The organism is Sphingobacteriaceae bacterium, assembly GCA_002319075.1.
Classification (GTDB): Bacteria; Bacteroidota; Bacteroidia; order B-17B0; family Aurantibacillaceae; genus Aurantibacillus.
The window spans coordinates 288,357-399,931 of sequence record NVQB01000001.1; the positions used below are offsets into that span (position 1 = coordinate 288,357).

The following is a 111,575-nucleotide window of genomic DNA, read 5'->3' on the forward strand; positions in this document are numbered from 1 at the left end:
AGTTTAAGATTACTAAATTCTTTTTTATCTCAGGTAAACTTTATTACGAAGGATATAGTGACACCGTGGAGGGAACAATACTCGAAAAATATTATCGTTATGACGGCGGTTTATTCTATGAAGGCAAGATGGATCTTGAAAATCGGTTCCATATCGGCACTTGGAAATATTATTACCCAGACGGACGAATAAAAAAAATAAATTTTGACAGTACAGAACAAATCTCTTCAGAAAAAGCTTTGAAAATTGCAAAATCTTATGGATTTAATAAAGGTAGACTGGAAATCAGGGAAGAACTATTTGAAGGAACATATTATTGGCACGTAACCGAATGGACAGAAGAAGACAGTCAGGGTGGAAAAGGTAAATATTTGATGATAAGAAGAAGTAATGGTGCCGTCACGATTCCTAAACCTAACGACACTACATATTTTATATAATATACTTCGTGGACACATACTGTATGGCGTCACCAGAAAGCTAACAGCAGCTAAAGCTCCAGCTGACGATCATTCGCACAAGCCCGCTCAAATGTCCACCGGACATTTGCCTTATGCAAAAGCAATTTACGGGTAGAAGATTTTTAGTGTTTGCTTTTACTCTGTTTATTTTTAACTTCACCTAGACATCGGTCCTGATAGCGATCGGGATTAGCATCGTCCAATTTGGAGACGGGCCGGCGCCAGCCCCGATTCAGTTACCTGTAAACTTTGACTACTTAAAATCTTGTGCGACACATCTTAAACAAATTATTCAATATTAATATGTCGATCGGACTGACAAAAGAAGAATACTGGAAAAAATGGGAGTTCTTTGAACTAATAGACGACCTGCATAAAGCCGAAGAACTACTTTCAAACTTTACGGGCGGACACTCAGGAGAGTTTTCATCCGCTGAACATTTTCGAGAAACTTTCGTTGACGCAATTGACGATATCGAAGGTGGTAATCAAACAGACTTGACGAGATTTTATATCTGGTTTTTGCCGACTTCAACTTGGGACGACTTCACAAAAGATCAGGGACAAGAATTAGGAAATAAAATATTCGAAAGGGTTGACTCTTGGAAAAAAGCCAACAGTTAACAGCAAACGTCTCGCCACCGCGGACGAGAGGCAGGTTCTATACAAACAAAAGAAATTTCAATTTGGTACGCTTCGCGTGGGACGCCTCGATAAGCTTAGAGTAAGCTATTGTTTTGCTTTTGCGTATTTTAATTTAACTTCACTCCCGATAGTTACCCGATTAGCAACCGGCGGCTTTGGATCCCGATAGTAATCGGGAGCGGCCGACGTTAGCCCCGACCGGTTACCCCTAATGCGTCCAGGACGAATCTTGAGATAAAACAGAATCAACTATTACACTTTAATTTAGACGGACGCCTGAATCTATCCCATTGACTTTTTCTCGAATTTTTAGTAAATTTGTATTTGAAAATCATTCAAATGACAGCAACGACAATCAAAAGACAGGTCGACAACTACCTCCCGCTTTTATCCAATAAACAACAGACTTTAGTGCTTGAAATGATTAAGAGTTTATTAAATGTTGACAAGAACATTATTAGAATAACTCGTAAACAATATAACAAAGAACTTGACGAGGCTGTTTCTCGCATGGATAAAGGTAATTCTGTATCGCATAAAGACGCGCTTAAGGAATTATCTAAATGGTAAAATCTTCATCCCTTAAAATTTCATAGGACAGAAAAGCTCTTGATAATTTGAAAGAGATTCTGACTTATCTAGCAAAACAAGATACTCGCTCCCAAAATAGTTAAGTCAGCTATTATTTCTCGTCTCGACATTATAAAAAAAAATCCTCTCATTTGCGAATCGGACAAACTCAAAGACCCTACACATAAAGACTTTCAGGCGTTTGTTGTATTTAGCTATCGAGTTACTTACCAAATAAAATTCGAGACAAAAGAACTTCGTATTCTAAGGGTTAGACACACTAGCAGAGAACCTCTTGGGTATTAACTCTTCTAGACATTGGGACTTTTCAATTAACGCACTAGGGGTGACACGGGGCCATAGCGCCAGACGGACGAACTTACATGCAAAAGCAATTTTCTTAATGCGGGCCCTCCGGGACTTTTTATAGTTTCGCTTTTGCGTATTTTATTTTAACTTCACTCCCGATAGCTACCGGGATTAGCATCTGCGAAATCTTTTTTTCGCCGCGCCTTGCTGCTCTGGGTTCTCTATGCGTATTGTAAATGACAGACATTCACAAATATAAAAACTCTCTCAACAAAAATGGTTTCGTAACCATCGACAAGATTTATTCGGACGTGGAGATTGAAAAAATTATTTCTCTTATAAGTAATGCAGACTCTTCGCGTTCTACATTTCGAAAATCAACTGATCTTTTCGCCATACGACAGTTTTTAAAAGAAATTCCGCAGACAACTCCTCTAATTTTCAATGACACTATACTGACCCTTATAAATTCACTTTTTGGTTCGGATTTTTTTATTGTTAAATCAATTTACTTCAACAAGCCTGAACAATCAAATTGGTTCGTTTCCTATCATCAGGACTTAACAATTTCGGTGGACAGTAAAACGGACCTCAAAGGCTACGGACCCTGGACGGTAAAACAAAATCAATTTGCGGTGCAGCCACCAATCGACATCCTGCAAAGCATTTACACAATACGCATACATCTCGACGACACAGACGAAGAAAACGGCGCGTTAAAAATCATCTCTGGCTCTCATTCTAAAGGCATTTATAGACCTGAGAACATAGACCGCACAAAAGAAACCGAAACAATTTGTCCTGTTACCAGAGGAAGTGTGATGGTCATGCGCCCCTTGCTGCTTCATAGTTCTGGCCGTACAACAAACAATAACAAACGACGCGTTATTCATATTGAGTTTTGCAACAAAACTCTTCCTTCGGGTATAAAATGGGCAGAATACGCGGACTTGAAAGTCGACGCATAATAAAAAACAGGTTCGATGCCCGGCATTCTGCACTCTAGAATATCCGCCAAGATTCCTATATTTATAGCGTCACGGACAAAGCACGGAAATCTGCTCGCTGTAACTTCGTTAAGCGCAAGTGGCGGACACTCCCCGGGATAAAGGACCATAATCGCAGACAAGACAAATATCGACAACTTGATAAACTTTAAAGACTTTAAACATTCTTTTGACGGCTGCAAAGACAAGCTTGATAAAATTTTGACGACCGATTTAAACTTCCTATGGATGGATGACTATTACGACGGTATGCTCTGGGGGATGCTTGAATATAAAAGTCAATACTATAGGTTTGAAATTATAACAGATTACACGACACTAATTTACCCAAGAGTATTTGCTATTGTAACGCTGACCAAAGAGCAAATTGCAGACGAACTATTTTGGCATGACCTGTTTGTAAAACATGTGGGTAATCACAACGACTTTATCGGAGAAACGTTAATAGCAAAACCGCAATCAGAACACCACTTATTTTACGACAAATTTAAAAATAGACCTCAGGTAAATTATGATTCCAACATTGTTAAGGGGTGGTTTATCGAGCAAGTTGGACATTAATAAAAGTAGACGCGAGTAAATGTGTCGCCACCGCAGACAGGAAGCAGCATCCCGTTTGCAAAAGCAATTTTAAGTTGGCGGAGTGCCAGCTCCCCACAAGCCTAATCATCCCCATGACCATCGGAACCACAGGATTTATTCCGTATTTTTCGTAATTTATTTTAACTTCACACCAGATAGTTAGCGCGAGGTGGCTGGACCAATTGGCCAATGCTAGCTGTATTAAACATCGTCGAAATCTGTTTTTTAGCGACGACAACGACATTAAACTGATTAACAACAAAAATTTATAATTATGCTTACAGACATAAACCCAAAATTACCAATGCGTGACAAATCTTTGACGAAAGAATTTTACACAAATCGATTGGATTTTAGAATTGTTGGAGAATATGATAATTATTTGATCGTTGGCAAAGACAAAATAGAAATTCACTTTTTTGAGTTCAAGGACCTTGATCCAAAAGAAAACTACGGACAAATTTACATTAGAACAAATAACATAGATAAACTTTATCAAACGCTTTTGGACAACAAAGTTTTAATTCACCCAAATGGAGATTTAGAAACAAAACCATGGGGGCAGAAGGAATTTGCTATTCTCGATCCGGACCACAATCTATTGACTTTTGGACAAAGTGTATGAGGTTAGTGTCCAGCAGCCAGACAGAAATCCGGGCCGGAAAAAAAATGGTTTTAAAACAAATGGACTTGTATTTAACATCCACTGACTGGATCTACTTTGGTCAATCACAAAAAATACAATCACTTGAAAGAATTAAAGTTAGCTTGTTCTCCTACTTAATGGTGACTCTAAATGAACCTATTTTTTACAGCCACGCAAAGCATCGTCAGTTGTTACTGACATCGACATTCCACTTCATTAGGCCAGATTTTCATTGCAGGCTTCCACTTTCGTTAAATGTATTTACACTTAAACGTGATAACAAAAATAAAATGCGTTGCGGCGACCTTGTTGGTAAAGAGGTAGACTTGCATACTAAAATCATCCATTAAATCCACGCGTCTAAACATCAAAGCGGTGAATCATGGCACATACATCTACTCTTTCGTTTATTACTATTCTGAATTTAAATAATGCACATTGAATAGGCCTGTGACAAATTTTGCGATCATATAAATCAGTTTAAATACCCATCCAACAATGCTATTCGAAACAAAAAGACTTTACGCAAGACCATTAAAAGAAAATGACGAGGCCGCATTTTTTGATTTGATGAGCAATCCCAATGTTATGCATCCGATTCCTCAAAAAACTTTTAATAAGAAAGAAAGCTTTGCTAAACTGCATGAGCTTATCTTACTGGAAAAAACATCAGATACAAAAATTTGGAGTCTTTGCGAAAAAGGTAAGCCTGAGCTCATCGGAATTTGTGGTGTATTAAAAAATAACGACCAGGAAGATGAAATTGCTTACCGCATTAGAGAAATGTTTTGGGGCAATGGTTTTGGGACAGAAATAGCGAAAGGATTAATTGACTATTGTTTTCTTAACTTGAGATCAAGTGCTGTAACCGCAGATGTTTGTATTGATAACAGTAAATCCATAAAAATATTGACTAAATATTTTACTGTTAAAAACGAATTTTTTAACGCTGAAGATAATTGCACAGACAGGCGCTACATTTTACGAAAAGAAAACTGGTTATAACATAACCATAAAATGCAGGCAAGTGAGAAGGACCAATTTTAGAATTCCCGGCCAAAAAATAGTTTTTTTCCAATTACAGCACTTTTCACACCATATCGGTTATTTGATTAATTTTGTTTAAAATCTAACCTTTTTATTGGATCACTAAGTCATGAAGAGACATGAAAATGCTCTTAAGGTTGCTGAGAATACCGACGCCATGCTGGCGTACTGGGATAAAAATTTGCTTTGTAAATTCGCAAATGCTTCCTATTTAAAATGGTTTGGCATCTCGCCACAGCAGATGATTGACAAGATCACTCTGCCTGAATTGTTGGGCGAACTCTATGAAAAAAATTTGCCTTACATTCAAGGAGCCCTTGCTGGAAAACCGCAGACTTTTAAACGTGATATCACCCTACCCAACGGAGAACTAAAAACAACCATTGCTACTTATAATCCTGAAATCGAAAACGGAATTGTAATTGGATTTTATGTTCATGTGGCGGATATCTCACCTTTAAAAAATCCCTTCGAAGACTTTACGACTAAAGAAAATCTGAAAGACCTTTCTGCTTCAGAGGTGCTTCTCAATAAAGTGGAACATACACTTCGAGCGTCTTTGTTTACAGAATTTCCGGGCATAGAAACGTTGGCAACACTTCACTTTATCTCGGCTACAAAATTAAAACGCGATTTTAAAAAAAGGTATAAGTCCACCATTTTTTCTTATTACCGAAGCTTGCAAATGCAGATTGCCGAAAAATATTTAAAGGAAAAAATCTACACCAAAAATCAGGTTGCTTCCATTCTTGGATTTGAAAATCCTTCTAACTTTTATACCTGTTATCAAAAATACCTCACATCAAAAGCTAAGTTTAAAACGGTTAATCCCGTAGTACTTAGTAAAGACATTTCTACAGAGGAACATTATCAGCTTTTTATCCATCAGGCGCCCACCGCGATTGCTATGCTGGATAGAAATTTTAACCTGATTGGTGCGTCTCAAAAATGGTTTGAATTTTACAAACACGATAGTAAGCATGCACTGGGGCAAAACATCACTACACTATTTCCACAAGCAGCCGGAAGATGGGAGGGCCCCTGCATTAAATGCTTACATGGAGAAGTTTGTCGTGGCGAAGGAGCCTTATCGTGGGAAGATGGGCGCCAAGCCTGGTTACGCTGGGAAATGAAACCCTGGTATGTTAAATCGCAGGAGATAGGTGGGATTATTATATTTACCGAAGATATCACTCAGCTAAAGGAACAACTCGAAGAATTGAAGATCCAGGTACAATCCTTTCAACATATCAGCCGCTTTCTAAAAATTGGGACCTGGGAAAGAAATTTCGATACACAAAAAACCACCTGGAATACCGCAACCAAAGAAATACTCGAACTACCAACTTCTTTCGAACCCAATCTGGCGCCGGCTTTAAATTTTTACAAAGAAGGAGTTGACCGCGATCGGGCAAAACAACTCTTTGATGACGCGTTTATAAAAGGCACTCCCTTTGATGTAGAAATGAACCTTGTAACAGCTTTGGGTAATGAAAAAAAAGTACGGATTGTTGGATTTTCGCATTTTGAAAATGGTATTTGTAAAAGACTCTATGGTACTTTTCAGGAATTAAAACCTGTTAAAAAGGTTCGGTAAACCCTACATTTTACAAAGTTATAGCTACCAGCCTGGGCGAAATTATGTCCTCTGCAGCTATAAATAAATCTTCTACGGAGTCGTCCTGTGAAGCCTTAGAGAGATCTTTACACCTTAACACCTAGTATTTGAAAAAAAATTACTCCTTACCTGCTGCAGAAGATCAGAAGCTTATTGTTTTTTTAGCGGAAGATGATGAAGACGATGCCTCGCTCTTTGAAGACGCTGTTCTTCACTTTTCGAAACATGCAAGTCTGACTATTCATGAAGACGGTCATTTGATGATGGAAGCCCTGTTAAAAAAAACGGTAACCCCGGATATTATATTTTTAGACCTGAATATGCCCAGGAAAAGCGGACTGGAGTGTCTTAAAGAGATAAAAGGAGATAAAGATCTAACACTCATTAAAACGGTTATTCTTTCCACCACTTCTGACGAAAACCAAATTAGACGATGCTTTGATTTAGGAGCCGATCGCTTTCTGACCAAGCCTTCAAGTATAAAAACGCTGAGAACGTTTATAACAGAGTGCCTCGAATCTGTTAGTGCGCAAAACAAAGGTCTGAAAAATTAAATTCAAATACCTCTGCTGCCAACTTGTTTTTTGTATTGAACTCTTATTGAATCTCTGTTTCTACGCTGCTACTGCCAGAAAGTATTTTGTGCACAGGACAGGCATTGGCTATCTTTAAAAACTTATCCAGTTGTTCCAGTTCAAATTTTCCGTGCAGGGTAATTTTTCTTTTGAAAATTACTTTACCCTCGTCTTCGATTAAATCCACATTAATATCCACTTTTTCAAGAGGCCATTTTTTACGGTCCGCATACATTTTTAAGGTAGCCAAGGTACAAGCAGCCAAAGAGGAGGCTAAAAGTTCTTTTGGAGAAAACCCTTTGTTTTGTCCACCGCTTTCAACCGGTTCATCTGCTATTACCAAATTACCGGTTGGCGAAACGATTTCAATTTTATAGTGTTCAGTGCCAATACTTGCTTTAATAGATTCCATGGATTTTAATGCGTTAGTGCTTGTAAATGTTGTTCGAAGATAAGCTTATCGTTTGGAGATTTACAATATTTTATTGCCTCTTTATAATAGTCTGCAGCTTTTTTATTGTTAAGGTTAGTATAAAGATTGCCTAAAAGGCCATAATAAAAATGATTATTACTTAGTCCTATTTTTTCAGCTTCTTTTATGGCCAGTTCTTTTCCTTTGGCTTTTGATAAAACGTAAGCGCGGTTTAAAGCTACCATGGGCGAAGGGTCTATCAGGACCAACTTATTATAGAGTTCCAGGATATTTTTCCATCTATCGGAATTTTCTTGAGGGGTAGCGTGCCAGTATGCTATAGAAGCTTCGAGATGGTATTTTGAAATCTCATTTCCCTTAGCACTTTCAATTAAAAAATAGTTCCCCTGGGCAATTAGGTCGCTGTCCCACAAACTTCGGTCCTGCTGATCGTACAGGATACTTTCGCCACTTTGTCCAAGCCGGGCCTCGAATCTTGAAGAATGAAAACACATTAAGGACATTAAGGCATTTACCGGCGGGGTATTTGTTTTCGGATGCTCCAAAAGTAAATAACAAAGTCGCATTGCCTCTAAACAAAGGTCTTTGCGAATGCTGGTAGTTTGAGTTGTTGAATGATAGCCCTCGTTAAACAAAAGATAAAGTGTAGTAAGGACATTCTCTAAACGCGAATTAATTTCGTTTGCAGGAGGCAATTCAACTTTTATGTTTTCTTCGCGCAATTTTTCTTTCGCACGAAATAGTCTTTTGTTGATCGTTTCTTTGTTGGATAAAAAGGCATCGGCAATTTCATCGATTCCAAATCCGCAGAGGATCCGCAAGGCCAAACCAATCTGCGCTTCCACAGGAATAAGAGGGTTACAAATAACAAACATCATTTTTAACTGACTATCGCTGATGTTCTCTACTGAAAGATCAATTTCCATTTCCTCCGACACTGTTTGAGTGCCTTTTAATTCTTCCCGGATTTTTTCAGAAAAAAGTTTGTTGCGGCGAAAATGATCGATGGTTTTATTTTTGGCAACAGTATAAAGCCAGGCCGTTGGATTCTGGGGAATACCTTTTAAGCCCCAGGTTTCAGAAGCCAGCAGAAAAGTATCGTGGGTAATATCTTCTGCCAATGCAATATGAGCTGTTCCAAATAACTTACAGAGTACAGAAATGATTTTCCTGTACTCTGATTTAAAAAGCTGTGGAATAAGCTCCTGTTGCTGCATCTGGATTAAACAGCAAATTGCGAAAGATGATGATCCAGATGTTTGTAAAACATATTGTTCCATTGAACCACCGAAAGTGGACCGAAGGAATGAGACACTTTATTATCAAAATGTTTTTCTCCCAGCTCTTGCGTCTTACGTATATGATCAATCAGGCGCTGTTTCTCGGGTTGGAAATTCCGCGCCTCTTTAATCAAAAAAGCCGGAGCTGTTGGACTGTTTCTTTTGTAAGGCTTTTCGGTAGTCACCAGGCTCTTAACAAATATCTTTAACATCAAGCGTGTCATGAAGTTTGGTTGTGGATGTTTATTTTCATAAACCAATTCATAAGTCACGTTACAATGTGCGAGCATTTGTGCTACGCTCATTTTGCCCCATTGCGGCTGTGTATCGGCTTTGAGGTTTTCAATGCGTGAAACGATTTTTTCTGAGACGTCTTTTGTAAAAACATTTGCTAATGCCATTTGGTTTGTAGTTTATAGTTTATAGTTTAAAGCAATTCTTAGTTTGTTGCTTTGCGAATTTCTTCCATCTGCATAACGTCGCGCAGTTCTACGTTTCCGCCTGTTTGCAGAATCGGACAGCCTTCTGCTAATTTTAAAGCTTCGTCAATAGTGTCTGTTTTTACAATAATGTAACCGCCAATAATTTCCTTTACCTCTGCATAAGGTCCGCTTGTGACTACATTATTTGGTTTCAGGGTCTTCCCTTCTCTGCCTAATTGATTTGAGCCAACGAATTTTCCTTGTGCTGCAATTCCTGCAATCCAGTCCTGCCACAATTTAATGTTGGCTTGCATTTGTTCTGGAGACAATTGTACTGTGGCGTTTGGAACCGTTCTGAAGATCATCATAAATTCTTTCATGTTGTTGTTTTTTTAAGTTTATTACTTTGTGAATTGTATCTTCATGACGATCTGCCCTTTCGAAATTGGACAAAAAATTTGACAGTTTTTTTAAGCTTCTGTTATCAAAGGCTATGAACCTGAAAATCAGTGGTAATTTCTATAAAAATCAAAAAATTGAGTTTCTTCCCTGTTCCCAAGAAATCGAAATACTTATATTTGTGGGATTGATAGTGAATAAAATAAGATCCTATATTTCTGTTTTGATGTTTGCATTGCTGCTTTTTCCAATGGTGGAAAAAACTTTGCACGACTTTGAACACGTAAATGATATCCATTGCGGGATTAAGGAAGTTCATTATTGTAAAGCAGAACATTTTTGTGCGATTTGTGATTACGTTTTTTCATCGTCAGCTACTCCACCAAAAACACAAGAACAAGTTTCCGTTTTTTCTACGCATGTTGATTCTTTTAAATCACTACTGGTTTTTAATACCAAATTATCCCCCAAATTTAAACTCTCTCTCAGAGGACCGCCGATCATCTAGTTAATTCAGGTTGATTATTTCCGTTCCGGCGGTTTCTTAAAATTATGTGGCGCGATCTTTTTCACCGTCATGTTAATTTTGATTCCTTATAAACTGTTGTACAGAATTGAATGTATTGGCTTGATTTCGTCAATTTACCGGGGCTAAGTCCTGATTCCGATTATCTAAATATTGAAAAAAAAATTAAAATGAAATTTACTTTTAAACTAGCAGCTTTTACAGCGATACTATTTACACTCATATTTGCATCCTGCAAAAAAGATAAAAAAAATACTGAACCAGAAACGCCTCCAACTGCCTCTGAGGACAATGATCCGGAAGTAGTAACAACGGTGCGCATTTACATTTGGGACTCAATAACCAATACCAACATCACAGGTTCTCCCTTCACTTTTAAAGATCCTGATGGTGACGGTGGTTTACCCGGAGGATTCTTAAATAGCGGGACTGATTCTGTTATTACTTTGACAGCGAATACAAGCTATAAAACAAGGCTTGTCATTTTAGACGAAACAAAAAATCCAGCCGACTCAACTTCCAACGCTATAGCCACCGACGAAGGCTATGAGCATATGGTTTTTTATAATGGAGATCCTTCGCAAAGCACAACGTCCAGTGGAAACACTATTATAAAATCGGGGTATCCCAATTACAGCGTAAAATTAAATGGATCGGATATTCGTCTTCGATATAGCGATTCAGACAATGGCGCAGCTCATGCAAATCCGACAAGAAATATTGGATTAGAAACTTTTTTAAAAACCTCGTCTGCAAATACCGTAAAATTTCCATTTATTGTGACGTTACGCCACCAGCCAAACGCAAAAGATGGAACTTATGCACCCGGAGAGACCGATGTTTCGATAGCGTTTAAGGTAAAGGTGAATTAAACCAGTTCCGGCAACAGGAATTGGATGAAATTCTTGTTGCCGGATCTTAGATTATTCAATGATCAACTTTTTAGTTGAGATCAATTTATCAGATTTTAATTTAACTATGTAATATCCGGCGGCAAGTCTATATGTACTGAGCTGCATCGACTGTCCTTTAAAAGTACCTGAGTAAACGATTTCACCACCGGCGTTGTATATTTCTACAACCGATACGGTAGTAGTGTTTTTTCCTTTGAGGTTAATTCCAATAACATCTTTAGCCGGATTTGGAAAGAGTGTAAATTCTAAATTGGTTTTTACTTGTGTTGAAATTCCTGTGAGGATTTCAGGCTTCATATTCATTAGCATTAATTCCACCCACTTTGAATACTGTCTTCCACCTGGATGTAATCCGTCGGAAGCCACATAACTGGTGCTATCTAAACCTTTGCGTGAAATAGGTGTAATATCAAAATAGGTAATACCTAAACTATCCGCCAGATGTTTGTTATAATTATTGTACTGATCAATATCTGCGCTAATTTGAGAAGGATTGGGTGTGGATTGTCCATAAGGTGTGTAAGCATAGTCAGGAATAGACACAATAAACACATGGCCTTTATCATTGCCGGCATAACGGATAGCAGAATCTACCAAGGCTTTAAATTCAGTTACATACTGCGAAAAAGGTTTTCCCTGAAATTGATTATTAACCCCGATAAGCAAAGAAACAAGATTATACTGTTGTTGTTGCAGATTTTGTCCCTTAATGGCATTAAGCAGATCATCCGTGCGCCACCCTGTAGTTGCAATAATACGCATGGTATCGGTTGTGCAGCCAACTTTAGCAAGAGAATCGCTTAGTTGCATGGGCCAACGCTCATTTAAAGCAACACTTTGCCCAATGGTATATGAATCTCCCAAAGAAAGAATACGAAGATGGTGTTTTAAGGAAACCGTTTGTCCAAAATCAAGAAGTGGCACTATCAGCAAGGCAAGTAGAAGTTTTTTCATACTTTACTTAGGCTAATCCTGTGCCAGGCGCCTGGTTTAGAGCTTGTTTATTCTGCCTCGAAGGGTTTGCCCGGAACACCCCATCCCCATTGAGGCATCGGCTCTTCAGGATTCATCTTTAATTCCGTTTCGTTAGAGTTGATAACGGCAATGCGCGTACCCCACTCTATGTAAGCCACAAAAGCGGAACGAAATTCCGGATCATCCGGCAGCCCGGTTTCATCGGCCGACTCTATTAAAAGAAAAGCCCATTGTTTTCTGTGCTGTTCTGTAAGGTGTTTTGCTAAATGTTTTTGAATCATTTTAAAATGACTTCCTTCTTCACTGCTGTAAAATCGGGGCCCGCCAAAAACTTCGGCTACAAAATGAGCAACATGCACCTGGTGTTCGGGCGACATGTGTTTAAAGATCGGTTCAAGCAATTCATCCTTTAAAACCTTTTTATAAAATACATCCATTAACTTTTCAAAAGCCTGCATCCCTCCTGCCCATTCGTAAAGCGTTGGAATTGTTTTGTTTTCGTGGTTCATGTATTGAAATTAAGAAATATTCGTAAGCCTAAAACTCTGATGAAATTAATTAAATTATTTTTGTGGGATGGACTATGAATTAAGAACAGTTGGGAAAGTGACCGTAGCAGAACTAAAATCAGAGGCTATCGTCCTTAAAAGTGTTGAAGATGCCCTTGACTTACTGGGCAACGCTGGCTACCAGGGAGCTACACACATTATTATTTTTGAGAAAAATATCAGCCCTGATTTCTTCGATCTCAAAACCGGCTTTGCCGGAGAACTACTTCAAAAATTTTCTACTTACAGCATGCGCCTTTCTATAATTGGCGATTTTTCAAAATTTGAAAGTAAGAGTCTCAGAGATTTTATCTACGAAAGTAACACAGTTGGTAAGATCAATTTTCTTAGATCAATGCAAGAAGTGGAAGAAAAAATTTTGAGTATCTTTGGACAATGAAATTAAAACGTCCGAATAAAGCTCTTGAACAAAAAATACAACAGGTTGTAAAAGGAATGATGTGCCCTGTGCATAACAAGCCTGCCAAAATAACCATGGAGAGCGAGAATGAAGAGGTTGTTATTGAAGCCTGCTGCCCCTTCTTTAAAAAAGACGTTATGGTTGTTGGTGAACGTATGCGCAAAGATTTTCTTTATAAAGATGAAAAAACAAGAGAACGTTTAGAAAGAGAAAGAAAAAAGAATCTCTAAGTAACTACTCTATCAGAAGTTTGCCGGTTTTTAAAATCTGCTCTTGTGATTTCACCACATACAAATAAATTCCTTTAGTCAAATTTGAAGCCCTGATTATTCCTGATCCTGCAGGCACGCCAGTGGTGAGCACAACTCTACCCATAATATCTGACAGAACAAATTCCGCATTCATTTTTACGCTCTCGTTCTTTACTGTAATTTTTTTGCCCTCTGCATCACTCACAAAAACCTTTACAGACGCACCTAACATTTGATAATTCTGTATACCGGTAATTATAAAGCCGCGTTGCGAAGTGTATTCTGACTGAACAAGCGATTTTGTAGTGGCATCCTGAAGTATTGCAAGGGTATTGATGCGTGAAAAATTCCAGGCAGAGTTTGCGGCAGAACTTTTAGAATAGGTCACTGAATCACCAACCGCAGAAGCAACGCTAAAACTAATTCCCACCGCACCCGTAAGTGATTTACGAAACACATCGTGATGCACATTTTCGCCGTTGGGCGCATTATAAAAGACTGTATCCTCGGCCAATGCCACAAACAATATTAAATTAGTTAATGTGTGACTTGCTACTGTTTTGATGATTAGTTTAGCTCGTAAAGAATCGTTCGCATATTTTACCTGTTCGATACGAATACTCAGTGGTGACAAAAGATTTTCATAAGGGGCGAACAGAGCATCTGAAGAAAAATTAACCGAAGTCGGTATTAGTTCGCCATTAATAATAAGATTAGGAGTACCGCCATAAATACCATAGTAATTCGTCCGCGAATCATTCTCCTGAACATTGTGTTGATTTAAAACGCAGGCCGGATAAGGCGCACTAGGATGAATAGCGAGATGTAAAACTTCGGGGTGACTGGAAAGGTTCGTATAAAATCCGGGGTTTTTACCCGCACAAATACTGCAACGCGTATTCGTAAAATGTTCTACCACAATTTTTTTAGGAACCTGCGCAGTTAACGATAAAGAACAAACGAACGCAAGAAAATACCGGAAGACGTTTTTCATTTTTTGATTATGAGCTTCTACTTTACAATTACCAATTCAGTACAAATAAATTTATTTTGAACTTAACGGTGGTTTTCCCCCTTCCGGAACAAAGATCAAAGCTTCTGAATTCATGCAGTAACGTTTGCCTGTTGGTGTTGGCCCGTCGTTAAAAACATGCCCCAGGTGAGAGCCACTTTTGCTATCCACAACCGCAATCCTTTCCATTCCGCCGCTTTTATCCACAACCAAACGTACAGCATCCGGAGTAATAGGCGCATAAAAACTTGGCCAGCCAGTTCCGGAATCGAATTTAGCATCTGAACTAAAAAGTGGTTGAAGTGATGCAGCAGAATAATAGGTCCCCTTTTTATAAAAATGATCATACTTACCTGTACCGGCTCTTTCTGTGCCTTCTTCCCGAAGAATATAATACTGAGCAGGAGTTAATTTTGCTTTCCATTCTGCTTCGCTTAAAGTCATTGGATATTTCGCATCTGCCTTCACGATCGACGGATCAGGATATTTAGGTGATTGAGCGTTAATGGTTCCGGCGTAAAAAAGCGTAAGAACTACTATTTTAAAAAAAGATTTGGTTTTCATAACAGTCTGTTAAATGGGCTAGCATTTCCCGGAGGAATCAGTAGACCCTTGTTTCTAATGAATATACGTAATTATTTGAAAGCTGGTTTTCTCCATAAAAAAAGAGTTTCGGACTACGAAACTCTTTTTTATCTAACCAAACCATAATCTTAAAACTACTTACAGACTTTTAGATCTGCCAATCAATGAAACAAAGTTACAGCCTTTGCGCGCCAAAGTAAAATACCCTGCTCTTTCAAACAGATCATTTACTAGGTCAGTTTTACTTTACTCATTGAAACGGGCTTTTCACAGGCTAAGTCTAAAGCGGCATGAGCCAGGCAACCGACTATCTTAATCGTTTTTAGCCTTGATCTTTTTCATTTGAATAATGTCTACCAGAAAAGCAAAACCCATAGAAAAATAAATATATCCTTTGGGGATTTTAAAATGCAGGCCTTCCGCAATGAGCGACACACCTATCATCATTAAAAAACAAAGTGCCAAAATCTTGAACGAAGGATGTTTTTGAATGAAGGAGCTGATGGGTTTTGAGGCCACAAGCATTATGCTTACCGCTACTATTACAGCTGTATACATAATCCATAGCTCACTAACCATGCCTACCGCCGTAATGATAGAGTCTATTGAAAAAACAAGATCGAGAATAATTATTTCGTATAATAGTTTTTTAAAATTGCCTTGTTTTGTCTCAGGATTATTTGTGTCGTGCTCTTCCGTTTTGTGGAGAATTTCTTTGGTGCTTTTATATAAAAGAAAAAGACCACCTGCCAGCAAGATGAGGCTCTTACCTGAAAAATCAATCTTAAAGACCGTGAATAAAGTAGTGTCGAGTTTTAAGATCCATGAGATTACAGTTAAAAGCAACAGTCGAATAACCATGGCTAAACCTATGCCCCAATAACGCAGTTTGTCTCTTTTGTCTTCGGGAAGTTTACCGGCAAGAATAGTGATGAAAATTATATTATCGATGCCTAAGATAACTTCGAGAGAAATAAGGGATAAAAGTGCGACAATGTTGTCAAGAATCATTACTTGTTGGTGTTAACTATTCGGCTCTCAAGGTACGTAATAAATTGCAAGTCAGTAACTGAAATAAATCCTTTAGCATTGGTATGTAATTTGCATCCTATTTATCAGATCAAAATGAAAACTACTAAACCAACTACAGAAATAAAAACAGAAGCCACACCAACGGCTCAGGATATTTATTCAGCAAGTCATATAAACTAGAATATAAAATGGGAAAATCAGCAAACATCTTAGGAGCTTTCCTGCTTGGAGCAGGAATTGGAGCGATAGCAGGGATTTTATTAGCACCCGCAAAAGGAACAGAAACGCGGGAGAAACTTCTTTCAGGAGCTCAGGATCTGGCCTCTGATCTTAAAGAAAAATTTGATGAATATTCAGATCCGAATTATCTTTCGCACGCCAATCAGCAAGAAGAATACGAACACATGTTGGGGATATAATTTCCCGGATTTAAAAAACGGATTTATATTTATATCTTTCTATAAAAACGAAAGCGCAAACTAGAAAGTTTGCGCTTTTTTATTACTCTTCTCTTTATATAGGACCCGATGCCTTTTTAGCTTTTTAAAATATATTTTTAATCCTCTATTTCCTGACCACACTTACTAAAAACTCACTTAGCCTACCTTTTAAAAGTATAAAACGTAAAGAACAATGCTATAAAGGTCAACAACGATAGGAAGTTAGAGGTTCTTTTCCAGCAGTTGTTATCTTCATTTTTCCAATACAAAATCCATTCACTTAAAAATGTATGTTTTGTCCAATGTAGCATATCTGCCATCAACCGAGGCGGTTTGAAAAAAGAAAAATTAGTAGCGTTCTGCTTGTTTAGAATCTCCCAATTAATTATCCATCTCACCAAAAACAGTGCAACGGTTATTACTAAAAAAATCGGGAATAAAGAGGGGTCCTCAAGCATACTTAATGTTTCAGTAAAAGTTTGATCATTTCTTCTGCCACACCCTGCGCTTCGAAAGCGCCCATGCCAGTTACCAACCGATTTTGTTCATCCACAACAACAAGACATTCTTTTTTTGGCTTATTTTCTTTTGGACAAAAAATCAGATTAGCACCTCTTTTCACTAACGCAGCTTCCATATCAAAAGGCAGGGCCATGCCGAAATTTGAAACATTCATTTTTTTCTCCATAGATAAAGGAAAGCAGGTCATTTTTTTACCGTCAACAAAATACTTTGTGTTACTTAATTTAATGTTTACAAGAGAAGCTGTTCCATTGCCTGTGGTACCAATGAGTCCGCCATTTTCAAAGATCTTTGCAGTTAGAACCGCAATTAATGTATTGTCTACCACATCCACAAACTGACCATACCCTCCGGGATAAAAAACCGCGATATAAGTTGAATCCTTCACCTCCGCGGGACGCAGAGAATTTTTGGTCTTAGAAACAAACAACTCACTTTTAAGAATTTTTTCCAATTCGGGTGGAACTATTAGATCGTAAAGCGCCACCTTTCCACCTTTGGGTGTAACAATGTCAACCTGGTAACCACTGTCTATAAAAATCTGAAAAGGAAAGCCTATTTCCCATGACAGGGAACCATTGCCGGAAACCCCGAAGGTCGTAATGTTAGTTGCCACGATTAAAATTTTTTTTGTTCTTAAACTATCTTGGGAAAAAAGTTGAGAATAAAAAAAGACAAGAAGTGTTATCGAAATAATTTTTTTCATTTTGGGTTAGTTACGTCTGCCGGAAGAACAATTTATCTGTTTGCTAATTTAGTGAATAATAGTGGCACCTGTAATTTTACACATTTAAGGTTACAGGAAGAATATAATCTATAGCAGCATGTGTTTGCCTGAACTTATCCTTATACCTGACCGAAGAAGCCTATAGTCACATTGCCTAAATATATTTACCAATTGTTGCTTATCGTCCCCTAAAATTTACTCATTCTCAATTAGTGGTGGCTACATTTTTTGCAATAAATGCAAAATCCTCTTCCGTTGTAGTGAAAAATGCAGTTTGTTCGTCTTTAAACCTTATTAAATAAGCCATCCTGTAGTTTCTTCAACTCGGACAAAACGGGCTACAAAAAGTAATTATTCTAAGGCTCTCTCCGAAACTACTTTTACAAAACAAAGGAAGTATCACAAACAAAAATTAGAACGTCAGCCTAAACTTAAGTCCATGAAAAAAAACAGAGTTCTTATCTTTTTCGCCTTAGTCACTTGTAGCGTTTACTCTCAAAGTTATGTCGATGTGCTTAAGGTTAGCGGAGGCTCAACTTCGTTAAACACATTCGATTCGAGTTTATCCAAAACAAGAATTCATGAAGTATTAGTGGATGCCACGCTTCCCATAGAAATAACTCAGGAGTTAGCGTTGATCAGCGGATTTATTTACGAGAATATCCAGACAAAACTTTTCGCGGAAAATCCCATTAAGAAATTTGGGTCAACTACTCTTAAACTAGGAGTTAACAACAACTTTAACGAGTGTTGGTCTGGCACTGTAGTCTTTTTACCAAAAATCGCTTCTGACTTCACAACCATTAATCGCAAGGATTTTCAATTCGGCACATTAACTACATTAAAGTATAAAAAAAGTAATGCGCTTAATTACAAATTTGGTCTTTACTATAATTCCGAGCTTTTTGGACCTTTCTTTGTTCCGTTGCTTGGTGTTTATTACTTAAGTCCGAATAAAAAATTTGAAGCTAACATACTATTGCCGCTGCAGGCAGATATGAGTTACAATCTACATTCACAAGTAGCGATTGGTTTTAACTTTTATGGTCAGATACGCTCCTATCATCTTACAGGCTCTGACGCACAAAGTTTATATGTTTCTAAATCCACAAACGAATTATCTATGTATTTAAGACTACGTCTTTCAAAAAGCCTAAGTTTTCAAACCAAAGCGGGATATTCTGTGGGCCGCAGTTACCGCGTGTACGAAGAAAACGACAAAATTACCTTTGGTTTGCCTGCCACCTTTATAGGACCAAAAAGAAAGCAATTAAATTCGGATTTTTCGGATGGCGCTATCTTTCAACTTTCATTTCTTTACCGATTTAACGTAGATAAAAACTAAGGGGGAATCATTTTTAAAAATTAAATAATTAAACCTTCACACCATGATTTACAAATTGCTTCGTTTTATATTTCGCATCACTAACAGATGTTACTTCAAAACCATCCAGGTTAAAGGCCTTGAAAACATTCCGAAAACTGGACCCGTATTTTTTGTAGCAAATCATCCCAGCGCATTTATGGATCCAATTGTTATTGCAACAGTCGTTAACCGCCCTTTATTCTTTCTTGCAAAAGGTTCTTTATTTCAGAATAAATTCACGCGTTGGTTACTTCCGAAATTTAATATGATCCCGATTTTTCGCAGTTCTGAAAATCCCGATCAAATGCATAAAAACAAAGAAATTTTTTCACACTGTCATAAACACCTTGCTAAAGATGGCGCCATTCTTGCCTTTCCCGAAGGTGTTTCGTTCACTGAAAGAAAAATTAAAAAGATACAAACGGGAACTTCCAGAATCTGTTTAGGAGCTGAAGCAGAAAATAATTTCAGTCTCGGTATACAGATTGTTACCATTGGCCTGAACTTCTCAGATCCGCATAGTTTTCAAAGCGATCTTTTCGTAAACATTGACAAGCCGATTAGCGTTGCCGATTATCGCACTGCTTACGAGGAAGATCCCTTTAAAGCCGCGCATACCTTAACAGATGAAATCCGCAAGCGTCTTGAATCGCAGGTTGTAGCGATACAGGATGCGGAAGTGGATAAATTAGTAGCTACTATTGAATTAATCTACAAATCGCAATTATTAAAAGACCTGGGTTATGCTCCAGGCGAAATGGAAGACGATTTTACAGTTACAAAAGCAATCGCCCAATCCGTAAATTACTTTATGGACACAGATCCATCGCGGGTAGAAAAAACCAAGTATAAAATAGAGGCTTACCTGGATGAACTTGAACGTTTGTCTCTAACGGATAGCCTGATGAAGAATATAGGTAAAAGGACTCCTCTTCTTACTTCCATAGCATCGTTGTTATATTTGATTTTTGGATTGCCGGTATTTGCTTTTGGCTTTTTAAATAACTATTTCCCCTTTAAAATTCCAGGATGGATGGCTAGACGCATTTCTGAGAGACCTGAATTTTTTGGCTCTCTTGCAATAAGTCTCGGGACATTTACTTTTCTTATTTTTTATTCCCTTCAAATTTGGTTACTGCATACTTTTACAAACGATTGGCGTATCATTTCTGCCTATGTTCTGCTTTTACCTTTGTCAGGGTTCTTTGCTTATTCTTATTACAAACGCTTCACCACTTTGCGCGGCAACTGGAGAATATTTTCGCTTTTTTATAAAAAAACGAAACTGATTACTTCCCTTCTTCTTAAACGTGAGATGATCCTTGCTGAGTTCGAACAAGGCAAAAATGACTTTGAGAATCATACAAATGAAGACGTGAAATTAAAAGAATTAAAGCTTACTGTGACTGCTGAAGATCACAATCACTTCTTTAACCTGGAAAGCTAATTCAAAATAACCTAAAAATGAACAGGTAGCTTTTTTCATTATTGGATAAATAAAAGTTAATTGAGTGGCACTAGGTGACCAAATATTTTTTGTAAGACAGATTTCGCCCTGTGAATCTGCAAGTACGAATGCTACACACGAATTTGGATTATATATCAGAGTTTTTTTTCAAACAATTCGAAGATCCAAATTAAGTAGTGTGCTATTCTTAAGAAATACGGGTGAAGATAACTACCAATCTAACTTACATGTGAAGAAGATATCATAAACCAGAATCCAAGAATTACAACTATAGCCAAAGCAGCCACGAGGAGTTGTTTTACACTTACTACATCTTCGTCGTCATTTATATTACTTGCCATATTACTATCTTTTTCGCTAAGATAAAACCCAAGGCATCTGATCTGCTTTAAGTGAACGTTAATATGTGATAAGAGCTTTGAAATATAATACTAGCTTAACTTTCGCGATTTAGAAACGCAGCAGTGCGAAACGGATAAAAAATAAAATCTTCCACAAAAAAAAATATGGGGAATTCTTAACTCATGTTACATTGAATAACGAGAAATAAAAATCCGCGAAAGTCATTTGACCAACGCGGACCTTATTTTTGTAAGAACCCCTTCTTCCCAAAAATTTTATTAGGTATTAAGACAATTTAGCCTGAGTCTCTTCAGAATAAGCCAAAGCTCTTTCTTTCATCTCATCCATACGTCCCTGAACCATTTCTTTCATTTCATTAAATTTATCGGTTCCTTCCTGAATTTTTTCTTTTAAATCATCGGCCAGATCCTGAGCCCCTCCGATTAATTTTCTGCGTGTTTCCGATCCCTTATCCGGCGCTATTAAGATTCCGATTGCTATACCTGCTGCTACACCCAGCATTACTGTTCCGAAGAAACTTTTTGAATTATTCATTTTTAAATTTTTAATATGGTTTAATAAGCCTCCTCCAATTTCATGCCAATGAAGTTTAAACGCAGTAGATTCAGATTAATCTCTGTAAACCCTTTTTATTGCAGGAAACACTTAACTCTAATTATGGCCTTTTTTGATAACTTAAGCTTAACGATTTAAAAACTCCGAAAAAAATTATTTAAAGTCGGCGTAATGTGCTGTTGATGTTTGCTCCTTAATTTTGAAAAGCGAAACAGTACTAATTTAAAACGACACGCTATGGATACTATAACACGAACATACAGAGATAACGCTGAAATTGAAAAAGCCTGGCAAGACCTCATTGAGGCATTACAGCCAATTCCAAAACAAGAAAAGGAACCTGCAAAACACGCAAAACATCATCCTGCACTTATTACCAGTTCTGATCTTTCTATCTGGGAAATGATAGGCTAGTGATTTTTTTTGCTGAATTTTCTGAAGAGAATTTCATTTTACTTCTATGTTCTCTTTTTAAAATTCTAATAAGCTGACTGCGACCTTATTAAAATTTTCCCAAACCGGTAACCATCCTGCTAAAGAATAGTTATTTTAGCATGACAATTACGGATATGAAGCTGCTTAGCAAAGATGTACTCCAGGAGTACGGGTTCTCAGAGAATATACAGAAAACAAATAGTTGGATAGAGGTTATGAGTCGCGACAATGTAGACATTGTTATTAAAGAGGGAAATTTTTATTATTCCAATCTTGGAATAGATTATCCTTTAAAAGATCTGGCGGCCTTGAGAAAATTCTACAAAGAAATTAAAAATCAGGATCTGAAACCTTTTTAAAATCTCCCGATAAATTCCTGATTCACAAATTACGATCTGAAAACTCAGAAGTAATGTTAAAACACTTGTCCCTAAAGGCTTAGACATGCACTTGCAGGTAATTTCCTTCTTATATTTGTAATAGATTTAAGAGTGAAATAAACTCAAGTACTATGAAAAATCAAATTTACTGCCTGCTTATAGATGATGACACGGATGATCGCGACTTTTTTAACGTAGCTTTAAGAAATGTGAATCCAGATATTTTAGTTCATTATTCCCCTTCCGGTCACGAAGCCATTGACAATTTACGAAGTGGTGAATATAATCCCGATTATATTTTTCTGGATCTGAACATGATGCCGATGAACGGCATTGAATGTTTAAGAGAAATTAAAAAATTGGAACATTACAAAGAGACTCCTGTAATTATTTATTCTACCACTATAACAGATGACATCAAGGATGTTACATTGCGCGCAGGAGCTTTTGACCATCTCGAGAAGCCCTCAAAGAGATCGGTACTTGAAGATTATTTACTAAAGATTTTTGATTTCCATGTGGGTTTGAAATTCGCTTAGCGGAATGCTAATAGCTGAGTGCTAAACAAAACAAAAAAAATCCCGGACTTCACAGAAGCTCCGGGATTTTTTCTTTGCAAACGAGCCTAAGCTAATTTACTTTGTAATTTATCGGAAAGTTTATCCACTTTCCCTTTAAAGTCTTCGATGCCTGATTCAAGCATGTCTGCCAAATCATCAAATTTCTCAGTTTGTGTTTTCAACTTTCCTTTTAATTTCTCTTCAAGGTCGTGAGTTTTATCACTCACTTTTTTGTTGAATTTCCCTTTTTCAGGTGCTACTAAAATTCCAATTGCAACACCTGCTGCAACTCCAAGGAGAATGGTCCCCAATAAGCCTTTTGCTGTCATAGTATTCTTTTTAAAGTTTAATTTTTTAATCTCCACCACGGAGACGTTTTAATACTTAAATTTTTATGCCAGTCTCATATCTGCAAAATATCTTACTACTGAGTAAAGTATTTTACATTTCGGGGATTTGTTAACGGCCAGATTTTTAATTTCTGAGTTCAGCTGGTCGGCGGTAATAAACGACCGACAGCGAAATGATCCCAATAAGTATATTCAGAATGGCGCCTGCACGATTGAGGTTAAGAGCCTGAACAATTAATTCTCCGGCTACAGGTACAAACCAAAAAAGTCCCACAAGTACTAACAAAATCCCAAGGAAAGTACAATATCCTCCGGCTGTTTTCCTTATTCCCAAAATAATTCCCAGTACCCCAAGAACAAGATGAATAACTGCATGTGTCAGGTTGGTAGTAAAAACACCAAACACCAACTCACTAAATAGTCCCCAAACCCCTTCTACTGATAAGAATGCCCCGATGAGGATGGCGAATAAATTGTTTATTGGATTTGAATGTTCCCTGATGTCTTTTGATTTTGTCATGCTAAAGATCTTCAAGTTGCATGCCACCAAAATTTCTCTGCCCAACATTTTAAAATTCGTAGGTCAATTCCGGGCTTCTGTCTAAATATTTTAATTTTAACCGTAGCTAAATGAAACCAGCCTCCCCCTTTAACAGTATATAAGTAAAATTACCTGTCCCCCCTGGCCTATGATTAAAAAAATACTTTTAATTGACGACAACGACCTTGATAACTTTGTAAGTCGGGCAACAATTCAACAAGCAAAGTACTGTGACGATATCAAGGATTTTCTTTATGCAGAAGACGCTCTAAATTACTTAGCACATTTGGAGTCGAGTTTTACACAAATTCCGGATCTCATTTTTTTAGATGTCTCAATGCCAGTAATGGACGGATTTGCTTTCCTGGAAAAATTTGAAAGACTCCCCCATTCTGTTATCGAAAAGACCAAGATTGTGATGTTGTCATCCAGTATTAATGAGAGTGATATCTTAAGGGCAAATAAAAATCCTTACGTCTATAAATATCTTAACAAACCTCTTACTCCGAAAAAGTTAGAGGAACTGGATGTTTGATGCAACGAGTGGTTGGACGGCTTTTAAATCCTGCTCACGACCAGTTTAAGCTTTTAGATATTCAGAAGTTAACGATTGCTTAAAGCACTCATGATGCTTAAACAATGTTGATGGATTAATTTTGTGTCAAGCAAATTAATCCCAGCATGTTTTTAACAAGAACCCTTAGTTCAAAAGCCCTGATGACTACCGAGATGGTAGCAGATAAACTTGTAGAACTCTGCAGACAAAATAAGCGTGCAGACGCCATTGACGAATTATATTCCGACAAAATCACCAGCATTGTTTTAAAGGGCGAAAGTTCTGAACAAGTAGAAGGAAAACTTGCGGTATCCCGAAAAATCTATGAACTGAATTCCTCTACGGAGCAAATTCGCGATCTGTATATTTCAGATCCAATTGTTAGCGGAGACTATTTTTCTTTCACTATGGAGACAGACTCTTTTATGAAAGGAATTGGACGCGTGCGTATGAACGAAGTTTGTGTTTATAAGGTTCAATATGGCAAAATAGTATTTGAGCAGTTTTTTTTTACTGCCCAATAATACTATCGCTAAAATTTTGCTTTACTTTTTATCCTTCTTCGCGGATATTTTTTTCAGCACTTTTTTAATTTCTTTTTTCGGTTTCATTTTTGGTGCCGACTCAATTTTAAGATGTTTCATAATTGCCTGAGTATTTGCAAGTAGTTCTTTTAGCATTTCTTTTTCTTTTCCCATTGGTTTTTGTTTTTATTGTGAATCACTTCACGCGTTTATATTAAAAATAGTTTCTATTCAAATTCCCGCTCGCTTTTAAGGCCATATAATTTTCCACTTTGCCATAGATTTAATTCATGTTTAAGCCTCGCTTTATTCACTTCGGTTACTTCTTTGGGGTCTAAACTGCTTAAATCTGGTTTTCCTGCATTTACCCAGGCAGTAAGCCAAAAGTCTGAGGCTGCTGCTATAGCCAGTCTCATCTGATTTTCCACCATGCCGTTTAAAGCTTCGTGATAGGCTTTTGCATAGGCTGCCGTATGCACCAGTTGATTAAATTTATTGCGCACTATTTTTCCGTCAGCATCTTTTACAAAGAGTTTATCTGCAGGATATGTTTCGCTTAGTCGTTTTTCTTTTAAAAGAAGGGTGTCCGCCAACATATAAGAGTTCCTGATAATAGTTTTTATTTCCAGATTAATATCCGCAATATAGTTTGCCGGTCTTGTCTTTAAATTATAAGACTCTCCAAAAAGGTCAGGCAGCTGTGCTTCCCAAAACGCGTGAATTCCTTTCTGGTTAGTTAAGTCTCCGTCGTGATTGGCGCTGGTGTGCAAAGGCATGTGTGCATCGCCAAGATAGTGTCCGAGGTCTGCTGCTAAAAATAATATTTCGGTTTTTCTTTTTTCTTTAAAAGCTTTGGTAAGCTTTTCCATCATAGTCTCCAGGTACCAGGGAAGTGTGCCGTTGGCCTGGAGGAATTTCTCATCATACTTTTTATTCAGCGCTTTTGAATCAGGAAGACTATCCAGCCCTCCGAACTTTTCGACATTGATATAATGTCGCGGTCTCTCTAACCGGTCATTTAATGTGTATTTTCTTAAATCGGGAACTGTAGACTCTTGCGTAATAAAATCTATGTGATTATAAAAAAACTCCTGCAAAGGGTTAGGCAGAGCTAATACAGCAGCATGGTTAATATGTTCATGTCCGAAGACGCCCCAGGAAATAGTGCTCGCAGCGCAGACGAAAAGTATCAGTCGGAGAACAAGCTTTTTTAATTTATGATCCATGGGAGTGTAAAAAATAAAAACCGGACCGCTTAAAACGTTCCGGTTTCTAAAATAAGGAAAAGAATTAGTGCATTACAACAATCTTAGTAACAGATAAGGACGTTTCAGAAGAGACTTTTACAAAATAGATTCCGTTTTCAAGAGTTGAAGTAGTTAAAGTTAAGTTTTGAGAACCTGCATTAAAATTTTGAGTAGCTACTTCACTCACTTGTTTTCCTGTAAGGTCAACTATCACCACGTTTAAACGCACGTCTTTAGTTAAGTTTAGAGATAAAGTTACTGATTCGTTTACGGGATTTGGAAAAAGGCTTACAGAAGAAAGAGGATTTGATACCTGTTCTTTAACGGATGTTGTTAAGTGCGGTTGATAAGCACTTAATTTGTTAGCACCTTTTAAACCATAAGTAATAAGGTGGCTTTTATTAGTTGTTGGCATGGCAATCCCATCATTAAGCGGGCAGTTTTGCCCGAAGTCGTTATCATTGCAGAAAGCGATAGTGCTATCATTAACGATTGCTAAACCTTCTGCTTTATCTAAAGCCGCCGGCCAGCTGTTGGCCAAAAGATCCATAAATAAAGTTTTTGTAACAGGCACAATGTTATTCGCCGCTAAAGCAGTGGCAGTAACCAAAGCTTCCACTGTTTGCCCGTTATATAAACCCGAGGTAACCGCTGTTGCTCCGCTAATGTTTATTTTATAAACTCTTTTAAAATCGGAAGTTCCACGAGCAGCTGCTTCAATAACTAAAAACTCGTTGTTATTAATTGCAGCCATATCGCCCAATTTCCAATCTCTCAAACGAATTTGATTTGCTCCGCTTGCACCAATAATTCCATCGTTCAGGTAAACTAAAACGCGGGTTGAGTTTGTTGCAGGATCAATTTCGATCATACGGTGAACTAGTGTACCTTCTCCTGTAGCTGTATTAGGAAACAAAAGCGGGCTTTGAATGATAGCGTAAACTTTTCCGTTAGGAGCGATAGTTAAACACTCAAAACCACGGTTGTTTTTACGGTATTTAAAGACGGTGTCAATGGCTATGTCTTCTGGTTGAGCTGTAGCTGGATTGTTATAGGGTGTGTAACGTTTTAAAACAATTCCATTTGGACTTAGTTTCCAAATGGTTGGCCCACCTTCTTCAGAGATCCAGAAATTTCCATCGTTATCAACAGAAATACCTTCAGAATCAATTCCCCAAATATCTTTGGCAGCAGTATTTGCAGCAAAATTGGCACAATTAGAAACAGTTTGTGTTGACACAACTTCTAAGGTAGTACTTCCCAAACCAGCAGGATTCATAAGCCCTGTAGCAGTGCTTCCGTTTGGACGTTTCATGGTGATGGTTTGTAAAATCTGAACAGAATCACCATTAATTTTCACTCTGTGAATTTTTGGCGCATAAGTGGGGAAACCAAACATTTTATCGTAAGTTGGAATACAACCCACGGTTCCAACAGGGGTGGCACTTGCGTTTGCACTTGCGCAATCAACGTTTACACCTCTGTCGGAGATAGTCCAGAATTCTTTTCCGTTTGTGTTGGGAATAGCCGTTAAAGCTGAAAATCCCGCTTCACGAAAAGTAATGTTCTGAAAAACACCAATGGTTGCCGATGATTTATTTGTGTAGTCCTGCAAGAGTGTGATTTGCGACGCTACTTCATTTTTTGCGAGCAAAATGAGTCCTGCCGCCAGAATACTTTTAGTAAAAATTTTAGTCATGGTTGAGTTTTATAATTTGGTCAAAACTAACCACTGGTAATTATTGTACTATGTCTGATAAATTATGAAATGGTTAAGAGAAATTCAATTTCAAAAGTTTCATGGCATGTTTTAGCTCAACAATTCTTCTCGCTACCGATATAAAACTCACCATACCTTCCAGGTGATTGTCGTCATCCACTACTGGTACATAATTTAAATGATAGTTTCGCATGTGCATAAGAGCGGTTGCTTCATCTTCATACCCATGCAAAAATACCGGTTCTGAACTCATGATTTCTTTCACTTTCATTTCTTTATCTGTAAGATTATTTTCCCTGATCGTCTTACATATAGAATCAAAAGTCAGTGTGCCTATTACGCGCTCCTGTTTGTCCAGTACCGGAATAAAAGTAATGGAAGAAATGGACATGCGACTGGCTACAAACTTTAAGCTATCTTCTTCTTTGCACGAATAAGGAAAGCTTCGCATAAGTTCTTTAACTGTTTTCATTATTTTATTTTTTTAAATGAACCTGAATTTGTTCATTCCAAATTACTCTGTGTTTTTAGCCTTTGTGTTAAGAAGGGATTATATTTTTCTTATCAGGAATACCGGGCAAATATTTAATAGTAGCATAACTATTTCTTTACTCCGTTAAAAATCCTAAAAACCCCAGGTGAAGTAAAAACTTAAAATTGCGATAATGTCAAAGTAATACAATGGAAGTAACTTCGTTGTAAATCAGCACTAAGTCTGGTTCAAAACTCAAATGAAAACACTCAACGAAACCCCTGTTCCGACTTCAAGCACAGATCTTGCCTGGAAAGAATTGATGGAAGTAATCAGACCTGTAAAATCCGAAATTTCTGAGATCGCAAAAACAAATGCAAAAAACAGGATCAAACATCATCCTGCCATAATTACTACACTGGAAATGGCAAACTGGGAATTATTCGGCTAGTCTTTATTTTTTTAAGACCTGCTGATATAAAATCTTCCCTTCCCAATTTATAACCTGCACTTTTAGTTGTGTTTGCCCAACTGAAAAAAGCATAAAGCCATGGTCTGAGGCCTTAAATTTTGACTCTGGTAAATTCCCTTTTACATCCCTGGCTTCCGAACCGGCTCCAGAAATAAAGTGATGGGTTGATCCTTCGGGTTTAATATATTCCAGTTGATGCTCATGGCCACAGATATAAGCGTCTACAGAAAATTGTTTTAAAATGGGTTCCATTACTTTTCTGAATTGCAATGTCTCAGCACTCTTAATGCGTTTTCCAGATGTGTAAAGAGGGTGGTGCCCTACTACAAATTTCCATTTAACAGCCGGATCATTCTCTGCAAGAACTTTGGTTAACCACTGTTTTTGCGCCGATGTGTCCTGTGTTTTCACCATTTTTCCATACTCGGGATCGTTGTAATATTTTTCTATGAAAGGGTTTGTATCTATAAAAACAAAGAGCGCTTTAGAATTTGTATCTCCATCGACAGGCATTTTCACTGAGTAATAGCGCGAAGGCATAATCCACCGGGAACTTTTTTTAGAATATTCCACTTCAGCATCAGGATTGATTTTGTAATCATGATTTCCCAGGACAACATACCAGTCTTTTTGAAGAGAATACTGGTTGTACACATTTTCGTAGCTCTTTATCCATAAAGGATCATCGACACTTTTTACGCCCCTTGGATAAAAATTATCACCCGTTGATATAATAAAAGAGGCATCACCACTCACAGATGCAAAAGCCATTTGCTCTGCAACCTCTTTCTGAAAAAACTCCCCACACCTACCCCAGTCTCCAATAACCAAAAAATTCAGTGCACTGTCGGGAATGGTAAGCCCTTTAATGAAGCCGCCCCTGTAGCCGCCCTTAAATTCGGCGAGATCGTGTTTGTTCTGTGCGTTTTGTTTTAAAGAAATTAAACTGATGAAAAGAAAGAGAAATAAAACGGAAGACGGTTTCATATTACTAGTATAATTTTAGTTCTTTACTAATTTTGTATCTGCTATTAAAGTCTTACCGGCCACATCTTCCCAACGGTAATAATGAAACGTTTTATCAGTACTCATAACCACAAAGAGTCCATGCTTAAAGGTCTCATTCAAAGGGATCGCTGTAACATCAGAACCATCACTGTCGATAGCCGCAACCTTTACAATTTTTAAAAGCTTGTGCGAATAAGGTTGTCCTGCCGCCCCTTCTCTTGAAAAAATATGAAAACGGTTTGCCTGCTGATCAGAAAGTAAAATGTATCCTGTTTTTTCAGAAGTAGGATAAACTGACAGTCCTTCGTGATCATTTTTTACTCCGGCAGTAGCGAACAAAGAAAGTTCTTTGCCGGAACTGTCGGGTGAAGCGTAAAATTGACGAACGCCAACTGTCTCATCTGAATAGTAAACATAGCCTAAAGCATCATCCACCACAATTGATTCAATTTCTTTTTTACCACTGAACTTCCCAAAGGCTCGTACTTTTTTTGCCTGCACTACGCCATTGGCATCGGCATACAATTTATATTGCCACAAAAAAGAACCATCGGGGCCCAACTTGCGTCCCACGATGGCATAAATATCAGAGGCTTTTTTGTAAAGTCCAATGCCCATAGGATCACGTAATGAATCACCCACGAAAACTTTTATTCCACCGCCATCAATGGCTTGCATATCCGGCAAAGAATATACGCGTATCATCTGGCGTCCTCGTTCTGTAAAAACAGCGATATCAATTTTTTTCCCTTTATAATCAAAACCGTATTCAATATCAATATTGTTAGGACGTTGCAAATGCAGAACGGTTTTTTTACGATCAATTTTCCCCTGGAGATCAAAAACATAAATTCCACCGGTTGTATCTCCTTTGTCTGTGCCGAGTACCAGGCTTTTTGAGGCATCCGCAGGATTAATCCAGATAGCAGGATCATCACTGTCGTTAAGTACTTTTTCTGTTATGATAGCCGGTTGAACAGCTTTTGTAATTATATCAGTTGTACCAAGATCTTTTTTTGAACTTGAGCACGCGGAGATGGAGATGATAAGAAGGGCTCCAAAAAAATAATGAGATACGGTCATGTAATTGGTTCTGCTTAATAACGAAAAATAAAAAAAAGTCCCGGAGCCGCAATAACTCCGGGTACCTGGTTATTCTGAAATGATTTTAAATACTTGTTGTTTTTTGTTAGCTTTTACTTTCACAAAATAAACGCCAGGTTGTAAATCAGAACCTGAAGTATATTGAAAAGTACCAGCCGATGCTTTTTCAAATGTTCTTTCTTCCATAACTTTTCCCATAAGATCGTAAACAGAGATAACAAGATCTGAGGACGTTGCCAGATCTACATTTACATGGAAAGAATTTTTAAATGGATTCGGGTAAACGGTAACAGAAGAAGACTTTTCAATTTCGTTAACACCTGTAACAGCCAGGCTATAAGTAATTACAAGCTGCGGAGCCAGGGCAGGGTCGCCATCAAACGATTCTACTTCGCGTGTTCCTGAGCCTTTAATAAAAAACGCCATCGCATTTCCAGAAGCCCAGCCGGTTTTAAAAACCAAAGGTTGAATAAGACTTTTTATGTCAGCAGTTCTTTGATCCGTTCCGGCAGAACCTACAACACTCCAGGTGCTCCCACTTACATTCCATGTTACAGAACCAGGTGTAAGAGACCGTGAGCTCAGGCTGAACGGATTATCAGAAAAGGTTGCAGGATTTGCATTGTTTTCAGAAGAGATGTTTAAAACACAAGGATCGGTATTTTTTGCAGTGGCGTCTACTGCAAATTGAATATAAGCACTCATAATTGTTGCCATTGGAGGAATGGTTACACTCGTAAATCTCACACCTACCAGTTGCGGATCAGAGGTAGCTGTTTCATTTCCTAATTCAAGATCACTGCTTCCCGAGTCCATATCTCCAAGGGTTCCGGTTTGCGGCACCGCACCTGATATACGTTCTTCGTGATCGTCCAGTGAACTATTCACTCTTACAGTAAAAGTTGTTTGTCCCAGCATCAGCGACGCGCTACCAATGAGCACGCTTATTAAAAAAGATTTTGTTGTTTTCATGGTTTAATTTCTTAGAGGTAAAGAGTTATCAAATTTTTTCGTTTATGGTTTTTAAAAAACAGGAGTCAATAGCTTATCGACTCCTGTAATAAAATTTAGTTAGTACCGAAAGCACCAATGAATGCTGAAGGAGCCGGTGATTTATATTCTACACCAGCAATTGTAATTCCTGATGAAACAAAGTGTGGAGTGAAGCTTGTAGTTCCTGCATTAAGCGCCGGAGAACCTGCCTGCAAATGAAAATTCCAACTTGTGTTGAACGAAGCGTTTGCTTTCGGAGTATTTAAATCATAGTTTACAAATTTTGGATCGTTTGCTCCGATAGTAGTGGAGTTAACGTCGTGCGCAGCGGCAACAACCCCTGAAGTTGTGATTTGAAAACCGTCTACCACTGCTTTATCTTGTCCGTAGTACCATGTGTAGTCGTATACAACACCAGGCTTAGTTGCTGCTGCATCTATTTTTATTCCAAAACGACAGTTTACATACATAGTGTTATAGATGTGTGCCAGTACATTTTTTTCTAACCAGATACCACCACCTTTTGTAGTAGGATATCTCCAGCCACTGTTAACAATTGTATTATTATAACCGTAAGCATCTGTGTTGGGTGAGCGGTCGCCACTGTTTGACCATTTTAATCCGTTTTGGTTTGGATTGTAAATTACGTTGTAAGAAACGTCAGCAATATTTCCTGCTTTCATATTGATGGCATCACCGTTATCAGAACCCTGCGCATAGATGAGGTTATTTGAAATAATTGCTTTAGAACCTTCCAGGTAAAGACAATCTTCTCCAATGTTGTTGAAAATACAATTTTGAATTACAACCTTGCCATCTACCTCGTTACGGAAATTGATAGCTGGATCTCTTTGTCCCGCTTCAGCTTTGTATAGACCAGCTTTTACAGAGGCCGAGGTTTCTGTTAAAGTAGACCCTGTAAATTCTATTTGAGTATAAAGCATTAACAATTCTTTTGCTGAGCGATCAAACAAAATACCACCCCATAAGCGTGGGAAGTTTGTAGACGATGATGGTCTGCGGCTATCGGTTACAGTAAATTTCACCATGTTACCGGCAACTCCTTTACAGTGCAGGTTACCGAAAACAAGAATTTCATTCGTGGAATCTGAAAACATAATCTTAACGCCTTCTTCAATAGTTAAGGTTTTTCCTGCAGGCACTTTAATTGTACCGTTCACAGTGATTTGAGAACCTTTTGACCATGTGCCAAAATAATTTCCACCAGAAATGGTTTTTGTTCCGCTAACGCCCGAAGAATCAGGTGTTGCAGGTTGTGTTGTTTCTTCTTCTGTAGGTTTGTTGTCATCGTCTTTTTTGCAGGAAACAAATGCCAGACTCGCCGCAATTGCAATGAACATAAATGATTTAATCTTAGATTTCATGGTTTTGATTTTTTTTAGTTGATTTATTTTTTTTGATTATTTTTTAAAATTTATAGCGCACTCCGGCAAGGTAGGTCTGCATGGAATATTCGGAACGTACTAAAGTGTTTTTATCCGATGCACTGTGTGAAGGGAGATTGTCGTTTAATGGATTTGTTTTTTTGATGTAAACTGTAAGGTGTGTATTCAATAAGTTTTGTGCTTTAACAAAAACACTTAAACCTTTCTTAAATCTTTTCTCTGCTGAAAAATCCAATTGAAAAAATCCTTTTTGCCACAAGTCGTTGTCGATGTATCGGGAAACGGAATAAATTCTCTCACCCGTGTAAGACAAAGCCAGTTGTGCGCTTAGACCGTTATGCTGACTCTGGTACAACAAAGAAAGATTTGCTACATGAGCCGACTGTCCGAACAATGGGCGCGATTGCGAAACATAAATGGTTGAATCCTGGCCCTTAGCTGTTTTTACGCGCGACAATTTATTAGTAGTAATACTTGAACGTGTGAGTGTATAGTTTGCTTTAATTCCAATCTGGTTAAAAAATTTTGTAAAATCTAACTCAAAACCATAGTTGGTGGCTTTGTCAGAATTGATAGGAGAATATACCTGCACGTGAGAATTTCCAAGATAATCGACAAATGCATACTCAATAGGATCCTGAATGTTTTTGTAAAAAAATCCTGCCATTACCTGGTCGAGTTTAGAGGGATAATATTCCCAACGCAGATCAACATTGTCTGCCACAGCAGGCTTTAAATCGGGGTTCCCTGCCTGCGAATAATCATCACCTACAACTATAAAGGGCACAATCTCATAAAAGCCAGGTCTGTTAGTGGCTTTGTAGTAAGACATCCGCAAATTATTTTTAGGGTTTACTTCGTATTTTAAATGAACGCTTGGCAAAACATTGGTGTAGGTGTAAGTTTCCGAAGGACGTCGTTCCCCCTGTGGATACCACATATCATAGCCCTGCTGAAAATTTTCCATTCGCAAACCTGCAATCGCCTGAAACCTTTTTACATTTACTTTCGCCATACCGTAGTAGGCTAAAGTATTTTCCACGGCCTCATAATTTTCTGAAGTGCGAATGCCATTTGGAGTAGAAACAGTCCATTGTATTTCGCTGTATTCATTCCAGTTTAAGCCTTTGTAACCTTTACTGTCCAGGGTATACTTGTTGTAAAAACTTGTACGGTCTTTCATCCGGTACATAGCTCCGGCAGAGAATTCCGTTTTCACAGACCCTGCTTTAGTCGCATATTTCAGGTTCAGATAGCCAGCTTTATCTTCATCAGTATTGTATCTCCAGATGCGGTAGGAATTGCCATAAAGCAATGCACCATACTGCGGCAATGGCGAGCCGTTTTGAACCGGTGTTTCGTATGAAATTGTAACTTCATCCGGACTGTGATTTGAAGCTTTAGAATAAACTGCCGACCAGTTTACAAACAATCCCTTAACTAACTCGTGATCACCCTGCAAAGTGCTTGTAAATAAATTTTGAATGGTTAAACGCGTTCGGTCCGAATGGCTTTTATTAGCGGTACCCTGCTCAGGAAAATAACTTACTTCTAAATCTGTTTGATCGTCGCTTCGTACCTGTGCAATTTTAAAGTTCATATCGGCCACATACAATTTTAACTGATGACGTTTGTTGAAACGATAGTCCAGCTTAGCGTGTACCCCATAATTAGTCTGATGTTCATAAAACATCCTTTGATGCATATTTGTTATCAGAGGTAAATTTTGTCCATCGCGCGATAAGTCGTCTCTAAACAGCAAACTACTAGTAGCACGGTTTACATTTTGATAAGAACCTGAAATTAAAATCCCGAATTTTTTATTGAAAAACCGATTGCCAAGTGTAAGACCGGAGAAATTATTGAGGGGAAGGGCAGTTTGTTTGAGATCAAGGTTTCCTTTAGAAAAATCGCCCGGTACAGCGTTGTAATTTTTACCCTGCAATTCGTAGGGAGATTCAGGGTTTACAGCTTTTGTATCAAAGCTCTTCATACTTTGCTCAAAAAATATCTGGCTAAAACCAAAAGAAGTGTTTGCCATCACTAAAAATTTATCAGGTGCATTTTTCATTACCAGGTTCACCGCTCCTGCAATAGCGTCACCTTCCATATCTGCCGTAACAGCTTTTGTTACTTCAATACGGTCAACTAAATCAGAAGGAAAAATATCCAGAGGCACATAGCGGTGTTTATTATTGGTACTTGGAATTTTAATGCCATTTACCAAAGTATAGTTGTAACGTTTATCCATTCCTCTCAACAAAGCATAAGTGGAGCCGTTGCCAGAGCTCTTATCTAACGTAATTCCCGACATACGCTGAATAACATTCGCAATGTTTAAATCGGGAGAAAGCTCAATTGCTTTTGCGCTCACTACGTTCATCACATTCACAGCATCCCGTTCTGTTGTTCTCGCACTGCTTTCACTGCTTAGGTCCCGTGTTCCTAAAATTTCTATAGCGTCAATAATTATACCTACAGATTTAAGTTTAATAGTCACCGAAACCTCTTCTTCATTACTTTTTACGAGTACCAGTGTAGATGTATACTCATAACTTATATAACTTGTGGTTAACGTATAAGTACCAGGCGGAACATTTTTTAAAACAAAACTACCGTCAAGGCCAACGGAAACAGCCATTTTTAATTCTTTAATAGCTACCGTCGCTCCTACTAACTCCTCTCCAGTTAAGACGTCTGTTACTCTACCTTTAATTGTGGCAGAATAAAAAACCGAAGTAGTCAGTAAAAAAAAGAAAAGCAGTATTTTTTTCATTGATTTTTTTGCTCAGGTAAGCTTTGCAAAGTTGAGCTTAAACCCCTGCGCATGCAATAGCCATAGTGCCTAACAGCACTAGTTAAAAGTACCAGGCACGCACAGCACTCTGCAAATGAGCAGATTACAAAAGTGCATGCAGCATGTTGCTGATTTCGTTCACGCAAACTTAATATGCGTTGCTTTTTTATTTAGATTCTTTAGTTATTCGGTAACCATAACATAACATTAACTGAAACAAGGCTTACTAATTTCAGGCTGGAAATTAAATGGAAACTACACCCCTACGCATTATTGTTGCTGATGATCACGCTGTTGTACGCACAGGATTGCAGCTCATACTTGACGAGACGGGAGATATGGAAATTGTTGATGAGGCGCGCGATGGTGACGAATTGCTTTTAAAACTGGAGCAAACTAAGTACGACCTTGTTTTACTTGATATGTCTATGCCCGGCAAAGACGCCCTGGATGTTTTAAAAGAAATAAAATTAAAATGGAGTACCCTTCCGGTCATTATTTTCTCAATGAATCCGGATGAATTGCATTCGGTACGGATGATTCAAAATGGCGCTTCGGCATATGTAAATAAACAAACGCATTCCGATCAGTTAATTGAAATCATAAGAACGGTTTCCTCCGGGAAGAAATATATTTTTCCGCACCAGGCACATTTGCTTGCAGATCAGATCTCCGCGCCCTCGCAGTCTGCCCTGCCACACACCCAACTTACTGACCGGGAATCTCAGGTTTTTGTATTACTGGCGAGCGGAATTAGAAAATCGGAAATCGCTGAAAAACTTGATATCAGTAAAAACACTATTAGTAATCACAGGAACAACATCATGAAAAAAATGAACATGTCCCTAAATTCAGAATTGACCAGATATGCCATTCAGCACAAAATTATTCAGTAAAAAAAATAAACGTCAGATAGCTCTGTCATTATTCATTTTAGTTTTTGTTCTTATTTTTCCTTTTTTTCTTGACCTGGAAAAAAATTCGCCTGTTACCTCTAACACTAAAGCGCCGGAATCGTCTTTAAAATCTATTCTCCAAAGGGCAAAACACTATTCAAGTACTGCTTCTGATTCGGCTGAGTTGCTTGCAAGGAAATCTTTAAATATTTCGGTAAATCAAAACGACAAAACTTCCGAAATTCAAAGTCTGCTTATACTGGGGCACATTAAGAAACTAAAAAGTGAACATTCAAAAGCCCTCGGATTTTATTCGCGTGCTACTAAGCTAGCCAGGCAAACGGGAAATATAAACGCTTTGTGTGAAGCTATTGTGAACGAAGGAGAGATTGTTTACAAACGCGGCGACTACAATAAATCTCTCTACTATTTTAAAAAAGTAGATTCCCTTGCAAAAGTATACTCCTTAGAAGAGCAGCAGGCTTATGCGGAATATTATCTCGGCAAAGCTTACCAGACAAAAGGAAATTTTGATAAAGCGAATTTCTATTATCATAGCTCTTTAGCTTTGGCCAGAAAAAACAAAGATAAAAAACAACTCGCCCTTCTTCTTCCAAGTCTAGGCAAACATTATATTTCTGAAGGCAAATTAAACAAGGCCTTAAGCTCATACCAGGAAGCATTTCGCATCAGTACTGAGCTAAACGATTTACTCTTAAGTGCTGACATCTGCAATCATCTGGGAAGTTTATATCTTGATCTGAAAGAATTTGATAAAGCAATTATTTATCATCGCCAGGCATTATCTTATCGCCTTACATTAAATTATCCTGGTGAACTTGCAAAATCGTACAACAATCTTGGAAAAATTCATCTGGCAACAAATCAACTTGACAGCGCTGAGTTCTATTTTCATAAATCTTATCTTCTTTGTGTAAACATCGACTACAAAAAAGGCCTGGTAAAGTCCCTAACGAATCTTGGAGATGTTTACCGCTCGGCAAATCAATACAACAAAGCCTTCGAATGTCTGAACGAATCTTTTAAAATTGCCACTTCTATTGGATACGATATTGGTGTTGCAGAGGCTAGTCTTGGTCTTGCAGAAGTACTTTTTAAAGAAAACAAGATGGATAGTGCGATCTTTTATTACAATGTTTCGCTTTCAAAATTTGAAAAAACAAATTATAACGAAGATCTTCTGAGGGTTTACAAGGGGCTATACACTTGTTACTTTAATAAAAAAGAATATAAAAAAGCTCTGACTTATCATATCTCCGTTTTAGAAACGGAAAAGAAATCGCTGGATGTTGAGAATAAAAGACAATTGGCCATTGTAAATATTTCGTTTGACACTGAGCGAAAAGAACAAGATTACAAAGTTCTTCTTAAAGACAATGCCTTAAAAGCCTCACTAATTAAAAGCAAAAATACTTTTATCTGGCTTATTGTTGCTGTTTTAGGCTTTACTATTTTATTATGTCTTCACGTTTACAACCGCTTTTATTTGAAGAAAAAAGCAAACGCCAAATTAGAAGAACTTAATCGTACGATTACAAACCGCAATATTGAATTCAAAAAATTAAACAAAGAACTTGAAATGGCGAACAAGGAAAAGGATAAGCTGTTTTCGATTATTTCACATGAGCTGCGCAATCCGCTTTACTGGTTGCAGAACCTGGCCGAGGTACTCTCGCGAAAACATACAACCATGTCAGAAGAAAAAGTCAAAAAAACACTCATTTCAATGGACGAATCGGCAAAAAATGTCTATCATCTGATGGACAATTTACTCCACTGGTCACGTAATAAACTAAACCGGGTGCATCCAAAAAAATCCCGTCATAATTTATTCACCCTTGTAACCGATACAACGCGCATGTATGAAACTTTTCTTCAACAAAAAGAAATTAGTTTTAGCATCGATATTCCAAAAGATATTTTTATTCACGCAGATGGTGATTTGTTTGCCTGCGTGATTCGAAACCTTATTTCAAACGCCATCAAGTACACTCCCAACGGAGGAAAAATCAGCTTTAAACAAGAAATCAGTACTTACCACGTAACCGTTGTGTTAATCGACTCTGGTAAAGGCATGAGTGATCGGCAATTAAAATCTATTTTTGATTTTGAAGATACCAATATCTCTATGCCGGGACTGATGCAGGAAAAAGGCTCAGGTCTGGGTTTAAAACTATGCAAAGACTTTGTAGAAATGAATGATGGGAAATTCTGGGCAGACAGTATTGCCGGTATAGGCACGCGTTTTTTCTTTACCGTGCCATTGCAAAGTCCGGTAAGAATTAAATTAGAGGAGCTTGAAATTGCAGAGAACCTCAACTAGCTCTCTTTTGCTTTTAAATGTGTACAGTTGTAAGAAACGACCATAAAGAGAGTATAGCCACAATTGCAACTATAGCCAACACAAGTTGTTTTACTCCTACTACATCATCGTCGGTATTCAAATTTTCTATCATAAGTAATGCGATGAAGGTTATTATTTTTTGAACGCCTAAAATAATGAAACTCCTTTCTATCAGGACTGACGGCCTCCCAAAAAACAAAAAACTTAACAAGGAATTTACTTACAGAGCTTTAAAATGAAGATTGTTAAGTTATTAAACGCTGTTTAAGTCGTTTTGACGGAGTCTTAAAAGAAAAAAATCAGCTCCGTTAACTAGTTCTTTTTGAAGATCCCGTTTGAAAAAATAGCCTGGATCCTAAAGCTCCGAAAGCATGTTCAGTAATGTTTTGTGTTTTAGGATCGTAATTTTTGTGCCCCTGGTAGAAATTATTTTCTCGTCTTTAAATATTCTCAGCATACGGACTAAAGTCTCCTTGGCAGTTCCAACAAATCCAGCAAAGTCATCTCTCGTGATCGAAATCACTACCACTTTTCCTTTTTCCTCCGTTACTGTATAAATCCTTTTTAAAATAAGCAAACTCAGAGCTACCCGTTCTTTAACGCCATACTGAGAAAACACAGTGAGTTTATTTACCCATACCGTAAATTCTTTAGTAAGATTCTGTAAAAGTCTACGTGCCAGGCCCGGTGAAGCATTTAGAATTTCTAAAAAAATATCTTTGGGAATAAATGTAATTACAACATTATCCATAGCCACACCCGAAACAGGATGCGGTTCCTCAGCCAGTAAAGGACGGTAACCAAAAAATTCGCCTTTTTTATAAATATAAACTACACTCTGTTTTCCAACGCTGTTAGTCTGGAAAATTTTGACCTTACCTTTCCTGATACTATAAATTCCTTTTGAAAAAGTATTCTCTTTAAAAAGGTACTCTCCTTTTGTAAATTCCTTTCGCTGAGCGGTTACCTTGATCTTAGCTAACTCCTCTTCCGACAGCAAGTCAAAAAAAGACAGCGATTTAAGATGATATTTTTCGAGGTTAAATTCCACGGCGAAGTTTAAGCTTATTTGCCAGAACCAAGTTTGATTTTTATCAGTGTAAAAAAATAAGTCCAGGATTTATATTTTTTGAGAGTGGCAGAATTGACAATTGTCAATGTGCGAAACAATCCTTCTTTGTTTCTTAGGTTACCTTATTAAAAGGGCTAAATAAAAAGCATGAAGTGGCGTAATACAAGGTTAGATAAACTCCCAAAAGACAAACAAGAAGTTCTTCTCTCAAAGGATGGGATTAACTACGTAGCAGTTTATACCGAAAAAGGAAAGTTTTTTAGCTTCGACGAAAAAGGAAAAGAAAAAATAATACGATCAAATGAGGAGCAACTCTATTGGACAGAGTATTCAAGACCCGGAGCAAAAAAATAAATCCAGTTCAGAAATTGTCAGGATTTCTCATCAAACTTCATGATCAGGTAGTCATCTTCTACATGAAGGCTATCTGTGCAGTAATCCAATTTATCCTGCATCTCTTTAGGAAAGTTATCACAAACCCGGAAGCCTAGTGGTTCAAAAAACGAAGGAGTAATGCAACACAGGTAAAGATCTTTCTTTGCTTTTTTCATCAGAGCTTCGGCCATTAACCTGCCAAACCCTTTTCCCCGCTCACTCTCAACAATACCTAACGAACACATTTCAGAAAGTGCGGGATACTCACGAATTCTGCCAAAGCCAATTAATCCCGACTCGCCGGTAAAAATCAAAAACTGACCTATTTGCAGAGCCCTGTCATCAAGATCAAATTTTCGGATGTGTTTTTTTACAAGTTCAAAATCTTCCTCTGAACATGATTTTGCTTCAAGTAAACTTTGACCCATCATTTTTTTAGCAGTGTATCAAAAGGAATGCGGTTAATAATTGAGCGGCCAAGGGTAACTTCATCAGCATACTCAAGTTCGTCTCCAACAGCAATGCCACGGGCGATAGCACTTAAGCGAATGTTGTACGGAGCAATTTTTCTGAAGATATAAAAAGAAGTAGTTTCGCCTTCCATTGTAGCATTTAAAGCAAGTATAATTTCTTTTACAGAATTAGCACTCAATTTATTTACAAGTGTTTCTATGTTTAAACCCGAAGGCGTTATTCCTTCCAGGGGCGAAATCAATCCTCCAAGAACATGGTAATGCCCCTTGTAAAGCCCGGTATTTTCGATCGCCATAATATCGCGGTAATCCTGCACTACACAAACAAGCGTTTCATCACGCGAAGGATTGGCACAAATTTCGCAAACGTCTGATTCAGAAATATTATGACACTTGGCGCAATATTTAAGATCTGTTTTTAACTGAGCAATGAGGCTGCTTAAATTATCAGATTGTTGTTTATCTTGTTTTATTACATGAAGTACAAAACGTAGCGCGGTTTTTTTCCCAACGCCTGGCAGTTGTGCAAAAGCATCAACGGCCTGTTCTATTATTTTAGAGCTGAATTCCAAGGAGTACAAAGATACGCGTTTTCAATAAAAAAGCCACAGTTTTCGCTGATTCCATTGATTAATAATTAAAAAGATTAATTTATACCTGAGTTTTGATAAAAAAACATGTTCTCTGTAAATCCTAATAGCTACCGGATCTCTGCCTTATCTCCGCACGAAATTACCAATAGTCTTCAGGTAGATCTCAAAGCCCATTTTTGCCGGTACTTCCCCGTGATCGGCGCCGTCGACAAGATATTTTTCTTTGTAAGATCCTTGATAATTTTTGTACACGACTTCGCCATGCGTTTTGTAATTCAGAAAATTATCTTTCGTGCCATGCAGCCACAGGAAGGGTTGATTTACTTTTTTAATCTCTTCAGCATTGTCAATTTTTACATCTGTAAAATAATCTGCGGGCATAGTGAGTTGCGAAGCATCCTGAACCATTACAGCAGAACTTCCAAACGGAGCTTCCAAAATCAATTTCGATGGACGCAAAGATTTTGTGTTCGCTGACAATTCGCATGCTGAGGCACTTCCCAGACTGAATCCATAAATAATTAAACGTTTATCATCCAGACCTTTCTCCTTTAACCATTTCATACAAGCGTCCACATCTGCATACATACCATCTTCCGCAGGCTTTCCTGAACTTAGACCAAAACCACGGTAGTCCATCATCATTACACCATAAGTATTTTTTCCATTTACGTGCGCTAATAATTTTGCACGTTGCCAGTAAAAATCCATATGCCATTTATTTCCGTGACAATAAAGGATAACTGTATCAGTGATTATTTTTGAGGGATCGCCAATATAAATCGCTTTAATTTCAGTAGAACTGGATTCTTTTTCTGTTTGAGAATTTAATGACAGTAAAGTTATTTTGTCAGCGCCTATAGTGTAAGAAGCGTCCAGAATAAAATCCTGTTCACCACTGTAATTCTCCAGTTCGTAACTCTTGATTTTATTATCGTTATTGTAAAGATTTGTATCCAACTTCAGACAAGAAGAGGCAAGGGCACTTAGAGTTATCAAAATTATATACTTCATTCTAAAATTTTCTTATGAGTGAATAATAAATCCCAAAACTTCCTTTGTGTGAAACACCAATATAATCAACAACTCCTGGCAGATTAGGAATTCCGATTCCTAAATACTTGCATTCGAATTGATGTTGCCATTTCGTTTTTACAATTACGTATCCTATCTGCAAATTAGGGAGTACATGCTTTTTTTGCGTTTCGTCATGGGCTTTCAGTTTTGAAAATTCAAACCAGGAATTAATTCCTGCATAGATATAGGAAGGTTTTTTCGTCAAATGAAAGTAAGCGTTAAGATCTACCGAAGGCCATACGCGAAATCCTGTCCGGTTGCGAATGTTGTATGCCAGTTGGAAGGCAGGCGAGGCAGTGATGCCGAATTTCTCTTCTTTTTTATAAATAGTAAAAGTTGTGCCCAGATCCACTTGTCCGTTCCCAAACAAGGCACTCGTGGTGTGCAGATTTCCGTAAAGCGTAAGGTTATCGCTGAGACCATAACCATATCCTAAAGTAGAAAAAGGAATAGGAATCGGTGCTCCCGAAAATTTTATTAGTGGTCCGCCAAAAGAAAAACTTGCAGCGCTTTGTTTTTTTGCCAAAGGTTTCACGTAGCGCGAAGGGGCGCAACTATTAAGAATAACTATTAGGAGCGTTGCAAAATAAAGTTTAAAATAAAGCATTCTATGTTTGAAGGGGTAAGCGTTATTGGTAAACATATTTACAAGGTAAGAATATTAAAAGGCAGATCAAATTTAAAACTGCCGGTAAATTTGGATTTGCTTTTATCCACAGTCCGATTGTTTAGAACTATCTACGACAAAAACGCAATTCCCTCATAAATCACAAATCTTTGTAGCACTGCTAAAAACACTACCATGTCTACTGCTTTACTTTTTACTATTGTTATCTCTTACTTTTTATTATTACTCGGCGTGGCCTGGATCACCGGCAGAAATTCGAGTAACCACTCTTTTTTTATAGGCAATAAAAACAGTAACTGGATGCTTGTGGCTTTCGGTATGATTGGTACGAGTTTGAGCGGTGTGACCTTTGTGAGCGTTCCAGGCGGAGTTATGACAAATGGTTTTTTCTATTTTCAGATTGTGATTGGTTATTTATTCGGTTACATAGTTATCGCATACGTTCTTATTCCTCTGTATTATAAATTAAATGTGACTTCCATTTACACTTACCTTGAAAAACGTTTCGGCACAAATGCGCACAAAGCAGGAGCTTTCTTTTTCATTCTGTCACGGGTAGTAGGTGCCACTGCCCGACTCTATCTGGTGATAAGCGTTCTGCAAATATTTATATTCGATCGCATGGGAATTCCTTTTGAACTCACAGCGCTTGTTATTCTGCTACTTATACTGTTGTATACTTTTGAAGGAGGCGTTAAAACCATTATTTATACAGATACTCTGCAAACTACCGGAATGTTGGTAGGACTGGTTGTTTGTATTTATGTTATAGTAAAAGCCATGCATTTGGATTTTGGAGATGCATTAACGCTCATGTCAGACAAAGGCTATACGAAAATGTTTAACACCGATGTGATGTCGGGTTCTTTCTTTTTGAAGCAAATTTTAGGAGGTATGTTTATTGCTATTGCTATGACGGGACTTGATCAGGAGATGATGCAGAAAAACATCAGCGTAAAAACGATAAAGGATTCGCAAAAAAACATCATCACTTTTACTTTAGTTTTAATGTTTGTAAACTTCCTTTTTTTATTTCTTGGCGGCATTTTAAGATTGTACGCAGAAGCTAAAGGCATAAGTGTTGCTCCCGATGATTTATTTCCCACTATTGCACTGAGTGATACTTTTAGTGGTGCTATCGGCATTATTTTTATTCTTGCTTTGATCTCTGCTTTGTTTCCAAGTGTTGACGGAGCTATTACTTCTATTACCTCCAGTTTTTGTATCGACATTCTGGATATGAACAGAAAACCCGGCACAGAAAAAGAAAAGCGCAGAACGCGTTTAAAGGTGCATTTTACTTTTGCCGCTTTATTTTTTTTCATGGTCCTTATTTTTAAAGCGATTAACGACAAACTTATCATTGACTTTATCCTAAAATTTGCAAGCATCACTTACGGACCTTTACTGGGTTTATTTTCTTTCGGAATTCTTACGCACCGCCGTTTGAAGGATAAATGGGTTTGGGCGGTGTGCATTCTAGCTCCCTTACTTGTTCTGGTGTTGGACATAAGTTGCAGTCCCGAATGGTATGAAAAGAAACTTCATGTCAGTTTGGGGTTAAGCAATCTGTCCACTAAAATATTTCATGGTTATAAGATTGGCACCGAGCTTATCCTGATCAATGGCATTTTCACTTTTCTGGGTTTACTTCTTATTTCAAAAAAAGGCTCTGCTCTTTCTGAGAAGGTGGACGCTGAATTAGCAGCTGCCTGGCGCTAATCCATTCTCAATTTTTTCATTGATAGTGGCATGAAAATTATAACTATGTATTGCATCTCCTGAATAAAAACAGCCGCAGAAACCCTGGTTTCCTGGTATGCAGAGAATTTTCGTATTTTCGTCCGCATTCCGGCAATAAACTATGAGCACTTATTATTCTAAAGTAAAAAAACAATTGGTGGCGGTTGACTGCATTGCCTTTGGTTTTAATGAAGATGGCTTAAAATTGCTGATCGTAAAACGAAAGGTAGAGCCCGAACTGGGTAAGTGGTCGTTGATGGGAGGTTTTGTAAGCGAAAATGAAAGTCTGGATGATGCCGCAAAAAGAGTTCTTAATAATTTAACCGGACTCGAGACTAGTTATCTTGAACAGATCGGAACATACGGCGAAGTAAACCGTGATCCTGGAGCACGCGTAATTTCAGTGGCCTATTTTTCGTTAATGCGGGTTAGTGATTATAACCCTGAGTTAGGCGAAAAGTATGGAGCGCATTGGGTAAGTCTACGCTCTTTACCTAAACTCATCTTTGATCATTCGTATATGGTAAAAGCAGCGCTCAGTAAGCTTCAGGAAGCTACCATGATAAAGCCTGTTGGCGTAAGACTGCTGCCTGAAAAATTTTCTTTGCTTCAAATGAAATTGTTGTATGAGGCCATTCATCAGAAAAAAATCGATAAACGTAATTTTCATAAATGGATACTGTCTCTCGGTATCTTAAAAAAGACCACTATTAAAGACAAATCCACCTCCAAAAAGGGAACCTTCCTTTATGAATTTAATAAAAGTAAAAGCAGGGATTCTAAACTGTAACGCTTAGTTCTTTGATTTTAGTTCAGCGAATGCCTTTTCAAGGTCGCTAAATTTTTTCTTATGTTTCAGAAAATGTTCCGTTACTATATTTGCCTGGTATATTTCTGTGCTGGCATAAGAAAAGCCATGCTTGGCCTGCATTGATCTCCTTTTTGCAAGCGTTTTACCAAGCCATATATAATAATAGTAATGCGCTCTCAGTACGGCAAAAAAATGTTTGGGTTGACCTTCCACTAAAAATTTAAAAGCCGCAACACCATCCAGGATCATTCGGAATATAATTTTCCAGAATAAAAATTCGGGAGAACTGTTTTTTGTGTAGGTAATTAAATTGTTGCGAAAATTAAGGAAGGTTTTTCTTTTTGAAAGTTTATTTAATGTCCCTCCACCAATATGATAAATGACTGAGGCAGGTTCAACGTAAATTTTGTAGCCAATATTTTTTAACCTCCAGCAAAGATCGATCTCTTCCATATGGGCAAAGTAATCGTTGTCGAATCCTCCAACTTCCCAAAATGCTTTTGATTTTACAAACAGACAAGCACCGCTTGCCCAGAAAATTTCGGCTTTAGTATCGTATTGACCTGAATCTTTTTCAAGTACATTAAAAATTCTTCCCCTGCAAAAAGGATAACCATATTTATCGATAAATCCTCCCGACGCACCGGCGTATTCAAAAGTAGTTTGATGTGCGTGATCCAGTATTTTTGGCTGACATGCCGCAATCAGGGGATTTTTCTCCATCAACGAAATTACGGGCTCAATCCAGTTTTCACTTACTTCCACATCACTATTCAGAAGAATAAAATACTCGGCATCAATATTCTCTAAAGCCCTGTTGTAACCCTCGGCATAGCCGTAGTTACCGCCATTCTCAATTAAACGAACCTGCTGAAAATTTTCTTTTAAAAACGAAATAGAATTATCCGTACTTCCGTTATCAGCTACTATTACCTGGTGAGGAAAAGAATTTCTAACAATATCAGGAAGGAATTTTTCCAGATAATACTTTCCATTAAAATTTAAAATGACCACCGCTACTTTCACCAGACTCATAAATTTTAACGCGGATTACTGTAAATTTCGTTGAACTGATTAAATTGTGTGTTCGAAGGCGTATTATTATCAGGATTTGCCATGCCCTGGTTATTTCTTCGTGTAAGTTCAAACTGCCAGCGTGGGTTATTTACTTCACCACGCATATCACTGTGTATCATCATAAAACAATCATCCCCCAACATCTTATTTACAAATACAAATCTGCGATCATTCATAGCCACTCCTGTGGCGCCATCCACCGCCTTGTAATACTGCCAGATCTCATAAGGAAAAGTATTGTTTTCGACATTCTGCTGACTTCTTTGATTTGGCGCACCATACTGGAGATAAACTCTGCCGCGATCGCTATAATAACCTTTCTGCTTGCCACATTTAAAAAGAATCATAACCTTTTGCACCTCTTTATAATAATTTGCCCAAAGTTTCACCGGATTGGCAGTATCTCCAGCTCTTCGTTCCCAAAAGTCCACCATAAAATTTTTCATCATCGCTTCATTTTTTCGCAGAGACTGGTTAATGATCCTTTCTTTGTCAACCGTGCCTGCGATTGGCCATAAGCACTCTACAAACATTTTTAGAGTATCCAGATCTGTAACGTGGCCAAAGTACTCGGCAGTAGTAGCTTCATTGCTTTTTCGTTTCACAAGAGCAATATCTTCTGTCATATTTACACGCTGAAATGGAAATTTTTTCTGAAGCCTTGTTACATTATTAGCGTCTTTGAGATCGATAACCAGATCGTAATTTCCGCTGGGTAGCTTAGTAATATCCATTCTCGCGAGAAGTGGATTAACTTTGGAAGCGGTCTGTTTTTTAAAAGCCCCATAGTTTTCAAGTATACTCTGATCTGAACTTACTTCGAGGTAATAAGAAAAAACAAAAGGCTTCCCCTCTCCTATAATAAGGTTGGCATTGTAAACCTCGTAATAAAAATTAAGCTCCTTGGTCGATTCGGGATACAAATTAGCGGGATAAGGAACCAGGTCGTATCCTGATTTACTAATACTACTTTCTGCAATGCTTTTTTTGAAACTCTCAAGGGGCTGTATACTCGACGATTGCAGGACCTTGTCATCAAAATCCATAACAAGCGGACATTTTATTAACAGCGGTTTTTTTGCCGGATCATAATTATCCGTTAAGGTAAGTTCCATTTCGTAAACACCGTTTGGCAAAGCATAACGTTGATTATCAATGAAAGTAGGCGATTTTTCGGACGAAAGAAAAACAGGCCCCATTAAATTATACTTATTCGCTTTAACAATTATGGAATCCTTCAGGACTTTAAATTCAATGGTGACCGAATTCTGAAGTTGATCCCCCCCTCTGCTCTTTACGGCAAGACTTTTTCCTACAATTGTGAGGTAAGTTTCTACAAAAGGCTCATTTTTTGGTGTAGTAAACTTGCCAAAACTAAAATATGCATCCACCTGAGCCGGTACCAAACAAGGAAGCAGAACAGCTAAAATAAGCAGTATCAAAGGCTTGCGGGAATTATGAAAAGAAAAAACTAGCAATACTATAAATTTAGAAAAAAAATATGGAAATAGGTTTGCCAGTTGTAAAAAAAATATTAATTTTGCCGTCTCTGGAGAAATGGCAGAGTGGTCGATTGCGGCAGTCTTGAAAACTGTTGTACCGCGAGGTACCTGGGGTTCGAATCCCTATTTCTCCGCTTGAAAAAACAAAAACCCCTGTTGAGTTGATCATCAGGGGTTTTTTATGGTTCGAAATTTTTGTTGTTTAATTTGTTGATTTCGTAACTTCTTGTAATTCAGAGTTAATCTAGGTTCGACCACTACTTTACGCCGTCCAATATTATAGACGTTATTGACTACTATAATTTTAAAAATCCATTGATCCAAATCACCGCAATTTCTTGCTTGGCGACAACAATTCTTCGACGGAGCGTACCTAACAATTATTAGTTGAGCTTAATATGTAAAAAGAATGTGAAAGTTAGGAGTAATAGTGCGATTTTTGCAGAAATTTAGACGTGAGGTTATGATAGAAATTTTATTAAAGAACAGCCAAATAATTAAGGTCAATAACACCGACGAGATTTCTAATAATTTAGATTTTCATGTGATCCAATTTATCGATTACACACCTCAGGAAATCAAATGGGTAGAGGAAAAATTCGGTGCGGATTTGTCTATCATGAAAAATTTCGAAGACATTGAAATCAGTTCTCACTTATTAGCTGGAAAAGATCAGGTGGCATTTCACATTTCATTGCCATATTATAAGGAAGAAAAGGTGCTTGTCGAAGCTCCTATCTTTTTTATAATTACTTCCAAAGGCCTTTTTTTCTTTTCAAATTCAGAAGTGGATGTTTTCATTAATAAAAACTATTCAAGCAAATATTCTCAAATGCAAAAATTCTCAGAAACAAAAGATGTTTTAAAATTCCATATGGAGTTTATCTCTGACTATTTCGCTGACATCACAGAAAGCGAAACAAAAAAGGTAAAAGCACTGTCAAGCACCATTTTATTGGATAAGAAATTTTCCAATGACGTGATGGATCTTATTACAAGATGCAATTTCAATAACCTGCTCATAAAAGAATCCTTAATCGAAACCACCAGAGTTTTCAATTTGTACAAGAAAAGTACGTGGGAACAAAAAATAGACATTAAAGATACGATAGAAACTGAGCTTAACGATCTTTCGGTTGTTTCTGATTACATTCAATTTAATTTTGATCGCTTAGATGACTTAAAGGAAAATGTCTCGAACAAGATTGATCTCGAACAAAATTATATTTTTAAAATGCTTACCGTTGTTACTGTGTGTATCTCTTTGCCAACATTAATTGCAGGCGTATATGGGATGAACTTTGAACATATGCCTGAACTCAAATCTTCATTTGGATATCCTATTATACTTGTGGTAATGATTTTGTCTGCAATTCTCCCATTTATTTATTTCAAGAAAAAAAAGTGGCTGAAACACTAAGCTTATATTTTTTATAAAAACAAGCATTATTTGGAAAACAATTAGAGAAAATATGCGAATTGTTATTTATTAGATGTTTATTCTACGAAAATCCTAGACCTTTTTAAAAGCCACTCGTTTGATGCTGTCGATTTTTTAATGTGTAAGATAAGGTTCAGCTTCAACGAAGTGTATAAAATCATTAATTGCTGTTAAATCACTCACCAAAAAATCAATGGGCTTATTAAAATCGGTACGCTCGATTTTGTGCGGCGAAATGGCTTTTTGTAATCGTCTGGATTCCAATAAATTTAATGGTTGTAGGTTCGAACTGGGTAACTTTCTTTCCGCTTACTTTTATTACCTTTAAAAGCCATCTGTTTACACAGGTGGCTTTTTAGCTTTCTGCAAATCAGCATTTATAGCATACTCCACTTCTTGGGCTTCACGCCAATATGTTGTTCAAATACTCTTCCAAAATGACTTAGGTTGCTAAAGCCCAATTTATAACCTACCTCAGATACGGAAAGGTTATCTTCCTTAAGTAGCCTGGCTGCTTCTTTCATGCGAATGTGTTGATAGTAATCGTAAATGCCCATCCCAAAAACCTGGGTGAATAATTTTCTCAGCTTTAGTTCATTCATGCCTGCCAGTTTTACCAATTTTGATACAGGTACTGGTGTATCCAAGCGTTTTGTCAATACATCTCTTACTTTGTAAATTAACAGCACCTCTTTTGCCGTTAAGTCTTTCTGCTTAATGTCTTTACGTTTTTTGAGATCACGAAATAAAAAATAAATTAGTTCGAGCGTTTTTAATTTAAAAAAGAAATTTTCAAGTTTAGCATCTTTTGTTCTTGTTAGTTCATTGGCTACTCTTATGATGTCTTCAGACATTATTTCTTCCATCCAAAACACGGTGTCTTCCTCAAAAAGCTCAAAAAAATGCTTGTCATCTTTAAGTTGTTCCCGTAGATGCTTTAAGGTTACTAAAATTACAATCTGCTTTTTGTGTAAATTCTTTTCAAATTTAATTTCGTCGTACAAATTCAAAGTTCGTATTTGCACATGCGGTATTTCTTCAATTAATGTATGACCAGAATTTTCGTCGGGTATTAGTTCATCATCAAAAATATTATTAAAAGAGATCAACAAGCTAGGTTCAAAATTACGGGAGATCTTCCTTTGAAATAAAAAATCTTCTTTTGAAACAAGGCTTCTTATCATCATCGCCATGTCTGGTAAATAGTCGTAAACCTGCAAATTAATAAACCCCAATTTAGTTACCTGCTCCCTGATTCCAGAAGAATATTCAACCCCAAGTTTTTTACCCAGCTCAAGAAACTTCTGTAAGTCGTTTGCTTTCATTTGATTTATTCGACTATTAATACAATTAATAAGGCTATTTTATCAATAAAAATACAAATAATTTTGCCTTATAAATTAAAGAATATGAAAAGAACAGTATTAATTTCAGGGGCAAGCATTGCAGGGTTAACAATGGCTTATTGGATGAATCGTTATGGTTACAAAGTAACAGTGGTGGAAATCGGACCAGCACCCCGTTTGGGTGGATCACCCATTGATGTGCGTGGCGATTCATTGGATATAGCAAAACGTATGAATATACTTGAAGCCATTAAAGCCGCCAAGTTGCAAACAAAAGGACTTCAGTTTATGAATGCTGACAATGAAAAGCAGGGACTCATGCTAGTTGAAGAAATTGGGGCTATCAGGCCCGGCGATGATACTGAAATCCGTAGAGATGATTTGGTAAATATTCTTTATTCAGTAGCACAGGGCGATGTGATATATAAATTTAATAATCACATTTCAGCCATTGAGCAGGATCACAACAAAGTCACTGTTACATTTAAAGATAAAGCAATTGAAGAGTTTGATTTTGTTATTGGGGCCGATGGTATTCATTCGGGAGTTCGGAAGTTAGTATTTGGACCTGAGGATCAATTTGCTCATTTTTTAAATTTTTACTTTTCTATTTTGCCGGTCGATAAAAGTCTGGGGGAGTTAAACTATTGCCAAATGTATAATACTCCAAACACAATGGCAGCTGTGTATTATTACAACAGTGGTATAGCGGATGCTATCCTTACTTTTAAGGCCGGCGAGAAAATAACTTATGATTTTAAAGATATTGAAGCTCAAAAGAAAATTGTCATAAATGCTTTTGAAGGTATAGGATGGAAAGTTCCGCATCTCATTGAAGAAATTAAAAACAGTAAAAATTTTTATCTCAGTCAGGGCTGTCAAATAAAAATGCCAAACTGGACGAATGAAAGAGTTGCGTTGATTGGCGATGCGGGTTACGCACCTGCTTTTCCAACAGGTATGGGAAGCACATTGGCAATGCATGGCGCTACAATACTTGCAGACGCAATGGCTGAAAACGAAGACTACAAAATAGCGTTCAAAAAATATAATGAAACCTTCCGACCAGTTGTCAATCGTATGCAGGAAACAGTTTATTCCGGTATATCTTTTCTAATGCCTGATACTGAAGAAGCTATTAACGAAAGAAATAAAGGAACGAATAATCTATCATGAAAAAATTACTGTTAAAGGGTATGGTGGTGCAAAACAATAATAATAACTATAGTTTGACGGATTTATGCTGAAACTCAATTATTTTCTCTAAATCCCATATAAAAAAGTTAGATATTTCTCCCTCGTTACCCGCAGATAAATACAAAAGGATTGAGCTTTGCTCAATCCTTTTTTGTTTGACATAAGCGCATAAAGCCCTTCAGCTTTAATGCGTGAAATGGCAAACAAAAATGAAGGCTTGTTTTTCACAAGCCGCCTTTTGGATTATGACTCTGGGAGTGATTGGGATCAGCGGAGCTAATCCTATTTCTCCGCAGATAAATACAAAAGGATTGAGCTTTGCTCAATCCTTTTTTGTTTGACATAAGCGCATAAAGCCCTTCAGCTTTAATGCGTGAAATGGCAAACAAAAATGAAGGCTTGTTTTTCACAAGCCGCCTTTTGAATTATGACTCTGGGAGTGATTGGGATCTGCGGAGCTAATCCTATTTCTCCGCAGATAAATACAAAAGGATTGAGCTTTGCTCAATCCTTTTTTGTTTGACATAAGCGCATAAAGCCCTTCAGCTTTAATGTGTAGTTGTACTTGTTTCTTTTAAACATAAAAATACCCCCATTAAGTCTCTAACTTTTTGAGGGCAGTCTATTACATATCGCCTTTTTTATAGTGTATACAAAGATATTCTATTTTTTTACTGCTGCTTTAAACATAGTATCAAGCTCGCTTACATTATCTTCTAATAAAAAAAGTCTTTAAGCAGTGATTCTAATCTACCGTCAGTGTTTTTAATATTATAAATGGATTGGCATGTGAGTAATAGTGACATTAATCACTTAATTAGCAGACCTACATCACGATGCTGTGCTTACTGCAAGCGTATTTTTGAAGTAAAACTAAAACCGATGAAAGCAATAATCGCGGGAACAGATTTTACACCCTCATCACAAAATGCTTGTAGATATGCAGCTTTACTGGCATTAAAACTCAATTGCAAGCTAACTATATTTAATCTCTTTCAGGCGCCGGTCTTACATTCAAATTCGGGTTTGTATGGGATCTCTTACATGTCTGTAAAAAAGACAAGCGAGAAGCAAGTGGATGAATTTATTAAAGATCTTGTCAAAGAATTTCCCTCTCTTAAAATAAGTGCTTTAACAACCACTGGTGCTTTTGAAGAGGAGCTGGAGGTTTTCGTTGCCAGGCATAAGGTTGCAGCTGTGGTGATGGGACTCCAGGCCAAAGACAGAATTTCGAGATTTATTTATGGAAGTCATGGCGTTAAAGTCGCAGGAAAAATAAATGCCCCGGTGATCATTGTTCCGGAGCGTTACAAAGATCATCGTCTTGAAACAATCTTGTTAGCGGTAGATAATGCCGAAAAACTTAAGAATTCATCGTTAAAATTACTGGAAGCCTTTTCGACCAATACTCAATCGCAGGTAAAATTGCTGCATGTGCGAACCCCTGAAGAAGTATTAAGCCCGCGAGAAACCAGTTTCGTTAAGATCAATAAATCGCCTGTAGAAGTAAAAGTAGTAAGATCTAAAACAATAGAAAATGGCATCAGGAATTTTTGCAGCGACAAACAAACAGATCTTGTTACAGTGATCAGCAAAAAGCATTCAGTGCTTTATAATTTATTCAACGAATCCGTTACAAAGCGTGTATGCTTCACCGCCAATGTACCTGTTCTAGCGATCCATGAATAATTTTAAGTGATGGACCTATTACCTGCATACGACATGGCCAGTAAGACCATCAACGCCCTGATTAAAAAAGCATATACCTCTGATTTTTTAATGGATCATGAAACGGACTGCCTGCACTGCCAGGAAACAAGCAGGGCTTTATCTCGCAATAAATTCACAATTAATGAGGTTTACAGATTTGAAGGAAACACAGATCCGGCAGATGAGATGATCGTTTTTACTATTTCTTCTACTGATAGAAAAAGCAAAGGTTTTGTTGTTAACACGTATGTAATTTACTCCGGTTATAAATCACAAAAGCTCGTTGAGCATTTGCCTAAAAAAATCTAATGAAAGGGTCATCATTTACATCTTTCCTGGAAGAATGCGGAGAGATTTCCCGTTTCGGTTGGAGGTTCCTAAAAGAAGGGTTTCGTCCCAGGTACGAAATACAGGAGTTTCTGAGACAATGCTATTTCATAGGCAATAAGTCGTTGCCGTTGGTAGCAATAACAGCTTTCATCATGGGGCTAGTCATTACGATACAATCCCGACCTACTTTGGTTGAGTTTGGTGCAGAGGCCTGGCTTCCAAAAATGGTGTCTGTTTCTTTAATAAGGGAAATAGCGCCAGTGATAACGGCACTGATTTGCGCGGGAAAGATAGGATCCGGAATTGGCGCCGAACTCGGGTCTATGAAGGTAACGGAGCAGATCGACGCAATGGAAGTATCAGGGACTAATCCATTTAAATACCTGGTGGTAACACGGGTAATGGCTAGCACATTTATGATACCGGTACTGGTGATACTCGCTGATTTTATTTCTTTGTATGGCGCCTACCTTGGTACAAATATTCATGGGCTTGTAAAATGGGACTTGTTCTGGAGTCAGGTGTTTGCCACACTTACCTTCAGCGACGTGTTTCCTTCTATTATTAAAACTTTTTTCTTTGGTTTCATTATTGGTCTTGTTGGATGTTACAAAGGGTATAAAACCATTAAGGGTACCGAAGGTGTAGGCTTATCGGCCAATTCTGCGGTGGTTGTGTCTTCGCTTCTGGTGTTTATAATTGATCTGATAGCCGTGCAAATAATTGACGTATTAAAGTTAACATGATCACTGACGACGTAATAGAGAAAAAGACCAAAACTTCAGCCACAGAAGTGCCGGTGATCAGGTTAGAACATGTGTTTAAATCATTTGGCGATAACCATGTCTTGTCGGATTTCACTTTCAGTTTAAGAAAAGGTGAAAACGTAGTTGTTTTGGGAAAATCAGGATCCGGGAAATCGGTGCTTATCAAATGTATAATTGGCCTGATCCAGTCCGATTCGGGAATCATCAATGTTCTTGGGAATAACATTCCTGAAATAACTCATGAACAACTAAATGATCTTAGAAGCCGCATTGGCTTTCTTTTTCAAAGCAACGCTCTGTACGATTCCATGACCGTAAAAGAGAACCTGGAGTTTCCGCTGCGGCGTCATAAAGAAAAATACACAAAGCATCAGGAAGAGGCCTTAATTAAAGAGGTGTTAAACAGTGTCGGGCTTTTTCACACACTCAACATGCGTCCTGCGGAATTATCAGGAGGCATGCGTAAACGGATTGCATTGGCCAGAACCCTTATTTTGAAGCCCGAAATAATCTTGTACGATGAACCCACCACCGGTCTCGATCCAATTACTGGAAGGGAAATAAGTAAACTCATGCGCGAACTGGCCGCTAAATACACAACCTCTTCGTTAATCATATCACACGATATCAATTGCGTTAAGATAGTAGCAGATAAAATAGTTATGCTGATAGAAGGTAAATGTTACGCGCAGGGCACTTACGAAGAACTAAAGACATCGTCGGATCCTAAAATAAAAATGTTTTTCGAATAATATGAAACCAGCACAACAAAATATCCGCGTCGGCGTATTTGTATTGGCAGCTTTGCTGACCTTAATTGCCGCATTGTATTTTATAGGTAACAAGCAAAATTTGTTTGGCAGTACCTTCCGCATTGCCGCCAGATTCTATAATGTAAATGGTCTTACAAAAGGAAACAATGTACGTTTCGCTGGAATTGACATAGGGACCGTAGCAAGTGTAAAGGTTGTGAATGATTCTTCAGTATATGTTGTTATGGTCATTCAAAATGATATGAACCCTTTCATCCGAATCAATGCGATCGCCTCCGTGGGCACGGATGGGTTGATGGGAAATAAACTCGTGAACATTAATGCGGGGGCGAGTGATGCACCGGTTATTAAAGAGGGCCAGATGCTGCAGACCCTGCGACCTGTAGAAATGGATGTGATGGTACGCACCCTTGATATAACTAACCAAAACCTGGAAGTAATCACTTCTAATCTCAAACATATCACCAATAAAATAAATAGCGAGAACAGCCTTTGGAATATTTTAATGGATACTGTTATTGCTGCCAATGTAAAATCCTCTTTTGTAAATATAGAAACGATGAGTTCCGGTGGAGTTCGGGTAATTGATAATTTGGAAAACGTTACCGGAAAAGTAAGGCGCGGTGAGGGAAGTCTTGGCTCGTTGGTTACTGACACTGCGATAGCTTCTAACTTAAGAAGTGCGGTTAAATCTTTGAAATTTGCAGGCGACACAGTGAAACAAATCTCGGAAGACCTTTCGTATGTTATCCGTAAACTCAAAAGTGGCGAAGGCTCGGCAGGGAAATTGCTAACCGACACAACGCTTGTGTACAATCTTAATCAGGGCGTTCTTTCAGTAAAAAAAGGAGCAGAGAGTTTTGACGAAAATATGACAGCTCTGCATGGCTCATGGCCTTTCAAAAAATATTTTAAAAAGCAGACGAAACAAAAAAAATAAAGCTGTAAACCGAGTTTTAAAACGATAAATCTCATGAGTATAAAACCATCGCATGTCTCTTTCTTACTTTCATGCATTGTTTGTATGTTGATCGTAATTTCTGCTGTTGCGGGACTATCTGATCCGGATTTTTATTACAATGAAACAGATGAATGGCGCTGGCAATGTTATGCTCAGGACCTGGTTAACCTGTTTCTAGTGATGCCTTCGTTACTGATCACTTCACTACTTGTTCTGAAAAAGCCTTCTCTTGGAGGTATGTTGCAGCCAGGTGTATTGCTGTACTTAGCTTATACTTATACAATTTACTGTTTCAACGTACACTTTAATAAATCCTTTGTTCACTATTGCGCCATCCTTGCCATCTCTTTTTATTTATTTTCTTATTCACTTTACAAAGCCATAACCGAACCAAAGGTTCTGGATTATCGCATTAAATTTACCCGAATAACCGGCATTTATTTTTTAGTAATAGCGGGTATATTTTATATTCTCTGGCTTAAAGATATTTTACCGGCGATCCGCCGCGAAAGTATTCCCCAGGAGCTAATTGAAACAGGATTGGTTACAAATCCTGTTCACGTACTTGATCTATCTTTTGCTTTACCTGGTTTTTTTCTTGCAGGAATTTTGTTGTTGAGAAATACTTCACTTGGGTATTTTTTTGCGGGACCTTTGCTCGTTTTTGCTTTCCTGATGGATCTGACCATCACTGCTTTAAATAGTTTAGGTCCGAAAGCGTTTGACAAAAATGTAATAACACTATCGGGTATAATGTTAACCCTGGCTATATTTAGTTCAATTCTTCTCGTTTTGTTAATTAAAAGCCGGCTGAGTTTACCCCAGCCAACTTTTAAATAAACGTTTAATGAATTACAAGTAATGGAGTTTCTAATGTGTACGCGAGCGATTTGGTAACACTTTCTGTGAAAAGTTTTTGAAGCAAGGTGTGTTTTCGGGGGTTAACCATAACCACATCTGTTTTGTGAAATTTAAAATAATACTCTAAAGCTTTTGAAACATTCTTATCTTCGATATGCACCTGTTTGTGCTTAATTCCCTGCAGGCGTTTTTCTGCAAACGCGTAGGTTTCGGATTTATCATACACCAATTCTTTATCATTGCCATCAACCGTTACAAGTTCAAGCTCTGCATCAAAAATGTCCGCGAAATCTCTCGCCGTGTAAAGCAGTGTTCCTTCCTCAATTTTATCCATATCGCATGCAAAACAAATGCTGCTTATTTTCCGGTATCGGGCTGCTTCAGGTACAATAAAAGTTGGTATTTCCAGATCTCTTGCCACGCTTACAGCTGAGCTTCCCATAATGTGACGTTTCAAAAAGCTGCCTTCCCCTACCATGCCCATAACAACTAGCTCGCCACTGTATTTGGCCACTGCATCTGTAAGGGCACCATAAGGAGTGCCCAGGTATGAAAAGCATTCAACACCAAAATCATAATTTTCTCTGAGAATCTCATCCTTCAATGATTTTAAACTCACCCTTGATGCTTCCTGCAAAGTCGAAATCATATCTAACGGCGCTAAGGAGTCATATCCCGCTATGGGGAGCGAATAAGAATTTACGAGTACGAGCTTTGCGCTAAAATGTTTAGCGAGCCCAACCGCATAATTTACTGCGTTTTGTGCCGGCAAAGAAAAGTCTGTTCCTACGATAATTGTTTCCATGTTTTTTTCTATAAAAATATACTTTGCGTTTCCTTATGTACATGATCTTTATTTTCCCTTTCTATGATTCAGATCACTCTCTCCAGGTGTATGACTGATATCATGCATTTCGGTGAGCAAAGTCAATGGTCTTAGTAAGAAAGGCGCGCATCTTTGATATATGAATACAATGAGACCACAAGAGAATTTACATTATGCCATTGGTTTAATGGCTTACGCCATTGCAAGGGCAGATGGTGCAGTGCAAAAAGAGGAGCGCCAAAAATTCTTTGACCTGGTGCACGCCGAACTGAAGCGTGAGCACTATGATTTCGATATTGCTTCGATTATTTTCCAGGTAATGGATAAAGATCAGAGTTCGCTGGAAGACACCTATCACTGGGCCATAAATCAGATCAAGGTAAATAGCCATTATTTAAGCCCTTCGCTAAAAACAACTTTTATAAGGGTAATGGAAAAGGTAGCAAAAGCCTATCCTCCGGTGACCGTAGAAGAGTCATCATTACTTGACAGGTTTAAAAAAGACATTGAACCTCTTCATGGAGATCCGGTTTACTATTCGAAATAAAAAAAATTAAAAAATAAATTCATGGGATTAGTAATATTAGTACCTACAGATTTTTCAAGGGCGGCCAGAAATGCCATTAACTATGCCACAGAAATGGCAAAACGTATGAAAGCGAAACTTGTTTTACTTCATGTGTATCTTCCTCCTGTGCCAGTGTCGGAAGTTCCCATGATAATTCCGCTCCCCGCTGAATCCGAAACATACATTCTTAAAAAGTTAAAGCGCATTAAAAATGATCTTCTTTTAAAACGAGGAAATAAAAACCTTGAAATTGAAACCGTTTGCACCAGTGGTGTGCCCGTGGATGAGATTTATTTATACAGCCTGAGCCAAAAAGTGGATTTTGTTGTTATGGGCATGCAGGGTAAAGGTTTTTTGAAAGAAAAATTAATGGGTAGCACCACAACAAGTCTTATTCAAAAATGCGAGGTTCCCGTTTTAACCATTGACAAAAGCATAAGTTTTAAAAATCCTAAGAAAATTGTCTTTGCCAGTGACAGTAAAGGGATATTTAGCAGAGAGACTTTACATCCTCTCTCACAGGTCTGTTCGGTTTACAGATCCCACATCTATGTTTTGAACGTTGTAATCTCTTCTGCCTCCTTACCTGGTGCAGATGTTATTCATAATAAAAACATTCGTACTAGTTTCAGAAACTTTGATCATAGTATTCATCAGATCATAAGTGTTTCAGTGCAGCAGGGTCTAAGTGATTTTGTCGCAGCTAAACATATGGACATGATTGTTATGATCCCGCACCACCATAGTTTGATAGAGAGGGTAATGGTCGGAAGACAAACGAAAGAGATGGCTTTCCACTCCACTGTTCCATTACTTACGCTTCACGAAAAATTAATGCTTTAAATAATTAAGAAAGAAAATGTTTAAATTATTTTTCCGAAAGCCTCAGATCTTCTTTTTAGGAATTTCGCTCATAACCTTATTGGCAGGCATAAATTATTTCTATTATTACCCGGAAGCTTATTTCGACTTAGGAGGTGATTTTCAACTTACTGTAAGTTGTGCTACCTGCTGGTTCACATTTTCCGGATATACCCTTACACTCTCCGGAATTTATTACACGGCCTCTAAAGGAGAGTTAAAGACCCGTCATTGGCTGGTGATGTTGCATTTTATTTTTGTTATTTTATTTCTGTTGTTATTTTTTGCCATCAGCTCCTTTAATACGCCCTATGTGCAAAAACATGTTTCAGGCATGCCCTTCTTTTCACTGGTCTTTATTTATGCGGTAGTATTTTTCTTAGACCTGATCTTCTTCATTATTAGTCTGATTTTACTATTGGTAAACATTCTATCATTCAAAAGGCCGGGATCATGAGGCAGGGCATATTCGTGACCAAGTCGTCCGGAAAGAAAGAGCCTTTTTCAATGATTAAGTTAAGGCGTTCTCTTGAAAGAGCAAAGGCTGGTGAAGAAGAAATAGAAAGGATTCTTGAACAGGTGATGCCTGAGTTATATCAAGGTGTCAGCACCAAGCGCATACATAGTCTCGCCTTTCGTCTTTTACGAAAAAGCTCGAGGCCAAATGCCGCACGCTATCATTTGAAAAAAGGCATTATGGAATTAGGGCCTTCAGGTTTTCCTTTTGAAAAATTTATAGCCAAGATCTTTGAACATCAAAACTATACGACCTGTGTAGATCAGATCCTGCAGGGTAAATGCGTGACCCACGAAATTGATGTGATCGCCCGTAAAGAAAAAGAAGTGGTATTGGTAGAATGTAAATACAGGAATACAGCTGGTATAGCAGTTGACATAAAAACGCCGCTTTATATTCATGCACGTTTTGAAGATGTGCTGGCAAATTCAGAATTTAAGAACCAATTCGAAAAAGTAAGTGGCTGGGTGGCTACAAACGCTAAGTTCACAGGGGACGCCGTTACTTATGGAAAATGCCAGGGCATGAATTTGTTAAGTTGGGACTATCCCTCTCATAATGGTCTTAAAGATATTATCGATACTACAGGATTATACCCTTTAACCTGTCTTACAAGTCTGACGAAACAGGAGAAGCAATGGCTCATGTCAAAGAATTATGTACTTGTGGGGGAGATCTATAAAAACGAAGCACTCTTATCGCAGGCAGGGGTCACAGTGCAAAGGCTCCCAGCGGTTGCAATGGAAGGCAGAACGCTATGCGAGGAGCTTGTCCTTAAGAAAAATGCCGCTCAAAAATAAGTGCATTATAAGTGTTTTTTTGAAACGATCAAAGTTACCTGTTACGCCGCGGCATAAACTACTTTAGAGAATTGTTATGGACGAAACCGGGCATAAACAACTCCTGCAAAAATTGCTTCTGCAAGATTTGAAATGGCCCAACTTACAACAATGGCGCCTGACAGCTGGAAAGTGCAATAAGACATGATCATTCCCGGAATAGTAACTGCCCAGTAGATCAAGCCGAAATTAAGTCCTTTGCTACTATATGTGTAACCTTTTATGCGATGTTTGGCCAGGTTCCAGATCCATAACATAAGTCCGGCTGTGATAAAAGGCACAAACCAGTAGAATGCCATTTTGGGATCAGTGACTGAACGGAAAATAGTGGTGTTCATATATTCCGTTTCAATGGAGGGCTCCATCGCGTTAGCCAGCTTTCCTAAGCCCATGCCTATGGCCAGCATACCAAAGCCGGTCAACACTACTATCCCAGGGTTTTTCATGTGTTTGAATGTTAATAGAGTTTTGATGTTAATTTTTTATCGTAATGAAAGGCTATGATAGGTATCTTCATGTCAATCCCCATTTCACGGGTTGTGCTTGTTCCAAAGATCCGTTCCAAAAAATTGCGTTTGTGAGTTGACATACCAAGAATATCCGTGCAACCTTCTGCAACATACGTTTCAAGCTTTTCTCCGACATCGTCGCCGCTTATGAGTTGAAAAGAAAAGGAGGGATAGGTGATCGTCTTAGTCACCCTGTTTTTAAAATCGGCCATGAGCGCGCGTTCTTCAAGTGGCTCCAAATTAGTATCGCTAATATGTAACACGTTTAGCTGTGCTTTGAATAATCCCGCGAAATCTGCCAGCTTAACCAGATCTGCCAGGTCACTTTCGCGATAGTCGGTGGCATAGGTGATTGTTTTCACCGGTCTGTTAAAACGAAAACCGGCAGGTATAGCCATTACGGGACAGGTCGCATGCTCCATCACGTAAGTGGCCGTTGTGCCGAAAAACGCATCTCCAAGTCCATCAGCGCCTTTGGTGCCCATAATGATCATGTCCGCCCGGTTTTCTTTTGCGACCTCTACAATGGTGTCTCCGGGGCTTCCTTCACCGATATTAAAACGATAGCTCTTTAATCCCTCTTGCTCAAAAAAGGCAGCCTGAGTTTTTAATTTCCGTTCCGAGTCCTTATGAAACTGCTCTTTTTCTTCTCTGAGTATGTCATAGGGTATTTCTGCTATTGGTATCGGCACCTGAAAGCTATGATGCAGAATTATTTTTGCGTTTTGCTTTTTCGCCAACAAAGCAGCAAAACGTAATGCGTTTTCAGCATTCTCCGAAAAATCGGTTGGTATAAGTAAGGTTTTCATAATTCGGTTTTTTACAGGATCAAATTTACTGAGGCATTTGCCGCAACAGCGTAAGCAGGGTCACAAAACAAGGTGATTCTGCTCACTCAGGTCAGGACGAAAGTTCTTTAATGATATTTACAAAACGTTTATTGATTTTTTTTCTACCTGTAGCAGCCTTCAAAAAAGGAGTATACATCAGTCTGTTATTGCTCACTCCTACTACAAACCCGGTCTTTCCCTGCATCATTTCTTTTACAGCTTCATTCCCAAGCAGACTTGCAAGAGTTCTGTCAAAGCAGCTGGGGTTACCCCCTCTTTGTATGTGACCGAGTACCGCAGTGCGTATTTCATAATGTTTAAAGCGATCCTCTAATTCTGCAGCAAGGGCCATAACCCCACCTTTTACCGCACCTTCAGCAACAACCACGATCAACGAGGATTTATTTCTTTTCCATCCTTTTTCAAGGCAGGCAGTAAGATCAGAAATACTGTTTTTATCTTCAGGAATTAAAATTGCTTCTGCACCCGCAGCAAGTCCGCATTGAAGGGCGATATGCCCGGCGTCCCTCCCCATCACTTCTACAAAAAACAATCTGTTGTGCGCATCTGCGGTATCCCTGATCTTGTCAATTGCTTCCAAAGCGGTGTTGCAGGCGGTATCAAAACCAATAGTGTAATCGCATCCGTAAACGTCATTGTCTATGGTCTTTGGAACACCTATCACAGGGATAGGAAATTCGGAACAGAATGCGTGTGCGCCTGCAAACGATCCATTGCCTCCAATAATTACAAGTCCATCGATGCCAGACTTTGTGAGCTGATAGTAGGCAGCTTTTCTTCCTTCCTGCGTTTTAAATCGTTCGCTCCTTGACGTTTTAATTATAGTACCCCCACGCTGGATAATGTTACTAACGGAAAAGGAATCCATCTCTGAAAAGTTACCGTCAATAAGACCTTCAAATCCCCCGTGTACACTCCACACTTCAAGATCATGTGCCAGGGCAGTTCTTAACACTGACCGGATGGCAGCGTTCATCCCGGGAGCGTCGCCACCCGAAGTCATTACAGCAATTTTTTTTATAAGGTTTTTCATATTTGTCTTAAACTAAACGCTTGATCCTGGTAAGCATTTTATCCCGGGTAACTCTTGACTGTTGTGCACTGGTGTTTTCTCCGGGCATCCATTTTCCGGCGTAGTACCTGATCGCATGATCGCTCCGGCAGATGATGTAGCGAAGGCAAACGATGAACAACACGATGAGAGCCGGAATAATCATGAGTAGCTTACGGCTCCTTCGTGTCATTTTCATATTCTAATTTTTTTCAAATGTAAAGTCGCATGCACCTATAGCGCGTGATGGCAATCATTTCAAGAGGTGATCTAGATCATCCGGCTCTTGGTTATTTCGGTGTTGCTTTGTGTATCCATAAAGAGTGTAAAAGCATTGAAAAGAGAAAACTATGTACTACTTCGAAAATAATCGCTTCGTAAATTATTTTTACAGGAACATTCGTGCGTTAATGTTGATCATGAGCGTTTGCGTTGGAGCATGTGTAGCAGCGCAGCAACCATCGACAGGAGATACTTTCAGCTTAAATAAACAGTATTATCTTTTGCAAAATTATGTAGCCAAATATGATAGTCTGCAAAAGCTGGGCGGATGGAAAAGTATTCCTAAAATCAAAAAGAGTTTTACACAGGGGGAAGTAGATCCAATTATCGAGGCTGTGAACGCACGGCTATTGAAGGAGTGGTACCTGAAGAATGTTAGTTTTAAATCAGATTCTTTCGATACTCCGCTCCGGCTTGCTTTAGAATATTTTCAAAGAAATCATGGATGCAAGGTTTCAGGATGTATTGATGTGGAAACGATTGAGGCAATGAATATTCCTGCTGAAAGACGGCTCGAACAACTGAAAGTTAACGTGGAGCGATGGGCATCAATGCCGGCTGATCTGGGTTGGCGTTACATTATTGTAAACGTGGCAGATTTTAAATTGAGCGTTGTTGAAAATAACAGGGAAGTGCTAAGCATGAAAACCATTGTAGGCAGGTACTACCGCAAAACGCCAACTATTCATTCTCAATTGAGCCACATTGTGTTTAATCCTGAATGGTCAATCCCGGAGAATATTTTAGTAAAAGATATTTTGCCGGAGATCAGGAAAGATTCTCTCTATTTGCCAAAGCATCATATCCGGGTGTATCGTTACGAAAAAAATGGGAGCAAAACAGAAATTGACCGTTATGGCATTGACTGGCAACACATTTCTCCCCAGCATATACCCTTTGTGCTGATCCAGGAACCTGGCCCCTGGAATGCACTCGGGCAGGTGAAATTTTTATTTCAGAATCCATATCATGTATATATTCACGACACGCCGGCAAAAGAACTCTTTAAGGCCAAAGAGCCTATCTTTAGCTCGGGCTGTATCCGGTTATCAGATGCATTAGGGCTCGCAGCTTACTTATTAGAACCAGAAGAACCCTTAATTAGCGAAGAACTGGTTGATGTGATTGAAAGTAGAGGTGATAATTACACCATTGCTTTAAGGAAACAAGTACCTGTTTACATTGATTATTTTACGGCCTGGGTTGACCTGGCAGGAAATTTGAATTTCCGGAGAGATGTCTACAATAAAGATGTTTTACGCCCCAGATCTTTAACACCAGTTACTTCACTGGATCAGGAATGATCCCCGCCTTTTATAGAAAGTTAATAAGACATCTATCATATACGCATATGACCCAGATCAGGACCCTTCGGGCTGTATATGATTATTATTGTGCTATAAACTAAATTAAGAATTCATGGTACAAAAAATTCTTATAATTGATGATAACGCCGAAGTGCTTGAGAATACCTCTGAACTTCTGCAACTGGCGGGCTATGACACGATAACCAGCTGCAATGGCAAAGAAGGGCTGGAAGTAATTAGAACGCATAAACCTGATCTGATTCTTTGCGACATTAATATGCCAGTACTGGACGGCTATGGGGTACTGCAGGCCCTTCAAAACATTCCCAGTGCTGCCACTATTCCCTTTGTTTTCCTTACCTCAAAGGCGGAGATGTCTGACATGAGGAAAGCGATGGATCTTGGAGCAGACGATTATCTTACAAAACCTTATACAGGAGATGGCTTATTAAAAATTGTTTCAGCGCGTATTAAAAAAAGCAGTCTTTTAAAGAAGATCATGGAGGAAAGCCAGGAATATACAGGATCGTCAAATGAGCAGACTGATCATCATATCCTACTTGAGAACAAACCGATAAAAAAAATACGAAAAAAAGGATTTGTTTATTCTGAGGGTGATTCAGCAGGTTCACTTTATTTTTTGAAGTCTGGAAAATTAAAGATCTATAAATCGAACGAGTATGGGAAGGATTATATTATAGACCTTCTAAAGGAGGGTGATTTTTTTGGGTATACGGCTTTACTCGAAGATTCGGAACACAAAGAATCGGTAATGGCTATTGAGAACTCTGAAGTGGTGATGGTTCCTAAGCAAGATTTCCTGCATTACCTATACGGAGATAAAGCTATGTCTATTACTTTTATAAAACTTCTTTCTAAAAATTTAACTGTTGCTGAAGATAAGTTGATCAAACTCGCTTATAACTCGGCGCGTAAACGCGTGGCGGAAGCCTTGCTTTTTTTTGCAGGAAAGTTTAGAGCTGATAATAAGAATGAAATTACCTTTGAGCTTAATCGCGAAAATCTTTCCTCTCTGGCCGGCATTTCGCCTGAATCCGTAAGCAGGCATCTTACTGATTTTAAAGACGAGGGATTATTAGAAAGCAACGGTGGAGCAATGAAGATCTGCGATGTAAAAAAGTTGGAAAATATAAAAAATTAGAAACATTCATAAATCACTGACGTCCTCCGATTATCCGTACTTTACACGAATATAAGACCAGCCTCGTAAGGCTGGCTTTTTGTTTTAAGCTGTTTCGTTTTCCGTCTGAAATGCTTCCCCGTAAGGAGATGAAGTATTGCCGGCTAAATTTGCGCTGCTAGCATCAAGCATACCCTCTTTAACAGCCAGCAAAGCAGACTCACCGGCCGAGAAAAGTTCTCTGCTGATATTAAACACCGTTGCAATTTCAATTTCTTTTAATTGACTGTTGGTTACCCTTTCAAATGTCATCTGCGTTCTTTTGGTATAGTCCTTTTCTGAAGTGGCCTGTATGGCCCCTAGTCGTTTTAAAATTTCCGGCTGACTATTGTCCTGAAGAATGGACAGAAGTTCCAGGTAAAAATGTTTTTGCTGGTCGCAGAATAAATTATAAAGATTAAATTTTTCATCATTTCCTGAATTTCTGAATTCCTGCAGATTGTGCTTTATATCTTTCATTCCCTTTGCGGAATACATAGCGCTTCTTAATGCGGACATCAGTTGGTTGATCTGTGTCATGGTATCGCGGGAAATGCCGTTAGTATCTAACTTTGAATAGAAATCGATAACCGTACCCTCGGCTTGTTTAAGGAGTGTATATTTTTCAGAATTATCAATCCGCCTGGTCTGCCCATTCTTTTTGAAACCCTGAAATGTTGAATCCGTATGCTCCGCCACCGGCACATTTTCACCAAGTACTTCCAGGTTTAGTGCAATGACATTCCTGATAAAAAGAAGAACCTCTTTTTCGAGCAACTCCGGTATACCAGCAGAGATACCCGGCACACTATTTTGAATATAAAGTGTTACCTGCTCTTTTTTATTTTTAAAGTAACGCTCAAGGAAACTCACAAATCTGTTCAGGAAGAATGCAAAGATCAACGCAGAAAAAACATTAATGAAAGTCTGAAAAAAAACCAGGATAAGAATGGGATTTTCAAAACCAATAGATTTGATAAATGTGACGATCGGAACAAGGAATATAAAACCGAAAAGAGTGCTCCCTGTATTAAAAACCACGTTAGCGAAGGATAATTGTTTCTGAGCTTTAATACCATTCATGGATGCTAATACAACTTTTAAAGTTGTACCAAGTTCTGCTCCCAGCACCACGACTATGGCTGCATGCAATGGAATGACATGCGCATACAAAGAACTTAATACAATGGCCACGGTAGCGGCGCTGGTTTGAACTACGGCCGTAATAGCTAAGCCGGCGAGCAAAATAATAAGCAGATTATTGTCCAGGTAAGCGGGTATGTTAAGTTGTTCCAGCAGGGGTTGTGTACTCTGTTTGATGTAATCCAGTCCGAATAATAGAAACCCCAGGCCCATGCTGATCTTGACTAGTTGCAGATAGTTTTTTCTATTTCGTAAAAGGATCATTGCAATGCCGGATATTCCCACAAGCGGCAGGGCGAGTGCCTGGATGCCGAGACCGTTAAAACCCAGTAGTGCTATCAGCCAGCTGTTACAAGTACCCCCAATGTTAGATCCGAGGATTACGCCTAGTGCATTTGTTAAGCTGATGGTGCCGGCCCCAACGAAAGAGAGGAGCGTTAAATTCACCACAGAGCTGCTTTGCAGGAGGCTGGTGAGAAATGTACCGCTGACAATGGCCCGCAACCTGGTTTTGGTGTATTTTTTCAATAGCAACTTAAAAGAACGCACCTGCACTTGTTTTACCGAATCTTCCAAATGAATGATGCCGTAAAGAAACAAGGCGATGCCAAAAAGAAAATGCCAGAAAAATGTGAGGGTCATAACAAATAGATAAAAGATTAATTAAGGGCCAACCTCATACGATCCAGCTTCATGCTGAACATTTAATTCAATTTAAGAAAGTGATTAATAGTTTTTAGCAGTTGCTTGTATGTAAAAGGTTTGCTGATGTAAGCGTCCGCTTTATATTCCTTGTTATCCTGAATGGATGCTGAGCCAGCAGAGAGAAATACAAAGGCAATCCCACTGATCGTCTTAATCTTTTTTTTGGTCTCAAGTAATTTCATTCCTCCTGCTTTTGGCATCACGAGGTCGCTGAGTATAAGATCAGGATGATGTGTAATGGTTTGCTGAAAGCTTTCATCACTTTTGGTAGCAGTAACAACACGAAAGCCGGCTATCTTAAGGAGTGCGCTGGTATCTTCACGTGATTCATCTTTATCTTCTACAACCAAAATAGTCCGCATCCATCAAAGTTAGGCTCCTTTTTTTCGCGTGGATATGATAGAGGTCATTTAAAGAAATGATTGACTTCATCTTCAAAAAAATTATAAAGGGCGTAAATCCGCCAACGAACTTTTAGATACCTAAGGCATCGTCAAAATACGGCATCCTGTTTTTGTTCATCACCCTTTCCGCTCTTTTCTTCGCTATTCTCACTTTGATACCGAGCCAGTGTTTACCTAATAATTTATTTAAGGCTTTATCAAGTGGTAAAAAGATCACAAGGTTCCGGATGCCGCAGAGTACATACAACGCATTTGGAAGCTTGCGGTAACTCGCAGAAAAACTTCCTTCCAGGTAGGTCATGTAGTGCCAGTAACCAGCTGGCATAAAAATGCTGTCGCCTGGTTCCAGGATCACCTCGGCGCCTTTTATAAATTGCAAAGCAGGATAGGTTTTATAGTCGGGTTTATCGAGGTTAACCAGGGAATAAGTATTGAGGGGAAGGCGGTATAGCAAAGTTGAATATTCAGGTGCTATTAATACAACCCGTTTTCGCCCACCGAAATGCGTATGCAGCACATGCGACATGTCAATGTCCTGGTGTATGCGAACAGTCGTGTTTTTTCCACCAAAGAACATGTAAGCCATACCCGAAAGGAGACCTCTGAAAAAACGGGGGCAGGGAAATTCTTTTTTTAACTCCGGGTTATACTTAAATAAATTAAACAGAAACATGCGCAGTGAACTGGGTTCATCTTTGGATATCACATCGAGGAAATCCTTGAACTTCATTTTCAGATCTGGTTTTGTAAAAGCAGAGCCGGCTGTTTTTTTATTGCCATTGTCAAATACATCGATAGCAAATTCGCCCATTGTACTTTTAAAATAGGGTATAGACCATTTTCTGCCTGCTACTTCATTGTAGGCGAGACCTTTCATAACCAAAGGTTTTTGCAGGTTCAGGTAATTTTTCCTGAAAGCTTGTTCCGAGATATTCTCAACAACATCAATTTTCCCACTGAGATCCATGACTATAAAAAAAGAATGTTATCTGTTTTCCTTTCATGGGCTGCCGGTTGTTCGTCACCATAGCCCAACACAATAGCAAGATGAATTTGTTCGGAATCTGGAATGCGCAGTTGAGAATAAACCGGTGTATTCTCAATGAATTTTGCAAGGCCAACAGGACATGTATCTAAGCCCAAAGATTTGGCAGCAAGCATTAGATTCTGGCCGCACAGTCCAATATCCACACCAGCCCATGTATGATTTTTTGGTGCAGTAATAAAGATAACTACAGGGGCGCCATGGTAAACCGGGTCTTCTTCATTTAGTAATCCCAACAGCAGGTCGTGATACACTTTATCGGCAGCTTTAATGGTTTCATGCGAATAACTTTTCAGTTTCGCGCTATCACTTAGCACGTAAAATTTCCAGGGTTGCCGATTAATAGCAGATGGCGCCATAGCAGCGGCTTTTAGAACCTCCTGAACTAAGTGTTTCTCTACTTTAGCGGTTTTGTATTTTCGTACAGCGCGTCTTTCATAAATAGTGTGTAAGGTTTTGTTACCATTCAAAAAATTATGGTCGATCACCTTAACCAGCGCAAACACAGATTTCTTTACAGAACGGAGGTGGTTGTCTAAGTGTTGAAATTTGTCTTTAAGCAGTTCATGTTGATTTCGGTAATCCCGTTCATCTTCGCTCTCTGGCTTTGTAAGTAAAGTGTACAAAAAGGTTTCGTGGTCCAGCAGTTCTTTTCTCAAAGACACGAGCTCTTCGCTGCTTATCCTCTCAAGCAGGTTTTTAATGTCCGTTTTTTCTTCTTCTGTTGTGTGAAGCAATTTTGTAGCGATCAGATCCGTAAAGAATTTTTTCTCATCTTCCCATAGGGCAATCTGGTTGATCCATGATCTGCATTGCTGGTGCAACGCTTCCAGGGCTTGCTCAAGAAGTAATTTTTCTGTGGCTGTAGTTAATAGTTTCATGGGTATATGATTTAATGTGTTAGAGTTTATAAAAATCTTTTACTTTTTCTACGCATTGGTTCAAGGTCAAATGGTCTGTGGTTATAAGACCTGTCAGTTTAGGCTGCATTTGTTTATCAGCTACCATTCTTGCCTGTAACTTTTTTTTCATGCCCGATGGGCCCATAATGAAAATCTCATTCACGTTCTTTACTTCAGCTATTACTTCGTCAAGAAATTGAAATTCCTGGCGCATTTTGCGATGTGCGAAGGTAGCTTCGTGATTCAGATGATGAATACCCATAAAGGTGCCTTTGTCTCCTTCATGGCCAGGGTGATGGCTGTTGTTTTCAACATTGGAACTAATTTCACGGATGGTTTCTTTTCCATCATAAAAAGTGATCACAAATGCCTTTGCTCCGTCTATCCAGATTCCGGATTGCGTTTTCATTTTAGTCGTGTTTAGCAGGTTTAAATATTGAAAGTATGGTTCTCAGATAATTCGGAATGCCTCCATCCGTTTTATCTTCGCTACTCATTTTTTTAGAAAGTAAAGACAGCAGAGCGTCACTTGTTTTTGGAGATTGGATGATTTTACCCAGGTAATTAGTTGCTGCGCTTAAGCCTATTCTCAAAAGGTCTTTTCTGAAATCCTTGTCTTTTGCCAGCTCGCTTACCAGTTCCTGCAGATAGGGTGCGGGATCGGAAACCACAGCCACCGTATTTCTTAGCTCAGCAACCAGGTACCTTTCTCGTTCTTTTTGAGAATCTTCAAGTTGCCGCATTTTTTCTATCAGCTCTTTGCGAGTGTTTATTTGCCTTGTCATGCTGGTGTTATTGAGGAATGTCTGCTGTGAGAATTGAAATGATCTTATTTTGAACCGCTCCCCCTGCAAGTCTGTTTTTAAAAAGAAAAAACACTACAGCTATTAAAAGATAGAAAGCGCCGACCAGTGCAAATCCCCAACTAGTAGTTCCAAGCAGATGCGAGAGATACAAGGCAGCTGCAATACTTAAAAATACAAGAGCAATCATAAATATACTGTATGGCAAAAGTACCGCCAACAGATAAGATTCAGCCGAAGCAATTTTTTCTACGCTGCGTAATTTAAGCAGTTCCAGTTCTGTAGACGAGTAGCCTTTTAATTGGCTAACGAATTCATTAAGTCGTTCTTCTTTTATCAATTCCATAAATGCTTGTTGTTTATACTGGTCTGTCATTTTCAGGGTCAGCTTCATCTTTTACCTCTGATTTTTTACTATGCTCACAGTGCTCATCTTTTAATTCCGAAAACAAGTCGCGCAGCTTGCGTCGGGTATCTCTGCCTTTGGCCGGAGCGAAAGCAATCCCAAGAATACTGCCTGCTATGATGCCAAGCAACAGTCCTGCAACTAAGGTTTTGGTTTTACTACTATGCTCTTGTTGGTTCATATTTTTATACAAAGTAAAACCAACAAAGGGCAGATGGAAATGATCCTTATCACCAGCTTTGTTGATCTTTGTCAAAAAATCAACGGAGGTGTTGCCTGGTGAAAAATAAGGATCGGGTAACGGCATTCAAGCGAAAGGCTTTCACTAATGCCTGGTCCGGCAATGCGTTCAATGGATTGGCGTTTACGGGTAGATATCGCGAACAGATCAGGCTGTTCTGAATCAAGATACCGCTCTAAAGTTTCCTGCAATTGCATCCCTTGAATTACCTCAAAATCAAAATGAGAATTGGAAATCTGTTTTCTTATGTTTTTTTCGAATGCATACATCACCTGCTCAATCCGGTCTTCATCAGGTTTTGCGGCATGCACAACTTTTATAATACCCTGATAAGGTCTTACCAGTTCAACAACCGAGCGTAGTTCTTCAATATCGTCGCGGTGAAAGCCGGAGGCAAAACATACTTTTTTTAAACCTTTGAAGGTTGCCTTTTCAGGAATAGAAATAACAGGACACTGTGCCTTTCGAATAATCTGCGAAGTCTTACTGCCGCCAAATAATTTCTTAAGTCCTTTTGCCCCGCGCGTTCCCATAATAATGTAATCGGGTTGCTGTTCATTTACCGTTTTATGGATCGCGTCCATAAGAGTACCCTCCTCAAAGAGGCATTCAATTTTAGCTTTCGTTTTTCTGCTGATTAAATCTTTCGTGGAAGCCAGGCCATCATGGGCGGCGTCTTTGAAGGAATGGGTTGCCGGCACTATCCGGGTATAAAGAACATCAGCAAGTGAAAGGTCAAAAGCATGAAGAAGTAGGATTTTAAAATCACCGGTATTGGCAAGTGTGGCGGCATATTCTACGCCAGCGCCTGCTTCATGGGAAAAATCGGTTGGTACTAAAAGTATTTTCATTTCTTTTGCAGGGTGGCACGTAAATTACAGTCATTGTCAAAAAATGCATAAACAGTTTGGCCGTTGATTATAAGTGCTATTTTAAAATTGTTGAAACCCGGGTAAGGTACCTTAACTCTCAGCGAGTTTGTGCGTGCAAATTGAGCAAGTTCTTCCGTCAGGCAACTTTCATCAGGATAATAAAACTCTGCATAGCCTGTTAATTCGGTACCGGCCAGAGGCTTGTTGTTTTTATGGTAAATAGTTACATCCATGTAATTTATACAACCGGACACTTCTATCTGGTAACTTCCGGCTCGCTTGCGTGTGCATGTATTTGCGTCACAAGCGTGTGTTTGCGCCTGCGTAGAAATTTGCATTAACAGGTAGAAAATGAATAAGACTTTTCTCATAAAATAAGCTCTAATGATGGTTTATGAACTAATCCATTGGTAAAAAAGAAAACTTCATATCGCTGAATGCGTCTTTGATCTCATCTTTAAAGTGCTGCCATTTATTTTTAACACCTGCTTCTTTTATTAAGAGTTTTGTTTTTAAGGTGTTCAGTCTTTGTTCAAAATCTTCTTTCTTTTGTTTGAGGTCATACTCCAGTTTGATCTTCTTAAGCTGGTAACTTAAAGATAACAGTTGAAGCTTCGCGGTGAACTTCTCAATTTCAAGTTGCATTTTAGCAACTTGCCGGCCGGGAGCGCGCAGTCTTAATTGATTTTCGAGTTCAGACAGGCTTCTCTCTATACTCTTTCGCTGTATTTCAAATGCTTCTTTTGTTTCAGCAAGCCCAAGGGCGAGCTGCACCTCTAAATGTTGTAAAGCATTTATTAGTGGAAGTACGTCCTCATTCGTTTTTAAATTACGGATCTTTAATTTTAACTGTTGTGCACGTATATGCAGAGATTTTTTGAGATCTTCAAAAACATCCTTTGCGTCAGCTTTACCAAGCGAAATCTGAACCTGCAGTTCTTCCAGCTCTGCGGCTGCTGTTTTTAAGCCGTTAATAATATACTCAACGGGGTTTCTTTGTGTGGCTGTTGTCATTAGCTTTGATTAATGGATCAAAAGTAATCTGGTAAGTATATTTCTCACATAATTTTGCTCACGTGGTCAGGTGATCTTTGTCACAAACACAGTTTATTGAAAAAGCGTTTAGTCTGGTCTGGTAAAATGATCAAGCTGATGCGCACACTCCGCTAGTTCAATAGTACATTCTGAGCTATTGGATGCCATTTGAGAAACACCACTTCACAAAATAAATAAGGCAAATCCCTATGCATTTCTTGGAAGATTCATTGATCGTTTTTGTAAAAGATGCTTTATGAGTAAGCTTACAGCAATGATTCAGATCACTTATTCTTAATGGTTATTGTACAAGCCATCGAACTAAAAATACTTGATATTTATTACTAGTCTTCCGCCTCAAAGCTGATTTAGATCAGGGCAGGAACTTTAATTAATTTCTAATTTTGATACTAAACCCCGGATTCCGTTTCCACTATCTTGTTATTGGTTATACAGACATGACACAAACAACACATCTTTTCTCGCCTGGTGAGACTGCTTTTGCCCAGATGTTCCTCAGTGCGTCTGTTGGGATTATTCTTGTGAACGAAATGGGCTGCATTGAATATTTAAATCCTTACGCGGAAAAATTATTTGGGTATACGGCTGCTGAGTTAACAGGGTTTAAGGTGGAGAAATTAGTCATGGAAAGATTCCATAGTAAAAATATCCGTTATAGGGAGATCCTGTTTAAAAGACCTGCAGCAAAGATCAACACCCAGGGAATTCACCATCAGGCTTTGTGTAAAGACGGCTCCCTAGTTGCTGTTCATGTTTCTGTAAGTCGTTATACATACAATGGCTCCGAAGTAATGACTGTTTTTGTTAACCGAGTTACAAGCCAGTTCCGTGAACACGAACAACTAATAATGAAAGAGCAGAGTATTCGTTTGTTTGTAGAACACACGCCCTCTGCTGTTGCCGTATTCGATGAGAAAATGCGTTATCTTACCGCCAGTAAACGCTGGATTGAAGACTACCACTTAAATAGTGATAATATCATCGGGCTTTCGCACTACGAAGTGTTCCCCGATATACCAGGGCGCTGGAAAGAAATTCACAGGCGCGGCCTCAACGGAGAAACATTGCACTGTACTGAAGACAGTTTTGAAAGATCAGATGGAAGAAAAGAATGGGTGAGCTGGGAGCTTTGTCCATGGTACACCTATTCTGGCGCCATCGGAGGGATCGTTATTTTTTCAGAGGTTGTCACAGGCCGGAAGCAAGTGGAAGAAGAGCTTCGTAAACTTAACGAAGAGCTGGAACAAAAAGTGGTAGAGCGTACAGTGTTACTGGCACATGCTCTCCAAAGAGCGAATGAAACAAATGAGATGAAAAACGCTTTTGTATCTATGGCCTCTCATGAGTTCCGCACGCCGCTGAGCGCTATTCTTTCCAGCGCGGCCATTGCTGAAAAATACAAAGAGAAAGAGCAACAGGATAAACGTGAAAAACACTTTTTAAGGATCAAGTCTTCGGTTATGCACCTGGTAGATATTCTTGACGATTTTCTTTCACTTGAAAAACTGGAACAGGGCAATATAAAGTCAGAAAAACTGATCTTTAACCTGGATGAGCTCATGCAGAACACGATCGATGAATTCAGTGAGATTTTAAAAAAAGATCAGGTGATTCGTTACACTTATGCCGGTGAAACGCACGTGCTTCTGGATAAAAAGATCCTGCGAAACATTATGCACAATCTTTTATCGAATGCGATCAAATACTCCGATGCTGCCATTGATTTGACTGTAGATGTGAAAAAACAGGAGGTTCATATTCAGGTGAGGGACCGGGGAATTGGGATTCCTGCAGAGGATCAAAAAAATATATTCACTAAGTTTTATCGGGCTAAGAACGTATCGTACATTCAAGGTACAGGACTAGGCCTTAACATGGTTAAAAATTATATTAATCTCCTCGGCGGAACAATTGAATTTTCAAGCCGTGAAGGCGATGGTTCACTTTTTTCTATCCTCCTCTATTCTCATCATGGCGGGACACAACACTTTGCATGCGAGGTAACTGATTAATTTGGATTACAATTTTTCCTCTCCACCCCTATTTCAACTATCTAAATAATGGTTCCTGTTCTGTCTATCCATTAAGTTGTTTTGAATTTCTATGTATTTTATTGGCTAAAGTTTATAGCTGGCAGAAATAGAAAAGCCTGTCTTTTAAACAGGCTTTAAAATATATTAAGCTACCTTAATTTCTTTCTTAAGGCTGGCTATCGTCTCTTCCTTTTTTGGAAGCGTTAACTTCAGGATGCCATCCTGGTAATGAGCATCTATTTTATCCGGCAACGAATTGTCAGGTACAACAAAAGAACGTGAAAAACTTTGATATGAAAATTCTCGGCGACAATAATTGTTCTTTTCCTCTTTCTCTTCCTGTTTTTTCTCTGCGCTCACTGTCAGTAAACCGTTTTCGACTTCAATTTTAAAATCTTTTTTCTCAAGACCGGGCGCCGCCATCTCAATAGAAAAGTCTTTTGTGTTTTCTGAAATGTTTACAGAAGGCGCAAAGGCTTGCTTATTTTTAAAGAAGTTGCCATTAAAGTCGGCAAGTCCGTAATTAAAAAAATCATTGTCAAAAAAATCGTTGACAAGTCTTGGGAACAAACTCCCGTTCCCGTTTGGTTTTGATTTTACCAGCGTCATAATAAATTGGTTTTTAAATTAAACATCTATGAATTATAGAACAAAGATAATGGCCGTATAAAATCATAAGAATGACGACGGTCACATGCCCCAGTGATCTTAAACATCAACACATCAGGTGTTCAGGAAAACAGTTTTACTTTTTGTCATTTTAGAGTAAAATTCAATTTCAGGTTTTTCCTTTCGTGTAGTGTTAATGAGATGTTCCATACTGATCCAGACAAGGAACCAGCCTGCAGGTTCAAAGACAACAAGTAAGATATGCAGCGAGACTGTTTGCGATTTCATAGACGAAATATAACCGGCGCACACCATCATAAAAATGCCTATCAGGCTCAGCATCACGTCCTTTTTTCCTTCCGTCTTTTTTTTCTTTTGAAAATAATGAAGGTTCTTAATAAAATGTCCGTGCAGACGTTTGGTAATAATAGTTTCTGATGTTTTGTCCCTGGCCCTCTCTGGCAAAAGCAGTCTGAGTTCGTCAATATGAGAGTCTGTTTCATGCGAGAGTTTCCTCAGCTCACGAAGAAAATCATCTGAAATGTTCCGGGAAGTGTAAGGCCGGAGATCAAAGTCGGAGAAGATGTCGTCATAGCAATCCACCCACAAACTAATGTTCGATGCCGCGTTCTGTTCCTGAACCTCTTCTTCCTCGTCATGTGAATGTTTTATCAGTTGTAACATGGATCTCTTTTACTTTATAACCATTAGCCTGCTGTCTCTTAATACATTTGTTTTCCACATCTCATAGCGAAAGAAACGTATTTCAGCTAAAACATGCTTTAAAGAACCAGCCCAGTAATTTCTTAAACCAAAACCTGAAGGTGCGCCCGAGCAATAGTCGCTGAAAAGGATCTTGTGTGTTTTGATGTCAAAAAACACCACCCAGAAATTTCCCTTCCTGTAGGATTTATCAAAACTTTCTACAATAAGAACCAGTCCCAGGCCGTCTTTCCGGCTTCCTTCGGGATAGGCAGAAACCATGGCGCCAAGCTGATCCTTGTGCAGCATGCAACTGTTGTAGGTGAGAATGCCCTCTGGATTTATTTTTGAATTCAAGTTCGCAACAGGTTGTATCTCATAAAAAATACTGGTTTTACGAAAGGTGTTTTTAAGATCAAAATTTCTCGGCTCATCCAGCACGAGTTGGTTCCATGCGGGTACGTAGTAAGAAATAAGTTCGTTGGCGCTGGTGGGTTTACTGTCGAAGCCATCGTCAAACTTTCCGATGAACTTTGCACCGGTAAAATCAAGGCCGTACCAAACCAGCTCGTTGTTTGTAAAAATAGCATTGGCACTTAGTTGTGCATGGCTTGTTTGTGAAAGAGACACAACCAGTGTAGTAATGAGGAGCAACATTTTGAAGGTTTTCATAAGGGTTGGTTTTAAATTATAAATTTCCGGTTACAATTAATTGTAAGCGTAAAAATACCGCGCAGATCTTCCAGGGTAAATGATCCAGGTCACTGGTAGAGATGATATACTGCATTTAGGGCTGCTGCGACAAAGCATAGAGATGATTAACCATGAATGTCTTACGTGTATCGTCATAAACACTGAGATCTCTTTCGGTCTGTATGTTACAATTCACAAGTTGCAGAAATTTTTGATTGCCTGAAAAAGTGCTCCTTATGTTTTGCAGCGTCAAAGGCAACAGAGGTCCGTCTGGTCTTACAGCAAAATAAAAAATGCGCTCGCTATTAAAAGAAGTGCCGTTAGATACATTCTCTTCCAAAAAATAAATGCTTAAGTCCCTTATCTCAGCGAGCTGAAACTCCTGGTTGCAGTAAAACCGAAACATGTTTCCTTTGCAATCCTGGTAACCAAAAAGTTCATCTTTAAATAATTTGATCTTTCTGCCTTTGTAAAAAACTTCTACAAAAGGCTTCTGCATAAAATCATGCAACCTGATTTTTTGTTTTTCCATGCTGCAATCTATCTGGTAGGACAGCCTTCCGTTTGTAAAATCATCGTAAGATGCATAAATACCTGCAAGTGTAGAATCCTTTACTGGGGTTTGAGCCATTGAGTTTTGGCAAAAAATCAAGACGAGAAAAAAAGAGATCAATAACCTGCGATTATTTTTCATGGCGCGTAAGGTTTTAAATTCCTTTAAAGGGATCATTATCTTTTTATAAAATACTTTAGCTGTTCCATGATCTTCTCTTTTTCCTGGAAGCCCACGCGGTTCCATACCATAGTGCCATCTTTATATAAGATAAGAGCTGGCAAAGCATCTATCTCAAAATATTCTGCAATAAGGGGATTGCTTTCCATAGTAATGGAGAGTAGTTCTGCATCAGCGCCGGTTTCTGAAAACACCTGCTTAAGCACGGGCATCTGCCTTTTACACACCACACACCAATTTGCACTAAAGTAAACTAACAAAGGTTTGTTGGTGGTTTTGATGCGCCGGTTAAACTGATCAACGGTCATGCCTACCGGTCCTCCCGATATGGTGCTATCCACCTGATGTCCCTGGCTAAAAGACAAAAAACTAAACAGGGTCAATAGAATGCTGAAGATAATTTTCATGTTTAGTTGTTTGCCGCGCATGTATATCGCAGCTGTTAAAGTAGTTGAAAATGGTATGAGTTGCATATTCATTTTCTCATGGTTTAATTATGGCAAAAGTATTTTATAAACTCTCACTTTTTTTATTTAACACGGTGTCCATGATTTTGATTTTATCAATTTTTCTTGTGCAAAAAAACCAATCATGACAGGTCATTTCCGTTTTGCTTTCCATTCGTTCTTTTGCTACACCACAAGATCCGGCTGTTGGAATGATTACATCGTCGCCCGGTTGCCAGTCTGCAGGTGTTGCAATGGAGAAGGCGTCTGCCGCCTGCATTGCAATTAAAGCTCTATAAAGTTCCGCGAAATTGCGACCAAGACTTAAAGGGTAATAAATTATTGCGCGAATAATTCCCTTGGGATCAATAAAGAAAACTGCGCGAACGGCTTTGGTACTGCTTTCGCCAGGCATTACCATACCATACTTTTTAGCTACCTCCATAGTTATGTCTTCAATCAAGGGAAATTTCACCTCAATATCCTTCATACCTTTATATTCAATCTTCTCCTTAATAGTTCTTAACCAGGCTATATGACTGTAAAGGCCGTCTACAGATAAACCAACTAATTTGCAATTGGCCTCGTTAAATTTACTTTCCATGCTTGCAAAGGTCATAAACTCAGATGTGCAGACCGGCGTAAAATCTGCGGGATGGCTGAACAGTATAACCCAGTTACCTTTATAGTCCGCAGGGAAATTTATGTTCCCTTGTGTTGTTATTGCATTAAATTCAGGTGCGGCTTCGCCAATCCTTGGCATATATACTTTTTGTTCAGTTGCTGTTTCCATCTTCTTATTTATTTAGTTTATAGCAATCAAAAGTAGAGTATAAAGAAGTCCTGAAGCATGATGAATTTCAGTAGCATCTATGATCTTAATCACTCAGCCGCTTTTCCACAAAAGAACATCTTTATCGCTATAGGATGGAATTTGGATTGATCATATTATTGGTATTGAAAAACAAGATTACTGAAAAGTTCAGGTCAGTTACGAATACAAAGACTGTGTAACGAGTATCATGCAGCTAGTAATATCCTTTCTTCTTAGCGGATGAAACTTCCACTACAAAAAAAATAAACATAGGACCAACTTGGGAAATCAAACGCTAACTAAATTTTAATAAGCTACTGATGTCGATCTGGTTGCTGGAATGCACGATCGTATTGGTGGTAACTATCTGTGCTGCTCCTGCGTTCTTCAACTCCTGGTAAGCATCGCCTGCAAAGATGCCATGTACACCAATGCATACAGGCGCCTGAGTACTGCGTTTTTTTAGCTGCAGAACGGTTTCAATCATTGTTCTCGCGCTTGAAATAATGTCATCTACCAAAACGGGAGTAATACCGTTTAAGTTAATATCAGCTGGAATAACTATTTCCACTTGCTTGTCACCAACCCGGCTTTTATTCAGGAAAGTATAAGGGGCATCGCAGTGCGCCGCCACCTGTTTCACCCACTGCTCGCTTTCACTGTCAGGTCCGATAATAAAAGGTTTTTTCACATGGGTCTTAATCCAGGCAGCGATAGGTTCGGCAGCGCTGCACACTTTGGTTTTAACAGAATATATTTCCTTTAGCGAATGAATACGGTGAAGATGCGGATCAATCGTGACAATCTCATCCACCATAGAGGATAAAAGTTTCGCAAACTCTGCCGAAGTAACACCTTCTCCCTGATGGAAGATTTTATCTTGTCGCATGTAAGGAAGGTAAGGGCTAATTAATGTGATCGTTGCCGCCTTCATCGATCTGGCAATTTTTGAAAAAAAATAAATGGGCATTATTTTTTCATCCGGTTTATAAAGTGAACACACCATTACCACATGTTTGCCACATACGTCTGATTGAATGCGTATATAACTTTCTTCATCTGGAAAACGCCGCATTTGCATTGCTCCTGTGCTGCAATTGGCAGTAAGGGCCAATGCACGTGTTAATTGTTCGTTACCGGGAAAAGCGAAATAAATATGTTCCATGTTAGCGGATAGTAATAATATCAGGTTGCTGTTTTAAATAATCCAAAGCATAATGTAATTCGCCGGAGGCCTGTGCATAAACATAATACAGTACGTCTCCTTTTTTCAGAGGTGTGCCTACCGGACATAATAATACTACACCTGCCCCTGGTTCCTTAGGGGCTCCGGCAAGCTTAGCTACTTTGGCAAGTAGCCGGTTATCAATTTCCTTTACCACTCCATCTCTATTAGCACGTACCGCTTTTTTGTACCGCGCCGGTTTTGGTTTTTTCATGCCACCCTGTGCTAAACAAATAGCTTCGAACTTTTTGTAAGCAGATCCATTTTCGAGGATCAAGAGTGCAGCAGCGAACCCTTTCCCCGACCTCACTTTGCCTACAAGTTCAAGAATCTCACCTGCAATCATCACCGATCTGTTTTTAAGATCTTGCGGGGCGCCTTTTTCGTTTTTTAAAACACTCAGTACATCCAGGGCTTCCAGCGCGGGCCCTACCCCACGCCCTATTGGCTGCGAACCGTCAGTGATCAAAATTTTTACTTTTAGATTCAGCGAGGCAGCCACTACTTTAAAATAATATTTTAATTTTTCAGCATCTTCTTTTGTGCGCACCTTTGCTGTTTTGCCAACCGGAATGTCAATCACCACATGCGTAGATCCCGCTGCACTTTTTTTAGACAGTACTGAGGCGATCATCTGGCCGTAGCTGTCAATATCGAGAGCGCGTTCGATGCGGATCAGAATTTCGTCTGCAGGGCTTAGTTTTACAGTACCTCCCCAGCTCAGGCAGCCATTTTCGGCGGCAATCACTTTCCTTATCTTAGCAGTGTCCAGTTCAACATAAGTAAGTGTCTCCATGGTATCCGCTGTTCCCGCAGGTGAGGTGATAGCGCGGGAAGATGTTTTTGGAATCTTGATTCCGGCAGCAGCTACAATCGCTACAACTATTGGACTGGTGCGGTTCCCGGGCAGACCACCTACACAGTGTTTGTCAGCCACTATTTTACTGTTCCAAGTTAAAGTACGACCCGAACCTACCATGGCTCTCGTTAAAAAAGTAATTTCTTTCAGACTGAGGTTGTCTCCTGCGCATGCCGTAATAAATGCAGACAACTCCACATTCGAGTAACGGCCTTCAACAACATCTTGCAGTATCTCCTTAAAATTAATTTCGGAAAGCTTTTTGCCGTACATTTTTCCCCGAACGTATTTCATAGAGTCTACCGGCGCACAATGTGAAAACCGAATGAGGTCGCCTTCCCGGGCATTTAAGGCTTTCCAGGCGCTTTCCGATAAACCAGCCTCACCCTCTTTTAATATGCCGTTATCAATAATGTTTAACGAAGCGATCAGCGTTTTTTTATTCACCCTTACTTTTACGCGGTTAAGTGATGAAAATCCCTCAGATTTATGTATGGGGCAATCCTTAGGCATAAACACGATGTGTTCTATCTGCGCGTCAATGTGCAGCCGCTTTAATTTCAAAGAATTGGAATTTCGTTTCATAATTGAGTTAATACACTAGCTAATAGTTAGCGGGTTTAATCCGTGAAGGATCAATGATCCGTTTTAATGAGACAAATGAATTAATATTAAAGTGCCTGAACCAAATTTGCAGGAACATAAGATTTTTTGATTTGATGCATCACGGCCAATACAGTAATACTTATTACAGATGCAAAAAAGCACCACACGGAAACTATATAATCCTCGTAAAAAATAGCGGTGATGATATAGGAGATGAGGATCGCCATGCCCACACTCCACATGCGTTTAATGCCCGAGAAAAAAGGTGGTACGATGGTAGCAATGACGTACAATACGCCTCCATAGCGGCTGAGCCCGGCGGGATAATCCTGCTGATAGGAAATATGCAGCCCAAGAATTTTTGCCTCCACGTAATAAGAAATGAGGCAGTACGCCAGGTACAAAGAGACACTGGCCCCAAGAACGGTGAGTATCCTTTCTATTTGTTTTCGCTTTCGGTCTCGTTCCAGTTTCAAAATTGAGTAGGGTACCCAAAAGGGCCAGACTATCTGCGCAAAAAACAGGAATGTATAAGTCATAGGCCACCGTAAAAAGCTCCAGCCTTGATACGTGAGTGAGAGCCACACAAAGCCCTCAGATATCTGCTGTATTCCGAAGATCAGGGGTATGCTTGCAAACAGCAATTGAGAACTGTGTTGGCTTTTTTTGATGGAGGCCACTCCGATTGTTACCAGGACAATACCTGCTCCAAAACTTGCATTGGCGGAAAAACACATGGACGTAATTTTAAATTATGGCTGATGATTTCTGCAAATACTAATCTGCGGGACGTCTTTGCAATTACCTTTCCCGCTTCCTAAATTCAAAGGTAAGTGCGTCCTAAATCTATCAGATGATATCTCTCATGCATTAACATGAAATACATCATGCTTTATAACTTGAATCACATTGTTAAACAAAGTAATTTCACCTAACTATTAGACTAAAAAAAAATGTTTGAGTTGATCTATTGTTCCGAAGCAAATGCGAATATATCGGAAGACGATATTGCGTCTATTCTCAGTACCTCCAGAGCCTTTAATAAAACCCATAGCATTACCGGATGTCTTTTATATTACAATGGCGAGTTTATACAGATTTTGGAAGGAGAGGAAAATGTTGTGCAGAGCCTGTTTTCAAACATCCGTAAAGATAAGCGGCATACAAATGTTCAGCTTATAGCAGAAGAATTTGCGGCAGGCCGCGCCTTTGAAAGCTGGAACATGGCTTTCAACAGCATTAATCCCGCTCAGTTTTCGCCCATTATCGAATCCTTGTTTATTGAAAATGTAATGGCGTTTTCTGACTTTGCGGCTAAGCCCAATGAAGCCACAAAACTTTTTTGGTACATGACCCGCCAACTACTGGACGGGAATTGGCCGGAAACAAAAGAGTCTGATCGCACCAGGCTGTTTTTCTAATTATTGTTTTATAACCCTTCCGTCTTCCATTTCAATGATCCGTTTGGTGCGGTTGGCAAAATCATTGTCGTGAGTTACAATTAAAAGCGATTGATTATAATTAGCCGCCAGCTCTTCGAAAATGTGAAACACGATCTCACTGTTTTTTTTATCGAGGTTACCGGTGGGTTCATCACCCATGATAATGAGCGGGTCATTAATAAGAGCTCGCGCTATGGCCACCCTTTGTTTTTGCCCGCCCGAAAGCTGGTTCGGAAATTTCAGCGCTTCGCTTTCAATGCCGAGTACTTTCAGTTTTTCGTATGCCCTGTGTTCAATTTCTTTCTCTGAGAAAGCCCCAAGTTTTAAACCAGGAAGCATCACATTTTTCAGTACACTGAATTCATTCAGTAAATAATGGAACTGGAACACGAAACCTATTTTTTCGTTCCTTACCCTCGCCAGCTCTTCCTCTTTTTTAGCCACCATGCTAACACCATCTATTTTCAGGTCCCCCCTAAAGTCCATATCCATTGTTGAAAGTATATAAAGGAGTGTAGATTTTCCGCAGCCTGACTTCCCGATCACCGACACAAACTCCCCTCTATCAATAGAAAAGCAAATGTCTTTCAATACAGGTACTGTAATTGGATCGTGAAACTCCTTACAGATATTTATCGCTTCGATGACTTTGCTGTTCATTTTATTTTCCCCTGATAATAATAACCGGATCTACTTTGCTCGCTTTGCGCGACGGAAAATAACCCGCGAAATAAGTAGTGACCACTGAAAAAACTCCGCCAATAATATAAAACACAGGGCTGTAGTTAACCGGATAGGTTTTAATGGTAGGAAGTGCTTCTGTGTTAAAAGGAATGAGGTCTATGAGCGCAGAGGCGCCAAGTCCGAGCAGCAGCCCCAGCGCACCCCCGAAGATTCCTATGGTAAGCGCGATACTAATAAAAATTGCTTTCACATTCTTGCCCGAAAAACCGGTTGCTTTTAAAATGGCTATGGTATCCATTTTTTCATAGATCATCATGTTCAGAATGTTATAGATTCCGAAACCAGCCACCACTAAAAGCGTAATGCCTACAACATACGAAATGAGGGTCCTGATAAAGGTTCCGGTTTCAAACTGCGCATTTGCTGTATTAATATCGAGTGCTTCCACATCAAACAATTGATGGTACTCATGCGCCATCGCCGGTGCGTTAAGAATATCTTTCAGCTTCACCTGGATATCTGTAACATAGCTGTTAGGCTCTCCCAGAAGTTTTTGAGCGGTAACAAGCGATACATAACTCTGTATCTTATCGAGTTCCTGCAATCCCGATTGAAAATAACCGACTACTTTCAACTGAAAACGTTCGCCACGGGAAGTTGTTACCTGCACTACATCTCCCAGCTGTGCTAACATTTTTTCGGCCGCGGCTTTTCCAAGGATAATGCTGTTCGGAATATTTTTAAGATCTATATAACGCCCTTCAGTAACATACTCACTAAATTTAAAAAGTCTGTTCTCGGCTTCAGGATCAATACCGCTTACTGTGCCTGGTAAGTCAACAGCACCGAGGTTGTAAAATACCTGACAACTGATTTTTGGAGCAATGCCTAATACACGTTTATCTTCCCGCAGCGTTTTCAGAATAACTGCGCTGTTCCTGATCTGCAACTGTTCGTTTTTAGGTTTTACAGAGCGAATAAAGTTATGGGTACCGGAATAAGTTTTGGACAATTCAACAGGTTGTAACGCGGAGGGCTGTACCTCTTTATAAAGACGGATATGCGGAGTACGATTTAAAACTAAGCCATCAAGCAACTGATTTAACCCCGTCATAAAGCTCAGCAGGGTAATGAACATGGCAATGCTGAACGTAACACCAATAGCAGCCACAAGCGTTTGCCGCCAGCGGGCCAGCAATAACGAACGCGAAATATCAAAACTGAGCTTCAGGTTCATTAGTCGGGTTTTACAAGTTCTTCGTCTTTAGAAATACCTGTCAGAATTTCGATTACCTGGTAATCTTTCAAGCCTGTTTTTACCTGTGTTTTTTGTCCGTTACGCTTTATCACCGTACTGTCGTTAAGCAGGTAATTCCGCGGAATGAGCAAGGTGTTTTTTTTCCTGCTGATCACGATATTAGCCTCGAAGCTTGTATTCGGGTAAACGATCGCCGGAGCTTTTGTAAATTCGGCTTCCACAATAAAGGTCTTACTGCGCTCGTTCATCAGCGGGAAAACGCGTGTTACCTGTGCTTCAAATACTTGTCCGCGATAGCTGTCAAGCGTAACTAGAACGGGTAAGCCCTTTTTTATTTTTACAATGTCATATTCGTCCACCTGCATCTCCAGAATAAAAGTGAAAGCATCACCCACAATGGCTAACGGAGTCTGCATACTTACCATTTCTCCTTTTACTTTATTGAGGCTGTATACGATGCCGTTTAATTCGCTGCGAACTGTATAGTCGTTTTCAGAAGTTCCTGTGATCAGTAAATTTTTCTTCGCTTGTAATGAGGCAAATTCTAATTGCCGTTGCAGGTCCTCCAGTTTCAGCAGCGACGAGTAATAAGAGGTTCTCGAATTTTTAAAGCCCAGTTCACGCTGTTCCAGATCTACTCTGGTGCCTATGTTTTGCTGCCATAGCGCTAATTGGCGTGTATATAGCAAAGAATCATTCTGCATTTTTTCCCTGGCGAGATCTGAAAAAGCACGGGCATCTATCAATTTGCTTTTATTAGCGGCAAGATCAGAGAACCTTGCGGCCAGCTCGGCATTTTCTTTTGTGAGACGCTGGATGTCGTTTGATATAAATAGAAGAGGCTGCCCTTTTTTTACGGTATCTCCTTCTTTCACAAACACCTGTTCAATAATGCCGTTGGCCTGTGCAAACACCTGGTACTGATCTTTGCTTTTAATGGTACCCGAAGCATACACCGATTCTGATACACTGCCTAAAACAGGCTTGAGTTTTTCTTTATCCTGTTTGCAGGCTGTAAAATAGAACAGGCTGCACAGTGTCATGAAACAAAATTTTAAAATTCCAACAGATCTCATAGCGTTTATACAACAAGGAGAGGTTCAATGCTAATACGTGCGATATCATCCAGTCCGAATTGCAGGATCGAAGCTGGAAATTCAGTGAATTCGCCATTACTCTTATTATGGATCGCCCAGAAAGCTTCTTGTTTTTCTTCGGGCAAAAAACAATATTTCTCTGCAGGATAGAGGTATTCAAATTGAGAGTCCTTAACTACTTTAAACTGCACAAACTGGCCTTTCAGTTCTTTATTGTCTTTTGTGTATAAAGTTACTTTGCTGAAGTGGGGATTTGAAAGATCGTAGAGAGAATAAATGTGGAGTGTTGATTTCATAGGATTTAAAACTTTCTAAAACATAGCCGGGTGCTCGATAAAGGTATCCTGCTTTAGTCAAGCCTGGCATGAAATACATCACTGCTAAACATGACTTTCATCAGCTTCTTTTGGATAGCCGTTTGTTCTACTAATCGCTATTGGCCAGGGTAGCCGCTTTCCAGATCTGCCAGCGTTCTCCTGGTACATTCATTGTCAAAAAAAGCAGATACGGATTCTCCGTTTATAATGAGCGAAACCTTAAAATTATAAAAGCCAGTACGGGGAATTTCCGCTTCCAGATAATTACTGAAGGGATATTGATAAAGATCTTCCGTTGCCATTGTGCCCCCCTTGTAGTAGAACGCTATGTAACCTATAATGATCGTATTCATCAGAGCTTTGCCGCTAACTTCGTTTACATATACATGGAGGCGGTTACCGCATTTTTTTACCAGTTCTATCTCGTACCTGCCTGCCGTGTGTTTGATACAAGAGTTGGTATCGCAGGAAATTTTCTGAGCCTTTAACAGGAATATACTTGTAAAAAAGAAAATGGTAAAACCGGTTCTGATGAGTGTTTGATTCATGTCCCAAAGTTCTGGATGAATCTGCTTTGAAGCCTTAACTTCCGTCACTTAAAAATATGATCCCCGTCATTGGATAAAAATAGTATTAGAAATTGCCAGAGCGCGGAGGTATTGCTGCGTGCATCAGTAAGTAGTTTAAAAAAACTTTGTGAATTTCTATTACCGTGAGATATTCTTTTCGTAAAAGCTTTCGGACGCGTTTCTTTTTTTTGAGAAAATAGAAATAAAAAAAGCCATTGGCGGCCCTGGAGCAAATCTTCAAGGTCCGGCCAACAGCATTTTTTGGGTTGCTTTGGTTATTATTAGTCCATTAACGAGTAATCGTAATCCACTACCAGTTCATTATCCACGTTCCACACGCCTTTGGTATTCCAGGCAATGCGTTCGGCCTGCTCTTTCTCGTACCACGATCCTACAGTACCCGTTAAAGTTACTTTTGTACCTTTTACGCTCACTTCAATATCTTCCGAATTAATAGCCCAGTTACGTGCAAGGGCACGTTCCACTTCGCGTTTTTCTATCAGGTCGTGCGACTCCGGTTTAAGTGTAATATTACTGGTAACGCCCATAACACCGTTTATGTTTTTTACAGCTTCTTTTGCAGCCTCACGCTGGAAGTTCCAGTTTACTTCACCATCGAGGGTGATCCAGCCTTTCTCAACTTTTACTTTGATCTTTTCATTTGGAATTTTCCAGTTCCATTCCATAGCGGTGAGTACATTCGTTGCAATAGTGCTATCGTCTACTTTTTTTAGAGAGTCGAATTGCACTTCGATCTTTTCAACAACCACCTTTACACCCGCTACGCTTTTTGCAGCAGCTTCCGCTTCCGATTTTTTTGCATAGCTATTTACCGTGCCGGTTAAAGTGATCACACCGTCTTTGGCAATTACACCAATTTCTGCTGCATGCAACAGAGGTTCCCATTTAATGGCGTCTTGTACTTCTTTTTGTAATTGTTCGTTGGTTTTCATAGCTCTTAATTTTAATGAGTTTTTACATCACAAAATTAGAGCTAAGCGTATTCCGGCGCAGTGATTTGGGTCACTGGTTTTGATGATCCTCAACAGACTTTAATTGCTCCTGATTAAATTTAACCAGTAAGATCTATAAGACTATCTGAACAAGTGTCCACAGTGGTAGTTTTCAAACAGCTCTTCCAGCACCTTTATAGACTTCCTCCCAAAGGCTTTGTGGTTTTCAAAATAACTTCGGCCGAGGATCATGATGCGCAGCAGGGTATAAATTTGCAGATTGCACAGCTTGTTTCTCAAATGCGGTGGCAGACTTAATACCTGTGCCGGGTCTTCAAAAACTTCCCGGTGTTTGCGCGGAATGCTACGCATGTACCGCTGCTTTTCTACCTGGTTGGTAAAAAAACTAAGCTGCGTTTTTGTTGTTTCTAAAAGTTGTTTGCAGGCCCTGCCGGAAATATAGATGAAGTGCCCTTCAAACTTATAATTAAAAGGCTGGTAATTGTGCCGGAGCGCAGAGAGCTCTAGTGGACTTAAAATTTGTTTTAGATAAGGCAGCGAACGTTTGTCTGTTTTGGTAAGTGACGCCAGCACAGTATGCGGAAGGTCTTTGGTTTTCATAAGCTTGATCTTTAGATGTTTCGATATCCTGGGATCGTGGGCTTATGAATTTGTGTAAAGATAAAAATTTTAGAAAATAGATCTCCTTAAAAATAGGGAGAAGATTTACTTAGTATTGGGGAGTTGGAATGGAGATTTATTCGATAACCTTGTAAAAAAGTAGTGGAAAAAGAAAAATAGGGTAAAATAAGCCAAAACGGACGGTTTACCGCCCATTTTTTCGCGGTTAAATAATCTACATTTGATGAAATAATCCACGCTGTAACAGAAAAGCATTTTAATGATTAACATAATTAATTATTTGTGGTGATCAGGTCTTTATGAAAAAACTATATACCACACAAGAATATAAAGATTGGCATAAAAAAAAGCTAAAGAAGATTCAAATCGAACTCAAAAGCAAGAATTATGCTCCTATCAAAAGAAAGAAATCAATAGGTTACCAACGACAAGCGGAGCCAGTTCCGCTGATAGCACCAAGAGACTTTAGGCTTTTAACAAACACTGAACAATGTTTAGGTTTTTTTAGGGATGTGAGGGATGAAAAAAATCAAGTTTTAATTAAGAACATACGGTTTTTAGTTATATCCATGAGTGATATAGAGCATATTGATTATGCTACAATTAGTGTTTTAAGTGCTATATGTGAAGATTTTACATTTAGAAATATCGCTATGCGTGGCTTACTGCCTCGAAACCCAGCCTGTAAAAAAATCATTGTAGATTCGGGTTTTTTGAATCGCATGTATGATGATAATCAAAGGAAATTCACCAAATTTACTCCCTCAGATGTTTTCGTATTTGAGAAAGGTGGTGATAAATTCACTGACTCAGATAATATTCGGATAGGAGAACTTATTAAAGAAGTGTCAAAACATCTCACGGGCGTAGGTAGACATTTTAATCCAGTAAAAACAATTTTACTTGAAATTTGCGGTAATGCAATTGAGCACTCAGATTCTCTATGTAAGCAATGGCTGCTCGGAGTAATGTATGAAAAAGATAAGGTGGTCTTTACCGTTACTGATGTAGGCCGGGGCATTTTGGAAACTTTATATAGAAAGCCTTTAGCCGGAATCAAAGATATGTTTACGTTAAAGGAAAAGCACGAGATACTTAATGGTGCATTTGAGCAGAAATATGGGTCCAGGACGAGGGAAATAAATCGTAATAAAGGTCTTCCTGCTGTTAAGTACAATTCGGAAATGGGTTATATTCTTAATTTGATTGTTGTCACTAATAATGTAATTTTGTACTTTGGTGAGGATAGTGAATCATCAACATTTTTGAGGGGCGCACCGAGATTGAAAGGAACATTCTATCAATGGGAAGTTACAAAGGAATGTATTGATAAAGTTATAGTAAAAAAATCATGAAGATAATTAGCATACTTAATAATTATTCAGAATATCCGGGTTTGAGGAATTGCAATATCAGTGAACATTCTGGCGAAGAATTTTACCATGTTGTTTTAAACAAGGAGTTTAAAGATAGCTTTGAAAAAAGCGAAACGGTGCAAATTAACTTGGATGGTACAGGAGGTTACGCATCTTCATTTTTAGATGAAGCCTTCGGTAATCTTGTATATGATTTTTCGTTAGAGAATGTGAAAAAATATGTTGAAATTATATCAGAGGAAGAGCCACATTGGAAGGAAATGATAGAAACGCAAACGTTTAAAGAATGGGAGAGAAGGCGATTAGAAAAGGAAAGTCCTAAAGTAACAATTAAACATGCTCCGTGGTTTAGAATGATTGATAAAACTATTCAAGAGAAAGTATGGGAATTGCCTGCTGTTGTGTAGAAAATCCAACGTTTTGTGGGCTTGAAGCCTCCGATTGGATTAATATCATAGGGGTTCTTGTTAACGCTGGTTTAGGCCTTTGGGTTGTATTGACTATTCAAAGTAGAGCAACTAATCGGCGAATATTAAAAGATCACTTTATTTCTGAGGTTAAAAACATTCGGGATGAATACAAGGAATTTCTTTCCAAACTATATGGCAATTCTATTGCTCCTAAGACCGTAGTGCCATGGTTCAAGTTGATGAATGTAAAGGCGGCCGACCTATTGAATCTACTAGATCAACGGTATAGTATTCATAAAAAAATGTTAGATGCTTATCAAGTTGAGTTGCGCGAACTGATTACAAATAGCCCGGAATTTAACGCTCAATTCAACAACACTCGCTTAGAGCTTTCAGTCGACTTACAAAACAAAGTCATTAGATTTCAGCAAAATTCCAGTTATGTATTCAATCACATAATCACTAAGATAAATGATGCTTCATAGTAAGAATGCAAAATTAATTTAACTGCGTATTTTCATTGACACTTCTGCAAGATTTTACTTTCACCTATGAAAAGCAAAATCTATTCAGTAAAACTCTGAATCTTCCCCTTACAAATCTCCTCCGTCATCGTGCGCAGCAATTGCACCCGTTCACTCAAATACTCCAGGTCTTCTTTAGAGATCTTATAATCCATATTGTAACGGGCATCTACGTAAGCTTTCTTTAAAAGATCAAAGCGCTGGCGTTCTTCGGCCGAGGCTTGCGGGAACACTTTACCAAACTCCATGTTGCAGGCTTTGGCAAGATTGCCGAGTTCTTCAATGTTATGTGTTTTGGGTTTGTAGCCGGTAAACACTAACTGAATGGCGCCGTAGTAACGTTCAGTTGCCTGATGTAATTGAAAGGCTGCATTTTTTAATTGTGCATGTTGCATTGAAAATTCATAGTGCATAAAAAACTCATTCGCGCTCTCAAACCAATTATCAAAATCACGCTGTGCTTTTGCCTGTACTTCTGCAGGGCTCATGTCGCGCTTGTCTTCAAGGGTATAACGGTTGCTAGTAAACAGCTGGATGCCTTCTTTCTTAATGTCTCCAAAAAAGTAAGAACCTTCGCGCAACTCGTTGTTTACAAATTCCATCCCATGATAAATAGGATGCACTGGTGTAGCCAGCTTTAATTCGTTTAATCTGTTGCTAATTCCCGACGTAACACTATCGCTATTCGCATGGCCATTCTTACTTAAGATGATGAGCAGATCGTAATCGCTTTTGTACTCGTAAGTATTGCCCTTCTCCATGTATTTATCTTCCACCCAGGTGCCACGTGCATAGCTCCCAAATAAAATGATCATCTCAATCTCCGCAAACCTTGGGATCAAAGCCGCCACTATGGCCTTTAATTCGGCTTGCTTGTGATCGGGCAGAAAAGAGAGGATGGTTTTCATAACTTTAGTCCTGAAGTGAACTTATTCTACTTCAATAGAGTTAAAGATAATGGTTTTTAAGACGACGAAATTTTCACGCTGAAAAACGTGTTAACAATCCAATCAACAAAAATTTCACCTAATTTTGCATGCCTAGCAGTTTCTTTCAGTTGGTACGTATTTAACTGATAATCATAAAATTAACTGGTAAATACTCATAACTTGCGCTTATTTAACTTTCACAATTACACAATTGTACAATAATGTAATACATTTGTATTAACCAAACCCCTCACGCCTCTGATTCAAGCGCACTTTGAGGGGTCTTTTTTTTCCCTTTTTATGAAATTCGACAAACCGCCTCAAACCCATGAGGAGCACTATCATCTTTTAATTAAGAGAGGCTTAAAAATTGATGATGAGGCAAGGTTTTATAAGTATACCAAAACAATAGGTTATTATCGTCTTACTGGATATATGTATCCCTTTCAATCAAACGACGGTTCTCATAATTTTAAAACTCCGGTTAGCTTCGACACTGTATTAGAACATTATTTATTTGACAAAAAGTTAAAGCTGATTCTATTGCACGAAATTGAAAGAATTGAAATTTCTTTCAGGGCAATTATTTGTAACACGTATGCTTTGAAGTATGGTTCGCACTGGTATTTAGACGATTCTTATTTTAACGATAAAGCTATTTTTTATAAAATAATTGAAGATGTAAAAAAATATTCTACAGACACTAGTGATCTGTTTATTAAAAATTATAATAGCAAGTATACAGACCCAGCTTTACCTGCATCGTGGATGGTATTTGAAATTTTCACCTTTGGTCAAACCGCAAGTATTTTTGAAAACCTAAAAGATACCGGCGAAAAAAAAGCGATTGCTGCCGAATACGGCACTGTTGTGCCTATACTGGAATCGTGGTTTAAGAGTATTAATTTCATAAGGAATTGCTGCGCGCATCATTCAAGATTATGGAACAGGAAAATTCCAATTAAGCCAATGATTCCTGAAAGAAAAAACAAAAGATTTCTAACTCATATAGATGCCGAAACGAATAAAAGAATTTACGGGGTGCTCTCATGCATGCTCTTTCTGAATAAGCAAATTAGCCCCAAGTCTAAATTTAAAGAAAGAATTAAAAATTTGTTTGTGGAGTATCCCAGCGTAAATAAAGAGTACATGGGCTTTCATGCTGATTGGGAGAAAGAAGAGTTGTGGACTTAGTTGAAGTTTATAAGATGCTTCACAGAATAGACTAAAAGACAGGATTTAGCTGATATGCGCTTCTTCAAGAACTTTATCCGTGTAAGTATCGAGCTGTACTTCCTCATATAAATGAAGGTTAGCATCAGCTGCATTTAAAATCTCCAAAGCATATTGGTAAGCCTCAGTAAATTTATTGTCCTGAGGAGCAGCTATTAAAAGGTCGATGCCTGCATTGCGGGCCGAGATAGCGCCCTTTAAATAGTTAAGCTGGTTTTGGATAAGTAAGGCCTTATTAGTGATCACTTCTTCGCTTTCCAGATCAAGGCTTAAGCCTTTTACAAAATGAGTGGTGTTGTTTTCCCATTTCAGATCTACTCTAAAATTTACTTTTCCGTTGATCAGAGGCGTTCTTTCTTCCTGAATGATGGTTTCAAATTTCGGATTGCGGCTAAGGATGTTATGTTGCAGCTTTTTGATAAGCTGCCCTCCTGTTTTGTGCCTGAATTCAGTAACGGGTGATTCGTAGGCAGACAAGTAGGTTTGAGAATAATGATGAATAGTTGTGTCAGGATCTTTTATCAGGATGCCAAAATTAAATTTATCGAATTGCAAGGAACCACTTGTATTCTGGAAAAAAAACTCTTCCAGCACGAGGTCATATTCAAATAAAGAATTGTGAATGAATTTTTCTATTTGTTTTTTCTTTTGCCTGAAAGAAACCAGGTAAGATTTGATAACCTCTATCTCTGCATCAGGAAATGCTTTTTTAAGTCGCAGCAGTGATTTAGGAAATACAAACTCAACCACATTTGTGCCAGGAAAAATAAAAAGCAGCCCAAGGTTAATCGATTCGCCAAGCTTGTCGACATGCTTATATTTTAATATGGAATATGCAATACTGTTGTTCATAGGACACTTCGCTTTAAAGCATTGATCAATAGGCCTGAATTGCTTTTAACACAATAAAGGTAATCTTCCCAGTCTGCGCAAACCTCCGCCATTAAAAGCCTCTACCAACAGCGGTTTGGTTGTGCCGTCGCTAAAGAATTCTTCATGTATAAATGTTGCTTTATAATGTGGTAAAGACATAAGTGGGAATATAAAGATATAAATATTCAGATGACATAATAACGAAATTGTGTATTAAATCTTGAAGGGCTTTTTAATAACTAAAAATGCCATGATTCTCTTAGGAATAAGAATTTAACCCTGCAATCCACATACTTTTTGGACAATGATTACAAAGTGGTAAGGTGCCTGTATGACAAATATCACTACTCGCTATGACGGCTGACATTTAAAGCGTAAGAAAGTCTCTGTTACTTTACACTTACAAAACAACATTAAAAACAAAAGCCATGAAAGTAAGTGAGATAATGACATCCAGAGCTCTGAAGTATTGTACTACTGACACAAAATTACGTAAAGCAGCAAAGCTTATGAAAGCAGGCAACTGCGGCGCGCTGCCCGTTGTGGATGAAAACAAAAAGGTGCTTGGAATCATCACCGATCGTGATATCTGCCTTTCTATGGCGAAAAAGCACGGTAAGGCCGATGCAAAAAGAACAGTGTCTCAAATTATGCCTAAAGATATATACACCGTAAAAACAGACGATTCTGTAGCCACCGCCTTTCGCCAAATGAGAATGTTCCAGGTGGGACGCCTTCCGGTAACAAACGCCAATGGAATGCTGAAGGGCATTGTATCTCTGCACAGTGTTATCAATCATTCCATGGATAGCGGAACAAAATCTGTGGGTGCAAGTGTTTCAGCCTCCGAAAACCTATTGAAGACACTACAGGCAGTTAATAAAAGATATGCTCCCAACAAGAGTACTAAAAAAACAGTAAAACCTACTGCCAGGAAAAATTGAAAAACAATTATCTCGATCATTAACACACTACTAATTAAAAAAACATGAACAAATACCAGGCAGATACACATTCCGGAAAAGTTACTCCGGAAATAATTCCCTCACCCATATCTGATTATATTAAAAATAATTTCAGAGAAGATTTTTTGACAGAGATTCACACCCTCAAAGATAAAAACGGGAAAACGTTTTACAGGGTCGATATCAGCCACGATAACACCCTGCATCATTTAAAATTTGACACACAGGGTACCCTGATTTTGCAGGAAGCAGAACCTCTCATGGAGTTGTTTGACGAAGAGGATAATTTTACGCCGTTAGACTAATTCATAAATCCTGGAGTGCACTGACTCAATATGGGTGAAAGTTAAAGAGACGTTTATTAAACGAGGCTCATGTACTTTAGTTACTTAACTGCTTTGTTCTATAATTAGTTTTAGATGACTCGCGGGAATAACACCCGATTGTCGCCATTTTACCTGCCCCTTCTTAAACAAGATCAGCGTAGGCACACCCTTTACCTGGTAAGCCTGCGCCGCCGCCGGGTTTTTGTCAACATCCACTTTTACAATGATCGCTTTATTACCGAGCTTAAGTTTCACTTCTTCAAGGATTGGCGCCATGCTTTTGCAAGGGCCACACCATTCTGCAAAAAAATCTACCAGTACAGGTTTGTCGGAATTGATCAGTTCTTTAAAATTCATTTTATTTATTTATTTATTTTTTGTTTCGTTAATGAACTACCTAAGTAAAATGAATCTCTCCGTAAAAAGGTATGATTCCAATATCAGCGAACATAATAATCTTTCCTTCTTCATTACTTACTGAAATCCTCCACTAACCTGTATCACCTGTCTCTTTGCATGCGCCGGAGAAAATTAAAAAGAATAAAATAATGCAGAAGTTTTTCATTTAAGCTTTTATAATTTTATTCCTCTTTTTTTCATTTCTTCCGCCAGCTTGCCTTCAATCTTGCGGCACGAACAATGTTGCTGATGTTCCAGGTGCCAGGCTATACGCTGATCAGTTGTCGGATTTTTAGGCATCTTATGTTTCAGGTGCCATTCTTTATTTAATTTCATGAGGATCTCTTATCATCAAAACTACTGTCTGATTATAAAACACTCTGTGAGGCTGCGCACTTTTTCAGATGATCTTGATCACCCGATTCACGGGCATTGCTGGCAACGATCACAGAAACGAGTGACCAGGATCAGGGACTGGTGCCGGACCTCACACTACCTTTGAACAGTTATTAAACGACTTAATCAAGGCTCATGAATAAGCTCAGAATTGCAATCATCATCCTGTTACTCGCTGTGGCGGTAAATGCCTTAATGGCGGGTTATTCGTTTATCGCCGACCCTAGCGGTAAAGGTTTAAACATTTCCATCGCACTGTTGCGTCATTCACCCTTTCATGATTTTTTTATCCCGGGGCTGATATTATTCCTGGTAAACGGACTGGCAAATATTTTCACCGCCATGTTTTTGCTCAACCAATGGCGCAATGCATACTTATTCGTAATGATTCAGGGGATACTGTTAACAGGATGGATCCTGGTACAAGTTATTATGCTTGTTCAGTTCAATGCATTACACGCCATTCTGGGGGCAGTAGGTTTATTTTTCTTTGCCGCTGGCTGGAAACTTCACAACAAAGTTAGTTGCCTGAAAGTTTCCTGCTTTCCAAATTCAGATGAAATACGTTCCTGGAAATAAAAACGGGAGCATAATAACAGACACATGACAATTCTCCTGATAGTAATAGGACTGCTTATAACACTCTGCTTATATATTATAGTGGCTCCTTTTTACCTGGAGATAGATACAACACGCGACCTATATAGACTTCGTTTTCATAAACTAGCATCTCTGAGTTTGAATACACAAAATGATCCGGCTTTGATCTTAAAGATAGCAGGCTGGAAAAGAGCGATCACGCTAGAGAATAGTGGTGCTGCCAAAGAAGTGGTAATTAGAGAACCGCTATCTCCATCTCCGCAAAAACGTAGAAACTTATCTTATCATCAATTAATAAAACTCCTGCAAAGTTTTAAAATAAAAACCTTCTACCTCGACGTGGATTTTGGAGACATGCCGCTGAACGGCATACTCTTTCCTTATTTCTATTGGCTCAGTGGGTATAGCGGAAAAACGGTTCGTATCAATTTCAACGGAAATACAGTTCTAATACTCGTTGTAAAAAATAGTATCGCCAGAATGGGCTGGGCGTTGATCAGCTCAAAATTAAAAACCAATCCATCTTAAAGGTGGATCTAACACAAATAACAAATGAACAATTTAGATGAAGTACTCAGCAAAGTAACTGAGTTTTTAAAATCAGAAGCAAAAACAGAAACTATTATCGGCGAACAATTTAAACTCGGAGAATTTACCTGTGTGCCTGTTATGTCTGTAGGTATAGGCTTTGGCGGCGGAAGCGGCGAAGGAAAAGGCAATGCGAAAAACCAGGCAGAAGGCGAAGGAACAGGTGTAGGTGGAGCAGCTGGTCTTGGTATGGGACCTGTAGGATTTCTTGTGACACACGGGAATGAAATTCAGTTTGTGCCTGCACGTGCAAACAAAGGTCTGAGTGCGGCATTTGAAAAAATACCGGGTCTGCTAGAAAAATTATTCGACCAGAAAAAGAAAACAGAACATGCATAAATAGTAAAAACAAGCACTTACTAATTATTCCGTACAGGGATTTAAAACAACACACTATGAAAAAACTATTTGTCTCGTTGGCACTCTGTGCTATAATAACTCTCAGCTCCTGTGGTGTTAACTACGCAACCATTGGTAATCATAATCTGAATAATACGCAGGTGCACCTATCTACAAACAATTTTAAAGTAGTGGATAAAGTAGCAGGAACCGCTTACGTGCAATACATCGTATTTATTGGCGGATTAAAAAAACAACAACTTTATGAAAAGGCCTATTCAGATATGCTTGCTAAGGCCAATCTTCTAAACACCTCAAAAGCGCTGGTAAATATTTTAACGGAAGAACACTATGTGTTTATAACACCTTATTACATTCGCCGGACACTAACGGTAAGCGCCAATGTGATTGAGTTTACACGTTAATATTATTTTACATAGTGAAGATAAGCAGGTTGGCAGCCTGCTTATCTTTTTTTTAAATAAGATCCGTTATTGTAAACTATAGGTTTCACTCTTTAGTGGAATGCAAACATCTTTATATCCTTCCGTAGTTATCCTACTTTGCAGTGCTGTTTTTGCTTCCGCTTCCCCATGAACCAGGAAGATTTTCTTTACAATGTTTTTATCCTGGCAGGAAAGATAGCGAAGGATCTCGGCATAGTCTGCATGCGCACTTAGAGACTTGATACTCTCAATGTTAGCTTTCACGTCAAAATAATCTCCAAAAATATGAACGCGCGTTACTCCCTGCAGTAATTTACCTGCTAAAGATGTAGGTGTACAATAACCCATTAGTAAAATGGTATTCTTCGATTGAGTGATGCTGTTGGCAATGTGGTGCTTCACGCGCCCGGCATCCGCCATCCCTGAGGCAGAAATAATCACGCAAGGTTCTTCAAGTGCGTTCAGGGCTTTTGATTCTTCCGAATCCTGTATGTAAGTTAGATTTTCAAAACCAAACGGATCGGGATCTGTTGTTATGTATGCTCTCAATTCTTCGTTAAAGCTTTCCGGGTGCTTACGCACAAGGTCTGTTGCTTTTGTTGAGAGCGGACTATCCACAAATAGTTTCACATCGGGAAGATGTCCTTTTTTCTTGAGTTTGTCAAAAAGGTACAGGATCTCCTGCGTCCTTCCCAAACTAAAAGCCGGTATAATCAACTTACCTTTGTTATCGACACAGGTGCGTTGCAGAATTTCAAGTAACTTATCTTCAGCATCAACTAAAGGGTCGTGCAAGCGATCACCGTAGGTAGATTCGCAAATGATGTAATCAGCTTGCGGAAAAACTGCCGGTGGTTTCAACAAAGGGTCAGAGTATCTGCCTATGTCACCTGTAAAGGCAAGCCGGGTAGTTTTTCCATTTTCGTTGGCAATCACATTTACGGTGGCGCTGCCAATGATATGGCCGTTTTCTTTAAAGCGAAAGGCGATTTCATCATTAAGATGAAAGTCGGTATCAAATGGAATTGCTTTAAACTGCTTAAGACATTTCTCTGCTTCACGAACACTATACAGGGGTTTGATTTCAGACTCGCCATTTTTCTTTCTTCGGCGGTTTATAAACCGGATGTCACTTTCGTGAATGTGAGCACTGTCCAGTAATAATATGCCACATACATCAAAAGTTGCAGGTGTGCAATAGATCTTACCTGAAAACCCTTGTTTTACAAGGCTTGGAAGATTACCGCAATGATCAATATGCCCATGTGAAAGAATAACCGCGTCAATTTCAGCAGCGTTTACTCCCAGGTTCCTGTTCATCGCGTCGGTATCCTTTCCCATACCCTGATATAATCCGCAATCTAAGAGAATATGTTTCCCCTTTTCCGTTATAAGTAAATGTTTACTTCCTGTTACACCCTCTGTGGCGCCAATAAATTTTAATTTCATTTTACGGATTTTAAATTCGACAGATCTATGTTTTTCGTCACATAATCGTAGCCGATGGTTATTAATTCTTTCGTCTTTTTCGATTCAAATAAGTGATGTGTTTTCAATGCCGGTGGTTCTATAAATACATCGCAAAAATCCATGTTTTTTAACACACTGTTGCGCATGAGCAAATGCAGTGATCTGTCAATACCATGAACAATACCCGTATGTGGATCGAATTCCGGAATTGGATTAACATGTACCCCAATTATTTTCTTTGAGGAATTTATAAAAGGTTCTACAGGCAAGTTGTTACTCAAACCCCCATCCGCATAAGGCACACCGTTTATAAAACATGGAGGGAGCAAAACTGGTATTGCGGCCGTAGCAATTAATACCTCCAGCATATTTCCCTCGCTGACAATTTTTTGCTTACCAGTGTTGAGATCTGTAAGATTTACATAAAGCGGTTTTTTAAGTGCTTCAAAGGTTGTGCTTCTAAGATTAGCTTTCAATACCCGCGAATAATTATCAAACGATAATAAATTGTGCCAGAATCGGGAATAGTTGAGCCCGATTTCCGGTTCTTCTTTTATCAACAGCTCTTCAATTTCACTGGGATGGAATCCATCGCAAATAAAGGCTCCAATGAGGGCGCCACAACTTGTTCCGCTTATGGCACTGATGCTGATATCCTGTTCCATCAACCCTTGAATAACGCCTATTTGTGAATAGCCTCTCGTGCCGCCACCTGATAAAACAAGGTTGCAATCCATACTCATAGAATTAAATTGACGCACTGTTTTTTATGTTCGAAACAATCCAGGTTATGTATGGTGGTAACCGCAATGTTCGCTAAGGCTTCCTGCGTTAAAAAAGCCTGGTGACCAGTAACGATCACGTTGCTGAAAGTCATCAGCCTGGCAAGAACATCATCCTTTAATACTTCAGGGGAATGGTCCTGGAAAAAGAGACTTTCATCCTCATACACATCCATTCCAAAGTAACCGATGTGTCCTGACTTCAGAGCGCTTACAACTTCGTTTGTATCTATCAGTTTTCCCCGGCTTGTATTGATTAGCATCACGCCTTGTTTCATCATCTTTATTCTTGTTGCGTTGACGATATGTTCTGTTTCTTTTGTTAGTGGGAGATGAAGTGTGATGATATCACTCTCGCAGCATAACTTCTCAAGGCTTGTATATTCCACATTATAATTTTCTGCTAAAGAAGAATTTTTTACATTATCGAAGGCTAGCATGCGGCATCCAAAGCCGTAAAGGATGTTTGATACCACTGAACCGATTTTTCCTGTGCCTATAATGCCTACTGTTTTTCCTTTCATATCAAAACCCACAAGACCGTTCAATGAAAAGTTTAATCGATGTGTATTGTTATTCGCCTGAACTATTCTTCTATTGAGCGCGAGCATGAGGGTAATTGCATGTTCAGCTACCGAATAAGGTGAATAGGCCGGAACCCGGGCAACAGCGATGTTAAGATTGTGGGCTGTATTCATGTCAACATGATTGTAGCCCGCCGAGCGCAGAGTGATATACTTAACCCCAAGGCGTTGGAGCTCCATAAGATTTTCGGCTTTCAGATCGTCACTTACAAAAACCGAAATTGCTTCACAACCCTTCGCAAGGTTCACAGTTGCCTCTGTCAGGGTCTGCGGAATAAATATTAGTTCATGCTTCCCGTCATTCGCCGAAAGGAGATGCTCATTTTCAAATTCATGGATGCTATACACAGCTGTTTTCATAGCGGAGTTATTCAACCGCAGGTAAGTTTTAGCGCCGCTTCCCTTTGGTTGAGAACAAACTTAGGCTTGTAAAGGAGCTTAGCAGCTGATATTCGTCATCTCTTGCTGTGAGTTTGATCACAAATAATTGAGTTGAAGGGTATTAGTTTTAGGATTTAAACAAAACACTGGCACTTATACAGCCAGCCTAATATCCGGGAGCAGTTCCTAAACCGCTCAATTTATAATGACTTTATTAATTTTGTAAATATGGAAGTACTACTGGATTACATTGGAGGTATTGAGGAAGAACTCTCATCTGCGAAAAAGGAAGAACCTGAAAAACGGACCTATAAAAAAGATCCAGGAATTACAGAAGAGCTAACAGCACTACAACACGTTAGAAACTTTTACAAAAAGGTTAGAAATTATCACGCAGCATTAATCGAAACTAAAGCGCCGCTAATTGGAAGTAAAAATAATTACCGTACCTAAAACTCCAACTAAAAACCCCCCTGCTCCCCAAGAGACGAGCTTTTTCCACTTTTCTTTTTTCTCTCTTTCCAAAATGGCTTGTGTTTCTTTGAGGTTTGCATTTGCAGCATTTAAATTATTTATTGTACCACTTAAGTTTTCTCTTGTACTTATTAAAATAACACTGGCACTGTCAACTGAAGTATTCACATTTTGAATTAAAGCTTTGGTTATGGCTGTTACATCTGCCAAGGCTTTTAAGTTAAGTTGGGCGATTGAATCGTTGTTTGCGGCAAGGCTTTCTAAATGTTTGATATTTTCTCGTGTTAACTTACTAAATTCGTCATATCGTGTTTTCTCGAACACAACAACACCACTATCGCACAGAATTGTCAGAGAATGGTTTTTTGGAAAGGTTTGAGCCTTCTTTAAATTCTCTTTTGTAAGAATAATCACTTTCGTTTGTCCAAAACCTGAGAGCTTCGTTAAAACGAAGAGAATAATTAAAATATTTTTCATGGTGCAAGGCTATCTAGTTTGGCAAGGTTTGCTTTGATCAGTCCTTTTAAAGAATCAGATTTGGATTTCACTTGCTCTGTTTTAACAAGCAACTGCTGATTAATGACTTCAACTTCAATTCCTGATTTAAAAGAGTATTTTTTAAGATCTGAAAGCACCGAATTAGCGCTGTCAATCTGCATCTTTGCATTATTTATGCGTTTGACTGGAAATTCCAGTCTATCAGACCCCTAAATTCCGATAAAAATAGAACCCTCCAAAAATCAGAGCAATGACCTTTAAAATAAACAGCGCCAGAACATAAATGCTGGGGTCTATTTTTTTGAACAAGTGGGGTCTGTCAATGTGAAATTTCCAACATAACGCATAAAGCCCTTCTGCTTTAATGCATAAAATGGTGAACAAAAAAAGGGCTAAAGCTTGCTTCCAGGGACCAGGCACAAAAGTGAGGGATCGATTTCATTAAGATTCTTATAGTTTTTAAAAGAGTTCGTTACTGCTTTCCGTACCAAGTTACAGCCCGCAGTATTAATTTAAAATTAATCTTTAATCTATGTTCATAGTCAATTACCATTGTAAGTATGAACTGCTTGCAGTACTTTTGCCATTGAGATGAAAAAAAATCTCAAATTTTATCTGAAAGTGCTGCTTGATTTCACTACTTCTTATATTCATTTTTTCCGGCCTGGTGAGTTTTTTAGGGTCTCTACAACTGGGTCCTGTAAATCTGTTTGTTATTAATTCAGTAGTATATCAAAGCAAAAGAACGGCTTATTGTGTTGCCATTGGCGGATGTATCCCTGAGTTCATTTACTGCGGTTTAGCCGTATTTGCAAATAGTTATTTACTGGAACATAAATCGTTGATTTTTTTACTAAAAATTGTTTTCATAATCATGCTGATACTGGTTGGTTTTATTTTTTATTTCAAAAAACAATCACCCATTGCACTTCAAAACGAAACGAGTTCAACTGAACAAGCCATACAAGCTATCTTTAAAGGCTTTTCACTGGCAGTTTTAAATCCTCAGTTATTACCATTCTGGGTATTCATTCAAATCTATTTTAATTCAATCCCATTTCTTCAAATTAAATCCAACTTCGAAAAATTTTCGTACATCTTAGGCTCAGGAGTTGGAGCGTTTATGCTCCTGGCATTTTTTATACACATTGTAAATAAATACAGGGAAAAAGTTTTAAAATACATGCACAACGACTACTACTTTAAAGCATTATCTTTATTGTTTTTTGCATTGGCAGGACATCAAATTTGGATGCTGATTAATTCGTGATTTTTTTATAAAATGACTCAAGACAATAAATATTGGTATTTACGGAATCACAAGCTCTTTGATCAACTTAACTCAAAGGAAATTGAAAGCTTATGCATTGTGTCTAATATGAAAAATGCAGAAAAAAATGATGTTATTTATTTTTCGGAATCTGAAGTAAAAAAAATATTTATTTTAAAGGTTGGAACAGTAAAAATTTGTCGGGAAGATCAATCTGGTAAAGAAATAATTACGGAAATGCTAACAGAAGGTGATATTTTCGGGCATCTGAATAGTACTGGAACCAGTCATGAATACGCCAAAGTACTAAGCGATCAGGTAAAACTCTGCTTTTTTGAAATGCCTAATTTCCTCAATGTCTTACAAAATAACCCGACGCTTTCTTTAAAATATGCCAACGCAGTGAATGAAAAATTACTCACTTTTCAGCAAAAATATGAAGATTTGGTTTTTAAAGATGTGAATACAAGAGTGCTTGATTTTTTTAAAGTATACGCCAAACATCACGGGAAAAGCAATGGCACCTCCATCGAAATGGAAATGCTTTTAAATCATCAGGACATTGCTGACTATACGGCTTCATCACGGCAATCTGTTACTACAATAATAAACAGGCTGGTTGAAAAAGGTAAACTTGTATATGAAGGCCGAAAAAAAGTGATTATTCCCAATATAAAAGAACTCTAACTGTCTTTTAAACGACATTTTCATTTAACGACTTACAGTAGTTTAGCATACAAATCTGAAGTATGCCGGGTAGTGTAATTATTTTAACTCTTTGTTTGCAATTTACAGTTGGTGAAAAGAAGGAAAATGAAAAAATTCCTGATACGAATTCCGATACAAGTATTGCAATTCTGAATGCTCATTCTGATTTCTCAAGTAATGCTCATACCGCTTCAGGTTGCATTCATTTACATTCAAAAAATGGCACAAAAAACCTTGTACCTGAGGGGTCTGAACAGGAGAGTGTGGTAGATTTAACGGTGTGTTTTTCACGATGCTCCAATTAAGCTTTACATTTTAATCATGAAAAAAATATTCTTCTTTTTTACTCTTGTTATCCATAATTTGATTGTTGCCCAGACTTTAAGCACGGAAGTAAGATTACGGGTAAAAAATTTCAATACTGATAAATCAGGCATTGCACTTCAGGGCTATGATCCGGTTAATTATTTTTTAGGTACCGCCAAAACAGGTTCAAGTGCCTATTCTTATAACTATAACGGAATAACCTACCGCTTTGTTTCAGAAAAAAACATGGCCTTATTTAAAGCTTCTCCCGCAAAATTTGAACCTGTGTATGGCGGCTGGTGCGCTTATGCTATGGGGGCTACAGGCGAAAAAGTGGAAGTAGATCCTGAAACATATAAGATAATAGACGGCAAATTATATTTATTTTACAATGCCTTTTTTAATAACACTTTACCAAAGTGGAATAAGGACGAGAAAAACTTAACTAAAAAAGCCAACGAAAATTGGCTGAAATTAAATAAGTAATATGACTAAAAGCACAAAAATTATTTCCTGGATCTCAGCATTGGTAGCTTCGATAATAATGCTCCAAACGCTCTATTTTAAATTTAGCGCGGCTCCTGAAAGCGTTTATATTTTCACGCAACTCGGATTAGAACCTTATGGAAGAATTGGTGTTGGTGTTGCAGAATTAATTGCTGCCATTTTATTACTCATTCCTTCCGTTAGATTTTCAGGTGCTTTGATGGGTATAGGCTTAATGACAGGGGCTTTAATAGGACATATGACTAAACTGGGCATTGAGGTTATGGGTGATGGCGGTTATTTGTTCGCTCTTTGTCTTATTGTTTTACTGGCTTGTTTGTTGTGTTTCTTTTTAGAAAGAAAACAGGTATTACCATTCCTAAAACGTGTATTTAGTTTCAGGTAGAAACACAAAAAATTTTACCACTTCCGTTTTCGTTTTTGATAGCGCTTTTCGTTTTGGTTTTAAGAAAAAAAAGGTGAAATACAAAAACCGCCACTACCCTATGAAAGGGTTAATTTTATTTCCCGTCAGATTGTAAGTAGTAGCCATTAGTCTATCATTTATCTTGATTAGAAACATACGATCCGCCTCTAGAGTCTAACTAGTGGTCTCAAGAGCTTATAACTGAAAAACAGGCTTCATGGCAATTTGCTCTGCTGCCAATAAATTATTGAATAATTAATTTACCGGTTTTCACAATAGAATTTCCAGACTTTAAAGCATACAAATAAATGCCTGCTGAAATTTCAGGAAGAGGAATAATCTCGCTATTGCTATCTAAAACTTTACTAAGTAAAACTCTCCCGGTAATATCATATAAAGTCATAGAACCATTTTCCAAAATTTTATCTTGCTTTACCAAAATGCCAGCGTCAGTTACATATGCCTTAATAGTTGTATTTGATAAATACAGATTAGAAATACCTGTGGTGGTATTATTAGTTCCTGCAGAGATGGATTGAGCTTGAACTACTGCTTTAGTTGCTGTTTCCTGAAGTATAGCCAAAGTGAAAATTCTGGAAAAATTCCATGCAGCATTTACTGTCGAAGACATGGAATAGACAACTGAATCTCCAACTGAAGCGGGTAAGGAGATATTTAAACCCGTTGCGCCCGTCAGTGATTTTCTGAATACGTCGAAATGCACGGGCTCTCCGTTAGATCCTGTGTAATTGAGAGTATCTTCAGCCAAAACCACAAATAAGCTTAATCCGGCTAAGGAATGCATGGCTTCCGTTTTAATTACAACGCGCGATCTGATAGAGTCGTTACCATATTTTGTCTGACGAATAGTAATACTCGCGGGAGACATTTGTCCTAAATGCGGCGTAAAAATGGAAGAAGATCCATAATTTACAGAAGTAGAAACAGGAACGCCTTGTATTACCAGCACTGGCGTACCACCATAAACACCATAATAATTAGTGCGCGCGTCGTTTTCTAAAACATTGTGCTGACTTAAAACACAGCCGCTGTAGGGAGCGCTTGGATGCACCGCTAAATGAATTACATCCGTTTGCGCAGTATAGTTAGTATAAAACCCAGGGTTGCGGGAAGCGCAAATGCTGCATTTGGTATTTGTAAAATGCTCAACCACCACTTTTTTTGGTACTTGACAAAAGCCTATCTGAGCTATATAAATAAATGCAAAAAGTAAACTAGATTTTTTCATAATAGGATGTTTTAAATAATTACAAGTAAGCTTTGGAGTTTTCCAGTTACAAAACAAATGTAAAAAGCACAATACGACTTTAATGTCGGGTAGACGACGTATTGCCAACTTTTTCAAACTTAAATTTGAATCAACTTCATTACGATGAGGGATTTGGTTTAAGAATCAGGGCAAATAAAAAAGAGAAGACTACTCTCAGAATTGATTATGGCACTACTAAAGATTGGCAGGGTTCATGCGCGGTTTTTTCCGAGGCAGTTTAAGCAACTGGTTATCCTGCTGTTTTTTACGAAGGTTACTTTCGCTCAAAAGATAAACCGGTTCTTCTACAAAGATTCTACAGCTTTTTACCTGAAGTACGACACAGTGTATTTGAATAAAATTATTCCTGGCGAATTTAACACTGCTATTCATCTTGCGTTACAGTATTATCCTGAACTTTACGGGGCAGAAATAAAGTTCAGAATCAAAAAAACTATTTCACCACTTGCCGCAAGGCCAACATTCTGGGCAATTTTCAGAAGACCCTCTAAAAGAAAATATCTTATAACCATTAGTAATTCTACACTGGTAAAACTGACCCCTATTCTATTGAAAAATTTAACTTTCAATTCTCAGGTTGGAGTTATTGGTCACGAATTAGCACATATATCCTTTTACCAATCTAAAAGAGGCAGGTACTTTATGAAACTACTTTTAATGCATCTGAGTCGGAGAGCTATTGATACATTTGAATGCGACACAGACAAAAGGTGTATCGATCACGGTTTGGGTTTTCAGTTATTGAGTTGGAGTAAGGAAGTTAGGGTCAAACTTGTCTTGAAGCAATGGGGCGGTTCAAATTCTCCAGAAGGAAAGCGAGAGCGCTACATGAATCCGGAAACAATTAGTAAGTATATGAGTGCCCTGCCCGTTTACTTTTAAAGGTAAAGTAATTAAAATGTCGGTTAGGTGACAATTTAAAATGAAGTTAATGTTGTTCTTTGTACAAATAATAACCAGGCTACAATTTATGAGCGAACAGCAGGTTCAAACCAAAGGACACTCTTAAACGGATCCTGGCAGGTTGGTGTCACCTTTGGCAATAATTAGTTCACTCATGATTTTTTAGTTATGCATCACAAGTTCATTCAAAAAAAATAATTATGTCAAAATACTTATCACTACTGGTATCCTTCTTACTAACTGTATCAGGACTTTCGGCTCAAGCCCCTGGAGTTGAAAAGAAACGTTATAACTACAATCATAATTTTGATCTGGCATTCTCAACCAATGGTAATCAATCATCAGGAGCACTGTCGTGGGTAAAGTTTCATTCCATCTCTAAAAAAAAACGCTTTAAGATTGGATATGGTATTCGTTTTACCTCGCAGGCCGGAAAAAATTTAAACTATGTAACTGCCCCCGCAATACTAACTTCTAAAGAAACCGGGCCGCAGGTTCTATTTTCTAAAATATATTACGAAAACGTAGATACGTTTTTTGTTTCAAGGGCTCAAAACAATCTTTTAAATGTGAGTATCAATTTACAATATACCATTAAAGGAAAACTTGATATTGGCTTTAATATTGATGCAGCTGGATTTTCCTTTGGAGGAAGTACCACCGGAAAATATATTGCCTACCAATCTGACGAGAGTGAGACTTTTCATACAGCCTCTCCAACCCGCTACAACCTTTTGCTGGTAAGCGATAACGATATAGGAGGGTTAAATTCAGAAGTGTATTTTAGATATTGGTTTCATGAAAAATGGGCGATAAGAGCTGGAGCATCATTTCTGTTTACAGAATATACAACAAAAAATAAACTACGTTTAAATAATGATCGTTGGAGAAATAAATCACTGATGGGTTTAGTTGGCATTACATTCTCTCCTTTCAGATAATGCGATGAAAAAAATAGTGTTTATAGTTTTAAGCATAGTTGGTTTTGGATTTATTTCTAAAACAAGTACAATGCAAAACGAAGAATGGATTGTAAATTCTTCGAGCGTTAAATTCAAAATTAAGAATGCAGGATTTACGATTGATGGCACATTTAGTGGCTTCATCGCGAAAATATTTTTCGACCCGGCTAAAGGATATGGTAATTCAATGGCTGCCACTATAGAATCCAGATCAGTAAATACAGGCAATGAAAGCCGGGATGATCATTTGAAGAAAACTGAGTATTTTGATGTTGCCACCTTTCCAACTATCAGCATGAAAGCTACACTGTTTGAAAAAGAAGCCGACGGCAGTTTCAGAGGGTATTTTAAACTATTTATAAAAGGCAAAACCAGATATGTTCTTGTTCCTTTCACATTTACAGAAAAAGAAGGAAAAGCAATCATCAAAGGAGCATTTATTATTAATCGGCTAGACCTTGGGGTTGGCGAATCGAGCAGGATTTTATCTGATAACGCCACCATAACAATTGCCGTGAATGCTACAAAAAAATAAGATGTTAAAACAAGAAGCCATAAAACAACTTTTGAGCGTGCAATCTATTTTGTCGCAAATTAAAGACGAAGACTACACTTCTGCACTTACAACGCTTAAGGGCGCCTCGATTGGAAAACATATCAGACATATTGTAGAATTTTATGAGTGTTTACTCTTTAATACGGGTAACACTATTGTAAATTACGATACACGAAAAAGAAATCTTCTTTTAGAAGAAAATGTGAAGTACACGGAAGATTTTATTACTGAAATCATTGACACTTTAATGAAAATAGAAGGCAATACAAGAGTTCTGCTGGTGTCGAACTACCAGGATCAAAATATAACTATGGAGTCATCCGTTTATAGAGAAATCACCTACAATATTGAACATACAGTACATCATTTGGCCATCATAAGTATTGTTATCCCACTGCATTTCAATTACATTAATTTATCTGCAAACTTCGGATATGCCGATTCAACTATTCAGTATTTAAAATCTCACAAGGTAATTTAACAGAGTATGTGTACAGTTACGTATTTACCATTTAATCAAAGAGAATTTATACTCACTTCTAATAGAGATGAAGACGTAGGCAGGTTATCAGCTTTGCCAGTTCAGGAGTATGTGGTTAATAACAGAAGAATCTTTTTTCCAAAAGATCAAAAAGCCAACGGTACCTGGATAGCTTATGATGTAAAAGGCTACACACTTTGTTTGTTGAACGGAGCAAAAAAAGCACATATACCCAAATCAACTTACAAAAAAAGCAGGGGCTTAATGATGTTAGACTTTT

Annotated in this window: 136 protein-coding genes and 1 tRNA gene (2 of these 137 cut by a window edge); 66 read left to right on the forward strand and 71 right to left on the reverse strand. The window is 38.5% G+C overall.

Features of this window, described 5'->3' with window-relative positions; genetic code table 11:
* The 11 genes from CNR22_01225 to CNR22_01275 all read left to right on the forward strand — a co-directional run.
* A protein-coding gene (locus CNR22_01225) for a hypothetical protein (GenBank protein ID PBQ30442.1) crosses the window boundary here: on the forward strand, positions 1-440 show its 3' portion. Its footprint begins 157 nt before the window's first position; the window shows 440 of its 597 coding nt (coding positions 158-597); its start codon lies beyond the left edge, outside the window; its stop codon occupies positions 438-440.
* Between the two features lie 324 nt (positions 441-764).
* Positions 765-1,085, forward strand: coding sequence for a hypothetical protein (locus tag CNR22_01230; protein ID PBQ30443.1), 321 nt, complete (start codon positions 765-767; stop codon positions 1,083-1,085).
* 360 nt (positions 1,086-1,445) lie between these two features.
* On the forward strand, positions 1,446-1,676 hold the full coding sequence (locus CNR22_01235; GenBank protein ID PBQ30444.1) for a hypothetical protein: 231 nt from the start codon (positions 1,446-1,448) through the stop codon (positions 1,674-1,676).
* Positions 1,677-1,757: 81 nt separating this feature from the next.
* The gene (locus tag CNR22_01240) at positions 1,758-1,982 is read left to right on the forward strand and encodes a hypothetical protein (GenBank protein PBQ34784.1); all 225 of its coding nucleotides are present in this window, start codon (positions 1,758-1,760) and stop codon (positions 1,980-1,982) included.
* 239 nt (positions 1,983-2,221) lie between these two features.
* Positions 2,222-2,953 (forward strand): phytanoyl-CoA dioxygenase, encoded by a 732-nt coding sequence (locus CNR22_01245; protein PBQ30445.1) that lies wholly within the window; start codon positions 2,222-2,224, stop codon positions 2,951-2,953.
* Between the two features lie 267 nt (positions 2,954-3,220).
* On the forward strand, positions 3,221-3,553 hold the full coding sequence (locus CNR22_01250) for a hypothetical protein (protein PBQ30446.1): 333 nt from the start codon (positions 3,221-3,223) through the stop codon (positions 3,551-3,553).
* A 295-nt stretch (positions 3,554-3,848) separates the two neighbouring features.
* The gene (locus CNR22_01255) at positions 3,849-4,199 is read left to right on the forward strand and encodes a glyoxalase/bleomycin resistance/extradiol dioxygenase family protein (GenBank protein PBQ30447.1); all 351 of its coding nucleotides are present in this window, start codon (positions 3,849-3,851) and stop codon (positions 4,197-4,199) included.
* The gene (locus CNR22_01260; protein ID PBQ30448.1) at positions 4,196-4,570 is read left to right on the forward strand and encodes a hypothetical protein; all 375 of its coding nucleotides are present in this window, start codon (positions 4,196-4,198) and stop codon (positions 4,568-4,570) included. Before CNR22_01255 ends, CNR22_01260 begins: the two co-directional genes overlap by 4 nt.
* A 148-nt stretch (positions 4,571-4,718) precedes the next feature.
* Positions 4,719-5,225, forward strand: coding sequence for a hypothetical protein (locus tag CNR22_01265; protein PBQ30449.1), 507 nt, complete (start codon positions 4,719-4,721; stop codon positions 5,223-5,225).
* Between the two features lie 151 nt (positions 5,226-5,376).
* Complete coding sequence (locus tag CNR22_01270) at positions 5,377-6,864, forward strand: hypothetical protein (GenBank protein PBQ30450.1); 1,488 nt, start codon at positions 5,377-5,379, stop codon at positions 6,862-6,864.
* A 128-nt stretch (positions 6,865-6,992) separates the two neighbouring features.
* Positions 6,993-7,439: a response regulator gene (locus tag CNR22_01275; GenBank protein PBQ30451.1), complete on the forward strand. Its 447-nt coding sequence runs from the start codon at positions 6,993-6,995 to the stop codon at positions 7,437-7,439.
* A 43-nt stretch (positions 7,440-7,482) separates the two neighbouring features.
* Here CNR22_01275 and CNR22_01280 read toward each other — a convergent pair whose 3' ends face one another.
* Genes CNR22_01280 through CNR22_01295 form a run of 4 tightly spaced genes read right to left on the reverse strand, consistent with a single transcriptional unit; the run spans position 7,483 to position 9,975 of the window.
* Complete coding sequence (locus CNR22_01280) at positions 7,483-7,872, reverse strand: osmotically inducible protein OsmC (protein ID PBQ30452.1); 390 nt, start codon at positions 7,870-7,872, stop codon at positions 7,483-7,485.
* Positions 7,873-7,877: 5 nt separating this feature from the next.
* Positions 7,878-9,110, reverse strand: a complete 1,233-nt coding sequence (locus tag CNR22_01285; GenBank protein PBQ30453.1) for an RNA polymerase subunit sigma — start codon at positions 9,108-9,110, stop codon at positions 7,878-7,880.
* A gap of 5 nt (positions 9,111-9,115) precedes the next feature.
* Entirely contained in the window at positions 9,116-9,574 is a 459-nt protein-coding gene (locus tag CNR22_01290; protein PBQ30454.1) for a hypothetical protein, read from the reverse strand.
* 38 nt (positions 9,575-9,612) lie between these two features.
* Complete coding sequence (locus CNR22_01295; GenBank protein PBQ30455.1) at positions 9,613-9,975, reverse strand: transcription initiation protein; 363 nt, start codon at positions 9,973-9,975, stop codon at positions 9,613-9,615.
* A gap of 113 nt (positions 9,976-10,088) precedes the next feature.
* Here CNR22_01295 and CNR22_01300 point away from each other — a divergent pair, with 113 nt between their 5' ends.
* Complete coding sequence (locus CNR22_01300) at positions 10,089-10,502, forward strand: hypothetical protein (GenBank protein ID PBQ30456.1); 414 nt, start codon at positions 10,089-10,091, stop codon at positions 10,500-10,502.
* Between the two features lie 110 nt (positions 10,503-10,612).
* Positions 10,613-11,392, forward strand: a complete 780-nt coding sequence (locus tag CNR22_01305) for a hypothetical protein (GenBank protein PBQ30457.1) — start codon at positions 10,613-10,615, stop codon at positions 11,390-11,392.
* A 51-nt stretch (positions 11,393-11,443) separates the two neighbouring features.
* Here the strand turns inward: CNR22_01305 and CNR22_01310 are convergent, their stop codons facing one another.
* Together CNR22_01310 and CNR22_01315 are read right to left on the reverse strand one after the other, a co-directional pair.
* Complete coding sequence (locus tag CNR22_01310) at positions 11,444-12,388, reverse strand: hypothetical protein (protein PBQ30458.1); 945 nt, start codon at positions 12,386-12,388, stop codon at positions 11,444-11,446.
* Between the two features lie 47 nt (positions 12,389-12,435).
* The gene (locus tag CNR22_01315; protein PBQ30459.1) at positions 12,436-12,918 is read right to left on the reverse strand and encodes a globin; all 483 of its coding nucleotides are present in this window, start codon (positions 12,916-12,918) and stop codon (positions 12,436-12,438) included.
* 67 nt (positions 12,919-12,985) lie between these two features.
* On the opposite strand from CNR22_01315, the gene CNR22_01320 reads away from it, so the two are divergent.
* Positions 12,986-13,357, forward strand: a complete 372-nt coding sequence (locus CNR22_01320) for an alpha/beta hydrolase (protein PBQ30460.1) — start codon at positions 12,986-12,988, stop codon at positions 13,355-13,357.
* Positions 13,354-13,608 (forward strand): hypothetical protein, encoded by a 255-nt coding sequence (locus tag CNR22_01325; protein PBQ30461.1) that lies wholly within the window; start codon positions 13,354-13,356, stop codon positions 13,606-13,608. The genes CNR22_01320 and CNR22_01325 overlap by 4 nt, the downstream gene beginning before the upstream one ends.
* A gap of 4 nt (positions 13,609-13,612) precedes the next feature.
* On the opposite strand, the gene CNR22_01330 is transcribed toward CNR22_01325, so the two are convergent.
* From CNR22_01330 to CNR22_01340, 3 genes are all read right to left on the reverse strand, one after another.
* Positions 13,613-14,623: a hypothetical protein gene (locus tag CNR22_01330; GenBank protein ID PBQ30462.1), complete on the reverse strand. Its 1,011-nt coding sequence runs from the start codon at positions 14,621-14,623 to the stop codon at positions 13,613-13,615.
* A 51-nt stretch (positions 14,624-14,674) separates the two neighbouring features.
* On the reverse strand, positions 14,675-15,205 hold the full coding sequence (gene msrB, locus CNR22_01335; protein PBQ30463.1) for a peptide-methionine (R)-S-oxide reductase: 531 nt from the start codon (positions 15,203-15,205) through the stop codon (positions 14,675-14,677).
* 333 nt (positions 15,206-15,538) lie between these two features.
* The gene (locus CNR22_01340) at positions 15,539-16,237 is read right to left on the reverse strand and encodes a hypothetical protein (protein PBQ30464.1); all 699 of its coding nucleotides are present in this window, start codon (positions 16,235-16,237) and stop codon (positions 15,539-15,541) included.
* A 209-nt stretch (positions 16,238-16,446) separates the two neighbouring features.
* On the opposite strand from CNR22_01340, the gene CNR22_01345 reads away from it, so the two are divergent.
* Positions 16,447-16,677 (forward strand): hypothetical protein, encoded by a 231-nt coding sequence (locus tag CNR22_01345; GenBank protein ID PBQ30465.1) that lies wholly within the window; start codon positions 16,447-16,449, stop codon positions 16,675-16,677.
* A gap of 182 nt (positions 16,678-16,859) precedes the next feature.
* Here CNR22_01345 and CNR22_01350 read toward each other — a convergent pair whose 3' ends face one another.
* Together CNR22_01350 and CNR22_01355 are read right to left on the reverse strand one after the other, a co-directional pair.
* The gene (locus tag CNR22_01350) at positions 16,860-17,156 is read right to left on the reverse strand and encodes a hypothetical protein (protein PBQ30466.1); all 297 of its coding nucleotides are present in this window, start codon (positions 17,154-17,156) and stop codon (positions 16,860-16,862) included.
* Between the two features lie 2 nt (positions 17,157-17,158).
* The gene (locus CNR22_01355) at positions 17,159-17,926 is read right to left on the reverse strand and encodes a hypothetical protein (GenBank protein ID PBQ30467.1); all 768 of its coding nucleotides are present in this window, start codon (positions 17,924-17,926) and stop codon (positions 17,159-17,161) included.
* A gap of 460 nt (positions 17,927-18,386) precedes the next feature.
* Here CNR22_01355 and CNR22_01360 point away from each other — a divergent pair, with 460 nt between their 5' ends.
* Both CNR22_01360 and CNR22_01365 read left to right on the forward strand, forming a co-directional pair.
* Positions 18,387-19,292, forward strand: coding sequence for a hypothetical protein (locus CNR22_01360; protein ID PBQ30468.1), 906 nt, complete (start codon positions 18,387-18,389; stop codon positions 19,290-19,292).
* A gap of 43 nt (positions 19,293-19,335) precedes the next feature.
* The gene (locus CNR22_01365) at positions 19,336-20,760 is read left to right on the forward strand and encodes a hypothetical protein (GenBank protein PBQ30469.1); all 1,425 of its coding nucleotides are present in this window, start codon (positions 19,336-19,338) and stop codon (positions 20,758-20,760) included.
* A 648-nt stretch (positions 20,761-21,408) separates the two neighbouring features.
* Here the strand turns inward: CNR22_01365 and CNR22_01370 are convergent.
* Positions 21,409-21,678: a hypothetical protein gene (locus CNR22_01370; protein ID PBQ30470.1), complete on the reverse strand. Its 270-nt coding sequence runs from the start codon at positions 21,676-21,678 to the stop codon at positions 21,409-21,411.
* Between the two features lie 575 nt (positions 21,679-22,253).
* Between CNR22_01370 and CNR22_01375 the strand changes: the two genes are divergently transcribed.
* Both CNR22_01375 and CNR22_01380 read left to right on the forward strand, forming a co-directional pair.
* Positions 22,254-22,493: a hypothetical protein gene (locus CNR22_01375; GenBank protein PBQ30471.1), complete on the forward strand. Its 240-nt coding sequence runs from the start codon at positions 22,254-22,256 to the stop codon at positions 22,491-22,493.
* Between the two features lie 152 nt (positions 22,494-22,645).
* Positions 22,646-23,053 (forward strand): hypothetical protein, encoded by a 408-nt coding sequence (locus tag CNR22_01380; protein ID PBQ30472.1) that lies wholly within the window; start codon positions 22,646-22,648, stop codon positions 23,051-23,053.
* 86 nt (positions 23,054-23,139) lie between these two features.
* Here CNR22_01380 and CNR22_01385 read toward each other — a convergent pair whose 3' ends face one another.
* Positions 23,140-23,442, reverse strand: coding sequence for a gas vesicle protein (locus CNR22_01385; GenBank protein PBQ30473.1), 303 nt, complete (start codon positions 23,440-23,442; stop codon positions 23,140-23,142).
* 106 nt (positions 23,443-23,548) lie between these two features.
* Positions 23,549-23,992, reverse strand: a complete 444-nt coding sequence (locus tag CNR22_01390) for a hypothetical protein (protein PBQ30474.1) — start codon at positions 23,990-23,992, stop codon at positions 23,549-23,551.
* Between the two features lie 121 nt (positions 23,993-24,113).
* Here CNR22_01390 and CNR22_01395 point away from each other — a divergent pair, with 121 nt between their 5' ends.
* Complete coding sequence (locus CNR22_01395; protein ID PBQ30475.1) at positions 24,114-24,500, forward strand: hypothetical protein; 387 nt, start codon at positions 24,114-24,116, stop codon at positions 24,498-24,500.
* Positions 24,501-24,646: 146 nt separating this feature from the next.
* Positions 24,647-25,045, forward strand: a complete 399-nt coding sequence (locus tag CNR22_01400; protein PBQ30476.1) for a hypothetical protein — start codon at positions 24,647-24,649, stop codon at positions 25,043-25,045.
* Positions 25,046-25,272: 227 nt separating this feature from the next.
* Here CNR22_01400 and CNR22_01405 read toward each other — a convergent pair whose 3' ends face one another.
* From CNR22_01405 to CNR22_01415, 3 genes are all read right to left on the reverse strand, one after another.
* Positions 25,273-26,271 carry a S1/P1 Nuclease gene (locus tag CNR22_01405; protein ID PBQ30477.1) on the reverse strand — a complete coding sequence of 333 codons (999 nt, stop codon included), beginning with the start codon at positions 26,269-26,271 and terminating at the stop codon, positions 25,273-25,275.
* Between the two features lie 64 nt (positions 26,272-26,335).
* A complete protein-coding gene (locus tag CNR22_01410) occupies positions 26,336-27,991 on the reverse strand; it encodes a hypothetical protein (GenBank protein ID PBQ30478.1) in 1,656 nt (551 codons plus the stop codon).
* 73 nt (positions 27,992-28,064) lie between these two features.
* On the reverse strand, positions 28,065-28,484 hold the full coding sequence (locus CNR22_01415; GenBank protein PBQ30479.1) for a hypothetical protein: 420 nt from the start codon (positions 28,482-28,484) through the stop codon (positions 28,065-28,067).
* A 259-nt stretch (positions 28,485-28,743) separates the two neighbouring features.
* Between CNR22_01415 and CNR22_01420 the strand changes: the two genes are divergently transcribed.
* Positions 28,744-28,935 (forward strand): hypothetical protein, encoded by a 192-nt coding sequence (locus CNR22_01420; protein ID PBQ30480.1) that lies wholly within the window; start codon positions 28,744-28,746, stop codon positions 28,933-28,935.
* Between the two features lie 3 nt (positions 28,936-28,938).
* Here the strand turns inward: CNR22_01420 and CNR22_01425 are convergent, their stop codons facing one another.
* From CNR22_01425 to CNR22_01445, 5 genes are all read right to left on the reverse strand, one after another.
* On the reverse strand, positions 28,939-29,943 hold the full coding sequence (locus CNR22_01425) for an acid phosphatase (GenBank protein PBQ30481.1): 1,005 nt from the start codon (positions 29,941-29,943) through the stop codon (positions 28,939-28,941).
* Between the two features lie 15 nt (positions 29,944-29,958).
* Positions 29,959-31,047: a 3-phytase gene (locus CNR22_01430; protein ID PBQ30482.1), complete on the reverse strand. Its 1,089-nt coding sequence runs from the start codon at positions 31,045-31,047 to the stop codon at positions 29,959-29,961.
* 69 nt (positions 31,048-31,116) lie between these two features.
* Positions 31,117-32,040 (reverse strand): hypothetical protein, encoded by a 924-nt coding sequence (locus tag CNR22_01435; protein ID PBQ30483.1) that lies wholly within the window; start codon positions 32,038-32,040, stop codon positions 31,117-31,119.
* Positions 32,041-32,135: 95 nt separating this feature from the next.
* On the reverse strand, positions 32,136-33,422 hold the full coding sequence (locus tag CNR22_01440; protein ID PBQ30484.1) for a hypothetical protein: 1,287 nt from the start codon (positions 33,420-33,422) through the stop codon (positions 32,136-32,138).
* Between the two features lie 67 nt (positions 33,423-33,489).
* On the reverse strand, positions 33,490-36,243 hold the full coding sequence (locus CNR22_01445; GenBank protein ID PBQ30485.1) for a TonB-dependent receptor: 2,754 nt from the start codon (positions 36,241-36,243) through the stop codon (positions 33,490-33,492).
* A gap of 269 nt (positions 36,244-36,512) precedes the next feature.
* Between CNR22_01445 and CNR22_01450 the strand changes: the two genes are divergently transcribed.
* Together CNR22_01450 and CNR22_01455 are read left to right on the forward strand one after the other, a co-directional pair.
* The gene (locus tag CNR22_01450; GenBank protein PBQ30486.1) at positions 36,513-37,160 is read left to right on the forward strand and encodes a DNA-binding response regulator; all 648 of its coding nucleotides are present in this window, start codon (positions 36,513-36,515) and stop codon (positions 37,158-37,160) included.
* The gene (locus tag CNR22_01455; GenBank protein PBQ30487.1) at positions 37,132-39,504 is read left to right on the forward strand and encodes a hypothetical protein; all 2,373 of its coding nucleotides are present in this window, start codon (positions 37,132-37,134) and stop codon (positions 39,502-39,504) included. The genes CNR22_01450 and CNR22_01455 overlap by 29 nt, the downstream gene beginning before the upstream one ends.
* A gap of 13 nt (positions 39,505-39,517) precedes the next feature.
* Here CNR22_01455 and CNR22_01460 read toward each other — a convergent pair whose 3' ends face one another.
* Positions 39,518-39,724 carry a hypothetical protein gene (locus CNR22_01460; protein PBQ30488.1) on the reverse strand — a complete coding sequence of 69 codons (207 nt, stop codon included), beginning with the start codon at positions 39,722-39,724 and terminating at the stop codon, positions 39,518-39,520.
* 156 nt (positions 39,725-39,880) lie between these two features.
* Positions 39,881-40,576, reverse strand: a complete 696-nt coding sequence (locus CNR22_01465) for a Crp/Fnr family transcriptional regulator (protein PBQ30489.1) — start codon at positions 40,574-40,576, stop codon at positions 39,881-39,883.
* Positions 40,577-40,744: 168 nt separating this feature from the next.
* On the opposite strand from CNR22_01465, the gene CNR22_01470 reads away from it, so the two are divergent.
* Entirely contained in the window at positions 40,745-40,951 is a 207-nt protein-coding gene (locus CNR22_01470) for a hypothetical protein (protein ID PBQ30490.1), read from the forward strand.
* 17 nt (positions 40,952-40,968) lie between these two features.
* On the opposite strand, the gene CNR22_01475 is transcribed toward CNR22_01470, so the two are convergent.
* From CNR22_01475 to CNR22_01490, 4 genes are all read right to left on the reverse strand, one after another.
* On the reverse strand, positions 40,969-41,403 hold the full coding sequence (locus CNR22_01475) for a hypothetical protein (GenBank protein PBQ30491.1): 435 nt from the start codon (positions 41,401-41,403) through the stop codon (positions 40,969-40,971).
* Positions 41,400-42,017, reverse strand: a complete 618-nt coding sequence (locus CNR22_01480; protein PBQ30492.1) for a recombination protein RecR — start codon at positions 42,015-42,017, stop codon at positions 41,400-41,402. The genes CNR22_01475 and CNR22_01480 overlap by 4 nt, the downstream gene beginning before the upstream one ends.
* 144 nt (positions 42,018-42,161) lie before the next feature.
* Complete coding sequence (locus tag CNR22_01485; protein PBQ30493.1) at positions 42,162-43,052, reverse strand: hypothetical protein; 891 nt, start codon at positions 43,050-43,052, stop codon at positions 42,162-42,164.
* A gap of 1 nt (position 43,053) precedes the next feature.
* On the reverse strand, positions 43,054-43,758 hold the full coding sequence (locus CNR22_01490) for a hypothetical protein (GenBank protein PBQ30494.1): 705 nt from the start codon (positions 43,756-43,758) through the stop codon (positions 43,054-43,056).
* Positions 43,759-43,917: 159 nt separating this feature from the next.
* Here CNR22_01490 and CNR22_01495 point away from each other — a divergent pair, with 159 nt between their 5' ends.
* Both CNR22_01495 and CNR22_01500 read left to right on the forward strand, forming a co-directional pair.
* Complete coding sequence (locus tag CNR22_01495; protein ID PBQ30495.1) at positions 43,918-45,465, forward strand: sodium:solute symporter; 1,548 nt, start codon at positions 43,918-43,920, stop codon at positions 45,463-45,465.
* Between the two features lie 142 nt (positions 45,466-45,607).
* A complete protein-coding gene (locus CNR22_01500; GenBank protein PBQ30496.1) occupies positions 45,608-46,276 on the forward strand; it encodes a DNA mismatch repair protein MutT in 669 nt (222 codons plus the stop codon).
* 3 nt (positions 46,277-46,279) lie between these two features.
* Here CNR22_01500 and CNR22_01505 read toward each other — a convergent pair whose 3' ends face one another.
* Together CNR22_01505 and CNR22_01510 are read right to left on the reverse strand one after the other, a co-directional pair.
* Positions 46,280-47,323, reverse strand: a complete 1,044-nt coding sequence (locus CNR22_01505; protein ID PBQ34785.1) for a dTDP-Rha--alpha-D-GlcNAc-pyrophosphate polyprenol alpha-3-L-rhamnosyltransferase — start codon at positions 47,321-47,323, stop codon at positions 46,280-46,282.
* Positions 47,324-47,337: 14 nt separating this feature from the next.
* The gene (locus tag CNR22_01510; GenBank protein ID PBQ30497.1) at positions 47,338-48,816 is read right to left on the reverse strand and encodes a hypothetical protein; all 1,479 of its coding nucleotides are present in this window, start codon (positions 48,814-48,816) and stop codon (positions 47,338-47,340) included.
* A 109-nt stretch (positions 48,817-48,925) separates the two neighbouring features.
* On the opposite strand from CNR22_01510, the gene CNR22_01515 reads away from it, so the two are divergent.
* Positions 48,926-49,010: transfer RNA gene (locus CNR22_01515), tRNA-Ser, on the forward strand.
* A gap of 329 nt (positions 49,011-49,339) precedes the next feature.
* The gene (locus CNR22_01520) at positions 49,340-50,296 is read left to right on the forward strand and encodes a magnesium transporter (GenBank protein PBQ30498.1); all 957 of its coding nucleotides are present in this window, start codon (positions 49,340-49,342) and stop codon (positions 50,294-50,296) included.
* Positions 50,297-50,694: 398 nt separating this feature from the next.
* Here the strand turns inward: CNR22_01520 and CNR22_01525 are convergent, their stop codons facing one another.
* A complete protein-coding gene (locus tag CNR22_01525) occupies positions 50,695-51,642 on the reverse strand; it encodes an AraC family transcriptional regulator (protein ID PBQ30499.1) in 948 nt (315 codons plus the stop codon).
* A gap of 84 nt (positions 51,643-51,726) precedes the next feature.
* On the opposite strand from CNR22_01525, the gene CNR22_01530 reads away from it, so the two are divergent.
* From CNR22_01530 to CNR22_01560, 7 genes are all read left to right on the forward strand, one after another.
* The gene (locus CNR22_01530) at positions 51,727-52,839 is read left to right on the forward strand and encodes an FAD-binding monooxygenase (GenBank protein ID PBQ30500.1); all 1,113 of its coding nucleotides are present in this window, start codon (positions 51,727-51,729) and stop codon (positions 52,837-52,839) included.
* A 798-nt stretch (positions 52,840-53,637) separates the two neighbouring features.
* Positions 53,638-54,549, forward strand: a complete 912-nt coding sequence (locus CNR22_01535) for a hypothetical protein (GenBank protein PBQ30501.1) — start codon at positions 53,638-53,640, stop codon at positions 54,547-54,549.
* A gap of 9 nt (positions 54,550-54,558) precedes the next feature.
* A complete protein-coding gene (locus CNR22_01540; GenBank protein PBQ30502.1) occupies positions 54,559-54,879 on the forward strand; it encodes a phosphoribosylpyrophosphate synthetase in 321 nt (106 codons plus the stop codon).
* Positions 54,879-55,646 carry an ABC transporter permease gene (locus tag CNR22_01545; GenBank protein ID PBQ30503.1) on the forward strand — a complete coding sequence of 256 codons (768 nt, stop codon included), beginning with the start codon at positions 54,879-54,881 and terminating at the stop codon, positions 55,644-55,646. Before CNR22_01540 ends, CNR22_01545 begins: the two co-directional genes overlap by 1 nt.
* Positions 55,643-56,419, forward strand: coding sequence for an ABC transporter ATP-binding protein (locus tag CNR22_01550; GenBank protein ID PBQ30504.1), 777 nt, complete (start codon positions 55,643-55,645; stop codon positions 56,417-56,419). Before CNR22_01545 ends, CNR22_01550 begins: the two co-directional genes overlap by 4 nt.
* A 1-nt stretch (position 56,420) precedes the next feature.
* Positions 56,421-57,380: a hypothetical protein gene (locus CNR22_01555; protein ID PBQ30505.1), complete on the forward strand. Its 960-nt coding sequence runs from the start codon at positions 56,421-56,423 to the stop codon at positions 57,378-57,380.
* Between the two features lie 84 nt (positions 57,381-57,464).
* Complete coding sequence (locus CNR22_01560) at positions 57,465-58,241, forward strand: hypothetical protein (GenBank protein PBQ30506.1); 777 nt, start codon at positions 57,465-57,467, stop codon at positions 58,239-58,241.
* Between the two features lie 4 nt (positions 58,242-58,245).
* On the opposite strand, the gene CNR22_01565 is transcribed toward CNR22_01560, so the two are convergent.
* Positions 58,246-59,067, reverse strand: coding sequence for a hypothetical protein (locus CNR22_01565; GenBank protein PBQ30507.1), 822 nt, complete (start codon positions 59,065-59,067; stop codon positions 58,246-58,248).
* 160 nt (positions 59,068-59,227) lie between these two features.
* On the opposite strand from CNR22_01565, the gene CNR22_01570 reads away from it, so the two are divergent.
* The 4 genes from CNR22_01570 to CNR22_01585 are packed head-to-tail and all read left to right on the forward strand — an operon-like array spanning position 59,228 to position 61,834.
* A complete protein-coding gene (locus tag CNR22_01570; GenBank protein PBQ30508.1) occupies positions 59,228-59,635 on the forward strand; it encodes a hypothetical protein in 408 nt (135 codons plus the stop codon).
* A 21-nt stretch (positions 59,636-59,656) separates the two neighbouring features.
* On the forward strand, positions 59,657-60,499 hold the full coding sequence (locus CNR22_01575; GenBank protein PBQ30509.1) for a hypothetical protein: 843 nt from the start codon (positions 59,657-59,659) through the stop codon (positions 60,497-60,499).
* Between the two features lie 16 nt (positions 60,500-60,515).
* Positions 60,516-60,974, forward strand: a complete 459-nt coding sequence (locus tag CNR22_01580; GenBank protein ID PBQ30510.1) for a hypothetical protein — start codon at positions 60,516-60,518, stop codon at positions 60,972-60,974.
* A complete protein-coding gene (locus CNR22_01585; protein ID PBQ30511.1) occupies positions 60,971-61,834 on the forward strand; it encodes an ATPase in 864 nt (287 codons plus the stop codon). The genes CNR22_01580 and CNR22_01585 overlap by 4 nt, the downstream gene beginning before the upstream one ends.
* 74 nt (positions 61,835-61,908) lie before the next feature.
* On the opposite strand, the gene CNR22_01590 is transcribed toward CNR22_01585, so the two are convergent.
* The 3 genes from CNR22_01590 to pfkA all read right to left on the reverse strand — a co-directional run bounded on the left by CNR22_01590 (position 61,909) and on the right by pfkA (position 64,266).
* Positions 61,909-62,319, reverse strand: coding sequence for a hypothetical protein (locus CNR22_01590; protein ID PBQ30512.1), 411 nt, complete (start codon positions 62,317-62,319; stop codon positions 61,909-61,911).
* An 11-nt stretch (positions 62,320-62,330) separates the two neighbouring features.
* A complete protein-coding gene (locus tag CNR22_01595) occupies positions 62,331-63,191 on the reverse strand; it encodes a hypothetical protein (GenBank protein PBQ30513.1) in 861 nt (286 codons plus the stop codon).
* A gap of 91 nt (positions 63,192-63,282) precedes the next feature.
* A complete protein-coding gene (gene pfkA / locus CNR22_01600) occupies positions 63,283-64,266 on the reverse strand; it encodes a 6-phosphofructokinase (protein PBQ30514.1) in 984 nt (327 codons plus the stop codon).
* Positions 64,267-64,634: 368 nt separating this feature from the next.
* Between pfkA and CNR22_01605 the strand changes: the two genes are divergently transcribed.
* Positions 64,635-65,870 (forward strand): hypothetical protein, encoded by a 1,236-nt coding sequence (locus tag CNR22_01605; GenBank protein PBQ30515.1) that lies wholly within the window; start codon positions 64,635-64,637, stop codon positions 65,868-65,870.
* A gap of 115 nt (positions 65,871-65,985) precedes the next feature.
* A complete protein-coding gene (locus tag CNR22_01610) occupies positions 65,986-67,035 on the forward strand; it encodes a transcriptional regulator (protein ID PBQ30516.1) in 1,050 nt (349 codons plus the stop codon).
* Between the two features lie 84 nt (positions 67,036-67,119).
* Here CNR22_01610 and CNR22_01615 read toward each other — a convergent pair whose 3' ends face one another.
* The 11 genes from CNR22_01615 to CNR22_01665 form a co-directional block, all read right to left on the reverse strand.
* Complete coding sequence (locus CNR22_01615; GenBank protein PBQ30517.1) at positions 67,120-68,838, reverse strand: hypothetical protein; 1,719 nt, start codon at positions 68,836-68,838, stop codon at positions 67,120-67,122.
* 62 nt (positions 68,839-68,900) lie between these two features.
* Complete coding sequence (locus CNR22_01620) at positions 68,901-69,263, reverse strand: hypothetical protein (protein PBQ30518.1); 363 nt, start codon at positions 69,261-69,263, stop codon at positions 68,901-68,903.
* A 112-nt stretch (positions 69,264-69,375) separates the two neighbouring features.
* The gene (locus tag CNR22_01625) at positions 69,376-70,272 is read right to left on the reverse strand and encodes a cupin (GenBank protein ID PBQ30519.1); all 897 of its coding nucleotides are present in this window, start codon (positions 70,270-70,272) and stop codon (positions 69,376-69,378) included.
* 2 nt (positions 70,273-70,274) lie between these two features.
* Positions 70,275-71,231, reverse strand: a complete 957-nt coding sequence (locus tag CNR22_01630; protein PBQ30520.1) for a hypothetical protein — start codon at positions 71,229-71,231, stop codon at positions 70,275-70,277.
* Between the two features lie 19 nt (positions 71,232-71,250).
* Positions 71,251-71,661: a hypothetical protein gene (locus CNR22_01635; GenBank protein PBQ30521.1), complete on the reverse strand. Its 411-nt coding sequence runs from the start codon at positions 71,659-71,661 to the stop codon at positions 71,251-71,253.
* 1 nt (position 71,662) lies between these two features.
* Positions 71,663-72,037 carry a hypothetical protein gene (locus tag CNR22_01640; protein PBQ30522.1) on the reverse strand — a complete coding sequence of 125 codons (375 nt, stop codon included), beginning with the start codon at positions 72,035-72,037 and terminating at the stop codon, positions 71,663-71,665.
* Between the two features lie 7 nt (positions 72,038-72,044).
* Complete coding sequence (locus CNR22_01645; protein ID PBQ30523.1) at positions 72,045-72,449, reverse strand: hypothetical protein; 405 nt, start codon at positions 72,447-72,449, stop codon at positions 72,045-72,047.
* Positions 72,415-72,768: a hypothetical protein gene (locus tag CNR22_01650; protein ID PBQ30524.1), complete on the reverse strand. Its 354-nt coding sequence runs from the start codon at positions 72,766-72,768 to the stop codon at positions 72,415-72,417. The genes CNR22_01645 and CNR22_01650 overlap by 35 nt, the downstream gene beginning before the upstream one ends.
* On the reverse strand, positions 72,714-73,553 hold the full coding sequence (locus tag CNR22_01655; GenBank protein ID PBQ30525.1) for a hypothetical protein: 840 nt from the start codon (positions 73,551-73,553) through the stop codon (positions 72,714-72,716). The genes CNR22_01650 and CNR22_01655 overlap by 55 nt, the downstream gene beginning before the upstream one ends.
* The gene (locus CNR22_01660; GenBank protein PBQ30526.1) at positions 73,550-73,912 is read right to left on the reverse strand and encodes a hypothetical protein; all 363 of its coding nucleotides are present in this window, start codon (positions 73,910-73,912) and stop codon (positions 73,550-73,552) included. Before CNR22_01660 ends, CNR22_01655 begins: the two co-directional genes overlap by 4 nt.
* Positions 73,913-73,973: 61 nt before the next feature.
* Positions 73,974-74,588, reverse strand: coding sequence for a hypothetical protein (locus tag CNR22_01665; protein PBQ30527.1), 615 nt, complete (start codon positions 74,586-74,588; stop codon positions 73,974-73,976).
* A 425-nt stretch (positions 74,589-75,013) separates the two neighbouring features.
* On the opposite strand from CNR22_01665, the gene CNR22_01670 reads away from it, so the two are divergent.
* Positions 75,014-76,642, forward strand: coding sequence for a hypothetical protein (locus CNR22_01670; protein ID PBQ30528.1), 1,629 nt, complete (start codon positions 75,014-75,016; stop codon positions 76,640-76,642).
* Between the two features lie 165 nt (positions 76,643-76,807).
* Here the strand turns inward: CNR22_01670 and CNR22_01675 are convergent, their stop codons facing one another.
* The 9 genes from CNR22_01675 to CNR22_01715 form a co-directional block, all read right to left on the reverse strand.
* A complete protein-coding gene (locus CNR22_01675) occupies positions 76,808-77,272 on the reverse strand; it encodes a heat-shock protein Hsp20 (GenBank protein ID PBQ30529.1) in 465 nt (154 codons plus the stop codon).
* Positions 77,273-77,386: 114 nt separating this feature from the next.
* Positions 77,387-77,956 carry a hypothetical protein gene (locus CNR22_01680; protein PBQ30530.1) on the reverse strand — a complete coding sequence of 190 codons (570 nt, stop codon included), beginning with the start codon at positions 77,954-77,956 and terminating at the stop codon, positions 77,387-77,389.
* A 9-nt stretch (positions 77,957-77,965) separates the two neighbouring features.
* Positions 77,966-78,646: a hypothetical protein gene (locus tag CNR22_01685; GenBank protein ID PBQ30531.1), complete on the reverse strand. Its 681-nt coding sequence runs from the start codon at positions 78,644-78,646 to the stop codon at positions 77,966-77,968.
* Positions 78,647-78,761: 115 nt separating this feature from the next.
* Positions 78,762-79,397, reverse strand: coding sequence for a hypothetical protein (locus CNR22_01690; protein PBQ30532.1), 636 nt, complete (start codon positions 79,395-79,397; stop codon positions 78,762-78,764).
* On the reverse strand, positions 79,397-79,879 hold the full coding sequence (locus CNR22_01695; protein PBQ30533.1) for a hypothetical protein: 483 nt from the start codon (positions 79,877-79,879) through the stop codon (positions 79,397-79,399). Before CNR22_01695 ends, CNR22_01690 begins: the two co-directional genes overlap by 1 nt.
* Before the next feature lie 31 nt (positions 79,880-79,910).
* Complete coding sequence (locus tag CNR22_01700) at positions 79,911-80,639, reverse strand: peroxiredoxin (protein ID PBQ30534.1); 729 nt, start codon at positions 80,637-80,639, stop codon at positions 79,911-79,913.
* Between the two features lie 316 nt (positions 80,640-80,955).
* On the reverse strand, positions 80,956-81,825 hold the full coding sequence (locus tag CNR22_01705; GenBank protein PBQ30535.1) for a phosphoribosylpyrophosphate synthetase: 870 nt from the start codon (positions 81,823-81,825) through the stop codon (positions 80,956-80,958).
* Between the two features lies 1 nt (position 81,826).
* Positions 81,827-83,329, reverse strand: coding sequence for a thymidine phosphorylase (locus tag CNR22_01710; protein PBQ30536.1), 1,503 nt, complete (start codon positions 83,327-83,329; stop codon positions 81,827-81,829).
* An 86-nt stretch (positions 83,330-83,415) separates the two neighbouring features.
* Positions 83,416-84,087 (reverse strand): hypothetical protein, encoded by a 672-nt coding sequence (locus tag CNR22_01715; protein PBQ30537.1) that lies wholly within the window; start codon positions 84,085-84,087, stop codon positions 83,416-83,418.
* A 216-nt stretch (positions 84,088-84,303) separates the two neighbouring features.
* On the opposite strand from CNR22_01715, the gene CNR22_01720 reads away from it, so the two are divergent.
* Positions 84,304-84,771, forward strand: coding sequence for a blue light sensor protein (locus CNR22_01720; GenBank protein ID PBQ30538.1), 468 nt, complete (start codon positions 84,304-84,306; stop codon positions 84,769-84,771).
* Here CNR22_01720 and CNR22_01725 read toward each other — a convergent pair whose 3' ends face one another.
* The 7 genes from CNR22_01725 to CNR22_01755 all read right to left on the reverse strand — a co-directional run bounded on the left by CNR22_01725 (position 84,772) and on the right by CNR22_01755 (position 90,291).
* Entirely contained in the window at positions 84,772-85,452 is a 681-nt protein-coding gene (locus tag CNR22_01725; GenBank protein ID PBQ30539.1) for an ATP-binding protein, read from the reverse strand.
* A 1-nt stretch (position 85,453) separates the two neighbouring features.
* Positions 85,454-86,713, reverse strand: a complete 1,260-nt coding sequence (locus CNR22_01730; GenBank protein ID PBQ30540.1) for an ABC transporter — start codon at positions 86,711-86,713, stop codon at positions 85,454-85,456.
* Complete coding sequence (locus tag CNR22_01735) at positions 86,713-87,810, reverse strand: RND transporter (protein PBQ30541.1); 1,098 nt, start codon at positions 87,808-87,810, stop codon at positions 86,713-86,715. The genes CNR22_01730 and CNR22_01735 overlap by 1 nt, the downstream gene beginning before the upstream one ends.
* A 5-nt stretch (positions 87,811-87,815) precedes the next feature.
* Positions 87,816-88,127: a hypothetical protein gene (locus tag CNR22_01740; GenBank protein PBQ30542.1), complete on the reverse strand. Its 312-nt coding sequence runs from the start codon at positions 88,125-88,127 to the stop codon at positions 87,816-87,818.
* A gap of 137 nt (positions 88,128-88,264) precedes the next feature.
* Positions 88,265-88,744 (reverse strand): hypothetical protein, encoded by a 480-nt coding sequence (locus CNR22_01745; protein ID PBQ30543.1) that lies wholly within the window; start codon positions 88,742-88,744, stop codon positions 88,265-88,267.
* Between the two features lie 254 nt (positions 88,745-88,998).
* Complete coding sequence (locus CNR22_01750; GenBank protein ID PBQ30544.1) at positions 88,999-89,670, reverse strand: ornithine aminotransferase; 672 nt, start codon at positions 89,668-89,670, stop codon at positions 88,999-89,001.
* A 141-nt stretch (positions 89,671-89,811) separates the two neighbouring features.
* Positions 89,812-90,291, reverse strand: a complete 480-nt coding sequence (locus CNR22_01755) for a hypothetical protein (protein PBQ30545.1) — start codon at positions 90,289-90,291, stop codon at positions 89,812-89,814.
* 320 nt (positions 90,292-90,611) lie between these two features.
* On the opposite strand from CNR22_01755, the gene CNR22_01760 reads away from it, so the two are divergent.
* The 3 genes from CNR22_01760 to CNR22_01770 are packed head-to-tail and all read left to right on the forward strand — an operon-like array spanning position 90,612 to position 92,583.
* Positions 90,612-91,667 carry a hypothetical protein gene (locus tag CNR22_01760; protein ID PBQ30546.1) on the forward strand — a complete coding sequence of 352 codons (1,056 nt, stop codon included), beginning with the start codon at positions 90,612-90,614 and terminating at the stop codon, positions 91,665-91,667.
* The gene (locus CNR22_01765; protein ID PBQ30547.1) at positions 91,664-92,095 is read left to right on the forward strand and encodes a hypothetical protein; all 432 of its coding nucleotides are present in this window, start codon (positions 91,664-91,666) and stop codon (positions 92,093-92,095) included. Before CNR22_01760 ends, CNR22_01765 begins: the two co-directional genes overlap by 4 nt.
* Positions 92,071-92,583: a hypothetical protein gene (locus tag CNR22_01770; protein PBQ30548.1), complete on the forward strand. Its 513-nt coding sequence runs from the start codon at positions 92,071-92,073 to the stop codon at positions 92,581-92,583. The genes CNR22_01765 and CNR22_01770 overlap by 25 nt, the downstream gene beginning before the upstream one ends.
* Before the next feature lie 80 nt (positions 92,584-92,663).
* Here the strand turns inward: CNR22_01770 and CNR22_01775 are convergent, their stop codons facing one another.
* Positions 92,664-93,530, reverse strand: coding sequence for a hypothetical protein (locus tag CNR22_01775; GenBank protein PBQ30549.1), 867 nt, complete (start codon positions 93,528-93,530; stop codon positions 92,664-92,666).
* A gap of 321 nt (positions 93,531-93,851) precedes the next feature.
* Here CNR22_01775 and CNR22_01780 point away from each other — a divergent pair, with 321 nt between their 5' ends.
* Entirely contained in the window at positions 93,852-94,745 is an 894-nt protein-coding gene (locus CNR22_01780; protein PBQ30550.1) for a hypothetical protein, read from the forward strand.
* A gap of 45 nt (positions 94,746-94,790) precedes the next feature.
* On the opposite strand, the gene CNR22_01785 is transcribed toward CNR22_01780, so the two are convergent.
* The gene (locus CNR22_01785) at positions 94,791-95,636 is read right to left on the reverse strand and encodes a hypothetical protein (protein PBQ30551.1); all 846 of its coding nucleotides are present in this window, start codon (positions 95,634-95,636) and stop codon (positions 94,791-94,793) included.
* Positions 95,637-96,085: 449 nt separating this feature from the next.
* Between CNR22_01785 and CNR22_01790 the strand changes: the two genes are divergently transcribed.
* Both CNR22_01790 and CNR22_01795 read left to right on the forward strand, forming a co-directional pair.
* Positions 96,086-96,601 (forward strand): hypothetical protein, encoded by a 516-nt coding sequence (locus CNR22_01790; protein ID PBQ30552.1) that lies wholly within the window; start codon positions 96,086-96,088, stop codon positions 96,599-96,601.
* Between the two features lie 44 nt (positions 96,602-96,645).
* Positions 96,646-96,927, forward strand: a complete 282-nt coding sequence (locus CNR22_01795) for a hypothetical protein (GenBank protein PBQ30553.1) — start codon at positions 96,646-96,648, stop codon at positions 96,925-96,927.
* Between the two features lie 84 nt (positions 96,928-97,011).
* On the opposite strand, the gene trxA is transcribed toward CNR22_01795, so the two are convergent.
* Positions 97,012-97,305 (reverse strand): thioredoxin, encoded by a 294-nt coding sequence (gene trxA / locus CNR22_01800; GenBank protein PBQ30554.1) that lies wholly within the window; start codon positions 97,303-97,305, stop codon positions 97,012-97,014.
* A gap of 573 nt (positions 97,306-97,878) precedes the next feature.
* Between trxA and CNR22_01805 the strand changes: the two genes are divergently transcribed.
* The 4 genes from CNR22_01805 to CNR22_01820 all read left to right on the forward strand — a co-directional run bounded on the left by CNR22_01805 (position 97,879) and on the right by CNR22_01820 (position 99,695).
* Positions 97,879-98,322, forward strand: a complete 444-nt coding sequence (locus CNR22_01805) for a hypothetical protein (GenBank protein ID PBQ30555.1) — start codon at positions 97,879-97,881, stop codon at positions 98,320-98,322.
* A 159-nt stretch (positions 98,323-98,481) separates the two neighbouring features.
* Positions 98,482-98,871: a hypothetical protein gene (locus CNR22_01810; GenBank protein PBQ30556.1), complete on the forward strand. Its 390-nt coding sequence runs from the start codon at positions 98,482-98,484 to the stop codon at positions 98,869-98,871.
* Between the two features lie 24 nt (positions 98,872-98,895).
* Positions 98,896-99,270 (forward strand): sporulation protein, encoded by a 375-nt coding sequence (locus CNR22_01815; protein PBQ30557.1) that lies wholly within the window; start codon positions 98,896-98,898, stop codon positions 99,268-99,270.
* 56 nt (positions 99,271-99,326) lie between these two features.
* Positions 99,327-99,695: a hypothetical protein gene (locus CNR22_01820; GenBank protein ID PBQ30558.1), complete on the forward strand. Its 369-nt coding sequence runs from the start codon at positions 99,327-99,329 to the stop codon at positions 99,693-99,695.
* Between the two features lie 66 nt (positions 99,696-99,761).
* On the opposite strand, the gene CNR22_01825 is transcribed toward CNR22_01820, so the two are convergent.
* The 3 genes from CNR22_01825 to CNR22_01835 are packed head-to-tail and all read right to left on the reverse strand — an operon-like array spanning position 99,762 to position 102,912.
* The gene (locus CNR22_01825) at positions 99,762-101,165 is read right to left on the reverse strand and encodes an MBL fold metallo-hydrolase (protein PBQ30559.1); all 1,404 of its coding nucleotides are present in this window, start codon (positions 101,163-101,165) and stop codon (positions 99,762-99,764) included.
* Positions 101,162-101,929, reverse strand: a complete 768-nt coding sequence (locus CNR22_01830; protein PBQ30560.1) for a hypothetical protein — start codon at positions 101,927-101,929, stop codon at positions 101,162-101,164. The genes CNR22_01825 and CNR22_01830 overlap by 4 nt, the downstream gene beginning before the upstream one ends.
* Positions 101,926-102,912: a hydroxyacid dehydrogenase gene (locus CNR22_01835; protein ID PBQ30561.1), complete on the reverse strand. Its 987-nt coding sequence runs from the start codon at positions 102,910-102,912 to the stop codon at positions 101,926-101,928. The genes CNR22_01830 and CNR22_01835 overlap by 4 nt, the downstream gene beginning before the upstream one ends.
* 249 nt (positions 102,913-103,161) lie before the next feature.
* On the opposite strand from CNR22_01835, the gene CNR22_01840 reads away from it, so the two are divergent.
* On the forward strand, positions 103,162-103,386 hold the full coding sequence (locus tag CNR22_01840; GenBank protein ID PBQ30562.1) for a hypothetical protein: 225 nt from the start codon (positions 103,162-103,164) through the stop codon (positions 103,384-103,386).
* On the opposite strand, the gene CNR22_01845 is transcribed toward CNR22_01840, so the two are convergent.
* Positions 103,354-103,884: a hypothetical protein gene (locus tag CNR22_01845; GenBank protein ID PBQ30563.1), complete on the reverse strand. Its 531-nt coding sequence runs from the start codon at positions 103,882-103,884 to the stop codon at positions 103,354-103,356. The two genes, CNR22_01840 and CNR22_01845, sit on opposite strands and share 33 nt — an antisense overlap.
* Positions 103,881-104,066, reverse strand: a complete 186-nt coding sequence (locus tag CNR22_01850) for a hypothetical protein (protein PBQ30564.1) — start codon at positions 104,064-104,066, stop codon at positions 103,881-103,883. Before CNR22_01850 ends, CNR22_01845 begins: the two co-directional genes overlap by 4 nt.
* A gap of 467 nt (positions 104,067-104,533) precedes the next feature.
* On the opposite strand from CNR22_01850, the gene CNR22_01855 reads away from it, so the two are divergent.
* The 5 genes from CNR22_01855 to CNR22_01875 all read left to right on the forward strand — a co-directional run bounded on the left by CNR22_01855 (position 104,534) and on the right by CNR22_01875 (position 107,081).
* Entirely contained in the window at positions 104,534-105,175 is a 642-nt protein-coding gene (locus CNR22_01855; GenBank protein ID PBQ30565.1) for a hypothetical protein, read from the forward strand.
* Positions 105,176-105,187: 12 nt separating this feature from the next.
* Positions 105,188-105,862, forward strand: coding sequence for a Crp/Fnr family transcriptional regulator (locus tag CNR22_01860; protein ID PBQ30566.1), 675 nt, complete (start codon positions 105,188-105,190; stop codon positions 105,860-105,862).
* 62 nt (positions 105,863-105,924) lie between these two features.
* Positions 105,925-106,188 carry a hypothetical protein gene (locus CNR22_01865; protein ID PBQ30567.1) on the forward strand — a complete coding sequence of 88 codons (264 nt, stop codon included), beginning with the start codon at positions 105,925-105,927 and terminating at the stop codon, positions 106,186-106,188.
* A 16-nt stretch (positions 106,189-106,204) separates the two neighbouring features.
* Entirely contained in the window at positions 106,205-106,675 is a 471-nt protein-coding gene (locus tag CNR22_01870; GenBank protein ID PBQ30568.1) for a YHS domain protein, read from the forward strand.
* Position 106,676: 1 nt separating this feature from the next.
* A complete protein-coding gene (locus CNR22_01875; protein ID PBQ30569.1) occupies positions 106,677-107,081 on the forward strand; it encodes a DoxX family protein in 405 nt (134 codons plus the stop codon).
* A 265-nt stretch (positions 107,082-107,346) separates the two neighbouring features.
* Here the strand turns inward: CNR22_01875 and CNR22_01880 are convergent, their stop codons facing one another.
* Positions 107,347-108,351, reverse strand: coding sequence for a hypothetical protein (locus CNR22_01880; GenBank protein ID PBQ30570.1), 1,005 nt, complete (start codon positions 108,349-108,351; stop codon positions 107,347-107,349).
* Between the two features lie 207 nt (positions 108,352-108,558).
* On the opposite strand from CNR22_01880, the gene CNR22_01885 reads away from it, so the two are divergent.
* The 5 genes from CNR22_01885 to CNR22_01905 all read left to right on the forward strand — a co-directional run.
* On the forward strand, positions 108,559-109,275 hold the full coding sequence (locus tag CNR22_01885; GenBank protein ID PBQ30571.1) for a hypothetical protein: 717 nt from the start codon (positions 108,559-108,561) through the stop codon (positions 109,273-109,275).
* Positions 109,276-109,496: 221 nt separating this feature from the next.
* Positions 109,497-110,237: a hypothetical protein gene (locus tag CNR22_01890; GenBank protein ID PBQ30572.1), complete on the forward strand. Its 741-nt coding sequence runs from the start codon at positions 109,497-109,499 to the stop codon at positions 110,235-110,237.
* Between the two features lie 4 nt (positions 110,238-110,241).
* Entirely contained in the window at positions 110,242-110,793 is a 552-nt protein-coding gene (locus CNR22_01895) for a hypothetical protein (GenBank protein PBQ30573.1), read from the forward strand.
* Positions 110,777-111,295, forward strand: coding sequence for a hypothetical protein (locus CNR22_01900; GenBank protein ID PBQ30574.1), 519 nt, complete (start codon positions 110,777-110,779; stop codon positions 111,293-111,295). The genes CNR22_01895 and CNR22_01900 overlap by 17 nt, the downstream gene beginning before the upstream one ends.
* 6 nt (positions 111,296-111,301) lie before the next feature.
* Positions 111,302-111,575, forward strand: partial view of a hypothetical protein gene (locus CNR22_01905; GenBank protein PBQ30575.1) — the 5' portion only. The gene runs 455 nt beyond the window's last position; the window shows 274 of its 729 coding nt (coding positions 1-274); it begins with the start codon at positions 111,302-111,304; its stop codon lies off the right edge, out of view.

Excerpts from the sequence above, each read along its gene's own strand:
- CNR22_01230 (PBQ30443.1), top strand. The coding sequence starts at position 765 with ATGTCGATCGGACTGACAAAAGAAGAATACTGGAAAAAATGGGAGTTC.
- CNR22_01235 (PBQ30444.1), top strand. The coding sequence starts at position 1,446 with ATGACAGCAACGACAATCAAAAGACAGGTCGACAACTACCTCCCGCTT.
- CNR22_01245 (PBQ30445.1), top strand. The coding sequence starts at position 2,222 with ATGACAGACATTCACAAATATAAAAACTCTCTCAACAAAAATGGTTTC.
- CNR22_01250 (PBQ30446.1), top strand. The coding sequence starts at position 3,221 with ATGGATGACTATTACGACGGTATGCTCTGGGGGATGCTTGAATATAAA.
- CNR22_01255 (PBQ30447.1), top strand. The coding sequence starts at position 3,849 with ATGCTTACAGACATAAACCCAAAATTACCAATGCGTGACAAATCTTTG.
- CNR22_01260 (PBQ30448.1), top strand. The coding sequence starts at position 4,196 with ATGAGGTTAGTGTCCAGCAGCCAGACAGAAATCCGGGCCGGAAAAAAA.
- CNR22_01265 (PBQ30449.1), top strand. The coding sequence starts at position 4,719 with ATGCTATTCGAAACAAAAAGACTTTACGCAAGACCATTAAAAGAAAAT.
- CNR22_01270 (PBQ30450.1), top strand. The coding sequence starts at position 5,377 with ATGAAGAGACATGAAAATGCTCTTAAGGTTGCTGAGAATACCGACGCC.
- CNR22_01280 (PBQ30452.1), bottom strand. The coding sequence starts at position 7,872 with ATGGAATCTATTAAAGCAAGTATTGGCACTGAACACTATAAAATTGAA.
- CNR22_01285 (PBQ30453.1), bottom strand. The coding sequence starts at position 9,110 with ATGCAGCAACAGGAGCTTATTCCACAGCTTTTTAAATCAGAGTACAGG.
- CNR22_01290 (PBQ30454.1), bottom strand. The coding sequence starts at position 9,574 with ATGGCATTAGCAAATGTTTTTACAAAAGACGTCTCAGAAAAAATCGTT.
- CNR22_01295 (PBQ30455.1), bottom strand. The coding sequence starts at position 9,975 with ATGAAAGAATTTATGATGATCTTCAGAACGGTTCCAAACGCCACAGTA.
- CNR22_01300 (PBQ30456.1), top strand. The coding sequence starts at position 10,089 with ATGAACCTGAAAATCAGTGGTAATTTCTATAAAAATCAAAAAATTGAG.
- CNR22_01305 (PBQ30457.1), top strand. The coding sequence starts at position 10,613 with ATGTATTGGCTTGATTTCGTCAATTTACCGGGGCTAAGTCCTGATTCC.
- CNR22_01310 (PBQ30458.1), bottom strand. The coding sequence starts at position 12,388 with ATGAAAAAACTTCTACTTGCCTTGCTGATAGTGCCACTTCTTGATTTT.
- CNR22_01315 (PBQ30459.1), bottom strand. The coding sequence starts at position 12,918 with ATGAACCACGAAAACAAAACAATTCCAACGCTTTACGAATGGGCAGGA.
- CNR22_01320 (PBQ30460.1), top strand. The coding sequence starts at position 12,986 with ATGGACTATGAATTAAGAACAGTTGGGAAAGTGACCGTAGCAGAACTA.
- CNR22_01325 (PBQ30461.1), top strand. The coding sequence starts at position 13,354 with ATGAAATTAAAACGTCCGAATAAAGCTCTTGAACAAAAAATACAACAG.
- CNR22_01330 (PBQ30462.1), bottom strand. The coding sequence starts at position 14,623 with ATGAAAAACGTCTTCCGGTATTTTCTTGCGTTCGTTTGTTCTTTATCG.
- msrB (PBQ30463.1), bottom strand. The coding sequence starts at position 15,205 with ATGAAAACCAAATCTTTTTTTAAAATAGTAGTTCTTACGCTTTTTTAC.
- CNR22_01340 (PBQ30464.1), bottom strand. The coding sequence starts at position 16,237 with ATGATTCTTGACAACATTGTCGCACTTTTATCCCTTATTTCTCTCGAA.
- CNR22_01345 (PBQ30465.1), top strand. The coding sequence starts at position 16,447 with ATGGGAAAATCAGCAAACATCTTAGGAGCTTTCCTGCTTGGAGCAGGA.
- CNR22_01350 (PBQ30466.1), bottom strand. The coding sequence starts at position 17,156 with ATGCTTGAGGACCCCTCTTTATTCCCGATTTTTTTAGTAATAACCGTT.
- CNR22_01355 (PBQ30467.1), bottom strand. The coding sequence starts at position 17,926 with ATGAAAAAAATTATTTCGATAACACTTCTTGTCTTTTTTTATTCTCAA.
- CNR22_01360 (PBQ30468.1), top strand. The coding sequence starts at position 18,387 with ATGAAAAAAAACAGAGTTCTTATCTTTTTCGCCTTAGTCACTTGTAGC.
- CNR22_01365 (PBQ30469.1), top strand. The coding sequence starts at position 19,336 with ATGATTTACAAATTGCTTCGTTTTATATTTCGCATCACTAACAGATGT.
- CNR22_01370 (PBQ30470.1), bottom strand. The coding sequence starts at position 21,678 with ATGAATAATTCAAAAAGTTTCTTCGGAACAGTAATGCTGGGTGTAGCA.
- CNR22_01375 (PBQ30471.1), top strand. The coding sequence starts at position 22,254 with ATGACAATTACGGATATGAAGCTGCTTAGCAAAGATGTACTCCAGGAG.
- CNR22_01380 (PBQ30472.1), top strand. The coding sequence starts at position 22,646 with ATGAAAAATCAAATTTACTGCCTGCTTATAGATGATGACACGGATGAT.
- CNR22_01390 (PBQ30474.1), bottom strand. The coding sequence starts at position 23,992 with ATGTTGGGCAGAGAAATTTTGGTGGCATGCAACTTGAAGATCTTTAGC.
- CNR22_01395 (PBQ30475.1), top strand. The coding sequence starts at position 24,114 with ATGATTAAAAAAATACTTTTAATTGACGACAACGACCTTGATAACTTT.
- CNR22_01400 (PBQ30476.1), top strand. The coding sequence starts at position 24,647 with ATGTTTTTAACAAGAACCCTTAGTTCAAAAGCCCTGATGACTACCGAG.
- CNR22_01405 (PBQ30477.1), bottom strand. The coding sequence starts at position 26,271 with ATGGATCATAAATTAAAAAAGCTTGTTCTCCGACTGATACTTTTCGTC.
- CNR22_01410 (PBQ30478.1), bottom strand. The coding sequence starts at position 27,991 with ATGACTAAAATTTTTACTAAAAGTATTCTGGCGGCAGGACTCATTTTG.
- CNR22_01415 (PBQ30479.1), bottom strand. The coding sequence starts at position 28,484 with ATGAAAACAGTTAAAGAACTTATGCGAAGCTTTCCTTATTCGTGCAAA.
- CNR22_01420 (PBQ30480.1), top strand. The coding sequence starts at position 28,744 with ATGAAAACACTCAACGAAACCCCTGTTCCGACTTCAAGCACAGATCTT.
- CNR22_01425 (PBQ30481.1), bottom strand. The coding sequence starts at position 29,943 with ATGAAACCGTCTTCCGTTTTATTTCTCTTTCTTTTCATCAGTTTAATT.
- CNR22_01430 (PBQ30482.1), bottom strand. The coding sequence starts at position 31,047 with ATGACCGTATCTCATTATTTTTTTGGAGCCCTTCTTATCATCTCCATC.
- CNR22_01435 (PBQ30483.1), bottom strand. The coding sequence starts at position 32,040 with ATGAAAACAACAAAATCTTTTTTAATAAGCGTGCTCATTGGTAGCGCG.
- CNR22_01440 (PBQ30484.1), bottom strand. The coding sequence starts at position 33,422 with ATGTTCATTGCAATTGCGGCGAGTCTGGCATTTGTTTCCTGCAAAAAA.
- CNR22_01445 (PBQ30485.1), bottom strand. The coding sequence starts at position 36,243 with ATGAAAAAAATACTGCTTTTCTTTTTTTTACTGACTACTTCGGTTTTT.
- CNR22_01450 (PBQ30486.1), top strand. The coding sequence starts at position 36,513 with ATGGAAACTACACCCCTACGCATTATTGTTGCTGATGATCACGCTGTT.
- CNR22_01455 (PBQ30487.1), top strand. The coding sequence starts at position 37,132 with ATGCCATTCAGCACAAAATTATTCAGTAAAAAAAATAAACGTCAGATA.
- CNR22_01470 (PBQ30490.1), top strand. The coding sequence starts at position 40,745 with ATGAAGTGGCGTAATACAAGGTTAGATAAACTCCCAAAAGACAAACAA.
- CNR22_01475 (PBQ30491.1), bottom strand. The coding sequence starts at position 41,403 with ATGATGGGTCAAAGTTTACTTGAAGCAAAATCATGTTCAGAGGAAGAT.
- CNR22_01485 (PBQ30493.1), bottom strand. The coding sequence starts at position 43,052 with ATGAAGTATATAATTTTGATAACTCTAAGTGCCCTTGCCTCTTCTTGT.
- CNR22_01490 (PBQ30494.1), bottom strand. The coding sequence starts at position 43,758 with ATGTTTACCAATAACGCTTACCCCTTCAAACATAGAATGCTTTATTTT.
- CNR22_01495 (PBQ30495.1), top strand. The coding sequence starts at position 43,918 with ATGTCTACTGCTTTACTTTTTACTATTGTTATCTCTTACTTTTTATTA.
- CNR22_01500 (PBQ30496.1), top strand. The coding sequence starts at position 45,608 with ATGAGCACTTATTATTCTAAAGTAAAAAAACAATTGGTGGCGGTTGAC.
- CNR22_01520 (PBQ30498.1), top strand. The coding sequence starts at position 49,340 with ATGATAGAAATTTTATTAAAGAACAGCCAAATAATTAAGGTCAATAAC.
- CNR22_01525 (PBQ30499.1), bottom strand. The coding sequence starts at position 51,642 with ATGAAAGCAAACGACTTACAGAAGTTTCTTGAGCTGGGTAAAAAACTT.
- CNR22_01530 (PBQ30500.1), top strand. The coding sequence starts at position 51,727 with ATGAAAAGAACAGTATTAATTTCAGGGGCAAGCATTGCAGGGTTAACA.
- CNR22_01535 (PBQ30501.1), top strand. The coding sequence starts at position 53,638 with ATGGATTGGCATGTGAGTAATAGTGACATTAATCACTTAATTAGCAGA.
- CNR22_01540 (PBQ30502.1), top strand. The coding sequence starts at position 54,559 with ATGGACCTATTACCTGCATACGACATGGCCAGTAAGACCATCAACGCC.
- CNR22_01545 (PBQ30503.1), top strand. The coding sequence starts at position 54,879 with ATGAAAGGGTCATCATTTACATCTTTCCTGGAAGAATGCGGAGAGATT.
- CNR22_01550 (PBQ30504.1), top strand. The coding sequence starts at position 55,643 with ATGATCACTGACGACGTAATAGAGAAAAAGACCAAAACTTCAGCCACA.
- CNR22_01555 (PBQ30505.1), top strand. The coding sequence starts at position 56,421 with ATGAAACCAGCACAACAAAATATCCGCGTCGGCGTATTTGTATTGGCA.
- CNR22_01560 (PBQ30506.1), top strand. The coding sequence starts at position 57,465 with ATGTTGATCGTAATTTCTGCTGTTGCGGGACTATCTGATCCGGATTTT.
- CNR22_01565 (PBQ30507.1), bottom strand. The coding sequence starts at position 59,067 with ATGGAAACAATTATCGTAGGAACAGACTTTTCTTTGCCGGCACAAAAC.
- CNR22_01570 (PBQ30508.1), top strand. The coding sequence starts at position 59,228 with ATGAATACAATGAGACCACAAGAGAATTTACATTATGCCATTGGTTTA.
- CNR22_01575 (PBQ30509.1), top strand. The coding sequence starts at position 59,657 with ATGGGATTAGTAATATTAGTACCTACAGATTTTTCAAGGGCGGCCAGA.
- CNR22_01580 (PBQ30510.1), top strand. The coding sequence starts at position 60,516 with ATGTTTAAATTATTTTTCCGAAAGCCTCAGATCTTCTTTTTAGGAATT.
- CNR22_01585 (PBQ30511.1), top strand. The coding sequence starts at position 60,971 with ATGAGGCAGGGCATATTCGTGACCAAGTCGTCCGGAAAGAAAGAGCCT.
- CNR22_01590 (PBQ30512.1), bottom strand. The coding sequence starts at position 62,319 with ATGAAAAACCCTGGGATAGTAGTGTTGACCGGCTTTGGTATGCTGGCC.
- CNR22_01595 (PBQ30513.1), bottom strand. The coding sequence starts at position 63,191 with ATGAAAACCTTACTTATACCAACCGATTTTTCGGAGAATGCTGAAAAC.
- pfkA (PBQ30514.1), bottom strand. The coding sequence starts at position 64,266 with ATGAAAAACCTTATAAAAAAAATTGCTGTAATGACTTCGGGTGGCGAC.
- CNR22_01605 (PBQ30515.1), top strand. The coding sequence starts at position 64,635 with ATGTACTACTTCGAAAATAATCGCTTCGTAAATTATTTTTACAGGAAC.
- CNR22_01610 (PBQ30516.1), top strand. The coding sequence starts at position 65,986 with ATGGTACAAAAAATTCTTATAATTGATGATAACGCCGAAGTGCTTGAG.
- CNR22_01615 (PBQ30517.1), bottom strand. The coding sequence starts at position 68,838 with ATGACCCTCACATTTTTCTGGCATTTTCTTTTTGGCATCGCCTTGTTT.
- CNR22_01620 (PBQ30518.1), bottom strand. The coding sequence starts at position 69,263 with ATGCGGACTATTTTGGTTGTAGAAGATAAAGATGAATCACGTGAAGAT.
- CNR22_01625 (PBQ30519.1), bottom strand. The coding sequence starts at position 70,272 with ATGGATCTCAGTGGGAAAATTGATGTTGTTGAGAATATCTCGGAACAA.
- CNR22_01630 (PBQ30520.1), bottom strand. The coding sequence starts at position 71,231 with ATGAAACTATTAACTACAGCCACAGAAAAATTACTTCTTGAGCAAGCC.
- CNR22_01635 (PBQ30521.1), bottom strand. The coding sequence starts at position 71,661 with ATGAAAACGCAATCCGGAATCTGGATAGACGGAGCAAAGGCATTTGTG.
- CNR22_01640 (PBQ30522.1), bottom strand. The coding sequence starts at position 72,037 with ATGACAAGGCAAATAAACACTCGCAAAGAGCTGATAGAAAAAATGCGG.
- CNR22_01645 (PBQ30523.1), bottom strand. The coding sequence starts at position 72,449 with ATGAAGCTGACCCTGAAAATGACAGACCAGTATAAACAACAAGCATTT.
- CNR22_01650 (PBQ30524.1), bottom strand. The coding sequence starts at position 72,768 with ATGCCGTTACCCGATCCTTATTTTTCACCAGGCAACACCTCCGTTGAT.
- CNR22_01655 (PBQ30525.1), bottom strand. The coding sequence starts at position 73,553 with ATGAAAATACTTTTAGTACCAACCGATTTTTCCCATGAAGCAGGCGCT.
- CNR22_01660 (PBQ30526.1), bottom strand. The coding sequence starts at position 73,912 with ATGCAAATTTCTACGCAGGCGCAAACACACGCTTGTGACGCAAATACA.
- CNR22_01665 (PBQ30527.1), bottom strand. The coding sequence starts at position 74,588 with ATGACAACAGCCACACAAAGAAACCCCGTTGAGTATATTATTAACGGC.
- CNR22_01675 (PBQ30529.1), bottom strand. The coding sequence starts at position 77,272 with ATGACGCTGGTAAAATCAAAACCAAACGGGAACGGGAGTTTGTTCCCA.
- CNR22_01680 (PBQ30530.1), bottom strand. The coding sequence starts at position 77,956 with ATGTTACAACTGATAAAACATTCACATGACGAGGAAGAAGAGGTTCAG.
- CNR22_01685 (PBQ30531.1), bottom strand. The coding sequence starts at position 78,646 with ATGAAAACCTTCAAAATGTTGCTCCTCATTACTACACTGGTTGTGTCT.
- CNR22_01690 (PBQ30532.1), bottom strand. The coding sequence starts at position 79,397 with ATGATCCCTTTAAAGGAATTTAAAACCTTACGCGCCATGAAAAATAAT.
- CNR22_01695 (PBQ30533.1), bottom strand. The coding sequence starts at position 79,879 with ATGAATATGCAACTCATACCATTTTCAACTACTTTAACAGCTGCGATA.
- CNR22_01700 (PBQ30534.1), bottom strand. The coding sequence starts at position 80,639 with ATGGAAACAGCAACTGAACAAAAAGTATATATGCCAAGGATTGGCGAA.
- CNR22_01705 (PBQ30535.1), bottom strand. The coding sequence starts at position 81,825 with ATGGAACATATTTATTTCGCTTTTCCCGGTAACGAACAATTAACACGT.
- CNR22_01710 (PBQ30536.1), bottom strand. The coding sequence starts at position 83,329 with ATGAAACGAAATTCCAATTCTTTGAAATTAAAGCGGCTGCACATTGAC.
- CNR22_01715 (PBQ30537.1), bottom strand. The coding sequence starts at position 84,087 with ATGTGTTTTTCCGCCAATGCAAGTTTTGGAGCAGGTATTGTCCTGGTA.
- CNR22_01720 (PBQ30538.1), top strand. The coding sequence starts at position 84,304 with ATGTTTGAGTTGATCTATTGTTCCGAAGCAAATGCGAATATATCGGAA.
- CNR22_01725 (PBQ30539.1), bottom strand. The coding sequence starts at position 85,452 with ATGAACAGCAAAGTCATCGAAGCGATAAATATCTGTAAGGAGTTTCAC.
- CNR22_01730 (PBQ30540.1), bottom strand. The coding sequence starts at position 86,713 with ATGAACCTGAAGCTCAGTTTTGATATTTCGCGTTCGTTATTGCTGGCC.
- CNR22_01735 (PBQ30541.1), bottom strand. The coding sequence starts at position 87,810 with ATGAGATCTGTTGGAATTTTAAAATTTTGTTTCATGACACTGTGCAGC.
- CNR22_01740 (PBQ30542.1), bottom strand. The coding sequence starts at position 88,127 with ATGAAATCAACACTCCACATTTATTCTCTCTACGATCTTTCAAATCCC.
- CNR22_01750 (PBQ30544.1), bottom strand. The coding sequence starts at position 89,670 with ATGAAAACCAACGAACAATTACAAAAAGAAGTACAAGACGCCATTAAA.
- CNR22_01755 (PBQ30545.1), bottom strand. The coding sequence starts at position 90,291 with ATGAAAACCAAAGACCTTCCGCATACTGTGCTGGCGTCACTTACCAAA.
- CNR22_01760 (PBQ30546.1), top strand. The coding sequence starts at position 90,612 with ATGAAAAAACTATATACCACACAAGAATATAAAGATTGGCATAAAAAA.
- CNR22_01765 (PBQ30547.1), top strand. The coding sequence starts at position 91,664 with ATGAAGATAATTAGCATACTTAATAATTATTCAGAATATCCGGGTTTG.
- CNR22_01770 (PBQ30548.1), top strand. The coding sequence starts at position 92,071 with ATGGGAATTGCCTGCTGTTGTGTAGAAAATCCAACGTTTTGTGGGCTT.
- CNR22_01775 (PBQ30549.1), bottom strand. The coding sequence starts at position 93,530 with ATGAAAACCATCCTCTCTTTTCTGCCCGATCACAAGCAAGCCGAATTA.
- CNR22_01780 (PBQ30550.1), top strand. The coding sequence starts at position 93,852 with ATGAAATTCGACAAACCGCCTCAAACCCATGAGGAGCACTATCATCTT.
- CNR22_01785 (PBQ30551.1), bottom strand. The coding sequence starts at position 95,636 with ATGAACAACAGTATTGCATATTCCATATTAAAATATAAGCATGTCGAC.
- CNR22_01790 (PBQ30552.1), top strand. The coding sequence starts at position 96,086 with ATGAAAGTAAGTGAGATAATGACATCCAGAGCTCTGAAGTATTGTACT.
- CNR22_01795 (PBQ30553.1), top strand. The coding sequence starts at position 96,646 with ATGAACAAATACCAGGCAGATACACATTCCGGAAAAGTTACTCCGGAA.
- trxA (PBQ30554.1), bottom strand. The coding sequence starts at position 97,305 with ATGAATTTTAAAGAACTGATCAATTCCGACAAACCTGTACTGGTAGAT.
- CNR22_01805 (PBQ30555.1), top strand. The coding sequence starts at position 97,879 with ATGAATAAGCTCAGAATTGCAATCATCATCCTGTTACTCGCTGTGGCG.
- CNR22_01815 (PBQ30557.1), top strand. The coding sequence starts at position 98,896 with ATGAACAATTTAGATGAAGTACTCAGCAAAGTAACTGAGTTTTTAAAA.
- CNR22_01820 (PBQ30558.1), top strand. The coding sequence starts at position 99,327 with ATGAAAAAACTATTTGTCTCGTTGGCACTCTGTGCTATAATAACTCTC.
- CNR22_01825 (PBQ30559.1), bottom strand. The coding sequence starts at position 101,165 with ATGAAATTAAAATTTATTGGCGCCACAGAGGGTGTAACAGGAAGTAAA.
- CNR22_01830 (PBQ30560.1), bottom strand. The coding sequence starts at position 101,929 with ATGAGTATGGATTGCAACCTTGTTTTATCAGGTGGCGGCACGAGAGGC.
- CNR22_01835 (PBQ30561.1), bottom strand. The coding sequence starts at position 102,912 with ATGAAAACAGCTGTGTATAGCATCCATGAATTTGAAAATGAGCATCTC.
- CNR22_01840 (PBQ30562.1), top strand. The coding sequence starts at position 103,162 with ATGGAAGTACTACTGGATTACATTGGAGGTATTGAGGAAGAACTCTCA.
- CNR22_01845 (PBQ30563.1), bottom strand. The coding sequence starts at position 103,884 with ATGAAAAATATTTTAATTATTCTCTTCGTTTTAACGAAGCTCTCAGGT.
- CNR22_01850 (PBQ30564.1), bottom strand. The coding sequence starts at position 104,066 with ATGCAGATTGACAGCGCTAATTCGGTGCTTTCAGATCTTAAAAAATAC.
- CNR22_01860 (PBQ30566.1), top strand. The coding sequence starts at position 105,188 with ATGACTCAAGACAATAAATATTGGTATTTACGGAATCACAAGCTCTTT.
- CNR22_01865 (PBQ30567.1), top strand. The coding sequence starts at position 105,925 with ATGCCGGGTAGTGTAATTATTTTAACTCTTTGTTTGCAATTTACAGTT.
- CNR22_01870 (PBQ30568.1), top strand. The coding sequence starts at position 106,205 with ATGAAAAAAATATTCTTCTTTTTTACTCTTGTTATCCATAATTTGATT.
- CNR22_01875 (PBQ30569.1), top strand. The coding sequence starts at position 106,677 with ATGACTAAAAGCACAAAAATTATTTCCTGGATCTCAGCATTGGTAGCT.
- CNR22_01880 (PBQ30570.1), bottom strand. The coding sequence starts at position 108,351 with ATGAAAAAATCTAGTTTACTTTTTGCATTTATTTATATAGCTCAGATA.
- CNR22_01885 (PBQ30571.1), top strand. The coding sequence starts at position 108,559 with ATGGCACTACTAAAGATTGGCAGGGTTCATGCGCGGTTTTTTCCGAGG.
- CNR22_01890 (PBQ30572.1), top strand. The coding sequence starts at position 109,497 with ATGTCAAAATACTTATCACTACTGGTATCCTTCTTACTAACTGTATCA.
- CNR22_01895 (PBQ30573.1), top strand. The coding sequence starts at position 110,242 with ATGAAAAAAATAGTGTTTATAGTTTTAAGCATAGTTGGTTTTGGATTT.
- CNR22_01900 (PBQ30574.1), top strand. The coding sequence starts at position 110,777 with ATGCTACAAAAAAATAAGATGTTAAAACAAGAAGCCATAAAACAACTT.